This is a genomic window from Dermatophilus congolensis (assembly GCF_900187045.1).
In the GTDB taxonomy this organism is placed as follows: domain Bacteria; phylum Actinomycetota; class Actinomycetes; order Actinomycetales; family Dermatophilaceae; genus Dermatophilus; species Dermatophilus congolensis.
Genome location: NZ_LT906453.1, coordinates 2247810 through 2360788, shown reverse-complemented (window position 1 = coordinate 2360788; position 112979 = coordinate 2247810). Strand labels below are relative to the sequence as shown.

Below are 112979 nucleotides of genomic sequence, written 5' to 3'. Positions count from 1 at the left end.
GAGTGACCGCTGATGCCGTTCTTGAGCATGCCCACAGCCGTCTCGACGGTCTCCGCCGCAGATTTCAATCCGGCCGCGATCATGCCGGTAGCGGTGATCGTTCTCGCCGGTTTTATTGGCCTCTTGTTTGAGGCGTTCATGAACCGGTCTAGCCGTCACACTGCTCAAACAAGTTTGATGGTTGCCTCGTTGCTGTTCGCGATCGTGCTTCTCGTGATCGGGCGACCGATTATGACGGGGCCCACGGTTGCTGGCAGTTTGGTGATTGATGGACCCGGTTGGCTGCTTCAGCTGGTTATTGCGGTGACGTCTTTGCTTGCGCTTGTTCTTGCTGCGGAGCGTTTTTCTGGGCGTACCGCAGATGCGTTTACTGAGGCAGGTTCTTCAGTTCCTGGGTCGCCGCAGGAGGCACTTGCTGCCCGGGAGGGCTCTTCCACGGAGCTGTACCCACTTGCTTGCTTCTGCGTCGCTGGGATGATGCTTTTTGTCGCAGCGGGTGATCTGCTCACGTTGTTTGTGGGGCTGGAGATGTTCTCTTTGCCGCTGTATGTCTTGGTCTCGATGGGGCGGCGTCGTCGTTTGCTTTCGCAGGAAGCAAGCTTGAAGTATTTCCTGTTGGGGTCTTTTGCTTCGGCGTTCTTCTTGTTTGGTAGTGCGCTGTTGTTCGGTTACGCCGGGAGCCTGAACTTGGGCACGATCGCACTGGCGATGGGATCTGTGGCAGGTAAGGGGCCACTGCTTGTTATCGGTGTTCTGCTCGTGTTGAGTGGCATGTTGTTCAAGGTGGGCGCGGCGCCGTTCCAGTGGTGGACCGCAGATGTTTACCAGGGAGCTCCTACTGCGGTGACGGCTTTCATGTCCGCAGTAGTGAAGGTGGCAGCTTTCGGTGCGCTTATGCGCGTTGTGTATGTCGCTTTCGAGGGCGCTCGGTGGAACTTCCAAGCCGTGATGTGGGTGGTTGCGGGATTGACGATGGTGATCGGCACGATCTTGACGATCACTCAGTCGGACATCAAACGCATGCTGGCTTATTCGTCGGTGGCGCATGCTGGGTTCATCTTGGTTGGTCTGCTGGCCTTTGATGTGCGTGGCGTGGTTGGTGTGATGTTCTACCTCGCTGCGTATGCCTTCACCACGATTTCCGCGTTCGGGTTGGTCATGCTGGTTCGTGTTCGTGGCGTGGAAGCTACCGATTTGTCTCAGTGGGCTGGCTTGGGACGCAAACATCCTGTGATTGCTGGGAGCATGGGGTTTGTGTTGTTGTCTTTTGCGGGTATTCCGCTCACTTCTGGGTTTACTGCCAAGGTCGCTGCCTTTGGTGCGGCTATTGGTGCTGCAGGTGCACCAGGGGTGACCTTGGCGGTCATCGGTGTGTTGTGCAGTGCTGTCACTGCGTTCGTTTATTTCCGATTTGTCATCTTGATGTTTTTCGCCGATGACGCTAGCGATGAGGTCGGTGTTGTTGCGCCTTCGGCGTTGACGCAGGCTTCGATCGCTCTTGGATTGCTCGCCACTATTGTTCTCGGTGTGATGCCCAGCCCGGCTTTGAGCCTGCTGGAAAGCGCATCGATTTTCATCCGATGAGCGCGGCGCAGGCCGGTTTCGGTCGTCTTGATGTGGATGCGGAACTGTCTGAACACGTATTGCAAGACGTTGACAGGGTCGAAAAGTTCATCGCAGCGCAGGTGCGTTCGGAAGAGCAGTTCATCTCCCGGGCGGCGTCGCACCTTTTTGAGGCTGGTGGCAAACGGTTCCGGCCTATGTTGACGGTTCTTGCTTCGTATCTCGGCGGCGAGGAAGTTGCTGGAGATGACGTGGTGGCTGCTGCTGCGGCGGTGGAGCTGACGCATCTGGCGTCGTTGTATCACGACGATGTGATGGACGAGGCGGAGGTTCGTCGTGGTGTGACGAGCTCGAATGTTGCGTTTGGTAACACAGTTTCGATTCTTGTTGGTGATTTGTTGTTTGGTAAGGCTTCGGCGATTGTCGCTGAGCTGGGACCTGAAGCAGTGAAGATCCAGGCGGAGACGTTTATCCGTTTGTGTTCGGGCCAGATCCGGGATACACAGCAGGAGCTTGGTGGTGCTGACCCGTTGGAGCATTACATGGGAGTGCTTGCGGATAAGACGGGTTCTCTGATTGCTACGGCAGCGCTTTATGGGGCGATGTTTGGTGGCGCTGATCCGGAAACCGTGGAAATCATGCGGCAATACGGTGAGAAAGTCGGGATGGCTTTCCAGCTTGCTGATGACTTACTCGATATTGCTTCGGATGCTGAAGAGTCGGGTAAAACTCCTGGTACTGATCTGCGTGAGGGGGTGGATACGCTGGTGACGATCCTTGTCCGTCGTCGTGGTGCTGCTGAAGATGCGCGGCTTATTGAGCTGTTGGATTCAGATTTGAGTGATGATGTGCTGTTGGCTGAGGCATTGGGATTGCTGCGTGTTCATCCTTTGTTGGATGAGGCACGGGAGATCACACGGCGTGTCGCGCAGGAAGCTTCTGAGTTACTGTCGCCATTAGGTAATAGTCGTGTGGTGCAAGCACTTTGTGCGTTGGCTTCAAGTTCTGTAGCGCGTGTGGGGTGACTTGGCTAGTTATTGCTGATGCTTTCTGGGCTGTCTCTTGAACGGGTGTTTCTCTGTTTGAGAGACAGCGTCAGGGTAGTGGCGGCAGTGATTACTGGTTTCGCTTATTTGGCGGAAACCCGACACGTGTTTATCCGGTCTTGATAAGAGCTGAGTATGAGGGGAGTAAGAGATCGTCCGGCCTCGGGATTTGTTCCGGGTGCTGGCCGTATTGTGAAAGCTATGTCCCGTGTTCCAGCTGAGCAGCGACGTGAGCAGTTGATCGAGGCGACGATCGACCTTGCTATTGAAGAGGGTCTCGCCGCCGCATCCGTGCGCCGTATCGCCGATCGGGCCAATGTGTCTCTGGGTGTTGTGCACTATTGCTTCAACTCGAAGGAAGCGTTGCTCTCCGGGGTCGCGGAGTCGTTTGCGACGCCTATTCTTGGCCCGGTAGCTGCGGCTATTGAAGAGGGCGACGCCCAGGGCTTGAGCATGCGTGATCTGGTTTTTAAAGCGTTTGATGCGTATAAGGTGCAGATGCGTCGTGCACCGGGTCGGCAGCTGTTGAGTTACGAGTTGGCTGCGTGGTCGATTCGTTCCGATGGCGAGGTTGCACGTGTTCTCTACACCACGTATTTGGACGTGCTGGAGGGGTTCATTAGCGAGGGTTTGAAGCTGGAGGGGACGGAACAGCTTTCAACGCGTACGTTGGCGCGGGTTATCTTGTCGTTGGTGGATGGGGTGACGTTCTCGTGGTTGGTGGATCGGGATGATGAGGCTATCGATGAGGTGGTGAGGATCGTGTTGGACAGTGTGGTTGGTCATTTGGAGGGCACGGCCTTGGGTTCATTGAATGTGGGTGGCTAGGTAGCCTAACGCTTGCTGAGGCGGCCTGTTCTGTGATCTACGGGACAGGCTGTTTCGTGTGTGGGGACTTCTTAGGTGTTGTGTAGGTGAGGCTATGATGCCTACATCTGCTGCATACGGAAATCGCTTGTTTTTCAACTATTTTCAGCGATTACTGAGGGCGGAGTTTAGTTAGGTAATTCTTCTCTTTTGTGCCTGTCGCCTCTCGTTTGTTTCTTCAATTTAATGAAAAGAACTTAATGATGATCACACTTAAGGGTGACCTTGGGGTCGCTAAGTTTGCAATGGTTGGGGTTCTTCTGGGGGGAGCTGTTGCTGGGGCGCCATCAGCTTTCGCTGACGGGGGCTCCGGGCTCGAGACCTTCGATGGTGCAGCCCGGATTATGAAGTGTTCTGGTTCGATTGTGAAGTTTCCTTCATCGCAAAAGAGCGATAAGGGACTTTTCTTGACGAATGCGCACTGTGCTGCAAATCGCCCTTCGGGAGATCAGGTTGTTGTCAATGTTCCTGAATCTCATCTTGTGACAATTATGAAGGGAGCTAAGATTGCGAATGCAATGGATGTGCATAGCACTAAACTTCTTTATGCGACGTTGAAGAAGTCAGATATTGCTTTGTATGAGCTCGATAAGACGTTTGAAGAGCTTGAAAAGGGAGGGGTAAAGCCGCGTTCTTTCGCGAAAGCTGCCCCCGAAGTAGGTGCCGAGCTTTCGATTCCCTCCGCGCTATGGGCGAAAAACTACACCTGCACATTTAATGGTTTTGTTCCAGTTCTTAAAGAAGGAAAGTATCACTGGGAAAAGTCTTTGCGCTACTCGGGTGAGAAGTGTGGACTTGTTCCAGGAACAAGTGGTTCTCCCATCTATAATAAAGATGGTGAGATTGTCGGAATTCACAACACGAAAAACGAAGCTGGTAAAAAGTGTGAGACCGATAATCCGTGCGAGGTTGATGAGGCCGGGAAAGTTTCGGTGGCTCAAGGTGTAACGTATGGGCAGCGTGTCGATGAGCTTGTTGGATGCTTCGAGTCCGGGAAAATCGACTTGAACAAGAAAGGCTGCTCCCTGCATAAAGGAGCAGAACGTAAGCCGAAATCTCCCGCCCAGTGAGAGATACTTAGCATAATCGGTTAAACAGGGATAATCATTGGGGGGCATTTACCGCATCTGCGGCAAATGCCCCCCAATGGGTTTTCTATGGCTTTTATTCCACAGTCCAAGAATCGCGTCCGCGCAAGAGAGCAGCGAAGTCGCTATCCCGTGCTTCGCCACCTACAGCGGTGGTCGCTGCGGAGATTTGTGCACGCACCTGGTCGTCGTATGCGGGAGCGTCAACGTTGCGTAGAACACCAAAGGGGACGTGACGGAATTCGGTGTCGTCTAGGCCTGCCAGAGCGAATGCATGAGTAGGGCTAGCAGCGGTGGGGTCATGGATGACTGCTTCTTCGTCAGTGGAGTGTGTGCCGACTACTTCGTAGTCCATGCCGGAGCGGATCACTTTGAAGCGCTCGTCGGCGGTGACGATGGGTTTTCCAGCTTCGAGAGGTAATAGACGTTCGGCTTTGGCGTCATTGTCTTTTAACGATTCGAATGCGCCGTCGTTGAAGATGGGGCAGTTTTGGTAGATCTCAACGAATGACGTGCCTCGATGGGCTGCGGCTTGGCGGAGAGTTTCGGTGAGATGTTTGCGGTCTGAGTCCATGCTGCGTGCGGCGAAGGTGGCGCCAGCGCCGATCGCTAGTTGGAGAGGGTTGAAGGGGGTGTCGAGGCATCCGGCAGGACTTGATTTAGTGACGAGGCCTTGCTTGGAGGTGGGGGAGTACTGGCCTTTGGTAAGTCCGTAAATCTGGTTGTTGAAGAGCAGGATGTTGAGGTTGACGTTGCGGCGGATGGCGTGGATGAGGTGGTTACCGCCGATGGAGAGGGCGTCACCGTCGCCGGTGATGACCCAGACGGAGAGGTCTTCGCGTGCTGTGGCTAGTCCGGTGGCGATAGCGGGGGCACGGCCGTGGATGGAGTGGAATCCGTAGGTATCGAGGTAGTAGGGGAATCGAGATGAGCAGCCGATCCCGGAAATGACGGCGATGTTTTCTCGGGGGATACCGAGTTCGGGGAGGAATCCTTGGAGGGCAGCGAGGATGGCGTAGTCACCGCATCCGGGGCACCAGCGGACTTCTTGGTCGCTGGCGTATTCCTTGCGGGTTGGTTTGGGGGCATCGCTGGGGAGAGTGGGGATGCCTGCGAGGCCGTGAACCGGGGTGGGCAGATCGATACTCATGTGTGTACCTGCTTTCTGGTTAGGCCTGGGTGTCGTTGAGGTGGGTGCGGTATTCGGCTGCGGGTTGGCCGAGTTCGGCGAGGGCTTGGGTGAAGTGTTCGATGAGGTCTGCGGAGGTGAAGGGCAGACCGTTGACTTGGGTGTGGGAGTGGATATCGATGAGGTAGCGGGCGCGCAGGATGGTAGCCATTTGGCCGAGGTTCATTTCGGGCATGATGACGCGTTTGTAGCTGCGGAGTATGTCGCCGGTGTTGGTGGGGAGGGGGTTGATGTGGCGTAGGTGGGCGTGGGCGATGGCCATGCCTTCGGATTGCATGCGGTTGACGGCTGCGCGGATGGGGCCGTAGGTGGATCCCCAGCCGATGATGAGCAGTTCTGCTTTGCCGCTGGGGTCGTAGACGGTGAGGTCTTCGATGGTGTCGGCGATGCGTTCGATTTTGGCTGCGCGTAGGCGGACCATCGTGTCGTGGTTGTCGGGGGTGTAGTTGATTTCGCCGCTGCCGTTGGCTTTTTCGATGCCGCCGATGCGGTGTGCTAGACCGGGGGTTCCGGGGATTGCCCAGGGGCGGGCGAGGGTTTGGGGGTCGCGTTGGAATGGGTGGAAGGTGGGGTTGCCTTTGGCATCTGTGGCGTTAGGTTCGGTGGCGAATTCGACGGTCATGTCGGGGAGGTCATCGATGTCGGGGATGCGCCAGGGTTCGGATCCGTTGGCGAGGTAGCCGTCGGTGAGCAGGATTGCGGGGGTGCGGTATTGGGTGGCGATGCGTACGGTTTCGACGGCGGCTGCGAAGCAGTCGGAGGGGCTTTGTGCGGCGACGATTGCCACTGGGGATTCGCCGTTGCGGCCGTACATGGCTTGGAGGAGGTCTGCTTGTTCGGTTTTGGTGGGTAGGCCGGTGGAGGGGCCGCCGCGTTGGACGTCGACGATGACGAGGGGGAGTTCGGTGGAGACGGCTAGGCCGATGGTTTCGGATTTGAGGGATAGGCCTGGGCCGGAGGTGGTGGTGACGCCGAGGTGTCCGCCGAAGGATGCGCCGAGGGCTACGCCAGCTCCTGCGATTTCGTCTTCTGCTTGGACGGTGGCTACGCCGTAGCGTTTGAGTCCGGATAGGACGTGGAGGATGTCGGAGGCGGGGGTGATGGGATAGGAGCCCAGGACGAGGGGTAGTCCGGTGCGGTGGGCGCCGAGGGCTAGGCCGTATGCGGTGGCGGTGTTGCCGGTGATGTTGCGGTAGGTGCCGGGGATGGCCGAGGCGGGGGCTACTTCGTAGCGGATGGAGAAGGTTTCGGTGGTTTCGCCGAAGTTCCAGCCGGCTTTGAGGGCGGCGAGGTTGGCTTCGAGGATGGTGGGTTTAGTAGCGAATTTTGCTTTGAGGAAGGCCGTGGTGCTTTCGAGGGTGCGCTGGTATAGCCAGGAGAGCAGGCCGAGCGCGAACATGTTTTTGCTGCGTTCTTTTTCTTTGCGGGTGAGGTCGTAGTCACGGAGTGCTTCGACGGTGATGGAGGTCAGGGGGATGGCGTGGACTTGCCATTGGTTGAGTGAGTCGTCTTCGAGGGGGTTTGTTGTGTAGCCGACTTTGGCCAGGGAGCGTTTGGTGAATTCGTCGGAGTCGATGATGAGGGTGCCGCCGGGTGGGATGTCTTTGAGGTTGGCTTTGAGGGCGGCGGGGTTCATTGCGACGAGGACGTCTGGGGCGTCGCCGGGGGTGAGGACGTCTTGGCTGGAGAAGTGGAGTTGGTAGCTGGAGACTCCGGGCAGTGTGCCTTGGGGGGCGCGGATTTCTGCGGGGAAGTTGGGCAGGGTGGACAGGTCGTTGCCTAGGCGCGCTGTTTCGTTGGTGAAGCGGTCACCGGTTAGTTGCATGCCGTCGCCGGAGTCGCCGGCGAAGCGGATAACGACGTGCTCGCGCTGCTCGACCTGCTTTTCGGCCATTGGGGATGTCACCAGGCTCTCGATGTTGTGTGGGGCCCGTGGGGGCATGGCAGTGCCGTGTCGTTCCCGGTGGTGTGTGCAGCGCTGCGCGTGGGGTGTGGTGGCGGCGTTGCGTGGTCCGGGTGGTGACACGGCGTTTGGGGTTAACGCTAGTCCACTTGGCCTCAGTTGGGTGTTGTCGGTGGAACGTGGGGGTGTATGCGTTGGGTGGAACAGGATTGTGTGGTGGGGCGTTGCACCGGCATGCATTCGCATTACAACGGTTTGAAGACGGCGGTTTTGTTCGGCGCGATTTTCGCGGTGTTGCTTGGGTTGGGTTCGGTTGTTGGTGGCGGCCGTTTTATTTGGTTGTTTGCGTTGGTGGGGGTGGCGACGACGTTTTATTCGTATTGGAACAGTGCGAAGTTGGCGCTGCGTTCGATGCATGCGTATCCGGTGAGTGAGAGTGACCAGCCGGCGATGTATCGGATTGTGCGGGAGTTGTCGCAGCGGGCTGGGCAGCCGATGCCGGAGTTGTACGTGTCTCCGACGGAGGCTCCGAATGCGTTTGCCACGGGTCGCAATCCTCGTAATGCGGCGGTGTGTTGCACGGAGGGGATTTTGGCGTTGTTGGATGAGCGTGAGTTGCGGGGGGTGCTGGGGCATGAGCTGATGCATGTGTACAACCGGGACATTTTGACGTCGTCGGTGGCTGGCGCGTTGGCGGGTGTGATTACGAGTGTGGCGCAGGGATTGATGATTTTTGGTGGGGGTGATCGGGAGAATCGGCCGAACCCGCTGGCTTTGTTGGCGTTGTCGTTGTTGGCGCCGGTGGCTGCGGCGGTGATTCAGATGGCGATTAGTCGTACGCGCGAGTATGACGCTGATGAGGATGGGGCGAAGTTGACTCAGGATCCGATGGCACTGGCGAGTGCGTTGAATAAGTTGAGCACGGGTGTGTCGTTGGCGCCGTTGGAGCCGACGCAGGAGCTGAAGAATTCGTCGCACATGATGATTGCTAGTCCGTTTAGGGCTGAGGACATCGGTCAGTTGTTTTCAACGCACCCGCCGATGGCTGATCGGATCGGTCGTTTGCAGCAGATGGCGCGGCGTATGGGGCAGTAGTGGTGGGTTAGGAGTGGTTGAAGAGGTGTTGCAGTTCGGTGGTGGTTGCTGTGGGGTTGTTGGCTAGGGCGAGGGTGAGCAGGATGCGGGCTTTGTGCCAGGGGTGGCCTGCGCCGGCTATCCAGTTGTGTTCGGTGTCGTTGATGGCGCCGTTGTGATCTGTGATGCCTCCTCCGGTGCGTGAGGTGCGGACGATTTTGATGCCGTTGTTGCTGGCTTGGTCGAGTATGTCTGCGTTGGCGGTGTCGACGTTGCCGCTGCCGGGTCCGATGTAGATGAGCCCATCGGGTGCGGTGTTGATGATGGCGCGGTTGGTCGGTGCGTTTTCAGGTAGGCCGATGGCGATGTCGACGCGGGGCAGGGTGTAGGGGAGTTGGGTGATGGGGAATTGTCCTGCTGGGGTGGGGGGTGGGGTGAGGCGGTAGGGGTGTCCGCCGACTGTTTCTCCGATGGGGCCGTGGTTGGAGGTGAATGCGTCGATGCGGGAGGCGGAGCGTTTGGTGACGTCGCGGCCGGTGTGGATGCGTCCGGCGAAGGCGACGAGGGTGCCACATCCCTGTGCGTGGGGTGAGGCAGCAATGGTGATGGCGTCGGTGAGGTTGGCAGGGCCGTCTGCGCCGGGGGCGTCGGCGGGGAGCATGGCTCCGGTGATGACGATGGGAGTTTGGGCGGGCAGGAGGTGGTGCAGGCAGAAGGCGGTGTCTTCGAGGGTGTCGGTTCCGTGTGTAACGACGACGCCGTTGTAGGGGGTGCCTTGGTGGGTGGCGTGGGTGAGTTCGGTGTGGATGGTGTGGGCGATGGTGATGCGGTCGGCGAGTGTCATCTCGGTGGAGTCGATGGAGAAGACTTGTTTGGCGGTGAGGTCGACGTGGTTGCCGATGGGGCCGATCGCGTTGGTGAGTTCGGTGATGTTCAGGACGCCGGCGGTGTAGCGGTGTCCGGTCGCGGCGGCCGACGAGCCGGCGATGGTGCCGCCGGTCGCCACGATCAGGACCCGCGGGCGTGCCTGCGGGGTGGGGATGTTCATGTTGTTTGGTTAGCGGTAGTTAGTGAATTGGAGGGCGACGTCGAGGTCGGATTCTTTGAGCATGCGTTGGACGGCTTGGAGGTCGTCGCGGCTTTTGGAGCTGACGCGTAGTTCGTCGCCTTGGATGACGGGTTTGACTGTTTTGCCGAATTCGTCGCGGATGAGTTTGCTGATTTTCTTGGCGTTTTCTTGGCTGATGCCGTCTTTGAGGGCGCCGTCGAGGCGGTAGATCTTGCCGGAGGCTTTGGGGGTGCCGTCACCGGTGTCGAGTGACTTGAGGGAGACTCCGCGTTTGACGAGCTTGGTTTGGAGGACGTCGAGGACGGCGAGGCAGCGCTCTTCGGAGTTGGCTTTCATGGTGATGGTTTCGCCGGAGAGGTCGACGGAGGCGTCGACGTTTTTGAAGTCGTAGCGTTGAGAGATTTCTTTGGCGGCTTGGTTGACGGCGTTGGCGACTTCTTGGTGGTCGACTTTGCTGACGATGTCGAATGAGCTGTCTGCCATGGGGGGCTCCTCGTGCTGGTAGGTGAAACTTTGTTAGGGCTGAGGTTAGTCAACGTGCGGGGGGTGGTGAACGTGCCCCACGGGAAATGAGAGGGGGTAGGTGTGTGGGCGAGGTGCCGGTTTGTCTGTGAAACGAACGTCCTGCTATCGTCGTACTCGCACCGACACGGCTGGTTGCCCGAGCGGCCAAAGGGAGCGGACTGTAAATCCGTCGCGCAAGCTACCAAGGTTCGAATCCTTGACCAGCCACCAGGAGTGCACGAAGAGAGTCAGGTTTAACGGAAACGTTAAACCTGACTCTCTTCGTGCATGGCCTCATGTTTTCTAGTGCGCAGCTTTTCTAGTGCGCAGCGGAAGCGCGGGTATTGAGGCGGTCAGATGTGCAGCGGTGGAGATGTCTGTGTGACTGCTAATGGTGCCTCAAAGTTATGAGAACCAATAAGCCGGTAACTTTTTGGTTCATGCTGCATGAAAATTCTTGCTTGAGAAGCAGTCTGGGGAATTAAGGAATAAATTTTCTGAGCAAACGAAAGCCCTATTGATTCAAGTTAAGTGGGGAATCTTCCTGTGCTCAAAATAAATTCATGGATTCTGAGTGCTTTCTCATGTGATAACGGCATGAGGAAGCAAAGGCGAGTCGAGCTATTGATTACTGAATCTTTTTGCAGCGTTGGCTAATAGGTAATCCGGCAATTTTTTGGCTTCGTGTATCGCTTCGCTGACCTTGGAGCAGCAGCAAGGAAAACGGAATTGCGTGCTGTGAGCTGTAGGTCTGATTGCCAAGCGTTGCAAAGCCTTACCGAGGCGTTGCAGGTAGTCGAAAGCATCTGAAAGGAGCAAAGGTGGCTCTGGTGGCTCTGGAGAGCTCCTGGGGCGTTTATGGCGGGTCTGTGCGCATTATTTGAGCCCCGGATCGACGTCTTGTCGGTCCGGGGCTCGCGCTATCGTGCCCACGAGGCTGCTACTCAGCCCTGGCGTGCCTTGAAGCGAGGGTTCGCTTTGTTGATGACGTAGAGGTGGCCACGGCGGCGAACCACCTTGGATCCGGGAGCTGCTGCCAGCGAGCGGATGGAGGCGCGGACCTTCATGAGAGTCTCCTAAAAGGGTGTTTCTGTCACCAGCTGGATTTCGTAACGCCAGGCAGGTTGCCTGCGTGGGCTTCTTCGCGCAGGCGGACGCGGGAGAGGCCGAATTTCCGGTAGACGGAGCGCGGGCGTCCGTCAACCACGTCGCGGTTGCGCAAACGGGTGGGGGAGGAGTCACGGGGCAGCTTTGCCAGGGCCTTGACTGCGTCGGAAACCTCCTCGGGCGAGCTCTGCGGCGAGAGGATCGTGCGCTTCAGTTCAGCGCGGCGGTCAGCGTAGCGAGCGACGATTTCGCGGCGCTGCGCATCCTTGGCGATCTTGCTTTTCTTAGCCATCAGCGTTCCTCTTTGAATTCCACGTGGCGGCGCACGATGGGGTCGTACTTGGTGAGATGCATGCGGTCAGGGTCATTGCGCTTGTTCTTGCGCGTGACGTAGGTGTATCCAGTTCCGGCGGTGGAGCGGAGCTTGATGATCGGTCGGATCTCGTTGCTCTTTGCCATTAGATACGTTCTCCTTTCGCGATGAGTTCAGCGGCCACGGCGTCGATTCCACGGCGGTCGACAATGCCGATAGCTTTTGCGGAAAGGTTGATCGTGACGTGGCGTCCGAGACTGGGCACCCAGTAACGCTTGCGCTGAATGTTCGGGTCAAAACGACGTTTTGTGCGTCGGTGACTGTGTGAAACTGAATTTCCGAACTGAGGCGTTGCGCCCGTGACCTGGCAGCGTGCGCTCATGGGACCTCCTATGCTAGGAATGATAATCGTTCGCATTAAGGTACAGGAGATCACATGAAACAGGGAATCCACCCCGACTATCACCCCGTCGTCTTCCGTGACAACAACGCGGGGTATGCATTCCTTACCCGCTCGACCGCTACACCTAAGAATACAATCGAATGGGAGGACGGTAACACGTACCCCGTCGTTGATGTCGACGTCTCCTCCGCAAGCCACCCATTCTGGACCGGCCGCAACCGTGTTCTTGACACTCAGGGACGTGTTGAAAAGTTCAACCGCCGTTACGGCAAGCGACGTGCAGGTGGCCAGGAGGGTCGATGACGACAGTCATCACCTGCGCCGCGGTTAACGAGTCTATGCGCTCCACTGTTACCGGTGGGTTGCTGCTTGATATCCCAGGCGCGGTGCTTGTCCGACACGACATCGATCCCGATGCGGGGATCTTGCGGCGGGTCATCGCTGACGGCAACGGTGTCATCGATGACCGCAGCATCCCCCTGGCGCATGCATGCCTTGGATGCGCTTTGCGCGAAGACATCATCCCGGCTATTCGGGAGGTCCTCATGCGCCGTCCCGAGGTGATCGTGCTCGCACTTCCTTTGAGTGCTGAACCAGTGCCTGCTCTGCGTGCATTGGCTGAGCTTGCTGAAGAGGGGATGTGCAAGGTCGGACGTGTCGTAGCCGCAGTGGACGGTGAAGAAGTGATGTGGGACCTCTGCGGCGACGACTTGCTCAGTGAGCGTGACCTCGGCTTCGGGGCCGACGATGATCGAGCCTTGGGGGAGGTGTTGGCGCGCCAAATTGAGTGCGCCGACGTTGTCGTCACTGCAGGGCCTGTAGCGCAAGCCGAGGAAACCGTTCTTCGTCATATGCACCCAGGGGGTGCAGCCCCTGTTCCGGTATGTGAGCTGCAGGCATCCAGCCTTTTGGATCCCCTGCCTCAGGAGGAAGTGGAGCATCGAGGAGACCCTCTGGTAGCTGCTCCATCCGGCGTTGCAGATGCCCACGGCGTGTGGACTGTGGAGCTTTCTTCATGGCGTCCATGCCATCCGGACCGGTTGCGTGAAAACTTTGAAGGTCTTGGTGGTACCCCGGGCCGCGGGCGAGGTGTTTTTTGGCTCCCCACTCGCCCGGAGGCAGTCTGCCAATTTGATTCCGCCGGAGGGCAGATCAGTATCGGCACGCACATGACATGGCAGGAAGCTGGAGTCGATCCAGTTACCCGCTTAGTCATCACTGGCGTCGACGGTGACCCCACCGAAGCGCAAGCCGCGTTCGAAGCTGCTCTACTTACCGATGCTGAACTTGCAGCCGGGCTCAACAGTTGGGCAGGGCGCCCGGACGACTATGATCCATGGCTTGGAGAACGGCGCGACGTAGCCTAGAACCCGAACAAGCGGGCAAGATGGTTCCGCACAGTACGCAACTGATTGATTCTCGAAGGAAGAAACCATGGCAGTCCCCAAGCGAAAAATGTCTCGTTCCAATACCCGTCACCGCAGGTCGCAGTGGAAGGCAAGCGTTCCTGACCTGGTGGCAGTGCAGGTTGACGGCGAGCAGCTTCAGGTGCCCCGTCACCTCGTCAAGGCAGCACAGCGCGGTCTTCTCCGCTGAGTGCGGTGACGAAAAAGCGTTTTGTCTTAGATCATGCATCTAAGACAAAACGCTTTTTTGTGTGTGAGTAGAGGTCAGATTGCTCAGCCTGCTGCGAATGAGGGCCCCAGAGCCGCCAAGATGGCCTTAGCGAGCGCAGTGTGCCCCGAAGCATCCAAGTGGTCCCCATCGGGCGCCAGCTTGGACGTGGGGTCTTTTTTGCCGTTCTTGCCCTTGATGGGCGTGTAGGCGTCGATAAACTGCCCGTTTTTCCCAGCGGCTTCGCGCAGGGCAGTATTGACCTTGCGCGTTAGTCGATCACTTGCCCTGAGGTAGCCCTCGCCGTAGTGAGATCCGACTTTGCCATCCGGGAACACATTCCAATAGCCGATAACAGCAATTTTCGCTCGGTAATTACTTATTCGTGATATTTCATCAGTTAAAGATGAGATATTTCGGCGAAGACGAGTCAGATCTGCGCCATAACAGCGATCGAGATTGTTAGCGCATTCTTCGATTTGCTCCGGATTGAAATCATTAGCGCCAACTTGAAGTAAAACCAGATCCGCAGTGGTGATATCCGCACGAGGCTGAGGAGTGGCAAGTTGGGCAACGATATCGGAGCTACGGGCGCCGCCTAGAGCAAGATTCACTAGCCCTGCAGTACGGTTGTGGCGCCGCGAGAGAGCTTGGGCCACCTGCTGCGAATATGTATCGCAATCGCATGCCATCCCTGCAGGCACCGAATCTCCCAAAGTGACGATCGACAAATGCTTGCTGCCAGTCGCGCTGGGGGTGCTGTTGTCGCCTGAGAAGCTCGGAGAAGGGCTGAACCACGCAGTGGTTGCCTGCACGCTCGTAGGGCGTGAGCGTGGCTTAAACATATTCCACTGTTGTGTCGCAAAAACGGCAGCGACCACAGTGCAGGCAAGGCAAAGCATCACGATGAAGAAAAAACGCCGATAGATAGATGAACCCGATGACTCTTCCTGCGCAGATGGTTCGGGTGTGTTCATGGGCTGTTCCCTTCGACATCCTGCTCCGGGAGCGGTCCGACGATACGTGATCGTTCAGGTACAGGATATGCCTCGCCGACAGTGCGATGTCGACGACATGACCGAGGGGAACAGCCCAAGCTGGATCAGCCTGCAGGCTTGTCCAGCTTGCTACTTAGCCAAGAAAACACGTCAGGCAAGATCGAGGTGTACGTAGTCCAGGAGTGGGCTCCATTGGGCACCTCTTGCATCTCGAAAGTTGTAGGAGGCTTAACTACGGCGGCGAAGTCTGTGCTGTTTTTCTTCGACAAAGCCCCGTTGTTGGCCCCCGTGCCATACCAGCTCTTAATCGCTACCTTCGGGGGAGCGGTCTGCACCACGTGCATAGGGTCAGTTGCTTTCGCGGCCGGAGTCTTGCCTGCTGCGAGATTGGAATCGATATTGAAATACCCGTCCAGGGGCGCAGCTGCGGAGAAAGTGTTCGGGTTATGCATCGCAATGACAGCTGCGCAGTACCCCCCAGAAGAAACTCCTGTTGTTCCCCAGCCAGTGGGGGAGGTGGAGGTACGGAAATCATGCTTAATCAGCTCAGGTAGATCCTTGCCAAGAAAGGTGCCTACCTTCGGTTGCCCTTCAAGGTCTGTGCACTCCGTGTCATGAGCGTCGTCAATCTGCATCTGCGGCTGCACGAGAATGAACTGACTCGACTTACCTGACTGAGCCCCAGCAGCAATCGCCGACGGGCCCCCATGAGTGAACCACGGCGTGCCCGTCGTGCCAGAACCGCCAGGAAATGCAACAACTACCGGGTAACGCTTTGAAGCCGCAGAAGGCTCGTCGTAATCCGTTGGAAGCCACACATGAACTTTGAATGACACACCGGATTTGGGACCTTGGTACTTGGTTTCAACCGCACGTCCAACCTTCACCGGCTGCTTACTCCATGAAGCCAGCGGCTTGACCTCTGTGGGAGTGGGCTTCGAAGCAGTTTTATTTCCCTGATTCGCAGGGGAAGAATCATCGCCACCGCACCCAGCAAGCGCTGCAACCAAAGCGAAAGCGACACCGGCGCGTAGAACAAGAGCAGACCGTGACGCACGCGAGGCACCTGGACGCTGGCACCTGGATCCGGAAAGACGAAGCATGGGTAGAGCCTAGATACCCCACAAACCCACGGCAATATTTCGCCCTTCGGTTCCTTTCAGGTGCAGTCGCAGCATCAAACGAGAGAAGTACGAGGCCCCAAACGGCGGATCACAGCATCGACAATCGCCTGATGCCCATCTCCATTTGGGTGATCTCCATCGGCCGCAAGGAGAGAAGTCGGGTCATTTATCCCTTTAGGGCCCTTAAATGGGGTGTAAACGTCGACGTACCATACGCCAGCGTCACGTGCGGCAAAGCGAATAGTTTTATTCACCTCGCGCGTGAGTCGATCGCTCCCAACCACGAAAGCTTTTCCTTTTGCGCGCCCCACTGCGCCGTCTTGGAAAACGTTCCAATACCCCAGAGCCATGACTTCGGCGCGCGGATATTTTTGCAAAGACTTAATCGTGCGAAGGGCGGAGGAAAGAATTGAGCGGAGTGCACGCAGCTGCGGGCCGTAGCAGTTTTTTGACGCGATGTCATTCCGGCACTGTGCCGCTTTCGATGGAGAAAAATCATTAGCTCCCGTCTCGACAAGAACAAGGTCGCTTCCGGCCGTGTTGGTGCGAACCTCGGGAGTCTTCAATGTTGACAGCAGTCCAGCAGAAGTGGAGCCGCCGCGCGCATAGTTCCTAAAGGCGTAATCCTTATCCTGAGTTGATGCAATGGAATTTGCGACCTTCTCGCCAAAAGGAATGCAGTGGCACGCCGCCCCACTTGGAACCGAATCACCAAAAGTGATAACTGAAACTGGCCCTGAAGCGCTAGCAACACTGGCTGAAGCCGAACTTCCCAAAATTACTAAAGCGACCGATATGGCACATAGTCGGCCAGGGTGATGTAGCCGGAAAGGGCGAAGGGAACCTGAGCGGCGCGAAAGCACAGAAAATCCTTACGCGAGGAGTCTTCCTGTCGCGCTAAGAGACTCCTCCCGGGATAGGCGGCATTGAAGCGCGACTACCGTGCCCATCGGCATGCGCGCCCCTTGCTAAAGAAAGGTCGTCCTCACATGTGAGGACGACCTTCAGGGAAGACTCAATGTCTTTGTGGCGTAAGTATTCCTACGGCGCATCAGGGGGCTGCTGCAGTGACTTCTTTTTCGCTTGATCCCTCAAGACAAGTTTGTCCACGATCGTAGCCAGTGCGCCATCTCCAGTGACATTTGTCGCCGTGCCGAAAGAATCGATAGCGATATACGTGGCAATCATCAGCCCCACCTGCGGATCCGTGAATCCAAGCATGCTCGCCAGTAGTCCCGCCGCCGTCATAATCGCACCCCCAGGTACACCAGGAGCTGCAACCATCGTGATGCCCAACATGAGGATGAATCCAAGGAACAGCCACGGGTCGACCGTCTTACCAGAAAGCATCATTACGGCGAGCGAGAAAGAAACAATTTTCACTGTCGAGCCTGCCAAATGGATGGTCGCGCACAGCGGGACAGCAAACGATGCAACCGGCTCCGAAACCCCTGTTTTGACAGTCTGACGCAATGTCACAGGAATAGTTGCAGCTGACGAAGAGGTCCCCAAAGCCGTCACATATGCAGGTAAAAGAGTTTTAAGAAGCATCAAAGGATTACGTCGCGCAACCAAACCGGCAATCGCATACTGCACAAAAAGAACTACCCAGGTGAGCGCAAAAACCATCACGATCACGCCGAGGAATGTTGTGATGACGTTAAAAACTTCACCCACGGCTGTCATGTTGAGAAAAATATCAAAAATGTAAATCGGCAGCAGAGGGATAACCACTGTGGAAATGACCTTGTTTACCATCTCGCGCAGCTCGCAGAAACCGCGCAACAATAGATCTCCCCGGATTGCGGTAAGAGCAACACCCACCATGAAAGCTAAGACCAAAGCAGTCATGACGTTAAAAACGGGCGGCATTTCGATCGTGAAATACGGCTTGAGTAGCGAATCGGCAGGATTCGTGACTGATGAAACGCTTCGCCCCGCCAAAAGATGTGGCAAAACCACAGTGCTCGTGGCCCATCCCAAAAGTCCTGAAGAAATCGTTGACACATATGCGATAGCTGCAGTCACTGCCAGCCACTTGCCTGCGCCCTTACCTAACTCGGAGATGGCAGGAGTAATAAGCCCCACGATAATTAACGGAATAATGAAAGATAGGAAGTTTCCGAAAACTCCGTTAAAAGTAACGAAAACACGTGTCAACTCATGAGGGAAGAACTGGCCGCACGCTATGCCCAAGACAATAGCGAAAAGAATTCTGGGAAGAAGACCAAATTTTTTGGAGACCTGTGAAGGCATATCAGGAGGATAAGACCAACTCACCCAACCTGCCCCAAGGGTCTCGCGTGCCGGGCGAACACAAACAACACCTCAACCAAATAATCCACCGGCACAACACCGAGCTTCCTAGGAAAACGATTGCGATCGTGGAAGATTGAGCACCGCGTGAAAGGAAGCACGCCCCACTCCTTCTCACCCACCCCAGAAAGCCACACATGATCACCACCATGCTGACCACACCACCCAGCCACCTGGCCACCACAGGCTGGACCAGCGACACCCTCAACCACGCCGCAAACCTCAACCACACCGGCAGCATGAACTGGGTCTTCCTCGGATCCGTCATCATCGGCATCGTCACCGCCCTCTTCGCCTACATCGGCATCACCCAAATCGCCTCATCCCGCCGCGGCGACGTCCGTCAAGCAGGCCGCCAATCCGCCGTAGCCGCCATCGGCACCTTCTGGGTAGCCCTCGCCATCGGCGGATTCACCACCCTCCTCGTATCCGGCGTAGGCAGCTTCCTCACCAGCGTCTTCGGCCAATAACCCAACACCCATGCGCATCCGCACCGACGACGCCGCCACCCGCGTCGAATTCACCTTCTACGACCTACCCGGCGAAGCCCGCTGGTTCCAATGGGTCAGGTTCTACATCGCCTGCCTCATCGGCATCCCCCTCACCTCCTTCACCCTCTGGCTACTCGGATCACTCTTCACACACGGCCCCTGGCTCACCATCACAGCCACTCTTACCGGCGCCACCATCACCATCATCACCACCACAGCCATCCTCACGATCACCGGCCGATACGAAACCCCCACCACCCCCCTCACCTACCGAATCCACCAACTCTGCGCCGAACTCCACGCACCCCGAACACCCCCACCCATCGACGGCCCCACCCTCACCATGCCCGACTGGAGCAGCCGCCCCACCGCCGCACCCGTCCACGAACCGTCCATGTTTGGAGCCCCCAGTGACAGCCATCACCCGCCTGCGGCGCAGCCTCAGCGCACTACGTGAACACCACGCCGAAACCAAACGCATCCGCACCACCGAACCCTACGGACACGCCAACCTCCTGGCCTCACCCATCACCAACGAAACCTGGCTCTTCTTCCGCCTCAACGACCAAACCTGGCGAGGCCGCTCCGCTCCACAACGCGACGCCACCATCCGCACCAACGCCACCATCTGGTCCCAACTCCTCGGCGAACGCATCTGGCTGCGAAGCTACCCCACCACATACCCCACCAGCGCCATCACCCAGGCATATAGCAACACCGCACCACAACCAGTCCCCACTAACCCCACCACCGACACCGAAGGCTGGGAAGGCCACCTCAAACGCCAAGCCCAAGCCATCAACCAACTCAACGCCACACGATGGCGAACCATCCTCGCCATCCGCCTCTCCAACCGCGCCATCGACCGCACCGAACTACCCCTGTGCATACCCGGCACCCCCGTACCCCACAACATGCACAACTACCTACCCATCCAAGAACGCGTCGACCACCTCACCCGCACCCTCACCGGCCACAACCCCCACACCCCATGGGCAGAACCCATGACCACCAAAAGCGTCGAAGCAGTATTCATCGAATCCATGCGCATGGGACTACCCGGACACGGCCCCATCCACCCCAGCGCCGACGCACTCCAACCCTCCGTTCAACTCACCACCCTCCACAATGGCGAAACCACCTCCCGCTACACCGCCATCCTCCGCGTCGAAAACGCCCCAGACAACATCGACACCAACGACCTCCTCACCCCACCACTGGCCTGGTTCGGCACCCGCACCACCCGCACCGACCTCGTCGCCTGCGGAGACATCATCGACGGACGCGAACTCAAAAACACCGCCGAACTCCTCGTACGCCAAAACACCTCCATCGCCCGCGCAGACCGAGCACAGGGATACGACACCCGCCCAGAAGTTGAAGATGGCCTCAACCGCGCCCGCAGCTACCGACGCGAAGTCAACTCAACCTCATCAACCCTGCGCCACCGCTTCACCGGACTCATCAAAATCGCCGTCACCGAAAACACCCCCGAAGACACCGCCGCCGCCGTCCGCGCCATCCGCGCCGCCGCCGACGCCGACAACAACACCACCCTCACCCACGAACTCGGCCAATACACAGACTGGCTCACCTTCCAACCCGGCCGCGAATGGGACTTCACCGGTCACCTCACCCAAATGCCCATCATCAGCTGGGCCGCAGGAATGCCCCAAGTCACCGGCAAAGCAGGCGCCGAAACAGGCGCACTCCTAGGCAGCATCGCCGGAACCAACGAGGTCTATCACATGGACTGGTGGGAAGGCCCCCGTCGCAACCGCGCCGGAACCACCCTCGTCACCGGCAACCTCGGCGAAGGAAAATCCACCCTCGCCGTCCGCGCCGCCTACGAAGCCACCCTCTCAGGAATCCCCACCCTCGTCATCGACCCCTCCCCACACGGCTCCCTCGCCCGCGTCGCACACCTGAAATCCATTAACCACCGCTCCCGCATCGTCCCCATCACCAAAGAAGCACCACCGGGCGCACTCATGCCCCACACCGCCATCCCCGAACCACGCCCCACCGACTTCGAGAACACCGAAGAATACGAAGGCGACCGCCGCGCCCGCGCCTCCGAACGCATCGCCCACGCCATCGACATGACTCGCGCCTGCCTACCCATCGGCATGGCAGAAAACCCTGACACCCTTGCCGCCATCGAAGCAGCCTGCAACGCGGTCGGCGGCGCCTACGGCACCCACAGCCAAGAAATCATCGACGCACTCACCAAAGAAGGCACCGCCGGAGCCCGCGCGGCCGCCCAACTCGCCGGAAAACGCGAATCCCTCGAAGGACAACTCGTCTTCCCTGCCACCGAAGTCAACCCAGACAAAGTCATCGACCTCGTCAGCTCCGAAACCCTCACCATCGTCACCATCCCCGGCATCGAAGTCCCCGAAGCAAACATGCCCCGCTCCGAATGGACCAGCCAGATGCGCCAAGCCGTACCTATCCTCCTGGGTGCAGCCCGCCTAGCCTCCCTCCACCTGTGGGCCGACCGAGAACGCAAATTACAAATCATCGACGAACTCGGCGTCCTGGCAGCAGGCCAATCAGCCATCACCTCACTCATGCGCCGATCCGCCCTCGACACCCGCAAAGTCGCCGCAGCCGTCATGTGGATCATGCACACCATCACCCCACTAACCCATCTCGGCGACGACCTCATCCGAACACTCATCGGACAATTCATCACCTTCCGAGCCAACGAATGCAACGCCAACGAAGTCGCACAACTCATGCGCACCCCCATCGGCGAAGGATGGTCAGAACGCATCGAACGCCTCCGCAACGCCGAAATGCTCATACGCGGATTCGACGACCGCCTCGCCATCACCGCACACGACTGGGCATGGTGGACGCCCGAACTCCGCTCTGCAGCAAACACCACCAGCATCCATACCCCACCCCCCGTCGCCGACGTCTACGGCGACTGGTCCGCGTGACCCCCCATCCATGGCGCCACCGAGACCACACCCCGGCCAGACGCCTCATCCGATACCTCAGCATCGCCGCACTCACCGCACTGCTCTGCACCACAACCCCAACCCCCACAAACGCAACACCCAACCCACCCACCCCGTCAGCAACACCAACCCTCACACCCACCCAACCACCAACACCCCCCAACCCGCTTGAAGACCTCGGCAACACCATCCGCGGAACCCAGTCCGACCTCCAATGTAAAAATCCACCCACCCCAGGAGATCCAAAAGACGGACTCGCAGGATGGATTGACGCAGGCCCCTCAACCCCCGGAAACGGCCTCTACTCCCGCTACGGATACGGCGGATACGAACCGGTCATCTACGACCCAGGGTGCCCCCTGTCCATACACAACGGTGCCCAGGGAGCAATCTCACGCATCTTCGACCCACGCAACGAAGCCGCCACCCTCTACATACAACTCCAACTCGTAGCAGTAGCAGTAGCAGTAGAAGCCACACACATCGTCTTCACCCCCGAAGGAATCTGGTCCTTCATCACACCCATCACCACATTCACCCGCCACACCCTCGGAGCCAGATGGTGGCTACTCTTCGGAACACTCTCCCTAGCAGCCACCGGTATCTACTGGCTACTGCGATCTCGTCGCGGTGACCTCGCCGAAGCTAGCTCCGCCTCAGCCAAATCCGCACTCATCCTCACAACCGGAGCCCTCACCTTGGCTACCACCGTCACAGCCGGGTCGCTCATCTCAACCGGAGTCGCAGCCTTCTATACAGCAATGGGAGAAGCAACCACCCAAGCCACCCACACCAGCGGACCAGTCAATCCTGCCCAACCCCCACCCACAGACCTGCCTGCCTTAGGAAAAACAGACGCAGTCATCGGCGACATGCTCATGCAAAACGTCATCTACCCCTCCTGGGCCACCATCCACTTCGGCCCAGATCAAAAAGCCGCCGCACAATTCGGCCCCCGCCTGTTCGCTGCCGGAACATACACCCGTCACGAAGCTCAACGCGCCACCACCGACCGCGCCTACGCCGCCCACATTCAAGCAGCCAAAAAAGCCGACTACGCACGCGTAGCCGCCGAATACCACACCACCTACCCAGGCACCTATGACCGATACTTCGCAGGAAACGACACCAGCGAACGGCCCTCCGCCGCCCTGGCAGGACTCCTTGCCTGCCTACCCATCGTCGTCTTCCTCACCTGGTCCCTGTGGTGGATGGGCACTTTGCGCCTCGTGCTCGACATCGCGCTAGCCATCGCGCCGATCGGGGCGCTCATAGCCCAATTCCCTCGCCTCCAATGGACAGCCAGCGCCATGGTGCGCTGGATCAGCTCCTATTTCCTCACCGCGGCGATTGCCACAACTCTCTTCGTTGTCTTTGTGGCTGGGGGAGTGGGAAACATACTCGGTGCCGAAGCCAGCACCTCTGCAAAAGTACTCGCGATGCTCATCATGCTCGTCGTAGCCCGCTCTGCCTGGAAACGCCGACACCTACTTGCCCAACACACCGGCGTCAACAAAGACACCCGAACACTTGCGACTGCTTTAGAAGCATTACGCGAGGAATTCCGGCAGCTAAGAGACAACTCAGTCAAAAACACCCCTACCGAGGCAGTGATTCCTTCAGCAGTTTTTGTAAGAGCTGAGACAAGCCATATCGATGATCGAGAACTCCCCGACGAAACCCCTCGCCGCATCACCGTGCATGGAGAAACCGCCCAGCCCACTGAACAGCGAACAGCACTAACTCCACAACATCCCACTGCTTATTACGAGAACGAGCAGACCCAGACACTCATATCTGCACAGACGCCGAATAATTTCGATGAGCTAGCCCAACACCAGTTAGGTCAGGCCAATAACGTGCATGTGCACGGGGACCAGATAGATCGACCGCGCCGTCTGGACGCGTCGTCATGCTCTTCCAATATCGCTGCTTCAAAGGTCCACAAAGACAACAACCTCACGTGTCAAGAAAACCAGAAAGAAAGGAGTCAACGTGCCTGCACATCCGATGCATAGGTCTGCGCGTGTGGTGTCGGTGTTGGCGTGGATGCTGAACAGTCCTCGCAGAGCAGCCGTTGTCGTTATAACAGCCGGTGTCGTGTCACTAATCCTGCTGGTTGGGCTCATTGCAGCAGTTACCGGCAAAGCAAACGATCCAGCAGCGACAAAAGAAAGTGGTTTTGACCTCTCGTCCTGTCAAGTTGTGGCGAATGGCTTTGCTCAGGATTTCTTCGCAGCACCGAAAGATAAACAGTGGGCAAGCAGAGTGGGCAAATGGGTTGATCCACAGCTGAGTGACGCCGTGTCAGATATCGACCCTTCCCGAGTGCCCTCAGGCACACCGAATCAGGTTAATCATCACGATGAAGCAGCATCGTGTGATGTAGTTTTCGACGTTAAACCGGCGAATGTTCGTGTGAGGGTTGAGGCTTCTACTCCCGCAGGGGATGGCCTCTGGTATGTGACTGCGTGGCGTGAAATGAAGAGAGGCATCGCCGCCGCATCTGAAGCGCTATCCGGGCCCACAGAATTTTCACCATTTTCTATTGCGACTTTCGCGGCGTTGAGAACGCTTTGGTGAAGTTGCGCTATGTGGCAGGACTGTTGATCGCCTGCCCGTTGATGGCGAGTTTTCTTGTGCCAGGCGAATCATCAATGTCGATGTTTTCGACGCCTGGCCGCTCAATCTTGAATGCGGGGACTAGCTGTGTGAAAGCAGAAAGCGTGTCCCAGCTGGGGTTGAGTGATGAGCAGAAGGATGTGGCGCGAAGAGGTATCGCGGCAGCGCAACGCGCGGGAGTGGGTCGTGTAGGTTCCGAGATCATTGTGGCGACGGGCTTGGTCGAGTCTGAGCTGACGAATCTCTCACATGGGGATAGGGATTCACGCGGTTGGTTGCAACAGCGCCCTTCTCAAGGGTGGGCCAATAGCCAAAACGTTGATGCTGCAGCGGATGATTTTTTCGCAGCGTTGAAGCAGGTTCCAGATTGGCAGAATCTGGAACCTGGTGCTGCTGCACAAAAGGTTCAGCGTTCTGCCTTTCCAGATAGATACGCGCAGCGGATGGGGGAGGCCCGCAACATTGTGGCCACGTTGACAGGGGTGGACTGTCCAGTTCAAGCGGTGGCTGCGGCCCGCTCTGGAGTGGCTGGGGTGGTTTTGGCGTGGGCGGACTCTCATGTAGGCGATGAGTACGTCATGGGGGCTAATGGTCCTGGAGCCTGGGATTGTTCGAGCTTTGCGCGTACTGCGTTCGCGCAGGTCGGTTTAGATATGCCTAGAACTGCTGATGCTCAACGTGATTGGTGCGCTCAGGGGAATTGTGAGCGTGTAGAGGAGGGGGGAGAACAACCAGGTGATCTTATTTTTTGGGACTCTTACCTTGGCCCGTCGACGGTTGGGCATGTGGCTGTAGTGAAAGAGCCCAGTACGCGCACAACCGTGGATGCCAGGTCACGTTCTCAAGGCGTCATCCATGGGACGTATCCGCAAGCGAAGAACAAAAACATTCTGGAGTTTTGGCGACCAAAAATGCCCTCGAGATGAGCGGGGTCATTTATGTGTGAGGTTCGTGGCGGCTAGGACTGTGTAATGGAGGGTTAAGTGAATATGAGCGCTGGTGTTGTGAACGAAGGTGTGGGGCGCACTCGTGCTGAGCGTTTGGATGTCCTGCCGTTCACGTGGATGCACGGGCGACTGCTGGTTGGTTCTGGTGTGGGGTGGGCTCTTGATGCCATGGACGTGGGGCTTATTTCGTTTGTCATGGCTGCCCTGGGTAAGCAGTGGCACTTGTCGGATGGTGCTTTGTCGCTGATTGGGTCGATTGGGTTTGTGGGTATGGCTGTGGGGGCCACGTTGGGGGGACTTCTTGCTGATCGTTTTGGTCGGCGTCAGGTGTTTGCCGGGACTCTTTTGGTCTATGGGGTGGCAACGGGTGCCTCAGCGCTCGCGACGGGTGTCGGTCTTCTTATGGCTTTGCGTTTTTTGGTGGGGTTGGGGTTGGGGGCGGAGTTGCCTGTGGCTTCGACTTTGGTCAGTGAGTATTCCCCTCGGCATATTCGGGGGCGCATGGTGGTTGCGTTGGAATCTTTTTGGGCTGTGGGATGGATTTTCGCTGCTTTGATTGCGTATTTCGTTATTCCCTCGAGTCCTGATGGGTGGCGGTGGGCGCTGGGGATTGGTGTGGTGCCGACGGTGTATGCGGTAGGGGTGCGGTTCGGGTTGCCAGAGTCTGTGCGTTTTCTTGAGAGGGCTGGGCGTGTTGATGAGGCTGAGGCTGCGGTGCGTCGGTTTGAGAAGGCTGCGGGGGTTTCTGGGGTTGGTGGTGGGTCGGTTGGTGGGGTGGAGGTTGTTGTTGGTGAGGTGGCGGGAGGGATTTGGTCGTCGATGTTGCGGTGGAGGACGGTGTCATTGTGGGTGGTGTGGTTCATGGTGAATTTTTCGTATTACGGGGCGTTTATTTGGTTGCCGAGTTTGTTGGCTAAGCAGGGTTTTGATTTGGTGAAGTCGTTTGAGTACACGTTGGTGATTACGTTGGCGCAGTTGCCGGGGTATGCGGTTTCGGCGTGGTTGATTGAGCGGTGGGGGCGTCGGGCGACGTTGGTGGTGTTTTTGGTGGGGTCGGCTTGTGCCGCGGGGGGGGGGTTTGGTTTTGCGTCGTCGCCGTTGTTGATTGTTGTTTTTGGGATGGTGTTGTCGTTTTTTAATTTGGGGGCGTGGGGTGCGTTGTACGCCGTGTCGCCTGAGGTGTATCCGACGGCGGTTCGTGGTGTGGGGGTGGGGGCTGCTGCGGGGTGTGGGCGTATTGCGTCGGTGGTGGCGCCTTTGTCGGTGCCGTTTTTGCTTGGTGTTGGTGGGAATGTGTTGGTGTTTGTTGTGTTTGGGGTTGCGTTTGGGGTGGCGGCGGTGGCTGCTTTGGGGTTGCCTGAGATGAGGTCTCAGGCGTTGGGGTGATTTGGAGTTAGGCGAGGGCGCGCAGGATGTCTTCGACGCGTTCTTTGGCGTCGCCGAAGAGTATGGCGGTGTTGTTGTTGAAGAAGAGGGGGTTTTGGACTCCTGCGTATCCGGCGTTCATGGAGCGTTTGAAAACGATGACGTTTTTTGCTTCCCAGACGCGTAGTACGGGCATGCCGGCGATGGGGGATTCGGGGTCGTCGAGGGCTGCGGGGTTGACGGTGTCGTTGGCACCGATGACGAGGACGACGTCGGTGTTGGTGAAGTCGTCGTTGATTTCGTCCATTTCGAGGACGATGTCGTAGGGGACTTTTGCTTCGGCGAGTAGGACGTTCATGTGGCCGGGTAGGCGTCCGGCGACGGGGTGAACGCCGAAGCGGACGTTGATTCCGGCGTTGCGTAGTGCGGTGGTGATGGCGGCTACGGGGTATTGGGCTTGGGCTACGGCCATGCCGTAGCCGGGGGTGATGATGACGGAGTTGGCGTTTTTGAGGAGGGTCGCGACGTCTTCGGCGGTGGTTTCGCTGTGTTCTCCGTAGTCTTTGGTGTCGTTGGTGATGGTGCCTTCTGAGCCGAAGCCGCCGAGGATGACGGAGGTGAATGATCGGTTCATGGCTTTGCACATGATGTAGGAGAGGTAGGCGCCGGAGGAGCCGACGAGGGCGCCGGTGATGATGAGTAGGTCGTTGTTGAGCATGAATCCGGAGGCTGCTGCTGCCCATCCGGAGTAGCTGTTGAGCATGGAGACGACTACGGGCATGTCTCCGCCGCCGATGCTAGCCACGAGGTGCCAGCCCAGGGCGAGGGCGGTGAGGGTCATGAGGATGAGTGGTATTGCGTGGGCTGTGGGGGTGAACCACAGCATGAGGGTGAGGCAGATGAGTAGTGCTGTGAGGTTGATGAGGTTGTGGTGGGGGAGGGAGAGGGGGGCGGATTTGATGCGTGCGGAGAGTTTGAGGAAGGCGACGATGGAGCCGGTGAAGGTGAGGGCGCCGATGAAGATGCCAATGAAGACTTCGCCGTTGTGGATGAGTGTGAGCGCTCGTGTGTCGCTGGTGGTGGTGGCGATGTGGTTGCCTGCTTCGATCCAGGAGTTGTAGCCCACGAGGGTGGCGGCGAGTCCGACGAAGCTGTGAAGGAGGGCGATGAGTTCGGGCATGTGGGTCATTTCGACTTTGAGTGCCCGGGTGGTGCCGATAGCTGCGCCGGCGAGGATGCTGATGATGAGCAGCGCGATGGTCCATGTGGGGGCGTCTTGGGTGATGGTGACGCCGAGGGTGAAGATGAGGGCGATGGCCATGCCGGCGATGCCGTAGCCGTTTCCTGCGCGGGCTGTTTCGTGTTTTGACAGTCCGGCGAGGGCGAGGATGAACAGTAGCCCGGAGACGATGAAGGCGCCTTGGGTCATGGTGGCGGTCATGATGGGTCCTTGTGGAACATGGCGAGCATGCGGTGGGTGAGGGCGAATCCGCCGAATACGTTGATGCTGGCGACGAGGACGGCGATGAAGGCCAGGGTGGAGATGAGTGTGTGGTTTGTGGCGATTTGGGTGATGGCTCCGATGATGATGATTCCGGAGATGGCGTTGGTGACGCTCATGAGGGGGGTGTGGAGGGCGTGGTGGACGCTGCCGATGACGTAGAAGCCGATGACTACGGCGAGGGCGAATACGACCATGTGGGATAGCAGGGGCGCTGGGGTGAAGGCGGCGAGGGCGAGGAAGAGAGCGGAGGCTACGCCGACGCCGATGTAGCGGCGTATGGGGTTAGGGGTTGGTGGGGGTTGTGTTGGTGGGGTGGGGGTTGTGTTGGTGGGGGGCGTGGTGGCGGAGATGTTGACGGGGGGTGGGGGCCACATGAGGTTGCCGTTGTGGATGACTGTCATGCCGCGGATGACGCTGTCGTCCATGTCGAGGGCGAGGTGGCCGTCTTTGTGTGGGGTGAGGAGTTTGAGGAGGTTGACGATGTTGGTGCCGTAGAGCTGTGAGGCTTGGGTGGGGAGGCGTCCGGCCAGGTCGGTGTATCCGATGATGGTGACGCCGTTGGGGGTGGTGGTTTTTTCGCCGGGGATGACGCCTTCGACGTTGCCACCGTTGGCTGCGGCCATGTCGACGATGACGGATCCGGGTTTCATGCTGTTGACCATGTCAGCGGTGATGAGTCGTGGTGCTGGGCGGCCGGGGATGAGGGCGGTGGTGATGATGATGTCGACGTCTTTGGCTTGTTCGGCGTACATGGCTGCTGCAGCGGTTTCGTAGGCGCTGCTGGTTTCGCGTGCGTAGCCATCGGTTGAGGTTGTTTCTTCGTTGGTGTTGACTGCGACGAATTCAGCGCCCATGGATTGGACTTGTTCGGCGACTTCGGGGCGGGTGTCTGTGGCTCGGACGATGGCGCCGAGGCTTCCGGCTGTTCCGATGGCGGCGAGTCCGGCTACGCCTGCGCCGGCGATGAGGATTTTTGCGGGGGGTACTTTTCCGGCTGCGGTTACTTGGCCGGTGAAGAAGCGGCCGAATTCGTGTGCGGCTTCGATGACGGCGCGGTAGCCAGCGATATTGGCCATGGAGGACAGGACGTCCATGGATTGTGCGCGGGAGATGCGGGGGACGGCGTCCATGGCTAGTGCGGTGATGTTGCGTGTGGCGAGTTTGTCGACCATGGCGGGGTCGGTGCGGGGGTTAAGGAGGCTGATGAGGGTGGCGCCGTCGCGGATGCTGTCGAGTTCTTCGTCGTTGGGGGGATTGATTTTGGCGATGATGTCGGCTGCCCAGGTGGTGGCGGTGTCGCCGATGTGTGCGCCTGCTTCGAGGTAGGCGTCGTCGCAGATGTCGGCGCGTTCGCCTGCGCCGGATTCGATGATGACGTTGTGTCCAAGTTTGATGAGGGTGGTGACGGTGCTGGGGGTGGCGGCGACGCGGGTTTCGCCGGGGGTGGTTTCCTGCGGTATGCCGATCAGCACGGGTGGCTCCTTCGCCTTTTTGCCGCGACGTGGCTGTCCGGGAGTCTCCGGAGTGTGTGTCGCGCTGACCTGCCAGACTCTATCCGTCTATCTTCGTCGAAAGGGTGATCATGCCTGGCAGTAGCGAAAATGTGCAGAAGTTCACGAAGGTGGAGGGGCGGTCGCGGGGGTTTTCGGCGCGTGATTTGTCTTTGGTGGCTTCGTTTGCTGCGTTGATTTGGGTGTTGGGTGTGCCGGGGGCTATTGACCCGGTGGGTTCGGGTGTTCCTATTACTTTGCAGACGTTGGGTGTGATGTTGGCTGGTGCTGTGCTGGGTGCGCGGCGTGGTGCCGCGGCGTCGTTGGTGGTTATTGCTTTGTGTGCGATTGGGTTGCCTGTGTTGGCGGGGGGTCGCGGTGGTTTGGGTGTGTTTGTGTCGCCGACGGTGGGGTTTTTGGTGGGGTGGGTTCCGGGGGCTGCGGTGGTGGGGTGGTTTGCGTCGCGGGGTCCGCGGTCGCTGGTGTGGCAGTTGGTGGGGTGTTTGGTGGGGGGTGTTGGTGTGATTCATGCGGTGGGTGTTCCAGTGATGGCGTGGCGTGCGCATTTGTCTGTGGGGCAGGCGTTGTTGGCTGATGCGGTGTTTGTGCCTGGTGATGTGGTGAAGGTTGTTGCGGCGGTGGGTGTTGCGGTGGCTGTGCATCGTGCTGTGCCGGAGTTGTTGTCGGTGGGTGGGGGTAAGTGATGGTGTTTTTAGGAAGGGGTGGTTGGGTGTGATCGAGTTTCGTGGCGTGTCCCATAGTTTTGGGGGGCGTGAAGTGTTGCGTGGTGTTGATGTTTCGTTGGGGGAGAAGCGGGTTGGGGTGATTGGTGCGAATGGGTCGGGTAAGTCGACTTTTGCGCGGATGATTAATGGTTTGGTGTTGCCTTCTGTTGGGCAGGTGGTGGTGGATGGTGTTGATGTTGGGGCGGATGCGGCTGCGGTGCGGCGGCGGGTGGGGTTTGTGTTTCCTGATCCGGATTCGCAGATTGTGATGCCGACGGTGGGCGAGGACGTGGCGTTTTCGTTGCGGCGGCGGCGTTTGTCTCGGGTGGAGCGGGATGTGGTGGTTGGGGAGGCGTTGTCGCAGATTGGTTTGGGTGGGCGTGAGGGGCATCCGGCGGCGCGTTTGTCGAGTGGGCAGAAGCAGTTGTTGGCGTTGGCTGCGGTGTTGGTGACGGAGCCGAGTGTGTTGGTGTGTGATGAGCCGACGACGTTGTTGGATCGGCGGAATGCTCGGGCTGTGGCGAGTCGGATTGAGTCGTTGTCGCAGCAGGTGGTGTTGGTGACTCATCATTTGGAGTTATTGCGGGGGTGGGATCGGGTGTTGGTGTTCGATGAGGGTGAGGTGGTTTTTGATGGGGGAGCTGATGAGGCGATTGCTTTTTATGTGGAGTTGATGGATGGGGTGGGGTCGTGCTGAGTGGTTTGTATGTGGAGGGAGATTCGTGGCTGCATCGGGTGCGGCCTGGGGTGAAGTTGGTGGGGTTGTTGGTGTTTACGACGTGTTTGTTGGTGTGGTCGGGGGTGGTGGCTGTTGTGGTTGGTGGGGTGGTTGTGGTTGTGGCGGGGTTGTGTGGGGGGTTGGGGTGGTTGTGGTTGTGGCGGGGTGTGTGGGGTTTGCGTTGGTTGGTGGTGGTTTTGGGGGCGGTGCAAGTTGTGGTTAATGGGGTTTTTGATGCGTTTGTTGTGGTTGGTGGGTTGGTGGTGGCTGTTGTGGCTGCGTCGGTGGTGACGGCTACGACCAGGACGGTGGAGATGATGGATGCGGTGGTGGTGGGGGTGCGTCCGTTGAGGTGCGTGGGGGTGGATGCGGATCGGGTGGGTTTGGTTTTTTCGTTGGTGTTGCGGTCGGTGTTTGTGGTGGCGGGGATTGTGGAGGAGGTGGGGCAGGCGCGGAAGGCGAGGGGGTTGGAGCGGAGTTTTCGAGCGTTGTTGGTGCCGGTGGTGGTTCGGACTGTGCGTCATGGGGAACGTATGGGGGAGGCGTTGGTGGCTCGTGGGGTGGATGACTGATTGATGTGCTGGTTAGTTTTTTGTGGTTTTTAATGTGGATACAGATCTATTGAGCTGGGTTTTTATCTGGCTGTTGGTGGTGGGTGGGGGTGTTGGTTTGGGGTTGGGGCTGGTCTCGATTTTTCTTTTGCGGGGCGGACCGTGTATGTTTTTTCTTGTTGAGCCGGAGAGTTCCGGTTCCGCCCCGATAGCTCAGTCGGCAGAGCGTCTCCATGGTAAGGAGAAGGTCTAGGGTTCGATTCCCTATCGGGGCTCAGGCTTCCAACGCCCGCTGCTTAATCGTTTCGGCGGTATCTGGTGGCGGGCGTTGTTACTGCCCTGGCGGGGTAGCTCAGGTGGTTAGAGCACACGACTCATAATCGTGGTGTCGCGGGTTCGACTCCCGCCCTCGCTACGATCATTCTTTAGCTCGGGTTTTATTCGAGCCCACTGATCGTTCACAAGGACAGGTAGCCGTGGCAAGCAAGAGCAGTGACGTTCGGCCCAAAGTCACTTTGGCATGTGCTGAATGTAAAAACCGCAATTACATCACTAAAAAGAATAAGCGAAACGATCCTGATCGTATTGCTTTGTCGAAGTACTGCGGTAACTGCAGGCGACACACGGATCACAAGGAAACTCGTTGATTTCCTGTCTGTGAGAGTTTTTGAAGAGGCTGTCAACCATATGGTTGACAGCCTCTTTGTGTTGGGGTTCCGGGGGACGTGGTTTTCGATGCGAGTGGTTCACATAGGGTGGCGGGTATGAGTTCTCTTGCTGCGTTGGAGGGACAGTCTTGGCCATCGGCTGCTCCGTTTGAGGTGGGGCGTGAGCATGTGCGGGCTTTTGCTCGGGTGGTGGGGGCGTCTGCTTCTGTGCATTTTGATGTGCAGGCTGCGAGGTCGGCAGGTTTTGAGGACCTGGTGGCGCCTGTGACTTTTGTAGCAACGGTTGCGCAGCAGAGCGAATGGCTGCTGTGGGGGGACCCGCAGGTGGGGATTGACTTTCATCGTGTCGTTCACGGAGAGGAACGCATTGAGATAGTGCGCCCAATTGTGGCAGGTGACGTGTTGTCAGCTGGGTTGTTGATTGAGCGTGTACGTGAAGTACGCGGTAACACCATGTTGACGACGCGTACAGATCTATCCGGAGCTGACGGTGTTCGGTTGGCATCGGTGTGGTCGATGATCGTGGTGCGTGCCGATGAGGTTGAAGGGAACTCCTGATGAGTGGCGTGTTGTTTGAGTCGGTGCGTGTAGGGGACGAATTGCCTGGACGGGTGGTGTCTTTTTCGCGTGAGGACGTAGTGGCGTATGCCGCGGTCAGTGGCGACAGGAACAGAATTCATTGGGATGATTCGTATGCTCGTGAGGTAGGGCTTCCAGGCGTAATCGCGCATGGAATGTTCACGATGGGTTCGGCATCTTCGCTGGTAGAGGATTGGGTTGGCGCGAGGGGTTTTGTCTCTGCGTATAGAGCGAAGTTCACTGATGTAGTGCCGGTTCCCTATGCGGGTTCGGTGCAGGTAGATGTTGCTGGTGTTGTCAAGTCTGTTGATGAGCAGGCGCGATCGGTTGTTGTAGAGCTTTCGGCGTCGATCGATAACCGCAAAGTGTTGGGGAATGTTCGAGTAACGGTCGTGTTCGTGTGAGATGGCTCCTCTTGTCGTTGTGATTGTGAAGGGTGTTGTGTGGTGAAGGTTGAGGAAGGCGTTGCGCTGGCTTCGTTGACGACGATGCGAGTGGGTGGACCAGCTGCGCGTGTTGTTACGGCAGAGTCCTCGGATGAGTTGATTGCGGCTGTGCGTGAGGTTGATGAGGCAAGTGAGCCGCTGCTGGTTGTTTCGGGCGGTTCCAATCTTCTGGTTTCAGATGAAGGCTTTCCGGGCACAGTGGTGCAGGTGGCGAACCATGGTGTTCGCGTGAAGGAGTCCAGCGAGTGTGGGGGTGTGCTCGTTGAGGTGTCTGCAGGGGAGTCCTGGGATGGTTTTGTGGCCCAGGCTGTGGATTCTGGGTGGGCTGGTGTAGAGGCTTTGTCGGGTATTCCTGGCTTGGCAGGCGCGACTCCGGTACAGAACGTGGGGGCGTATGGCCAGGATGTGTCGCAGACGTTGGCGAGGGTGCGAACGTGGGATCGCCTACGGGGTGAGGTTCGTAGCTTTGCGAACGTCGATTGCGGTTTTGGTTATCGGCATTCGATGTTCAAGGCGCAGTCGCATGATGGTGCACCTCGGTTTGTGGTGTTGGACGTGACATTCCAGTTGGCGCTGGCTGATTTGTCTTCGCCGGTGGCATATCAGGCGTTGGCGGATGCTTTGAATGTTTCGATGGGGGAGCGGGTGCCCTTGGCAGATGCTCGGGCTGCAGTGTTGAGTCAGCGGGGTCTGCGCGGAATGGTCGTAGATGAAGCAGATCACGACACTTGGAGTTGTGGGAGCTTCTTCACTAATCCGATCATGACTGCAGAAGAGTTTGAGCAGTTGGAGCGCCGGGTTGGGGATCATCTGGGGGCGGATGTGCGTCCGCCGCGTTTTCCTGCTGGTGATGGGTGCGTGAAGTCCAGTGCTGCGTGGCTGATTGATCGTGCTGGTTTTGGTAAGGGATTCGGTATGCCAGGGCCGGCTTCTTTGTCGACAAAGCACACGTTGGCATTAACGAATCGTGGTTCGGCTTGTGCTGCTGATGTGATCGAGTTGGCACGTACCATTCGAGATGGAGTTTTGGATGTTTTTGGTGTTCGTTTGGTGAATGAGCCAGTTATGGTGGGGCTGTCGCTCTGATTTTTGGTGTTAAAAGTGCCGTCACACGAGGTGTGGCGGCACTTTTGTGTGGTTCATGGTGTTTCGGCAGGTGTGTTGTTCCAGTTGTCGATGTCAGTGAGCATGCTGGTTTTGCTGCTGGTGGAGGCGGTTGAGGTGTAGACAGATCGGCGTGCGAGTTCTGCGAGTTCTTTGTCTGTGAAGCCGTGGTGGTTGCGTGCTATTTCGTATTGGGCTGTGAGACGGCTTCCGAAAAGGAGTGGATCGTCGGCGCCTAGGGCGATGTGTGCACCTGCTTCATAGAGCGTTCTTAGGGGGAGGGCGGCGGTGTTGTTGTATACGCCGAGGGCTACGTTGCTCCCGGGGCAGATTTCGAATCCGACTCCTTTATCGATGGCGCGTTGGAGTAGGTGGGGGTCTTCAGCTGCTCGAACGCCGTGGCCGAAGCGATGTGGGTGGAGTGAATCGAGGATGTGGGCGAGGTGGTCTGGGCCTAGGAGTTCTCCTCCGTGTGGTACCAGGGTGAGTCCTGCGCGGGCGGCGATACGGAATGCGGGAGCAAATTCGCTTGTTTCGCCGCGACGTTCGTCGTTCGATAGGCCGAATCCGATGACTTGTCCGGGGCCGTCGCCGGCGTATCGGGCGGCGAGGCGTGCCAGAGCTCTTGCGTCCAGGGGGTGTCGGGTGCGGCTGGCTGCAACGATGATGCCGATTTCGATACCGAGTTCTGTGTGGGCTTTGCGTGCTTCGTCGAGGACGATTTCGAGGGCGGGGGTGATCCCTCCGAGGTGTGTGGCGTAGCCAGTGGGGTCAACTTGAAGCTCAAGTCTGCGTGATCCTTCGGCGGCGTCGTCTTCGGCTGCTTCATGGAGGACGCGGCGGATATCGCTTTCGGTTGTGACGCAGGCGCGGGCTGCTTCGTAGAGGCGTTGGAATCTGAACCAGCCGCGGCCTCCTGTGTCGGCCAATTGTGGTGGCCAGTTGTTTGTTAGAGCGCGGGGGAGTCGGATGCCGTGTTTGGCTGCGAGGTCTAGGAGGGTGTCGAATCTCATTGAGCCGGTGAAGTGCAGGTGTAGGTGGGTTTTGGGTAGGGCTGTTAGAGATCGAGGAGAGGTCACGTTTTTATCGTGCCATTGGGTGCGTGGCGGATTGTGTCTATTGCGATGGGGTACTTGCGGTGGGGAGAGTTCATGGGTGACTTGGACTCCAAGGTTCCGTTGGCGTAAGCTCGGTTCCCGGATGCAGTCGTTGCGGTTTCCGCTCGGATTTCATCCGTAGGGCAGTGGCTCAATTGGTAGAGCACCGGTCTCCAAAACCGGCGGTTGGGGGTTCGAGTCCCTCCTGCCCTGCGTTGCAACGTCAGGAAACAGGCCGACGTCAGGACGACATCGCGGACCGCTAGGTGCGGCGTCGGCGATCGAGAGATGAGGACCTGTGGCGAACCAAAAGACAGCCCCAGTAGGGAGCTCTCAGGGGCAGCCTGCTAGAAGCAATCTGTTCACTAGGTTTTTCGCCTCGATTGCGTTGTTTTTCCGTCAGGTCTTTGATGAGCTGGGTAAAGTAGTTCGTCCGTCGCGAGAAGAGCTCGCGCGATATACGGCTACGGTGATCGTCTTTGTGACGATTGTGATGCTTTTTGTTTTTGGTCTGGACTGGGTGTTTACTCGCCTGGTTTTCTGGATCTTCGCGGAGTGACGTGCCTGGGAGGCTTTATCCTTTTCAAGCACGGTCTCTGAACGTTTGAAACGGCCCCGCAGTGATGCGAGGGCCATTCTTGTAAGCCCGGTGCCCTTTGTGTGGCGGGTGCGCTTCCGGTCTGCCGGTCGTTGCGCCGTCCGGGATTTCGCACACAATGTCAACAGCAATGTCTGCACGGACGAAGCGCAGGAAAAGGTAGGCAGCGACGTGTCACAGGACTGGACCCCCAGCGAGAGCGATGAGGCCGAAGTTCGCGATCAGGTGAGCGAGGCGATGGCTGCAGGTGCCCCGGAGGGCATGACCCAGGATCCGGAAACGGATGTTATTTCGGATGGGGACGCTCTCGTGGAGGCGGTTTCCGACAGTGTCGAAGACGCTGAGTACGGGGACGCTCCGGCCGAAACTATCTCTGAAGAGGTTGGCGATGCTGAAGATGGCGCAGCAGAAGGCGAAGCTGAGCTAGAGGTTGAGCAGGAGCTGACGGAGCTCGCCGAGGACGTTGAAGCAGAGCTTTCTGAGGAGGCTGAAGCCGAGGAAGCGGCACTGGAGGCTGCTTCTGACGACATGGTCACTGAAGCCGGTGATGCTGCTGATATCGCGGCTGCTACAGCTGTTCGTGAAGACGTGAAAGTTAGCACTGAGGATGACCCAGTTGAAGCCCTGCGTCAGGAGCTTCGTTTCGCTGAAGGTGACTGGTATGTCATCCATTCGTACGCCGGTTATGAGAACCGGGTGAAGCAGAACTTGGAGCAGCGGGCGCAGTCGCTGAACCTGGAGGATTACATCTTCCAGGCTGAGGTGCCGATGGAAGAGGTCACCGAGATCAAGAACGGTCAGCGCAAGAAGGTGCGGCGCGTGCGCGTTCCTGGTTATGTCTTGGTTCGTATGGATCTGACTGATGAGAGCTGGGGCGCAGTGCGTCACACTCCTGGTGTGACCGGTTTTGTTGGTAACGCTTACTCGCCGGTGCCTTTGAGCATGGATGAAGTTGTCTCGATGCTGGCTCCTGCTGTGGAAGCGAAGCCCGAGCCTGTGGCTGAAGTTGAAGATGAATCCTTGGAGTCGGCTGCGGCTAACGCTGCAAATGTGGTCCAGTACGATGTCGATTTTGAGATCGGCGAGTCGGTTACTGTGATGGAGGGACCGTTCGAAACGATGCCCGCCACAATCTCTGACATCCTGCCTGAGCAGCAGAAATTGAAGGTGCTTGTGTCGATCTTTGGCCGGGAAACGCCGGTCGAGCTGTCGTTCAACCAGGTCGCCAAGATCTGAGCGTGAACGTTTTCCGTGAAGCAATCGTTTCGCGGACTGCAACCGGGTCATCGCCCATGGCGTGGGCCCATGAGATAAGGAAGTGCTATGGCTCCCAAGAAGAAGGTTTCTGGGTTCATTAAGTTGCAGATCCAGGCGGGTGCTGCCTCGCCTGCGCCGCCGGTTGGTCCGGCCCTGGGTCAGCATGGTGTGAACATCATGGAGTTCGTCAAGGCGTACAACGCTGCGACGGAATCTCAGCGCGGCAGCGTGATCCCTGTTGAGATCACTGTCTACGAAGACCGTACCTTCACGTTCGTTACGAAGACCCCGCCGGCTGCGGAGCTCATCAAGAAGGCTGCTGGTGTTCCTAAGGGATCCGGTACGCCGCACACCACTAAGGTGGGCAAGCTTACACAGGACCAGGTGCGTGCCATTGCTGAGCAGAAGATGCAGGATCTGAATGCTCATGAGATCGACCAGGCAATGAAGATCATCGCTGGCACGGCCCGTTCCATGGGTATTGAAGTTCAGGGCTGAGTTCTGGATGTACCTCTGATGGGTGTTGATGCGCGCTAATGCCAGCGCGCATCAACACATCTGTCAGATTTGCTGCGACGCTTGTCGTAGCGGCATGATGTTTCGATGGCTCGTCCTGCTCGGCGTTCTTGTCACGCTAAGCGTGGGATGTGGTCTAAGTCGTTATGAAGCGACAGTGGAAGGGTCCAGCGCGGCCCGCACCACGACTCCAAGGACTTTTTGTCCGCTTATATGTTCTCTGAGTTTCAGAGAGAAGGAGCAGTTATGAAGCGCAGCAAGGCATACCGCGAGGCAGCTGAAAAGATCGGTTCGCGTCAGTACTCGCCGATCGAGGCTATCCGTCTAGCGAAAGAGACGGCTTCCACAAAGTTCGACGCCACGGTTGAGGTTGCGTTGCGTCTTGGGGTTGACCCGCGTAAAGCAGACCAGATGGTTCGCGGCACGGTTAACTTGCCTAACGGCACCGGTAAAACTGCCCGCGTGTTGGTTTTCGCCACGGGTGCGAACGCAGACGCAGCTCGCGAAGCTGGTGCTGATTTTGTTGGTTCTGACGACATGCTGGAGAAGGTCCAGGGTGGCTGGTTGGACTTCGACGCTGTTGTCGCGACTCCTGACTTGATGGGTAAGGTTGGGCGCCTGGGTAAGGTTCTTGGTCCTCGTGGCCTTATGCCTAACCCGAAGACAGGCACGGTGACGATGAACGTCGCCAAAGCTGTCTCTGACATTAAGGGCGGAAAGATTGAGTTCCGCGTCGATAAGCACAGCAACCTTCACTTCATCATCGGTAAGGCTTCTTTCACAGAGGAGCAGCTGCTTGAGAACTACAGCGCTGCTATTGAGGAAGTTGCTCGTTTGAAGCCGTCTGCTTCTAAGGGGCGTTACGTTTCTAAGGCAACGATGGCTACCACGAACAGCCCTGGCATTTCGCTTGACTTGGGCAAAATGCGTGACGCGGAGTGATGAGTCACTTGCATAATCGTCTGTGAATCTTCGAAGAGCCTTAGCGTGTTGACGCCAAGGCTCTTCGTTATAGGTGTGCGTTGTTGATTTGAATAACTAGGTCTGATTCACCTACTGTTGATGAGACCCATGACCGCCGGTTGTGGGATTCGTTCCGTTTCTTCGTGGTGAACTTTGTAGTCACGAAGTCCCGGAAGGAATTCCGCGTAAACGCCCATCCGGGCAACCAGCGTAGGCCGCTAGAGTTGTCTGCTACCTATGAAAGGTGGCTGTGCTCCCGTGTCCTGCGCCGGGAGCTTTTTTCATGCGTCAACGAGGCTCCGCCTCGGTTGGGATGCCGGCTCGAACCCATGAAGGAGGCCATATGGCAACGCCCGCAAAGCAGGCAGCCATCGCCGAGCTCGAGGAGAAATTCCGCGAGTCCGGTGCGGCCGTGCTGACCGAGTACCGGGGTCTGACTGTCGCGCAGCTTGCTGAGCTGCGTACTCAGTTGCGCCCCAATGGTTCGTACTCGGTGGTGAAGAACACGCTGACGCAGATCGCGGCTACGAATGCTGGTGTTACGGCATTTGATGGCAAGCTCTCGGGTCCGACGGCTGTCGCATTCGTTTCCGGTGACCCGGTGGCGGCTGCAAAGACGTTGCGTGACTTCGCCAAGGCCAACGACAAGCTCGTTATTAAGGGTGCTGTCCTTGACGGTAAGACCCTTAGTGCTGAGGAAGTCGCTCAGCTCGCGGACCTCGAGTCCCGCGAGGTGCTACTTGCCAAGTTGGCGGGTGGCATGAAGGCCAAGATCAGCCAGGCTGCTTACATGTTCGTCGCTCCGCTCTCCAAGGCGGCGCGCACGGTCGACGCTCTTCGCGCCAAGACTGCCGAAGGTGCACCTTCGGCAGACGAGGCTGCTGCCGAGTGATCATCCCGGTGTCCTCACCGGTTTTTCCCGCGTTCGTAAGAGCGCAGCGATGTGCGGTCTAGTTGGCCCTACATCGAGCAAACGTAGTGACATCAGGAAGGACCATCACCATGGCCAAGCTTTCCACCGAGGAGCTCCTCGCCCAGTTCGAAGAAATGACCCTTATCGAGCTCTCTGAGTTCGTCAAGGCGTTCGAGGAGAAGTTCGACGTTACCGCTGCTGCTCCGGCTGCTGTGGCTGTTGCTGCTCCGGCTGCAGGTGGCGACGCCGCTGCTGCCGAGGAGAAGGACGAGTTCGACGTCATCCTCGAGTCCGCTGGCGACAAGAAGATCCAGGTCATCAAAGAGGTTCGTGCACTTACCTCTCTCGGCCTGAAGGAAGCCAAGGACCTCGTTGACGGCGCCCCGAAGGCTGTCCTCGAAGGCGCAAAGAAGGATGACGCTGAGAAGGCTAAGGCTGCCCTGGAGGGCGCTGGCGCCACCGTCACGCTTAAGTGATTGCTGCGGGGTAACCCGCTCTTTCTCTGAGTGAAGGCAGGATAAATCGTCAGATTTATCCTGCCTTCACTGTGTTTGCGGTGGGGGAGTTAGAGGTTTTAGGGTTCTTTTCCTGGGTGAACCGGTGATGTGTCTTGACGTTAATTTGGATTTTACAGATAAAGTAGGTATGCTAACGCTTTGCGCTGCCCATGTGCTTCTTGGCTTCACCTCTAGTTTTTGTGTGTCCTGACTTACGTTGAAACACATAGAGACTGACGGGTAAAAGGCCAGTTCACGGGTCGTGTATCGAAGCGTAGATCGGTCAGCCTGCTGTGGTCGACATGATTACACCGTCGGGATATGTCATGGATGACACCGACAACGGTGGACGGTCGCCGTTCTAAGCCCTTCGGGGCTAAGGGTGGGCTACGCCTTGTGCATGTTCCTCGTGATCGTTAGTCGAAGCTAAGACTGCATGGTCTGCAGGCGCGCGACCGCCGTCAACCACAGGCCTTGCGGAAGGACCATCCTTGGCTTCCTCGCGTATTGCGACCCAGAAGATGTCGAGCGCCATCACCCCCTCCGGGCGGGTGTCGTTCGCGAAGATTCGCGAACCCCTCGAAGTACCTGACCTTCTTGCTCTCCAAACGGAGAGCTTTGACTGGTTGCTTGGTAACGAGAGATGGCAGGATCGAGTTGCGGAGGCCCTCGAGGCTGGCCGGAACGATGTGGCCGAGCACTCCGGCCTCGAAGAGATCTTTGAAGAGATCTCGCCTATCGAAGACTTCTCGGGTTCGATGTCCCTCTCGTTCCGTGATCACCGGTTCGAAGAGATGAAGTACTCCCTTGAGGAGTGCAAAGAAAAGGACATGACGTACAGCGCTCCGCTGTTCGTCACTGCCGAGTTCATGAATAACACGACTGGTGAAATTAAAAGCCAGACCGTGTTCATGGGTGACTTCCCACTCATGACAGATCAAGGCACCTTCATCATTAACGGCACCGAGCGTGTCGTTGTTTCGCAGCTGGTGCGCAGCCCTGGTGCATATTTCGAGTCTGCGCCAGATAAAACCAGCGACAAAGACATTTTCACTGCCAAGATCATCCCGAGCCGTGGGGCCTGGCTCGAATTCGAGATTGACAAGCGTGACCAGGTTGGTGTTCGTGTTGATCGCAAGCGCAAGCAATCTGTCACGGTGCTCCTTAAAGCACTGGGCTGGACCGACGCTCAGATCCTTGAAGAGTTTGGTGAGTACGACTCCATGCGTGCCACCCTCGAAAAGGACAACACTGCTTCGCAGGACGAAGCCCTTCTTGACATCTACCGCAAGCTGCGTCCGGGCGAACCTCCGACCAAGGAAGCAGCTCAGAACCTCCTTAACAATCTGTACTTCAACCCCAAGCGTTACGACCTTGCCAAGGTCGGCCGTTACAAGGTCAACAAGAAGCTTGGTATTGAAACGGATCGGGCGGTCAACACTCTGACTGTCGAAGACATCGTCGCAACGATTAAATACCTGGTAGCGCTGCACGCAGGAGAAACATCTCTGCCAGGGCACCGTGACGGCAAAGACGTGGCTGTTCGCGTCGAAACGGATGACATCGATCACTTCGGAAACCGTCGTCTTCGCAGCGTTGGTGAACTTATTCAGAACCAGGTCCGTACAGGCCTGTCACGCATGGAGCGTGTTGTCCGTGAGCGCATGACGACGCAGGACGTTGAGGCAATCACGCCGCAAACGTTGATCAACATCCGTCCTGTTGTTGCCTCTATCCGTGAGTTCTTTGGCACGAGCCAGTTGTCTCAGTTCATGGATCAGAACAATCCACTTGCAGGACTGACGCACAAACGTCGTCTTTCTGCACTTGGTCCTGGTGGTCTTTCTCGCGACCGCGCTGGCATGGAAGTTCGTGACGTTCACCCGTCGCACTACGGACGTATGTGTCCCATTGAGACCCCTGAAGGTCCGAACATCGGTCTTATTGGTGCTTTGGCTTCCTATGCTCGCATTAACCCCTTCGGTTTTATTGAGACGCCTTACCGTAAGTGCGAGTTCGGGGCAGTCACGGATGAGGTTCACTACCTGTCCGCAGACGAAGAGGACGAGTTCATCATCGCTCAGGCAAATGCCCCGATCGGTGAAGACGGAAAATTCGTTGAAGAGCGTGTGCTAGCTCGTCGTAAAGGCGGCGAATCTGACGATGTTCCAGCCGAAGACATTGACTACATGGATGTCTCGCCGCGTCAGATGGTTTCTGCCGCAACAGCGCTTATCCCATTCCTGGAGCACGATGACGCCAACCGTGCCCTGATGGGAGCTAACATGCAGCGCCAGGCAGTGCCGCTGGTGCGCAGTGAAGCTCCTTTTGTGGGTACGGGTATGGAGTACCGCGCAGCTCTCGACTCCGGTGATGTTGTTCGTGCCAAGGCTGCTGGTGTGGTCACTCGAGTGACCGCAGATCTCGTCGATGTCACCGGTGATGACGGCTCCTACCTCACATATCGCATCGATAAGTTCCGCCGCTCTAACCAGGGCACTTGTTACAACCAGCGCGTCGTGGTGAATGAAGGTGACCGCGTCGAACTTGGCGAAGTTATTGCTGACGGTCCTGCGACTGCCGGTGGTGAGATGAGCCTTGGACGTAACCTCCTTGTGGCATTCATGCCGTGGGAAGGCTACAACTACGAAGACGCCATCATCCTGTCTCAGCGACTAGTCCAGGATGACGTCCTTTCTTCGATCCACATCGAAGAACACGAAGTCGATGCCCGTGATACCAAGCTCGGCCCAGAAGAAATCACTCGAGACATCCCCAACGTTTCTGAGGATGTACTTGCTGATCTGGACGAACGCGGCATCATCCGTATCGGCGCTGAAGTTCGTGACGGTGATCTGCTCGTCGGAAAGGTCACTCCCAAGGGTGAAACCGAGCTGACTCCGGAAGAGCGTTTGCTTCGCGCCATCTTCGGTGAGAAAGCCCGCGAGGTGCGGGACACCTCTCTCAAAGTTCCACACGGTGAAACGGGAACGGTCATTGGTGTCAAGGTCTTTGACCGTGAAGAGGGAGATGAACTTCCACCAGGCGTGAACCAGCTTGTGCGCGTCTACGTCGCAAACAAGCGCAAGATCACAGTGGGTGACAAGCTTTCTGGGCGTCACGGAAACAAGGGTGTTATCAGCCGCATCATGCCGGTTGAAGACATGCCCTTCTTGGAAGACGGCACGCCCGTTGACATCATTCTTAACCCGCTGGGCGTTCCTGGTCGTATGAACATCGGTCAGGTGCTTGAAATTCACCTTGGGTGGATCGCAAGCCGCGGATGGGACATCGAGGGTGATCCCGATTGGGCACGCATGATCCCTGAGGACGGTCGCACTGCTCCTGCTTTGACCCGCGTTGCTACGCCTGTTTTTGATGGCGCAACAGAGGAAGAAATCCGAGGTCTGCTTGGATCGACACTTCCTACCCGGGATGGGCAGCGTCTTGTTGCTACTGATGGAAAAGCGCGTCTCTTCGATGGTCGCTCCGGTGAGCCTTACCCTGATCCCATCGCAGTGGGATACATGTACATCCTGAAGCTGCACCACCTGGTCGACGACAAGATCCACGCCCGTAGCACAGGCCCGTACTCCATGATCACGCAGCAGCCACTGGGTGGTAAGGCTCAGTTCGGTGGTCAGCGCTTTGGTGAAATGGAAGTGTGGGCACTGGAGGCTTACGGTGCCGCGTATGCGCTGCAGGAACTTCTCACGATCAAATCTGACGACGTCAATGGTCGCGTGAAGGTGTACGAGGCCATTGTGAAGGGTGAGAACATTCCCGAGCCGGGCATCCCGGAATCGTTCAAGGTTCTCATCAAAGAAATGCAGTCTTTGTGCCTGAATGTGGAAGTTCTTTCTACGGACGGCACTGAGATCGACCTCCGTGAGCCGGAGCAGGAAGTGTTCCGCGCAGCTGATGAGCTCGGAATCGACCTGTCCCGCCGCGAGCCCAGCACGGTCGAAGAGGTCTAACGACCTCGATCGCTGGGGCGACGTAGTTGCCCCAGCGATCCGGACGCAGCGCCTCGTACGTCTGTACGAGGCACCTTCGCCGGTCAGAGATTCCAATCTCGATCGGCCAACGTGAACTTGCGACCTACACCTCTACTGACGAGAGAAGGACACACGTGCTCGACGTCAACTACTTTGACGAGCTGCGTATCGGCCTGGCCAGCGCGGATGACATCCGTACTTGGAGCCATGGCGAGGTGAAAAAGCCCGAGACGATTAACTACCGCACGCTTAAGCCAGAAAAGGACGGTCTTTTCTGCGAGCGTATTTTTGGTCCGACTCGTGACTGGGAATGCTACTGCGGTAAGTACAAGCGGGTGCGCTTTAAAGGCATCATCTGCGAACGCTGTGGCGTCGAGGTGACCCGCTCTAGTGTGCGCCGTGAGCGGATGGGGCACATTGAGCTAGCTGCTCCTGTGACACATATTTGGTACTTCAAGGGTGTTCCAAGCCGCTTGGGCTACCTGCTTGATTTGGCCCCGAAAGACCTTGAAAAGGTCATCTACTTCGCGGCTTACATGATCACCAGCGTTGACGAGGAAGCGCGTCACCGTGATCTTCCTTCTCTTGAAGCTCAAATCGAGGTTGAGAAAAAGAGCCTTGAGAACGCGCGTGACGCCAAGATTGAAGAGCGAGCAAAAAAGCTCGAGGCAGATATTGCAGAGCTTGAAGCAGAAGGCGCTAAAGGCGACGTTCGCCGCAAAGTGCGTGATTCCGCAGAACGTGAGATGAACTCCATCCGCAAGAAAGCGGATAAAGAGGCAGAACGCCTTGACCAGGTATGGACCCGGTTCAAGAACCTCAAGGTGCAAGACCTTGAAGGTGACGAAATGCTCTACCGCGAAATGCGTGACCGCTTCGGCATGTATTTCGAGGGATCCATGGGTGCAGCTGCCCTGCAGAAGCGCCTGGAGACTTTTGATCTTGAGGCTGAGGCTGAGCAGCTACGTGAGATCATCCAGACCGGAAAAGGTCAGAAAAAGACGCGTGCCATTAAGCGTCTTCGTGTTGTCACGGCTTTCCAAACCACGGACAACAATCCCAATGGCATGGTTTTGGACTGCATTCCGGTTATTCCGCCGGATTTGCGTCCGATGGTGCAGTTGGATGGTGGCCGCTTTGCGACCTCTGACCTGAATGACCTGTACCGACGGGTTATTAACCGCAACAACCGTCTCAAGCGTCTCCTTGATCTCGGTGCTCCCGAGATTATCGTGAATAACGAGAAGCGGATGCTGCAGGAGGCTGTTGACGCACTCTTCGATAACGGTCGTCGTGGCCGCCCTGTTACCGGGCCAGGTAACCGTCCTCTTAAGTCCCTTTCGGACATGTTGAAGGGGAAGCAGGGACGTTTCCGTCAGAACTTGCTGGGTAAGCGTGTTGACTACTCTGGTCGTTCTGTCATCGTGGTCGGTCCGACTTTGAAACTGCACCAGTGTGGTCTGCCCAAGCAGATGGCATTGGAGCTCTTCAAGCCCTTCGTGATGAAGCGCTTGGTCGATCTGGACCACGCACAGAACATTAAGAGCGCCAAGCGCATGGTGGAGCGGTCACGTCCGCAGGTGTGGGATGTTCTCGAAGAGGTCATTACTGAGCACCCTGTCTTGTTGAACCGTGCACCTACGCTGCACCGACTTGGTATTCAGGCTTTTGAGCCCCAGCTGGTCGAAGGTAAAGCTATTAAGCTTCACCCGCTTGTGTGTGGCGCCTTCAACGCGGACTTCGACGGCGACCAGATGGCAGTCCACGTGCCGCTTTCGCCAGAGGCTCAGGCTGAGGCTCGAATTCTCATGCTCAGCAGCAATAACATCCTTAAACCATCGGATGGTCGACCGGTGACCATGCCTTCTCAGGACATGATTATCGGCCTATTCCACCTCACCAGTATTCGTGAGGATGGGCCTGGTGCTGGCAGGGCATTCCGCTCCGCAGAGGAAGCGCAGATGGCTTTCGATGCTGGCGAAATCCATCTCGGATCGTCCGTAAAGATCAGGATCGATGATTTCGTCCCGGGGCTAGGAGAAGCGGCACCGGAAGGGTTGGTCCCCAATGCCAATGGCCGTTTCGATGGTGTTGTCATTGAAACGACTCTGGGGCGCTACATTTTCAACACAGCATTGCCTGTGGATTACCCATGGGTTGAAGAACCAGTTGACAAGAAAAAGCTTGGCGCCATTGTCAACGACCTCGCAGAGCGGTACAGCAAGGTTCAGGTTGCGGCCAGCCTCGATGCGCTGAAGGAGCTCGGCTACTACTGGGGTACTCGCTCAGGTGCGACTGTCGCCGTGGCTGACGTGGTTATGCCTCCGAACAAGGATGAGATCCTTAGCCAGTACGAGTCCAAAGCAGAGAAAGTTCAGACGCAGTTCGAGCGCGGTCTTTTGACTGACGAGGAACGCCGTCAAGAGCTGATTGAAATTTGGACTGAGGGAACTAACAAGGTTGCTTCTGCTATGCAGGAGAACTTCCCCAAGCTAAACCCGATCTATCGGATGGTTTCTTCGGGGGCACGTGGTAACTGGTTCCAGCTCCGTCAGATCGCTGGAATGCGTGGATTGATGGCAAACCCGAAGGGTGAAATCATTCCGCGTCCGATTATGTCGAACTTCCGTGAGGGCCTTTCGGTTCTCGAGTTCTTCATTTCTACTCACGGTGCTCGTAAGGGTCTTGCAGACACCGCTCTTCGTACAGCGGACTCTGGATACCTCACGCGTCGTCTCGTTGATGTGTCTCAGGATGTCATCATCCGTGAGCACGATTGCGGAACGATGCGTGGCCTCACCTTGCCTATCGCCGTGAGGAACAGTGAAGGCGAGCTTGTACTCGATGAGAATGTTGAGTCTGCTGTTTATGCAAGGACTCTCGCCGAAGACGTAGTGAAAGATGGCGAGGTCCTCGCCTCTGCTGGAGCCGACGTTGGCGATGTGCTAATCGCGAGGTTGGTTGCGGCAGGAGTTGAGCAGGTCAAGGTTCGATCGGTTCTTACGTGTGATAGCCATGTCGGCACCTGTGCCTTGTGCTACGGCCGTTCTTTGGCCACCGGAAAGCTCGTTGAGATTGGTGAAGCAGTAGGTATCATCGCTGCGCAATCGATTGGCGAGCCTGGTACTCAGCTCACCATGCGTACCTTCCACACTGGTGGTGCTGCAGGTGATGACATCACCCAGGGTCTTCCGCGTGTTGTCGAGCTATTCGAAGCACGTACACCCAAGGGCGTCGCTCCGATCATTGAGACTGCCGGCCGTGTGGAAATTGAAGAAACGGATAAGTCTCGCCGCATCCTGATTACACCAGATGATGGTTCTGAGGAACAGGCTTACCCCGTCTCGAAGCGAGCCCGTTTGTTGGTTAACAACGGTGATCACGCCGAGATTGGTGCACGAGTCGTCGCAGGACCAGTGGATCCCAAGCAGGTATTGCGTATTTTGGGTCCGCGTGCGGTTCAGATCCACCTTGTGGAAGAAGTGCAGGGCGTCTATCGCCAGCAGGGTGTATCCATCCACGACAAGCACATCGAGGTCATTGTTCGCCAGATGCTTCGCCGAGTGACAATTATCGAGGCTGGAGATGCAGATCTCTTGCCAGGTTCGATGGCTGAGCGTGGTCACTTCGAGTTGGAAAACCGACGGGTTGTTGCCGAGGGTGGCAAGCCTGCTTCGGGTCGACCTGAGCTGATGGGTATTACGAAAGCTTCGCTTGCTACTGACTCGTGGCTTTCGGCAGCCTCTTTCCAGGAGACCACTCGAGTGCTTACCGATGCGGCGATTAACGCTAAGTCTGACCCGCTCCTTGGTCTTAAGGAGAATGTCATTCTCGGTAAGCTCATTCCTGCAGGTACCGGGCTTACTCAGTACCGGAACACGCGAGTTGAGCCTACCGAGGAAGCGAAAGCAACGATGTATTCGTTGCCGGATTATCAGCAGTTCGACTATCCAGTCTTCGGTCCAGGATCGGGTGAAGCTGTTCGGTTGGACGATGCATCGCTTGGATTTAGTGACTGATGACTTTCGGCTAATCCGCCGTTAAGTCCCTTATAGGGCTGGGCCCCGCACTCAGTGCGGGGCCCAGCCCTATATAAGTTCGAGGGTTTGATTGAAAGGTTCAACCCGCCCGACCGCGTGGGTCGGTTCGTCTTTTTACGACTGTATCCTCACAGGTAATCGCACTGTATATATGCATATCGCGTGTGTGACGTGTTCAAATTTGGTTCGGGTTCTCTCTCGGCCTTACTCTTGAGGTGCATGGGTCTGGGCAGTTGTGTCCACGTGGAGTAAAAGAGTTTCTTGAGTAACTCGGAGTGCCGTCAGGTGCGCCGCATATCTTCAGTGCGCAGGCTCTTAGATCCATGTCCTTTCGCCGGGCAGCTCAGAAGGTTCACTGGATGAATCTTTCGAGAAGTGCAGGGGAGAGCCGCGAGTCCTAGGTGATTCGTGGAAACACCAAGGATGGCAAACCATCAAGGATTGCCGGATCACTACAGCAATGGAGTTTTTGTGCCCACCATTAACCAGCTCGTCCGCAAGGGCCGGCAGGATAAGGCCTCGAAGGTCAAGTCCCCGGCACTGAAGGGCAACCCGCAGCGGCGCGGCGTTTGCAGTCGCGTCTACACCACGACACCCAAGAAGCCGAACTCGGCTCTCCGTAAGGTTGCTCGTGTGAAGCTCACTTCGGGTGTTGAGGTAACCGCTTACATCCCTGGCGTTGGCCACAACTTGCAGGAGCACTCGATCGTGCTCGTGCGTGGTGGACGTGTCAAGGACCTTCCTGGCGTTCGTTACAAGATCATTCGTGGCTCGCTTGACACCCAGGGTGTAAAGAACCGGAGCCAGGCTCGCAGCCGTTACGGTGCAAAGAGGGAGAAGAAGTAATGCCTCGTAAAGGTCCTGCTCCCAAGCGCCCTATTATGTCCGACCCTGTTTACGGGTCTCCGCTGGTCACCCAGCTCGTCAACAAGATCCTGTTGGACGGTAAAAAGTCCACCGCAGAACGCATTGTTTACGGTGCGCTCGAAGGATGCCGTGAAAAAACGGGAACTGACCCAGTTGCCATCCTCAAGCGTGCTCTCGACAACATCAAGCCGACTCTTGAAGTGCGTAGCCGCCGTGTCGGTGGTGCGACCTATCAGGTTCCTGTTGAGGTCCGTGCTGGACGTTCAACCACGCTCGGTTTGCGCTGGTTGGTGGGTTACTCACGTCAGCGTCGCGAGAAGACGATGACCGAGCGACTTATGAATGAAATCCTTGACGCAAGTAACGGCCTTGGTGCTGCTGTGAAGCGTCGTGAGGACACCCACAAGATGGCGGAGTCCAACCGGGCCTTCGCTCACTACCGCTGGTAAGACGAATTTATTCTTCGGTGTCACTGGCTTTGAATTGGTTTGGTGGCACCGAAGGTAAGTTCCGCGGAAGGCCTGCGATTTCGGGCAGACCTGAGGCGACTGGGAAACACGAAACGAGACGAGAGATCACGTGGCACAGGATGTCCTCACAGACCTGAAGAAGGTCCGCAACATCGGCATCATGGCGCACATCGACGCCGGTAAGACGACGACGACGGAGCGCATCCTCTTCTATACAGGCGTCAACCACAAGTTGGGTGAAACCCACGATGGTGCTTCGACGACTGACTGGATGGAGCAGGAAAAAGAGCGGGGTATCACGATTACCTCGGCTGCTGTTACCTGTTTCTGGGAGGGTAACCAGATCAACATCATCGACACCCCCGGGCACGTCGACTTCACCGTTGAGGTGGAGCGTTCGCTCCGTGTCCTCGATGGTGCCGTCGCAGTGTTCGATGGCAAAGAAGGTGTCGAGCCTCAGTCTGAGACAGTGTGGCGTCAGGCTGATAAATATGACGTCCCCCGCATCTGCTTCGTCAACAAGATGGACAAGATGGGTGCGGACTTCTACTTCACGGTCCAGACGATTAAAGATCGTCTTGGTGCGGAGCCGCTCGTGCTGCAGCTCCCCATCGGTGCGGAATCTGACTTCCTTGGTGTGATTGACCTACTTCACAGCCGTGCACTTGTCTGGCCTGGTGACGCCAAGGGTGACGTGACTCTTGGGGCTAAGTACGAAATCCAGGAGATCCCTGAGGACCTTAAAGAAAAGGCTGAGGAATACCGCAGCCTTCTTGTTGAGCGCGTTGCTGAGAGCGATGACGAGCTCATGGAGAAGTACCTAGGTGGCGAAGAGCTTACGATCGACGAGCTCAAGGCTGGCATTCGCAAGCTTACGGTGACCTCTGAGCTGTACCCGGTTCTCTGTGGTTCTGCCTTCAAGAACCGTGGTGTGCAGCCGATGTTGGATGCTGTCATCGACTACCTGCCAACACCAATGGATGTTGAGGCAGTCAAGGGACATAAAGTCGGGCACGAAGACGTTGAAATGGAGCGTCACCCCGACAAAGCCGAGCCATTCTCCGCTCTCGCCTTCAAGGTTGCGGCACACCCATTCTTTGGTACCCTCACGTTCGTTCGTGTGTACTCTGGGCGCATTAACGCAGGTAGCCAGGTCGTTAACTCGACTAAAGGCAAGAAAGAGCGTGTCGGCAAGCTTTTCCAGATGCATGCCAACAAGGAAAACCCTGTTGATGAGGCAGTGGCTGGAAACATCTACGCCATGGTCGGCCTGAAGGAAACGACAACAGGTGACACGTTGTGTGACCCAGACAATCAGATTGTTCTGGAGTCGATGACTTTCCCGGAGCCTGTTATCTCGGTTGCTATTGAGCCTAAGACCAAAGGTGACCAGGAGAAGCTCTCGACCGCTATTCAAAAGTTGGCGCAAGAGGACCCCACCTTCCAGGTCGAGCTTGATCAGGAATCTGGTCAGACTGTTATCAAGGGTATGGGTGAGCTTCACCTTGACATCCTTGTTGACCGCATGAAGCGTGAGTTCAAGGTTGAGGCCAACATCGGTAAGCCGCAGGTCGCTTACCGTGAGACCATCCGTCGCACGGTTGAGAAGTTCGACTACACCCACAAGAAGCAGACTGGTGGCTCCGGTCAGTTCGGTAAGGTGCAAATCACCTTTGAACCTTTGGACACTGCCGAGGGTGAAATGTACGAATTCGAGAATGCGGTTACAGGTGGCCGTATTCCGCGTGAGTACATTCCAAGCGTTGACCATGGTATTCAGGACGCGCTTCAGCACGGTGTGTTGGCTGGGTATCCCATCGTGGGTGTGAAAGCAACCTTGATCGATGGTGCATACCACGATGTTGACTCGTCCGAAATGGCCTTCAAGATCGCTGGCTCGATGGCAACGAAGGAAGCTCTTCGTAAGGCAGACCCTGCCCTGCTTGAGCCAATGATGGCTGTTGAGGTTCGTACGCCCGAAGAGTATATGGGTGATGTTATCGGTGACATCAACTCTCGCCGTGGCCACATCCAGTCCATGGAAGACATCAGTGGCGCTAAGGTCGTTCGTGGCCTTGTGCCGCTGTCCGAGATGTTCGGGTACGTTGGTGACCTGCGTTCTAAGACGCAGGGCCGCGCTAACTACTCGATGCAGTTCGACTCGTACGCTGAAGTTCCCAAGAACGTCGCGGACGAGATCATCAAGAAGATGCGAGGCGAGTGAGGCGGGTACACTCACCCGTCGGCTCTTCACGCTGCTAACGCAGTAAATAGTCCAACAACGTCGCCACCCAAGTGGATGTACGGCGTTAACCAATCAAGTCCACAGGAGGACCCAAGTGGCGAAGGCGAAGTTCGAGCGGACCAAGCCGCACGTCAACATCGGCACCATTGGTCACATTGACCACGGTAAGACGACGCTGACGGCTGCGATCTCGAAGGTTCTGCACGACGCGTACCCGGATCTGAACGAGGCTTCCCCGTTCGACTCCATCGACAAGGCGCCTGAAGAGAAGCAGCGCGGCATCACCATCTCGATCGCTCACATTGAGTACCAGACCGAGAGCCGTCACTACGCGCACGTCGACTGCCCCGGGCACGCTGACTACGTGAAGAACATGATCACCGGTGCGGCTCAGATGGACGGCGCCATTCTGGTTGTTGCTGCAACCGACGGCCCCATGCCGCAGACGAAGGAACACGTTCTCCTGGCCCGCCAGGTCGGCGTTCCCTACATCGTCGTGGCGCTCAACAAGACTGACATGGTCGAGGACGAGGAAATCCTCGAGCTCGTCGAAATGGAAGTTCGTGAGCTGCTTTCCAGCTACGAGTTCCCCGGCGACGACGTTCCGGTTGTCCAGGTCTCCGCACTGAAGGCACTCGAGGGCGACGCCAAGTGGAGCGAGTCCATTCTCGAGCTCATGAAGGCAGTCGACGACTACATTCCTTCCCCGGAGCGTGCAGTCGACAAGCCCTTCCTCATGCCTATCGAGGATGTTTTCACCATTACCGGGCGTGGCACGGTTGTTACCGGCCGTATCGAGCGCGGTGTGCTGAAGGTCAACGAAGAGGTTGAGATCGTGGGTATCCACGAGGCAACCACGAAGACCACGGTCACCGGTATCGAAATGTTCCGTAAGCTCCTCGACGAGGGCCAGGCCGGTGAGAACGTTGGTCTGCTTCTCCGCGGAACCAAGCGTGAAGACGTTGAGCGTGGCCAGGTTGTCTGCAAGCCGGGCTCCATCACTCCTCACACGGAGTTCGACGCTCAGGTCTACATCCTTTCCAAGGATGAAGGTGGCCGTCACACGCCCTTCTACGACAACTACCGTCCTCAGTTCTACTTCCGTACCACGGATGTGACCGGTGTTGTCCACCTTCCTGAGGGTGTTGAAATGGTTATGCCTGGTGACAACACCGGCATGAAGGTGGAGCTGATTCAGCCCATCGCCATGGAAGAAGGCCTCAAGTTCGCTATCCGTGAGGGTGGCCGTACGGTCGGCGCTGGTAACGTAACAACGATCATCAAGTGATCAACTAGGTGATTAATCACCAACCGGGGGCTCAGGTCAACAACCTGAGCCCCCGGTTTGTGTGTCGACACCACTGATCAGCCGATTTGTGCTTTCGGTGAATTATCTGGCAGAGTGAACGGGTTGCTTGACGCGAAGTTCGGTATCGCATCGGACTTCAAGTCCCTCGAAAGAGGTTACTAGCACCGCGAAATAAGATTCGTGGATCTGGAGCTCTTGCAGGGATGCGTTGGGCTCGGATCCGGGAAGGTAAACAGTCGGCCAGACCAAAAGGTTGATGAGTCTGTTTATCGTGTTCCTGAATATGCGACACGCCCGAGCGCGTGGGTCGGTGATCCGAATTCTTACAAGCGGAATTAAACGAGAGAGAGTCTGACGAAGCGATGGCGGGACAAAAAATCCGCATCCGGCTGAAGTCGTATGACCATGAAGTCATCGATTCTTCGGCACGGAAGATTGTCGACACGGTGACGCGTGCCGGTGCGACTGTTGTCGGCCCGGTGCCGCTCCCGACGGAGAAGAACGTGTTCTGCGTCATCCGGTCGCCCCACAAGTACAAAGACAGCCGCGAGCACTTTGAGATGCGCACCCACAAGCGCCTCATTGACATCGTGGACCCGACGCCTAAGGCCGTTGACTCGCTTATGCGACTTGACCTGCCTGCGGACGTCAACATCGAGATTAAGCTGTAAGGGCGGTGACAACTGCGATGAGTAATGCAGCAAAGAGCGCTTCGCGCGCTGTCACCGGTGTGCTCGGCGAGAAACTGGGGATGACGCAGGTCTGGGATGAGCAGAACCGCCTCGTGCCAGTGACGGTCATCAAGGCCGGGCCTTGTGTGGTGACTCAGATTCGGGATGCAGCCACCGACGGCTATGAGGCTGTGCAGATTGGGTTCGGTGAAATTGATCCTCGCAAGGTCAAGAAGCCTTTGCGTGGTCACTTTGAGAAGGCAGGCGTAGCGCCTCGCCGCCACCTAGTTGAAATTCGCACTAACAATTCTTCTGAATACACGCTTGGCCAGGAGATTACGGTCTCAGCTTTTGAAAGTGGCCAGAAAATCGACGTCACCGGAAAAACCAAAGGTAAAGGTTTTGCTGGTGTGATGAAGCGTCACGGCTTCGCTGGTGTCTCTGCTAGCCACGGTGCGCACCGAAACCACCGCAAGCCTGGTTCTGTTGGCGCCTGTGCCACTCCAGGACGCATTTTCAAAGGTCAGCGTATGGCCGGCCGTATGGGCGGCGTGCGCCAGACCACTCAGAACTTGACGATCCACGCTATCGATGCTGATAAGGGCTTCATCCTCGTCAAGGGTGCGGTTCCCGGTCCGCGCGGCGGTATCGTCCTCGTCCGCACTGCTGCTAAGGGAGCGTGACATCGTGACGAAGATTGACATTATCGGCTTCGACGGTGGTAACACCGGTCGCTCAGTCGACCTGCCCGCCGAAATCTTTGAAGCGGAAACTAATGTTCCCCTGATCCATCAGGTAGTTGTTGCACAGCTTGCTGCTGCGCGACAGGGAACGCACGCCACGAAGACCCGCGGCATGGTCCGTGGTGGCGGTAAGAAGCCATACCGCCAGAAAGGAACGGGGCGGGCTCGGCAGGGTTCGACCCGTGCCCCTCAGTTCGCTGGCGGTGGAACTGTTCACGGGCCTCAGCCTCGTGATTACAGTCAGCGCACCCCGAAGAAAATGAAAGCTGCTGCATTGCGCAGCGCTTTGTCTGACCGAGCTCGTCATGGACGCATTCACGCAGTTGAAGGTGTTGTCTCTGACTCTGCTTCTACGAAGGCAGCCCGTACGTTGCTCGATAGCCTTACTGACCGCAAGAACCTTCTTGTGGTTCTAGCGCGAGGGGACGAGCAGGGTGCGCTTTCTGTCCGTAACTTGCCGACAGTTCACGCGCTGCACGTTGACCAGCTGAACACCTACGACGTGATGTGCGCAGACGACGTCGTGTTCACCGAGAACGCGCTTGCGTCGCTCATCGACTCGCGTAGCGCGGCGAACTCCCAGGAGGAAGCCAAGTGAGCGCAAACATCAAGGACCCGCGCGACATCCTGATCGCTCCGGTCGTCTCCGAGAAGTCGTACGGACTTATGGATGAGGGTAAATACACCTTCATTGTTGACCCCTCTGCCAACAAAACCGAGATTCGCCTTGCAGTGGAGCAGGTTTTTGGTGTGAAGGTCTCTTCCGTTAACACGCTGAACCGCCAGGGGAAGACGCGCCGCACCCGTTTCGGGATGGGCAAGCGCAAAGACACCAAGCGCGCAATCGTCACCCTCAAAGAAGGTTCCATCGACATCTTCGGCGCTCGGGCCTGAGCGTAGGAACTGAGGACTGAACAATGGGTATCCGTAAATACAAGCCGACAACGCCGGGCCGTCGTGGTTCCAGTGTGTCGGACTTCGCAGAAATCACGCGCTCCACTCCGGAGAAGTCGCTGGTTCGCCCACTACCTAAAACTGGTGGTCGCAACAACCAGGGGCGCATCACCACCCGTCACATCGGTGGTGGCCACAAGCGTGCGTACCGTGTTATTGACTTCCGTCGCCATGATAAAGACGGCATTCCTGCGGTCGTCGCGCACATCGAGTACGACCCCAACCGCACAGCTCGAATCGCTCTTCTTCACTATGCAGATGGAAGTAAGCGCTACATCCTCGCGCCGAACCGTCTCCGTCAGGGCGATGCAGTTGAAGCTGGCACAGGGGCCGACATCAAGCCAGGCAACAACCTTCCGCTGCGCAACATCCCCCTCGGTACGATCATCCACGCAATCGAATTGCGTCCGGGTGGAGGGGCAAAGATCGCTCGTGCGGCAGGTGCACGTGTGCAGCTGGTAGCCAAGGATGGTCCTTACGCACAGCTGCGTATGCCTTCAGGTGAAATCCGCAACGTCGATGCGCGCTGCCGCGCGACTATCGGTGAAGTTGGAAACGCCGAGCAGAGCAACATCAACTGGGGTAAAGCCGGCCGTATGCGCTGGAAGGGCAAGCGCCCAACCGTCCGTGGTGTTGTGATGAACCCTGTTGATCACCCGCATGGTGGTGGTGAAGGTCGTACGTCTGGTGGCCGTCATCCTGTTTCCCCGTGGGGGCAGCCGGAAGGCCGTACACGTCGTCCGAATAAGGAAAGCGACAAATACATCGTGCGTCGTCGTCGCACGGGCAAGAAGCGCTGATAGGAGTCATGGCATATGCCTCGTAGCCTCAAAAAGGGCCCGTTCATCGACGACCATCTGCAGAAGAAGGTCGACGTTCAGAACGAGTCTGGGTCCAAAGCAGTTATTAAGACTTGGTCGCGTCGTTCTGTGATCGCTCCCGATTTCCTTGGGCACACATTCGCCGTGCATGACGGTCGTAAGCACGTGCCGGTGTTTGTGACGGAGTCGATGGTCGGGCACAAGCTCGGTGAGTTCGCTCCTACACGCACCTTCAAGGGTCACATCAAGGACGACAAGAAGGGCCGTCGCCGCTGACCGCGGTGAGGATCAATTTCGATATGTCGAACGAAAGCAAAGGGACAACGATGGAAGCCAAGGCGCAGGCGCGCGGCGTTCGCGTCACGCCCATGAAGGCCCGCCGCGTCGTGGACCTCATCCGTGGAAAGAACGCGACTGAAGCACTAGCAGTGCTGCAGTTCGCACCTCAGGCCGCAGGCGAGACCGTATACAAGGTTCTGGCCAGTGCGATTGCTAACGCTCGCGTTAAGGCAGAGCAGGCATCGGAGCCGTTTGATGAGCGTCAGCTCATCGTCTCGGCTGCCTATGTCGACGAAGGACCGACGATGAAGCGTATCCGGCCGCGCGCACAGGGCCGCGCGGCTCGCATTAACAAGCGCACGAGCCACATCACGGTTCATGTTAGCCAGCCCGAGAACGGAGGAACCCGATAATGGGTCAAAAAGTAAACCCGAACGGATTCCGTCTCGGTATCACTACCGAACACTCGAGCCGCTGGTTCGCTGACTCCACCAAGAGTGGTCAGCGTTACCGTGACTTTGTGAAAGAGGACGTCGAAATTCGTCGTCTTCTTTCTGAAGGCCTGGAACGTGCAGGTGTAAGCAAGGTGCAGATCGAACGTACGCGTGACCGTGTACGTGTTGACATCCACACTGCTCGCCCCGGAATCGTTATTGGGCGCCGCGGCGCAGAGGCTGAGCGTATTCGTGGCAAGCTCGAAAAGCTCACAGGCAAGCAGGTTCAGCTCAATATTCTTGAGGTCAAGAACCCCGACATGGACGCCCAGTTGGTCGCCCAGGGAATTGCTGAGCAGTTGAGTGCACGAGTGTCTTTCCGGCGCGCTATGCGTAAGGGAATGCAGGGATCGCTTCGCTCTGGTGCAAAGGGAATCCGGGTTCAGGTCTCTGGCCGTTTGGGTGGCGCGGAGATGAGCCGTACGGAGTTCTACCGCGAAGGACGTGTACCGCTTCACACGCTTCGCGCCAACATTGACTACGGCTTCTATGAGGCCCGTACCACCTTTGGTCGCATCGGTGTAAAGGTGTGGATCTACAAGGGTGACCTCACTGCGCGTGAACTGGCTGCTCAGCAGGCCAACTCCAGCGGCCGCTCGAGCCGTGGTGGCCGTGGCGAGCGTCCCGGCCGTGGCCGTCGTGGCGACCGCGCAGGTCGTGGGAACCGCAACGAGAACGCTGCTGCCAGCAACGCTCCAGAACAGAGCGCGGCTCCGGCCAGCGAGGGAGCTGATGCCTGATGTTGATTCCTCGTCGAGTCAAGCACCGCAAGCAGCACCACCCGAAGCGCTCTGGCGGCGCTAAAGGCGGGACGCAGGTTGCATTTGGTGACTTCGGTATTCAGGCCTTGGCGCCTGCTTACGTAACCAACCGCCAGATCGAGTCTGCGCGTATCGCTATGACCCGCTACATCAAGCGTGGCGGAAAGGTCTGGATCAACATTTACCCAGATCGTCCCCTCACCAAGAAACCTGCTGAAACCCGAATGGGTTCTGGTAAGGGGTCACCAGAGTGGTGGGTCGCCAACGTTAAGCCGGGGCACGTTTTGTTCGAGCTTTCCGGTGTTTCTGAGCCCGTGGCGCGTGAAGCCATGCGTCTAGCAATGCACAAGCTGCCGATGAAGTGCCGCTTCGTTATGCGTGAAGGAGGGGACGTCTGATGGCAGTTGGAAGCAAAGACCTCGCTGTTGACAAGCTCCGTGACATGGCGGATGACGCCCTGGTCGAGGAGCTCCGCAAAGCTAAGGCAGAGCTGTTCAACCTCCGGTTCCAGTCAGCCACGGGCCAGCTTGAGAACAACGGTCGCCTACGGGCGGTCCGAAAGGACATTGCGCGGATCTACACGATCATGCGTGAGCGTGAGCTGAACATCGGTGTCGAGAAGGCGAGTGAGTGACCGTGACCGAAGCGAACACCACTACTGAGCGCAACTACCGTAAAACCGCCCGCGGTTACGTGGTCAGCGACAAAATGGACAAGACTGTCGTGGTCGAGGTTGAGGACCGCGTCAAGCACGCCCTCTACAGCAAGGTCATGCGTCGCACGAAGCGACTCAAGGCCCACGACGAGACCAACAACTGTGGCGTTGGCGACCGTGTCCTCCTGATGGAAACACGTCCGCTGTCTGCCACAAAGCGTTGGCGCGTTGTCGAAATTCTCGAGCGCGCCAAGTAAGAGGCTCGTTCGGCGGTTCGGAAGAGCAAGAGCACAACCGAATCCGTCACCTAGACCACAATCCGTTCCGCAAGGCTCACCCAGCGCCCGTTCATTAAGGAGCGGGCGCGGTGAGAACCGGCGCGACGACAGGAGTGAGAAGTGATCCAGCAGGAGTCGCGACTTCGTGTCGCTGACAACACCGGTGCCAAGGAAATTCTGTGCATCCGTGTTCTCGGCGGTTCGGGTCGACGTTACGCCGGCATTGGCGACATCATCGTTGCCTCGGTCAAGGACGCAATCCCCGGCGGAAACGTCAAAAAGGGTGATGTAGTCAAGGCCGTTATCGTGCGTACCAAGAAAGAACGCCGTCGTATTGACGGGAGCTACATCAAGTTCGACGAGAACGCGGCAGTCATCCTAAAGAACGACGGTGAGCCCCGCGGTACGCGTATTTTCGGTCCGGTTGGCCGTGAACTACGTGAAAAGAAATTTATGAAGATCATCTCGCTGGCCCCGGAGGTGCTGTAACCCATGGCCAACATGAAGATCAAAAAGGGTGATCTGGTTCAGGTCATCACTGGTCGTAAACAGGACAAAGGTGGCGACCGAGGCAAGCAAGGCAAGGTTATCGCGGTCTTCCCCGACACTAACCGTGTGCTAGTCGAAGGCATCAACCGAGTAACTAAGCACCAGCGCGCAGCTGCAGGAACGAACCGCGCAGCTGGAATCGTGACGGTTGAAGCCCCGATTCACGTGAGCAACGTGGCTTTGGTTGACCCCGAAACTAACAAGCCGACCCGTGTGCGCATGCGCACAGAAAAGGTCGAGCGCAACGGTCGCGAGAAGACCGTTCGTGTGCGCGTTGCAGTGCGTTCCGGGAAGGACATCTGATGAGCGAAACGATGATCACGCCCCGTCTTAAGACGCGTTACCGCGAAGAAATTCGTGACGCTCTGAACAAAGAATTCGGTTACTCCAACGTTATGTTGATTCCTGGCCTTACCAAGGTCGTCGTCAACATGGGTGTTGGTGAAGCTGCAAAAGATAGCAAGCGCATTGAAGGTGCCGTTCGTGACCTTGCAGCCATTACAGGTCAAAAGCCTGTTGTGACTCGTGCTCGCAAGTCCATTGCGCAGTTCAAACTGCGTGAAGGTATGCCGATTGGCGCCCACGTCACTCTTCGCGGTGACCGCATGTGGGAGTTCGTCGACCGCCTGGTGACCGTTGCCCTTCCCCGAATCCGTGACTTCCGCGGGCTTTCTGGAAAGCAGTTCGATGGCAACGGTAACTACACGTTTGGTCTTACCGAGCAGTCAATGTTTTATGAAATTGACCCTGACTCGATTGACCACGTTCGTGGTATGGACATCACGCTTGTCACTACCGCGAAGACCGATGACGAAGGCCGCGCGCTTCTTCGCCAGCTTGGGTTCCCTTTTAAGGAGAACTAATAGTGGCGAAAACGGCACTGATCAACAAAGCGGATAGCAAACCGAAGTTCAAAGTTCGCGCTTACACCCGTTGCCAGAGGTGTGGCCGTCCCCACTCGGTTTACCGCAAGTTCGGGCTTTGCCGTGTGTGCTTCCGTGAGATGGCTCACCGTGGTGAGCTTCCCGGAGTCACCAAGAGCAGCTGGTAAGTAGACCGGACCTCAACGAGACGAAGACTTCTACACCGTAGGTCGGCCCCGCAAAAGGCGGGAGGCGAAACCCCGGTGAGGAAGGGCGGAGAGCCCAAATGACGATGACAGATCCGATTGCGGACATGCTGACCCGCGTCAGGAACGCCAACTCGGCGCACCACGACGTAGTGTCCATGCCGTCTTCGAAGCTCAAGTCCAACATCGCGGAAATCCTCAAAACCGAGGGTTACATCGCAGACTGGAAACTTGAGGATGCAGAGGTCGGAAAGACGCTCACTATCGAGCTCAAGTACGGCCCCAACCGCGAACGCTCCATCTCGGGTGTTCGACGAGTGAGCAAGCCTGGATTGCGCGTATACGCAAAATCCACCAACCTGCCCAAGGTGCTCGGTGGCCTCGGCGTGGCGATTATTTCGACCTCGTCCGGGTTGCTGACTGACCGTCAGGCCGAAGCGAAGGGTGTGGGTGGGGAAGTCCTCGCCTACGTCTGGTAACGGAAGGAGGTACGAAGAATGTCTCGAATCGGACGACTTCCGATCTCCGTTCCTAACGGCGTTGACGTGACGATCAACGGACAGGACATTGCAGTTAAAGGTTCTAAGGGTGAGCTTTCCCTCACTGTTTCTGAGCCCATCACTGTTGTGCGTGACGAGGATGGCAGCATCAGCGTTTCGCGTCCCAATGACGAGCGTGACAACCGTGCTCTCCACGGTCTGACCCGCTCGCTCATCCAGAACATGGTTATCGGTGTGACCGAGGGTTACCAGAAAAAACTGGAAATCTATGGCACCGGTTACCGTGTATTGGCTAAGGGCAGCAACCTTGAGTTTGCTCTCGGTTTCAGCCACCCGGTCGTTGTTGAACCGCCGGAGGGCATCACTTTTGCCGTCGAGACTCCGACCCGGTTCTCGGTTTCGGGTATCGATAAGCAGCTCGTAGGCGAGACTGCAGCAAACATCCGCAAAATCCGTCCGCCGGAGCCGTATAAAGGCAAGGGTGTTCGCTACGCAGGCGAGCAGATCCGCCGCAAGGTCGGAAAGGCTGGTAAGTAAGCGATGGCAGGCACTGGCAAGATCATTAAGCGCGGCAAGAGTAAAGCCGACGCTCGGGCACGTCGCCACGCGCGTCTTCGCAAGCACCTCGCCGGCACCGCTGAGCGTCCTCGCTTGGTGGTCACACGCTCCACGCGTCACATGTTCGTTCAGGTTATCGATGATGGCGTTGGGCACACCCTTGCGTCCGCTTCGACCATGGAAGCAGACCTGCGTGCATTTGACGGAGACAAAACCGCTAAGGCTAAGCGAGTCGGTGAACTCGTCGCTGCTCGCGCCAAGGCTGCAGGCATTGACACAGTAGTGTTTGACCGTGGCGGTAACCGTTACACGGGTCGCGTTGCCGCGATCGCCGAAGGTGCACGCGAGGGCGGTCTGGAGCTGTGATGACTGCACGAACGAGCATGTTCACGAAGACTGGTGAAAAGGAGAGCGTCTGATGGCTGGACCCCAGCGCCGCGGAGCCGAGCAAGGCGGCTCTGAACGTGCAGGCAGCGGTCGCGACCGTCGTGACCGCGATAACCGCCGGCAAAACAACAACCAGAATGACGAGCGCAGCCAATTCCTGGAGCGTGTCGTAACGATTAACCGTGTTGCCAAGGTTGTGAAGGGTGGTCGTCGCTTCAGCTTCACCGCTCTCGTGGTCGTCGGTGACGGTGACGGCACCGTGGGTGTCGGTTATGGCAAAGCCAAAGAGGTTCCCACGGCAATCGCTAAGGGCGTAGAGGCAGCCAAAAAGTCGTTCTTCCGCGTTCCGCGTATCCAGGGCACCATTCCTCACCCCGTTCAGGGTGAGGACGCTGCTGGCGTAGTGCTTCTGCGTCCCGCTGCGCCCGGTACTGGTGTTATCGCTGGTGGGCCGGTGCGCGCTGTTCTTGAGTGCGCAGGAATTCAGGACGTGCTGAGCAAATCGCTTGGCTCGGACAACTCGATCAACATCGTTCATGCCACCGTGGCTGCGCTGAAGGGCCTCGAGCGTCCGGAGTCGGTTGCGGCACGTCGTGGGCTTCCTCTTGAAGATGTCGCACCCGCCGCTTTGTTGCGTGCTCGTGCGGCAGGGACGGGGGCGTGATGGCTCAGCTCAAAGTGACCCAGACACGTGGTGTTGTGGGAGCTAAGCAGAACCAGAAGGACACCCTCCGCACCCTTGGATTGCACCGTATCGGTCAGTCTGTGCTGCGCGAGGACCGTCCCGAAGTGCGCGGGATGGTGCGTACCGTCGCCCATCTCGTGACCGTCGAGGAGGTTAACTGATCGTGGCAGACGAGACGAACGAAAGCATGCCGCTTCGCGTTCACGAGTTGCGTCCGGCCCCTGGCGCCAAGACCGCTCGCACGCGAGTTGGTCGTGGTGAAGCCAGCAAGGGTAAAACCGCTGGTCGTGGTACTAAAGGTACGAAAGCTCGTTACCAGGTTCCGGAGCGCTTCGAGGGTGGCCAGATGCCACTTCACATGCGCCTTCCGAAACTGCGCGGCTTTACGAACCGTAACCGCGTGGAGTACCAGGTTGTAAACCTGGACCGCATTGAAGCTTTGTTCCCCGAGGGCGGCGACGTCACAGTTGAGGACCTCGTGGCTAAGGGTGCAGTTCGCTCCAAGAGCCTTGTGAAGGTTTTGGGCGATGGCGAAATTTCCGTCAAGGTAAACGTCACTGCTCACAAGGTTTCTGGCGCGGCGAAGAGCAAGATTGAGGCTGCAGGCGGTTCCGTGAACATCCTGGGTGCTTGATTCTTAGCTTTGTAGCTAATCGATTAACGAAGGATGGGGATCCCTAGTCTCAGGGGTCTCCATCCTTCGTTTTCATTGGAGCGGAGCATCCTGTAAACGGTCGATGACATGTCGCTACTAGTGCACTTAGGTAGAAGTGCTATTGTCGCGACGGGGTCTACCGCCCCAAAACCTTTGATGACAATACGTTGTACGGTGTTCGTACAACACCGCACGTGCGCATGGTCGGGACAGGTTCGCGGCATGCACCGCCACACGCGCCAGTGGGAGGCTTTGTGATAACCACCCTCGTTCGGGCTTTTCGTACGCCTGAGCTCCGGAACAGGTTGCTCTTGACCGTGTTCATCATGGCTATCTTTAGGCTCGGGTCACACATCCCGACGCCTGGTGTCAGCTATACCGCTATTAAGCAGTGTCAACCTAATTCAGCGCATGGAGGAAATGCGCTTTTAGGAATGGCGAACCTATTTAGCGGTGGAGCTCTTCTACAGCTTTCTATTTTCGCACTGGGAATCATGCCGTATATTACGGCAAGCATTATTGTTCAATTGTTAACTGTTGTAATTCCCAAGTTTGAAACTTTAAAGCAGGAGGGGCAGACTGGTCAGTCAAAACTGACGCAATATACAAGATATTTGACTATTGGTCTGGCTATTCTGCAGTCTTCGACCTTTATAACCTTCGCCAGGAACCCCTCCACTTTGTTCCCTGGGTCTAACTGTCAAAATATCCTTGTCGACGATACATTCCTGAATGCCGCCCTGTCTGTGTTGACAATGACTGCTGGTACCGGTCTTGTTATGTGGCTTGGTGAATTAATTACCGAAAAAGGCGTCGGCAACGGAATGTCGTTGCTTATCTTCACCTCTATTGCAGCAGGGTTCCCCAGCTCGCTGTGGAGTGTGCAGCAGCAGCAAGGACGTTGGGATGTCTTTTTCTTGATCATCCTTATGGGCCTCGCGATTATCGCTGTTGTTGTTTTTGTCGAGCAGTGTCAGCGTCGAATTCCTGTTCAGTATGCAAAACGTATGATCGGGCGCCGCGTCTACGGAGGAACTTCGACTTACATTCCTCTCAAAATTAACCAGGCCAATGTTATCCCGGTTATTTTCGCCTCGTCATTGCTCGCACTCCCCGGGCTTGCTGTTCAATTCCAGCAAGGTAACCCGAACCCGCCTGAATGGGTGCTCTGGGTTTCTACGCATCTTGTGCGTGGGGATAGCCCATGGTATATGGCTATTTACACAAGCCTCATTTTGTTCTTCACGTTCTTCTATGTTGCGATCAGCTTTAATACCGAAGAAGTTGCAGACAACATGAAGAAGTTTGGTGGATTTATTCCAGGTATTCGAGCCGGACGTCCAACGGCGCAGTACTTGTCGTATGTGGTGAACCGGATCACGGTCGTCGGTGCGCTGTACTTGTCTATCTTGGCTCTAATCCCATTGATTGCACTAGCCACAATTCAGGCAAATCAGAACTTCCCTTTCGGTGGGACGTCAATTCTGATTATGGTCGGCGTGGGACTTGAAACGGTGAAACAGATTGAGTCCCGTCTCAAGCAACACCATTACGAAGGGCTTTTGCGTTCATGAGGATCATCATTTTGGGGGCACCGGGCGCCGGTAAAGGCACCCAGGCTGCAGGCATTGCGGAAAGTTTCGGCATTCCGGTTATATCCACGGGAAACATGTTCCGCGAAAATATTGCGGAACAAACTGAGCTCGGCAAGCAGGTTCAACAGGTTCTAGCTTCCGGGCAGTATGTCTCTGACGAGATTACTAATGCCATGCTTTTTGAGCGGCTTGCTCGCGAAGATGCTCAAAAAGGTTTCTTGCTCGATGGGTACCCACGGACGACTGCTCAGGTGGAGGTTCTGGATGAGTACCTTAAGGAGCGAGGCGAGAAACTCGATTGCGTTCTCGAGCTCGTTGTCGATGAAGATGCCGTAGTCGAGCGTCTGTTGAAACGTGCAGAAATCGAAGGGCGGTCAGATGACACTGAGCCCGTTATTCGTGAACGCCTGAAGGTTTACGCACAGCAAACTGCGCCTTTGACGGAAATTTACGATGACCGTGAATTGCTGGTGCAGGTTTACGGTATGGGTGGAGTTGAAGAAGTAGCTACACGCATTCAAGAGGCGCTTGAACCGCTTTATTCCGAGTGATTTCGGTGAGATGCCCCACTTCGTGACACGAAGTGGGGCATCTTTATGTGGATTAAGAGATATATCATTATCGGGATGGAGAAAAATGTTTGGCCGTGAGCGAATTGAGAAAAAGAATCCGCAGCAAATTATTGCTATGCGGAAAGCTGGATTAGTTGTTGGTCGAACTCTGGAAAAGCTAGCTGAGGCAGTTAAGCCTGGAGTTACCACTAGAGAACTCGATGATTTTGCGAGAGAGTACATTCTCTCGCAAAATGCTGTTCCTTCTTTTCCGCTTGTTCCTGGGTATCGGCACACTCTTTGTGTGAGTGTGGGGTGCGAAATAGTTCATGGAATACCCGGTGATCGCGTTCTCCAGGAGGGGGAACTTGTATCGATTGACTGCGGAGCTGCAGTGGATGGCTGGCACGGTGACTCGGCGATATCGATTATCGTCGGCGGGGATGATGCTGCCGAACCTGAAGTAAAAAATTTGCTTGATGATACTTCTAGATCCTTGTGGTCTGGTATCGCAGCGATGGTCCCGGGGAACAGAGTCGGAGATATCGGGGGAGCGGTCGAAGAGTCTCTGGAAAAAAGTGCTCTTCATCGAAAGATTGGCGAGTATGGAATTGTCGAAGACTATGAGGGGCATGGCATCGGGCGTGAAATGCACATGTCGCCAGGGGTTCCTAATTTTCGGCCAGCCAAGCTGGGGCCCAAATTGACCGTGGGTACTACGCTGGCTATTGAGCCGATGGTTACGCTAGGTGCTCCTGACAACAAGGTTCTTGACGACGACTGGACGGTAGTCACCATCGATGGGTCCATCGCAGCCCATGTTGAGCACACGGTGGCTATCACTTCTGAAGGTATCTGGGTACTTACCGCGCTCGATGGGGGATTGGAGATCTGCGCAGCTACAGGTGCCCAATTTGGTCCGTTGGCATAAATGTTCAGAATTACTTGCTTGGTGGGAGAGGCTGTCGAATTTCCCATGACTAGGGGTAGTGGATTAAGGTTGCTTGTTGGCTCATACTCTCGCTTGCTTAAGTGATCAAAGTGGTCGTAAAGCGTCTGTCTCTACCTAGGTATAGACGCTGCGGTCCGGTTTGGATGTAAGTGAAAGTATCTGAAGCTACAGCGCGCCGAGGGATCGGCGTGGCCAATCGTCGTGCAGTGCATGACATGACCAGGATCGTGGAGGACATGGCTAAAAAGGACGGAGTCATCGAGATCGAGGGCACCGTGGTGGAGGCGCTCCCTAACGCGAACTTCCGTGTGGAGCTCACCAACGGACACAAAGTTCTCGCTCATATTTCAGGGAAAATGCGCCAGCACTACATCAGGATCCTCCCTGAGGACCGCGTGGTCGTGGAGCTCAGCCCCTATGACCTATCCCGCGGCCGTATCGTTTTCCGCTACCGCTGATACATACTCTTCAAAGACTGTCTCGAAGAGAGATTCTTCTTGCGGGGCTGTCCACAGTCTCAGTCTTTACTTGAAGATCACTTAGATCGGCAGGCAGAAGAAGCAGTCGAGCAGTGAAAGAGCCAAAAACTTTTGCAGTTGTCTTTCGTTGCACGACGATACGAGCAGTACACAGCATCCGGCCCTGAGATTCCTCAGATGTCACCCTCGGTTCGAAGGCCGGGGACCGGAAGCGGCGCTCTTCGCCATGAGAACGTGCGCACGGACCGATGCTGTGCCAAACCTTCGAAACTACTCAGGAGAAACACAAATGGCACGTCTTGTTGGAGTTGACCTCCCGCGCGAAAAGCGCGTTGAGATCGCTCTTACCTACATCTTCGGTGTGGGGCGTACCCGCGCGAAGGAAGCTATCGCAGCGACGGAGATTGACCCGTCCACGCGTGTCAAGGACCTAGACGAGCAGCAGCTTGTTGCTCTGCGTGACTTCCTCGAGGGCAACTACAAGCTCGAAGGTGACCTTCGCCGTGAGGTGGCCGCTGACATTCGCCGCAAGGTTGAAATTGGCAGCTACCAGGGTCTGCGTCACCGTCGTGGCCTGCCCGTGCACGGCCAGCGCACCAAGACCAACGCGCGTACCCGTAAGGGTCCCAAGCGCACCGTTGCTGGCAAGAAGAAGGCCGGCCGCTGATCGAGGCTTTGCCTCGTCGCTGACTTACTAGTCGGCTACTCCCGAAGACTCGTAGGAAAGAGAACACATGCCTCCCAAGAGCCGTCAGGCTGGTGGCGCCAAAAAGGTGCGCCGCAAAGAGAAGAAGAATGTTGCCCACGGGCAAGCTCACATCAAGAGCACATTCAACAACACGATCGTTTCGATCACCGACCCAACAGGCGCGGTTGTCTCCTGGGCATCTGCTGGCCAAGTTGGATTCAAGGGCTCCCGTAAGTCCACCCCCTTCGCCGCGCAGATGGCTGCCGAAGCTGCTGCCCGCCGCGCGATGGACCACGGTATGCGTAAGGTTGACGTTTTCGTCAAAGGTCCTGGCTCCGGCCGCGAGACAGCTATTCGCTCGCTGACCGCAACTGGCTTGGAAGTTGGCGCCATCAGTGACGTCACCCCCACGCCGCACAACGGTGTCCGTCCGCCCAAGCGCCGCCGCGTCTGATCGACCGCGCGCAGCAGGCACTGAAAAGGTAGGAGAAGAGACACCATGGCCCGTTACACCGGTCCGATTACGAAAAAGTCCCGTCGCCTGAAGACCGACCTCGTCGGTGGCGATAAGAACTTCGAGAACCGCCCATTCCCTCCCGGACAGCACGGCCGTGGCCGTATCCAGGAGAAGGAATACCTCTCGCAGTTGCAGGAAAAGCAGAAAGCACGCTTTACCTACGGAGTTATGGAACGTCAGTTCCGTAACTACTACGAGGAAGCGGCACGTCGCCCCGGAAAAACCGGTGCAAACCTGCTTCAGATCCTTGAATCTCGTCTAGACAACGTCGTTTACCGTGCCGGTTTGGCACGTACACGTCGTGCTGCACGTCAGCTCGTCACCCACGGCCACTTCCTGGTCAACGGTCAGCGCGTAGACGTGCCGAGCTACCGAGTGAGCCAGTACGACATCATCGAATGGCGTGAGCAGAGCCGCAGCAAGTTCCCGTTCGAGGTCGCCGAAGACCTGTACGGCGAGCGTGTGGTTCCCGCGTGGATGAAGGTCGTTCCAGGTTCCCTGCAGGTGCTTATCCACCAGCTGCCAGTTCGTGAGCAGATCGACACGGTCCTCACCGAGCAGCTGATCGTTGAGCTCTACTCGAAGAACTAACACGTAGATCCGCGCACACTTTGACGAGATGTGCGCGGATCTGGTGTGTATTCACTTGCGAATACACACTCGCTACACCCCTGCGACCTACGTGATGACCTCGTGCCACACGGGGGAGTGGGACCACTCGCCGTAGACAGAGACGACGGGTGTCACGGCTATAGCCGCATTCACGATCTTCATATAGCGGTAGATCGTGGGAAGGAAAGAAATCGTGCTGATCGCACAGCGCCCTGTCCTCACTGAGGACGTGGTTTCGCCCACGCGTTCCCGGTTCGTCATTGAACCGCTTGAGCCAGGCTTTGGGTACACACTCGGTAACTCGCTTCGCCGGACGCTTTTGTCGAGCATCCCTGGAGCATCCGTTACCAGCATCCGGATCGACGGTGTTCTCCATGAGTTCTCTACAATCCCAGGGGTTAAAGAGGACGTCACGGAACTGATCCTCAACATCAAGGGGATCATTGTCAGCAGCGATCACGACGAGCCTGTCGTGATGTACCTGCGCAAGCAGGGCCCCGGTGTAGTGACTGCAGCGGACATTGCTCCGCCAGCAGGAGTCGAGGTGCACAACCCCGAACTCGAGATCGCCACCCTCAATGAGGACGGCAAGCTCGAGATGGAGCTGACAGTCGAACGTGGCCGTGGATATGTGTCCGCCCACCAAAACAAGGCAGTCGAGACCGAGATTGGCCGTATTCCGGTTGACTCGATCTACTCCCCAGTGCTGGCCGTGACCTACAAGGTTGAGGCCACGCGTGTGGAGCAGCGTACCGACTTCGACAAATTGATCGTTGATGTCGAAACGAAGCGCAGCATGGCACCTCGCGATGCACTTGCTTCTGCAGGCATGACGCTTGTCGAGCTCTTCGGACTTGCTCGGGAGCTCAACGTCGAGGCCGAAGGTATCGACATGGGTCCCTCGCCGACTGACGCCGCCTTGGCAGCTGATCTCGCCCTTCCCATCGAGGAACTCGACTTGACTGTCCGCTCCTACAACTGCCTCAAGCGTGAGGGCATCCACACCGTGGGTGAGTTGGTTGGGCGCAGCGAAGCAGATCTCCTTGACATCCGTAACTTCGGTGCCAAGTCCATTGACGAGGTCACCCAGAAGCTGACAGGCATGGGACTGGCTCTCAAAGACAGCCCGCCCGGATTCGACCCAGCCGCCTTGGGCGACCGCTTCGATGAAGATGCCGCATTCAGCGACGGTGAGCAGTACTGACCGATCCGCTTCCGCGGAGCGGCCTGAACAACTCTAGGGAGAACACGTAATGCCTACGCCTACTAAAGGCCGTCGCGTCGGCGGTAGCCCCGCCCACGAGCGCCTCATCCTCTCGAACTTGGCCACCGCCTTGTTCCAGCACGACCGCATCACCACCACCGCTGCCAAGGCCAAGCGCCTGCGCCCCTTGGCTGAGCGCATGGTCACATTTGCCAAGCGTGGTGACCTGCACGCTCGCCGTCAGGTCATGACTGTTGTCCGTGACAAGGGCGCTGTGCACCGCCTCTTCACGGAGATCGCGCCTGACATGGCAAACCGCGAGGGTGGCTACACCCGCACGACCAAGATCGGTAACCGTAAGGGCGACAACGCTCCTATGGTGGTTATCGAGCTGGTTCGCGAGCCGATGTCCGCTAAGCAAGCCACGGTCGCTGAAGCCGAGGCTGCAACCAAGCGCTCTGTCAAAGAGCAGGCTGCTGCCGAAGAGACCTCTGCTTCCGAAGCCGCGGAGTCTAGCGAGGCCTGATCCGCGCATGTGACACATATATGAAGTGGCTGTGACCATCTTGGATGGTCACAGCCACTTCATATATGTGGGTATTCAACTAAGGAGATGGCAATGAGGTTGCGAATCGACTTCGCCTATGACGGTACTGCTTTCTCGGGGTGGGCTAAGCAGCCAGGATTACGCACTGTCGAAGGAGAACTGACTACAGCGCTCGAAAAAATACTGCGTCATGACGTACGTCTTGTCGTAGCTGGACGCACAGACGCAGGAGTTCATGCTCGTGGGTCGGTACTACACGTAGATGTTGAAGAGTCAGCTTTCCATCGATTGCCAGGACGGTCGCAACGCACACCGGAAGCTGCTGCTGTTACTCGCTTAGCTGCTGTACTGCCAGCCGATATCGTCGTTCGCAAGGTTCAGCAGGCGCCGGCAGGGTTTGATGCTCGTTTCTCGGCGTTGTCGAGAAGGTACTCCTACACCCTTACTGATGAGCCATCAGAATTAGATCCGTTACAGCGGCACGGAATTGTCGTGCATAAGCGACAGTTGGATGTTTCTGCCATGCATTTGGCGGCCCAGCAGATGCTGGGTTTGCATGACTTTGCTGCGTACTGCAAGCCGCGAGAAGGGGCCACCACGATACGCAACCTGTTGGCGTATGAGTGGGAACGTCGTGGCCCGCTAGTGATAGGCACGATCATTGCCGATGCGTTTTGCCACTCGATGGTGCGTGCCTTGGTTGGGGGAGTCGTACCTGTGGGGGAGGGTAAGCAAACGACGGATTGGCCAGCACTCGTGCTTGGAGAACATCGAAGGAACCCAGCGGTGACGGTGATGCCGCCGCACGGCCTGTGTTTAGAAGAAGTTCGTTATCCGGATGACCATCAGCTTTCGGCTCGTGCTGCAGCTGCTCGATGTGTTCGACAGCTGCCTGAGTGACTTTTCGAGGGACGCGGACCGTTGAATGGCTGACTGAGTACTGCCAGGAGTTAGAAGTCGCAGTGTGAGATAAGTGGCGTGCTTCTTAGGGTCGTGGGGGAGCGTCAACAGGCAGCGCGCAGGTGTAGAAAGTGACGCGTTTAGCAGTAGGGTTTCCTGCTCCGACACGGCGGTATCGGTCAAGGACGGCAGCGATTTCTTCTTGGAGTGCGGCAAGTTGAGTATCGGTGACAAGAACAAGTCGGTCTTCAAGCCCACATAGTTCCTGCCAGGTAGGTGGCCACTGTGAGGTGTGGCTAATCCAGTTTTGGACTTTGGTGCCGAAGTAGGCGGCGTAGTCACGGGCGAGCCATTCGGCGGAGGCTTCATCGGCGGGATCTTCTTCGGAAGTGTCGATGATGCGATTTTCTGTAGTCAGGATCCAGTATCGGCGGCGGCCGTTGCGTTCGCTGGTAGTGATGAGTCCTGCGTTAGCTAGGGCGCGTAGGTGGTAGCTGGTCACGCCGGTGCTTGTGTCCAGGGCTTTGGCGAGGTCTGCGGAGGTGGCTCGTCCAATGCTGCGTAGTTCGGCGAGGATGCGAGATCGCATGGGGTGGGCAAGAGTGCGTAGTGATATTTGGTCAATTTCTGCGGGGTGGGGGAGGGGATGGCCGTTGTCGGTGGGGTCGGTAGGGGTAGTCATATGCACATACTGCTCCTTTTTGCAGAAAATCTATGCATAAAACATGTGTATGAAGAGAATTAGAAGGCGATAAAGGGGATAAATCTGCACTTCATGGCGTGTTTTGGGTGGATTTCTGGAGGCATGTGATCGGACGGTACAGTAGATGACTGTTACGTGTTGCTGCCCTCCGCCGGTCAGTGCTCGCTGGATGCGAAAGTGCGAACGCTCTGCAAGAGCTGTCGCAGCATGTCGTGTCTGTCCCGGGATCTTCGATTTCGGATGGGGCGAGTCATCGGCACTTCGGCCAGGTCGCTCCTGTGGCTTTCGCCGCTCCGGCCGGTGGCACGCGATTCGCAGTCCGCAACAGAAAGCAAGGCACTCGTGCGTACTTACACCCCGAAGCCGGGCGACATTGAGCGCTCCTGGCACATCATCGACGCTACCGATGTTGTGCTCGGTCGTCTCGCCTCGCAGGCGGCGCAGCTCCTGCGCGGCAAGCACAAGCCGACGTTCGCGCCGCACATTGACACCGGTGACTTCGTCATCATCATCAACGCCGACAAGGTTGCTCTTACGGGCAACAAGGCTGAGCAGAAGAAGGCTTACAGCCACTCCGGGTTCCCCGGTGGTCTGCGCGCTACCAGCTACACCGAGCTGCTCGCCAAGAACCCCGAGCGTGCAGTGGAGAAAGCCATCCGTGGCATGCTCCCCAAGAACTCGCTCGCACGTCAGCAGATGAGCAAGCTCAAGGTGTACGCAGGCTCTGAGCACCCCCACCAGGCCCAGCGTCCGGTGCCCTACGAGATCTCGCAGGTCGCGCAGTAATCACGCGTCTTCGACGTACGTGACCTAAGCGCAGAAAAAACGAGGAGAACCGTGACCGATATTGACATGGACGCCCAGCTCGACGAGAACGAGCCGGCTCTTTCCAGCTACACCACCGAGTCCAGCGAAGCTCCGGCACAGGCCGCCACGGGCGAGCGCCCCTCGGCTTCGGCCCCCGGCGCTGCCACCGGCCGCCGCAAGCAGGCCATCGCCCGCGTGCGCATCGTCCCCGGCTCTGGCCAGTGGAAGATCAACGGCCGTGGCCTTGATGACTACTTCCCGAACAAGGTTCACCAGCAGATCGTCAACGAGCCCTTCAAGGTGCTCGAGCTCGAAGGCGCATACGACGTTCTCGTGCGCGTTGCTGGTGGTGGCCCCTCCGGTCAGGCCGGTGCGATCCGTCTTGGCATCGCCCGTAGCCTCAACGGCATTGACGTTGACCTGAACCGTCCTGGCCTCAAGAAAGCCGGACTGCTCAGCCGCGACGCTCGCGTTCCCGAGCGCAAGAAGGCTGGTCTCAAGAAGGCCCGCAAGGCGCCTCAGTACAGCAAGCGCTGATTCGGTCGGCTCAGCCGATACATGCGCCAGATGGCCGTCATCCTCAGTACGAGGTGGCGGCCATCTGCCGTCTACCTATGTGGGAATCCCTACCAGCCCGAATAACAGGGTTAGGCTGGTTCGCCGGGTATCTACCTCGACCTGGTTGACCGCAAGCATTCACACAACTGCGACTCACTTCACCGCCCCCCACCACGCTTCATGCGCAGCACTCAGACGAAGGAGATGCGGAACTCTCATGGCGAGACTGTTTGGAACTGACGGAGTCCGAGGACTCGCAAACCGCGACATCACCGCTGAACTTGCGTTATCGCTAGCTACAGCTGCTGCGCACGAGCTATTCGAGCACCGCTGCAGCAACAACACTGGCCGGATGACAGCTGTGGTCGGCCGCGACCCCCGCGCATCTGGTGAATTCCTCTCCGCAGCAGTAATCGCCGGGCTGGCCTCTGCAGGAGTAGACGTCTATGACGCAGGCGTGGTTCCCACACCTGCTACGGCATTCCTCACTAAAGACATGAATGCTGACCTTGGCGTCATGTTGTCTGCGAGCCACAACGCGATGCCAGACAATGGCATCAAATTCTTCACATCCCAAGGCTTCAAACTCGACGACGCCATCGAAGACGCCATCGAAGCCAGACTGGGCCAAGAATGGGAACGCCCCACCGGATTCCGAGTCGGTCGGGTACGCCCCCTCACAGACGCAAACTCGCGATACGTCGCTCACCTGCTCACTGCGCTGCCACACCGCCTCGACGGCCTCAAAATCGTCGTCGACGCTGCCCACGGCGCCGCCAGCGTTGTCTCCCCACAGGCATTCCGCGCAGCCGGAGCCAAAGTCAAAGTTATCGGTGGAGAACCCGACGGCCTCAACATCAACGACGGCTACGGATCCACGCACCTAGAAATGCTGCAAACCGCGGTCGTGGAACACAAAGCAGACCTCGGCATTGCCCACGACGGTGACGCTGACCGCTGCCTTGCCGTAGACCACACTGGCGCACCCGTCGACGGTGACCAGATCATGGCCATCCTGGCCATCGGAGCCAAAGAATTCGGCTCACTTGCCAACGACACCCTCGTCGCAACAGTTATGAGCAACCTGGGCCTGTTCAAAGCAATGGAAGCCAACGGCATCACAGTTCGCAAAACAGCAGTAGGTGACCGTTACGTCCTCGAAGACATGCTCGCCAACGGCCATACCCTCGGCGGTGAGCAGTCCGGCCACGTCATCCTCCTGGACCACGCCAGCACCGGCGACGGTACCCTCACCGGCCTCACTTTGGCCGCACGCGTCGCCCAAACTGGCCGCACCTTGCGAGACCTCGCATCTGTGGTGCAGCGCCTACCGCAATCACTCATCAACGTTAAAGACGTCGACAAAAACGCCGTCGAAACCAACGAAGCAGTCGCCGAAGCTATTCGCCAGGCCGAAGCCGACCTCGGCGACTCAGGGCGCGTACTACTACGCAAATCAGGTACTGAACCAGTTGTCCGCGTCATGGTAGAAGCAGCAACCAGCGAAGAAGCTGCATCGGTAGCCACCTCACTAGCCGAAGTGGTCCGACGCGAACTCGCCCTCTAAACACCACACCAGAATGGCCGGGCAACGCTCCACCACGGACAATAGCCCGGCCATTTCTCTCACTCCGACGACTCCAAACCGTCGATACGGCCAGCAACCTCCAACACCTGCGCTGCACCATCAGAGAGCTTGTACACCAACCCCACAATCGCCAAAGAGCCATTCTCGATTCGCTTCGCAATCGGACGAGAACGCTGCCTCAACAAATGCACCGTGGCACGAACATGCTCAGCCTCAATCTCATCAGCACTCGTGGCACCCTTGCGATACGCCGCATTCACGCTCGGAGTCACCCGCTCCACCAAATCCCGCACAAACCCATGAGGCATCTGTCCAGTCTCAAAAGCCGTGATCGCCGACGACACCGCCCCACACGAATCATGCCCAAGCACAATGATTAACGGGATCCCCAAAATCTCTGACCCGTACTCCAAAGAGCCAATCTCCGTAGGGCCCGCCACATGCCCCGCTGTGCGAATAACGAAAAGATCACCCAAACCACGATCAAAAATCACTTCAGCAGCCACGCGAGAATCAGAACAACCAAAAATCGTCGCAAACGGCTGCTGACCACCAGTTAACTCAAAACGCCTCTCTGCCCCCTGATTAGGGTGAAGAGGCTTCCCCTGCACAAACCGCTCATTTCCAGCAGAAATTGCACGCCACGCAGCAGTCGGAGTATGCGGACGCGTCGAACCCGCCATGGGATTAATCTCGGGCACAGCGCAGCTCCTCATCGCAACACAACATCGGCGATCACACTACGCGGACACCCTCAGCAAACAAGACACCCATCCGCCACGCCCACCCATCAGGCAGCAAGGGCGAATCAACACATATCAACGCGCACCAAGAGGACCAATAGTGTCCAACACCCGGGCAGTCCCATCACTCAACTGATACTTCAACGCCACAATCGCCAAACGCCCCTGCGCAATACGATCAGCAATCAACGGAGAACGCTCCGGAATCAACGACATAACAGCCCGCGCATGCGAGCGCTCAATGTCGGCCGTAGCGCTCTCCCCACGACTCCTAGCCGCGTTGACATTCGGAACAATCCGCTCCAAAACATCACGCACATGATCATCAGGCATCTGCCCACTCGAGGCACAGTCAATGGCCGCCTGCACCGCCCCACACGAATCATGCGCCAACACCGCAATCAACGGAGTATTCAAATGCCCCACCGCATACTCCAACGACCCCAACTCCGAAGGCCCCACCACGTGACCTGCCGTACGGATAACAAACAAGTCACCCAAACCCTGATCAAACAAAATCTCAGCAGGAACACGTGAATCCGCGCACCCAAAAACAACCGCGAAAGGATTCTGGCTAGAAACCGTTGCCGACCGGCGCTGCTGACCTCGCCTGGGACTATCCGCATGATCAGAGACATACCGAATATTTCCCGACATCAGCTCCGCAAACGAGGCCACCGGAGAAGCCGCCACCGGAACCGACCGAATAGTCAGATTCGACCTATGAGTGACACCTTCCAGAGCGGAACCAGAAACAAACTCAGCAGACTGGGAGGGCGAAGAGACAGCCATCGGATTCCTTCCGAACACGAGCCAACCGAAGCAGCAGGCCTTTCACAACCTCATCGGCACCAGCAGCGCGTAGTTCAACTGAAAAAACCGCAAGCGTGCCTAAGATGCAGGAACCCGAGACGGGGTGTCTTCTCAACGGATTCTGGGGAACAACACCAACAGTCACGAGCAGCAATGACGCAGCCCGCGACGTGTCGCCCCCCCCAACCTTTACGAGAAGGGCACAGAATCCAAAGGAGTATTCATGCCCTCACCGCGCTCAATTACCGCATTCACAATCGCCCTGGCCATCACAGCCACAAGCGCCGCAGCACTAACCAGCTGTGGCGGAAACACCTCCGCCACCAATCCCCGACAGATCACCTGGTATATCAACCCCGACTCAGGCGGAAACGACCCCACCAAACACGGCCAAGCCAGACTCGCCGCCGAATGCACCAAAGCAGCCAAAGGCGCATACACAATCACCACTCAAGTACTGCCCAATAGCGCTAGCGACCAACGACAACAACTCCTACGCCGCCTCGCTGCCAGCGACCCAGGCATAGATCTGATGAGCCTGGACCCCGTTTTCGTCGCGGAATTCGCTGAAGCCGGATTCCTTGAGCCAGTCCCTACCGACAAACGCCACACCCTCACCGACGACGCCGTAACCCCCATCGTCACCGCAGCACAATGGAAAAACACCCTATTCGCCGCACCGATGTGGGCAAACACCCAAATCCTCTGGTACCGCAAATCCGTCGCCAAAGCTGCCGGACTCGACATGACCAAACCCGTCAGCTGGGACCAAGTCATTCACGCCGCCGCATCACAAAAAAAGACCCTCGGCGTCCAAGCCTCCCGATACGAGGGATACTCCGTATGGATTAACGCCCTCATCGAAAGCGCCAACGGAAAAATAGTTAAAAACTCAGGCGCCACCGGCAAAAAAGTCGACCTCGGCATCAACAGCCCAGCAGGAAAACGCGCCGCCGAAATCATCCACTCCCTCACCACAGCCGGAGTCGGCGGGCCGGCCCTAAGCTCCAGCGACGAAACCGCCGCCTTAGACCTATTCATCGCAAACACTAGCTCCGGATTCCTCCTCAACTGGCCCTACGTATGGGCAGCACTAGCCGAACGCAAAGTTGGCTTCATCGACGACGTCGCCTGGGCCCGCTACCCCCAATCAGTCGCAGGTCAAAAATCCCGCCCTCCACTAGGAGGCATCGAACTAGGCGTCAACGCCGCAAGCACCAACAAACCCGCAGCTTGGGAAGCAATCCAATGCATCACCAACGTCGAACATCAAACGATGTACATGCTCGGCACCGGTAACCCCGCAGCACGCAAAAAGGTCTACGACAACCCCACCATCCGCAAAAAATTTCCCATGGCCGACCTGATCCGTGACTCGCTCGACAGCGGAGCACCCCGCCCAGTCACCCAGTACTACGGCGACATCTCAACAGCCCTGCAACGCACCTGGAGCCCACCCGAATCCGTTGACCCCGCAACAACCCCAGCCCAATCAGAACAACTCATTCACGATGTTCTCCACGGAGAGGCACTCCTGTGAACTCTCCCAACCTCACTAAAAACACCCCGAGCACACCACACCTATCCACACGTGCCAGGGCAGAACGCAACCTCGGATGGATGCTGGCTGGCCCAGCCTTCGCCGTCATGCTTCTGGTCACCGCCTACCCCATCGTCCAGGCGCTCTACTACTCCCTCTTCAGCTACCGACTCACCGATCCACACACACGCACATTCGTAGGCCTACACAACTACTTCGTAGCCCTCAGCGATGAACTGTTCTGGCGCGCAACCGGACAAACACTCCTCATCACCGTCATCACAGTTGCCATAGAGCTCGTCCTCGGAATGATCATCGCGCTCGTCATGCACCGCGTCGTCATTCCCCGAAAAACACTCCGAACAATCGTTCTGATCCCCTACTCCATCATCACCGTCGTATCCGCATTCGCATGGTTCTTCGGATTCAACGTCACCACCGGATTCGTGAACTGGTGGCTCCACACACTTACCGCTGGAACCTTCCCCAACGACTACAACTGGTTCAGTTCCTGGGGAACCGCGACCGCCATCATCTGCTTTTCCGAAATCTGGAAAACAACACCCTTCATGTCACTACTACTTCTATCCGGGCTTGCCCAAGTAGATGAAGCACTAGAAGAAGCAGCACGCGTTGACGGAGCCACCTTCACCCAAACACTTTTCAAAGTGACCCTGCCCAACATGAAACCAGCAATCATGGTCGCTGTTCTTTTCCGCACCCTCGACGCATTCCGCATCTTCGACAACGTATTCATCATGACCGGCGGATCACACGACACCACCGTCCTGTCACTACTTGCCTACAACCAAACAATTAACCGTGTAGAAATCGGCCTCGGATCAGCAATCTCCACGCTGTTATTCATGTTCGTCATCATGATCGCCACCGGATTCATTAAAGGCTTCAAAGTCAACCTCACCGAGGGGAGAAGCTGACCGTGACAACCACAGCAGACAAAAAAACATGGGCCTACACGTTGCTATCCGCCCCCATCATCCTGTGGACAATCATCCCCCTGGCCTGGGTTATTTCCCTATCACTGAAATCAACCGCAGCGCTCTCAAACCCACAACTCAACACTCTCGGAAACTTCTTTCCACGCAACCCCACCCTTGAAAACTATCGACTCATCTTTTTCGGAGGCGCCCACGACCTGTTTGTCCCCGCACTATGGAACTCAATCATCATCTGCCTCATATCCACCCTCATCGCCGTCACCCTCGCCACCACCTGCGCCTACGCAATCGCGCGACTTGAATTCCCCGGAAAAGGAATCATCCTCGGCACCGCACTAGCCGTCTCCTTCTTCCCCGTGATCTCACTAGCAACACCGCTGTACAACCTCTGGCGACACATCGGCCTCTTTGACACCATCCCCGGCCTGATCCTTCCCTACCTCGCCCTTACCCTCCCGCTAGCCATCTGGACCATGACCGCGTTCTTCCGCCAAATCCCCTGGGAAATGGAACAAGCAGCCCAAATAGACGGAGCCACAAGCTGGCAAGCATTCCGAAAAGTCATCGTCCCCCTCGCCGCCCCCGGCGTATTCACCACCACGATCATCACCTTCTTCACCGCCTGGAACGACTTCGTATTCGCCTCCACCCTCACCGCAAACCACGCCCGCACCGTCCCAGCAGCACTCGCCTTCTTCACCGGCGCATCCCAATTCGAACAACCAACCGGAGCGATCGCTGCCGCAGCAGTCGTCGTCACCATCCCCGTCGTACTACTCGTACTCATCTTCCAACGCCGGATCGTCTCCGGACTCACCTCGGGTGCTGTCAAAGGCTGACAGCCACCGCACCCCGCAGAAAGAACACACGACATGACACGCATCTGTCTGACCAACATCGTCAAGCGATACGGCGACGGATTCCCCGCCGTCAACAACGTCAACCTCGACATCGCCGACGGAGAATTCATCATCCTCGTCGGCCCATCCGGATCAGGTAAATCCACCCTCCTACGCATGATCGTGGGTCTAGAAGACATCACCTCCGGCGAACTACGCATCGGTGAAAACATCGTCAACGACCTAGCACCCCGCGACCGCAACCTCGCCATGGTCTTCCAGAACTACGCCCTCTACCCACACCTATCCGTCTACGAAAACATCGCGTTCCCCCTACGACTCGACAAACAAAAAACCCACACCCACATCGACGCTGCCGTCCGCCAAGCCGCCGAGATGCTCGACCTGAACGAACACCTCAACCGCAAACCAAGCAACCTATCCGGCGGGCAACGCCAACGCGTAGCCATGGGCCGAGCCATCGTCCGCGACGCCGACGCCTTCCTCTTCGACGAACCCCTCTCCAATCTCGACGCCAAACTCCGCGGCCAAATGCGCACCGAAATCGCCCGCATGCAGCGCCGCATGGGCATCACCACCATCTACGTCACCCACGACCAAACCGAAGCCATGACCCTGGGCGACCGAGTCGCAGTCCTCAAACACGGAACACTTCAACAAGTCGCCAGCCCTCGCGAACTCTACGAACAACCCGTCAACCTCTTCGTTGCCGGATTCATCGGATCACCACCCATGAACTTCATCCCCGCCCACGTCGAAGGCACTGTTCTGCACACACCACTAACCGACATCCCCATCACCCCCGCCATGGCAGAAAAAATCACAGGCCTCGACACCGTCATCATCGGACTACGACCTGAAGCATTCGCCAACACTCCTCACCCCACCGAAGAGGCCATCACATTCGAAGCAGTCATCGACCAAACCGAATGGCTCGGCAACGAACAGTACGGATACATCCCCTTCCACGCCGAAGGCACAGTCCTACACACCCTCGAAGAACTCAACCGCGAACTCGACGGCGAACAACTCCGCACCCAAGTCACCGTCAGCCTCAACGCACACACCCACATCCGCGAAGGCGAACCAGCGCAACTGTCCTTCAAACCAAGCGACATGCACCTGTTCAACCCCCACACCCGCGAAAACCTCACCCGAGACCACAAGCGAGCACAACAGATCGCCGAACAAAGCGAAATCGATCGCCAACGCGCACTGGCCCGCGCCCAAAAACAGGACCGCCAGACAATCGCGTAGATTCATCACGCACACGTCACCGGCACGCCCGTGACGAGAAAACACCCTCCGGGAGGAAAACCCACGATGAGCGCTCGCCGAGCCCCCTTCCGCCCCCTAGCTACCGGCACAGAAAAACCACCAAAACACGGCGCCGGGGGCATGCGCAGCATGTTCATTTCCATGATCGTGCTGCTGGGCATCATCCTGCTGTGGCAAGCCCTCACCCCCCAGGCAAGCAAAGTCGAACAACCCGCAGTCGATGTAAAAGCCTCGGCGCGAGGAGTGATAAACGAGACCTCCTGGCCAATTCGCGTACCCAACCTGGGTCCAGAATGGCGCGCCACCACAGCACGATTCGACAAACGTGGGGGAGTGAAAACATGGGAAGTCGGATACGTGCGCACTGACGATGACTCCGTATTTGTTTCACTCGCTCAAACCGGCGCCTTCGGCAAAGAAAAAGTCTCAGACGACTGGGAACGCGAAGTCACCAAGAACGGCGGCAGCAACGGCGACATCACGATTAATGGCACCACCTGGCACACATTCATCGCACCAGAAAAAAACCCACGCACAGCACTACTACCAGCCACCCAAGGACCAGTAGCCGTATCAGTGACCGGGCTAGGCGATAAGAAAAACCTTCTCCACGTTGCTAAAGCATGGCAAGACGCCCAACCCGCTCAGTAAAACCAGCTGCGCTACTCACGCACCTCGGGCTGGGATTACCTAACTGTTGATCCCAACCGATCCTCGATGCGCTTCTCAGCCTTGTCCAACCAGCTCGAACAATGCTCAGCCAACGCCTCGCCACGTTCCCACAACGCCATCGTCTCTCCCAAAGGCGCTTGGCCGCTCTCCAGACGCTGCACAACACCAATCAACTGATCCCGGGCCTGCTCATAAGTCAGCTCCGCTACATCACCGAACTGCGTGCCATTTTCCGAAGCACTCGAACGTTCTGCACAGTTCTGGTCTTTCGAGGACGCCATGCAAATCTCCTAAACATCGAACATACAAAGGGCAGATGCCCCTAGAGGAGGGGACTTTCACGAAGCGGAATCACAATCCTGCTCAGACCGTGACATCACCGTGAAATCACCTCCCGCAACACGCACACGCAAAACCTCATCAGCCCGCACCTGATCAGGATCACGAATCACGCTGCCATCATGCTGCTGTACCACCGCATAGCCACGCTCCAACGTGCTCTGCGGGGAAAGTGCTCCTAGATGCGAAACGTGACCACGCAAATCTGCCCGAGCAGCTGCCAACGCGATACCCGTGGCGCGAGTAACCCGTTCATGCAACGCATCCCTCTGCTCACGGTACGGGCGAAGCATGGCCTTCGGTGTGGCAAGAACGGGCCGAGTCCGCATAGTCGCCAATCCACGCCGCTCATTATCAAGCCGGCGCCGCACAGCCTGCTGCATACGCACCCGAGCATTCACGAGCGCTTCAGATTCCTCAGCATGATCCGGCACAAGACGCTTAGCCGAATCAGTGGGAGTAGAAGCCCGCACATCAGCAACGAAATCAAGCAGAGGAACATCCACCTCGTGCCCGATGGCAGAAACCACAGGCGTACGGGCAGCCGCTACAGCACGCAGCAGCGTCTCATTAGAAAAAGCAAGCAAATCCTCAAACGAACCACCACCACGAGCAATCACGATGACATCTACATGCGCCAGGTCATCAAGCTCACAAAGAGCACGACTCACCTGCGGGACAGCATCCCGCCCCTGAACCGCCACCTCACGGATCTCGAAATCAACTCCCGGCCAACGGCGACGAGCGTTCTCCACCACGTCACGTTCGGCAGCGCTTTCCCGGCCACAGATAAGACCAATGCAGCGGGGCAAAAAAGGCAGCGACTTTTTCCGGGAAGGGTCAAACAACCCCTCAGACTCGAGAAGTTTTTTCAACCTTTCGATTTGTGCCAGAAGTTCACCCTGCCCTACCGGGCGGATATCACGGGCTTCCATCTGAAACGAACCACGCTTGGCCCAGAACGTTGGTTTGCAGTGCACCACCACGCGTTGACCATTGCCGATCTCATCCGGCAACGCATCAAGCGTGCGCGTGGGGATCGAAACATTCAGCGACATGTCGATGTCGACATCACGCAAAGTCAAAAATGCTGACCAGGCCCCCGGGCGTCGTTTGAGCTCGATTACCTGCGCCTCAATCCACAGCGCAGACATGCGGTTGATATAGGCGGTGATGTTTTCAGTGAGCAACCGCAGGGGCCAAGGATTCTCGGCTGTGGTTTCTGCTGCCTTTGCAGGTAGCTCTCGCGGTGCGCCGTCGGAGTCAGGCCTGGCGACGGTGGGGCTGGACGGATCCGAATTGCTCACGAATGCAAGTATCACGCCCAGGACCGACAAAGTTGCGCACACTGCCGTAATCACCGCTGCTGGCTCGCCAACCCCAAGCGCATGTGTCCACGCCCATTCCGTCCTCACTACGATGGTCGAGTGAGTGAAACCACCCAGACCTACGCCCAGCACGGCACAGACACCACCCCTGCTGGCGGTAAACGTGTATTGCTGGCTGCTCCGCGCGGCTACTGCGCCGGTGTGGACCGGGCCGTCGAAACCGTGGAAAAAGCGCTAGAGGCCTACGGCGCACCGGTTTACGTGCGTAAAGAAATCGTGCACAACAAGCATGTTGTTTCTGTGTTGGAGCGTCGCGGCGCGATCTTCGTCGACGAGACTGACGAGGTTCCCCAAGGCGCCACGGTGGTGTTCTCCGCTCATGGTGTAGCACCAAGCGTTCATGACGAGGCTGCCGCGCGCAGCCTGCGCACCATTGACGCCACCTGCCCACTGGTGACCAAAGTGCACCGCGAAGCCGTGCGTTTCGCCAACGCTGATTACGACATTCTTCTCATCGGTCACGAAGGCCACGAAGAAGTTATTGGCACTTCCGGGGAAGCCCCCGAACACATCACACTGGTGGACGGCCCCGCAGATGTAGCGAACGTGCAGGTACGCGACCCAGAAAAGGTAGTGTGGCTCTCCCAAACCACCCTGTCCGTGGACGAGACCATGGCGACCGTGGCAGCGTTGAAAGAACGCTTCCCGCACCTTATTGACCCGCCCAGCGATGACATCTGCTACGCCACACAAAACCGCCAAGGCGCCGTGAAACAGATGGCAGCCGACTGCGACGTGTTCATCGTGGTGGGCTCGCGTAACTCCTCGAATTCCCGTCGCCTCGTAGAGGTAGCCGTGGAGCACGGCGCTCGGTCGGGACACCTGGTTGATTACGCCGCCGAAGTTGACGACGCCTGGCTTGAAGGCGCCACCACAGTCGGTGTCAGCAGTGGCGCTTCAGTACCGGAAGTACTAGTGCGCGACCTGCTGGAACACCTTGCCGAGCGCGGCTTCGCAGAAGTGACTCCGGTGGTTTCCGCCGAAGAAAGTCTCCTTTTTGCGCTGCCACCAGAACTACGCCGTGACTTGAAGGCGCGCGGCATCCAATTCGACGCGAAGGTTCGTGGTGACGGAGGCCAACATCTACGTTGAGCGAAACATGGCTTTAGTCAGTGCCGAAACGTAGTCAGCTGCCCGCGGTGGGCTGGACTGGCCACGGCGGCGCACCAAACCAGTAGCGGCGGAACCCATTGCGGGAACCGTCGTAGCGGCCACCGACCCTCTCGATCGTTCTTCTAGACGCGTTGTTCTCTTCCCGACAACACACAAGGGTCGGTGCCGCGCCCACCTCCCCGGCGATCAAAAGCCCCTGCCCAAGGGCTGCGGTGGCTATCCCGCGGCGCCGCGCCGAGGGACGGACGCTGTACCCGATGTGTCCGGACTGGTCGAGAAGAAGCTGCGTCAAGGCATGTCGACACGCCAGAAACCCCAGGAGAGGTCCACCGTCCTGCCACGTGTCATCCACGATCCAGCGGTAGGTGCAATGCACATGCCCGGCAGGAGGCGCCACGTCGAGGTCTTCATATCGGCGCCGGTTGCCCAGATATTCTTCAAAACCAGCTCGGGTTGACTCGGGAACCTCGCTCCGCTGGTAGCCCGACCCATCGAGAGCCCCTCCACCGAAATCGAGCAAACAGTCACGCCATGCTTCGAATCGCGAGGCATCGGGCTCCACGAGCCGCACATTTTCGTGAATCATTGGGATTTCCTTTCGCGATTTGGGTAGCAATTCACCCAACGTTCTCGCAGATGGGGTAGGGATCTGCGAGAACGCAGTAAAAGAACTCGGTGGCTGTCATGTTTTGAGCAGAGCACTTGTCTAGTAGCGCAGGGCAGCTCGACGCCACGCTTTGGAATGCATCGTGGAAATAGTACCCGCGCACCTAGGAAGTGAAGTAAATTTTTTTCACGTAAGTGAGTGGTTCCAAGCTGCTTCTTTGGGATGCCATCTAAAATCTAAGCGCTAAATGTTTCATGGATGCAACTTTTTGCTGCGGGATGCCCCTCGGGAACTTTTAGGCGCGCAAGTCTAATGAGGTGAATGCAAAAATGATGCAATCACAGAAGATTGCCAAAAAGTCTGCGGGGATAGCTTTCCTGGCCGCTATTGTAGTTGCTGGAGTGACGGTAGGAATAAATGGTGTCTCTCCAGATAGCCCTGGGGGAGCTGTTCAACTAGTCTCTTTTGTGCTTTTTGGTGCTGCAGTTGCGGCAGGAATGGTCTACGCGCTAATTTCGGCGGTCACTAAAAATAAGTCTTTCTAAGAAAAGTGAGTCATATTGACGCCCTAAAGGATTGCTTGCCATTCCATCTTGATGCCTCACCTTGTTTTCTGGCTCCGCAGGCGTTGGGTGGCTGTTCTGGTCAATGGCTGGATCAGCCATCCGATAGTGATGGCCGCCGATCGTTATGTGAAAAATCCGGAACCGCTTGATAAGCGGCAAAGATAATTAACCTGCGCTGCGTTTTTCTGCGTCATCGATGCTTTCGAGCAGTTCAGGGGCGGTCAACGGTCGCGGGGTAGCATCCAACGGTTTCACAGCAGCGATTTCATCGCTAGTGATTCCCAGATCAGAGAATTTACGCGCCGTCACAAAGACTCGTGTCTCCAAAGTGCCAACAAGCTTGTTGTAGTTGGCGACCGAGTTAGACAGCGAAGACCCCACTGCCGTGAGGTGGGTGCCAAGAGTTCGCAGCCGTGAATGCAAATGAGTACCCAAATCAAGGAGCTCTTTAGCGTTCTCAGCCAGAGAATCCTGCTTCCACACATATGCGACAGTACGCGCCAAAGCAAAAAGAGAAGCGGGGGAGACAAGCACTACCTTGGCAGCGAGAGCCTCTTCATACAAGGCGGGATTAGCATCAAGAGCCGCAGAAAGAATCGCATCACCCGGCACAAAACACACCACCATCTCCGGAGTAGTTGCGAAAGCAGTCCAATACTCCTTACTGGCCAAAGTGCGCACGTGCGAACGCAAGTGGGCTGCATGCTGGTCGAGATAGGCAGCCCGCTCATCATCATCAAGATGGGTCCCTTGAGCTTGAAGAAAAGCATCAAGAGGAGCCTTGGAGTCGATGACGAGCGACTTTCCACCCGGCAACGTGACAACAACATCAGGGCGCACGGTCTTACCTGCAGAATTAGTGGAGGTGACCTGGTCGGTGAAATCGCACCACCGCTCCAGCCCCGATAGTTCAAGCACACGGCGCAGCTGCGTTTCGCCCCATACGCCGCGGATATTCGAGGATTTCAACGCCCCGGCCAGAGTGGCAGTCTCTGACTGCAGCCCACTAGTGGCGCGAGAAACCTCGATGAGTTGAGCGCCCAAACGGCCAAACTGTTGCTGACGGTCACGCTCTAAAACGGTGACCTGTTCAGCCACACGGGCGATGGTGTTTTCCAGGGGAGCTAGCGCGGCCCGCGTAGAGCTGTCTTCATCAGTAATGGCACGCATATCAGTGATTTGCTCACGCAAGCCTTCGATATGGGCTCGTGCTGCAGCGAGCTCTGATCCCGTTTCCATTCGACCTTGAGTGCGACCAAGACGGAAAGCAGCCACGACCGCTGCGACAGCAAGAAGCAAAACGAGCACGAAAAAGAACGTCACCTGGCTCATGAGCCAACTCTTTCACTTAGCACCGTCATTATTGGAGTGGGCGGCTGACGTGCGTGCCGAACGGCTTCGTCGCTGCACGCGCGGCGTGCCAGGTAGAGTTTTCCCTCGTGGCACTCACCATTGGAATCGTCGGTCTCCCTAACGTCGGTAAGAGCACTATGTTCAACGCTCTGACCAAGAACAACGTCCTCGCGGCGAACTACCCGTTCGCCACGATCGAGCCCAACGTGGGTGTTGTTCCGCTGCCTGACCCCCGCCTCACCCGGTTGGCGGAAATTTTCGGCAGCGAGAAAATTTTGCCAGCGACGGTGTCGTTCGTTGATATCGCCGGGATCGTCCGCGGCGCCAGTGAAGGCGAAGGGCTAGGAAACAAATTCCTCGCAAACATCCGTGAAGCCGACGCGATTTGCCAGGTGGTCCGGGTATTCGTTGATGACGACGTCACTCACGTCGACGGCAAAGTTGATCCCGCCTCTGACATGGAGACGATCAACACCGAGCTGATCCTCGCGGACTTGCAAACCTTGGAGAAAGTCCTTCCCCGCCTCGATAAAGAGGTCAAGGGCAAGAAAACTGATAAGGCTGTTCTTGACGCAGCACTTGGCGCGCAGAAAATCCTCGAAGCCGGTGACACGCTCTTCGCCAAGGCCGAAGCTGAGGGTGTGGACGTAGCGATCCTGAAAGAACTTGGTCTCATGACGACCAAGCCGTTCCTCTATGTGTTCAACATGGACGAAACACAGCTAACCGACACTGAACTGCAAGAGCGCCTATCGCAGCTCGTAGCACCAGCCGAAGCGATCTTCCTCAACGCCCAGCTCGAAATGGATATGGCTGAGCTTGATGATGAGGAAGCCGCTGAGCTTCTTGCCGAAGTAGGGGTATCTGAGCGAGGTCTGGATCAGCTCGCCACCAAAGGATTCCGCACGCTGGGGTTGCAGACATACCTCACCGCTGGACCTAAAGAATCTCGCGCCTGGACCATTCGTCAAGGATGGACCGCTCCGCAAGCAGCTGGCGTGATTCACACAGATTTCCAGAAAGGCTTCATCAAAGCCGAAATTGTTTCCTTTGATGACCTGGATGCTGCCGGTTCCATGAATGAGGCAAAAGCAGCCGGGAAAGTCCGCATGGAAGGCAAGGACTACGTCATGAACGACGGCGACGTAGTCGAATTCCGCTTCAACGTGTAGAACCGCTCTGTCATGAGATAGCACGCTGCAGGGGCTGAGGCATTCCTCGCATAATCGACCTTCATATCCGACCTCTTGCCCCTGCAGGTCGGGCTTACGAGGAAGAGCTGTCGCCGCCGATGGCGGCTGCGCCGAGCGTATGCACGGCCGGGGCCGTACCCCGAAGGACGTGGATGGCCTTTTAATACTCGCTGCTGTGAACTCATGGAGCTGTTCCCGGGGCGGGGTTTGGTGGTTGAGATCGCCGGTCGTTCCGGCGGGTGGGGGAGTGGCTGCTATCTGGTGAAGCAGTGCGCTGTGCTCGTCAGGGCGAATGCGCAATCTATGGCGTGGATCTGGGCTGCTTGGCTGGCTACTAAGAAGAAGTTAATACGTGTTGGATTGTGTTGAAGTTCCGGCTAATACGCATTTTGTGACTATGTGTGAGGGCGAGATAACGAAAAGGAAACTTTCGTTCGCCAGTCGCGGACATAAGTACCACAGGCAGTTATTCCTCGTGGCAGAATCTTTATGTCCAGCTAAGTCGGGCTGGACACTGCTTACACAGGGGGCTCAACCCAGATGTGGGCGTGCTCTAAGGACAGTAAACATTTTTCCAATGCGTACGCCCCATCTCGTGATGAAAGTTCTTTGACTGATCAGGGGAACTCCTTTTCCGCGGGAGTGAGATGAGTCAAAGAAAACTATTCACACAAAAATTTATTGCACCAATCAATCATTAAGACAAGCGCCGCATTTGTGTGGCGCTTGTCACATTTATGTCCGCAGGATTGCTGCCAGAGAATCTTCCACCTAAGGTGAACCTAACCGAGCTGCAGGTGATGGGGGAGCATCTAATTCAACCCGCACCTCGAGTTTCACTGAAACCCTGCTTTTCGAAAATCCAGAGGGACGCTAGTGATTTTTGAAAAGCATCCAAAGTGCGCAGAAAACGACGTTGATTTCGCGCGCCTCAATCTACGATGCAACAAAAAGGTGATGAAGAAGAAAATGCGTGCTTCTCGTAAAAAAATCTCTGCAGCAGCAGCCCTGATCCTCGGCGCAACCCTCCTTGCGCCCCTCGCGAACCCCAGCGCCGCGCACGCGATCATCGGGGGAGAAAAAGCAAAATCTGACTCAACAGTCCTGTTGAACATCTACCTCAAAAAAGGTGGAGACTGGGGATGCACAGGTAGCCTCATTGGTGACCGCTGGGTCCTCACTGCTAAACACTGCGTCAGTGAAGCAAAAAGCCTCGATGGTATCCACACCTATCACACCAACACTAGGGCAAACCCCGGACCAGCAATCAAGGCAGAAAAAATCTTTCAACACAAAGATGCCGACATCGCTCTGATCCGCCTTGCCTCGCCAATAAAAATTAACTCCTACGAAAAACTCGCTGAAAACCTGAAAGTTAAAAAAGGACAGGAAGCGACACTCCTCGGATTCGGTGTCCGCGACATCGTTAAAGAAACACCATCTGACGGTCTCTACTCCGCCAAAATCAAAGTACGAAGCGAATCCGTCACCGAAGACGGAAAAGTCATCAACTTCGTTAAAGGAACCGGAGTTGCTGGCGCTGGCGACTCTGGCGGCCCAGTAAAAATTGATGGTGTCGTCGCCGGTGTCCTATCCACAGGACCGCTTCGTGAAGGCGACGAAGACATGGATGTAGTGAACGTTTCCGCCTACCGCTCCTGGATTAAAGAAAAGTCCGGCATCTAACCGAGAAAATCACACAACAAAGGTGTCCCCCATGCTCACGTAAGCATGGGGGACACCTCCACGCAAAACTGCTCACCAAACCCCTACCCCCGCGCTTCGCACCGCAACACCCGATGCAGCCACTCCACCAGCCGATAAACCCGCGGGTAGTACCTCTCCCGATGCGCAATCCACGGCCCAATCACTTCACGATACGGAGCCACGCCAGCACCCGGACCAAACAAACGCTGCTCCACCTGACTACCGCGAAAACCACACACACTCTGCACCTGACCCAACACCCGCATCACCACACCACTAACCCGAGCCACCGGATCCGACGAACGCACATTCTCCGCCAACACCGACGCATACACCCCTAACGCCTCCAAATCCGGCACCCGAGCCGCGTTGTACTGCGCAAATGCTTCCACTGAGCCGCGCCCCAACACCTCCGTCACCTTCAATGCGTCCTCCAAACCAGCGTTGATCCCCTCACCCGTCGGAGGAATCACTCCATGGGCAGCATCACCCAACAACACCAGCCACTCGCCCTCGTGCACCCGAGAACACCTCACCACCGCGCCCGAAAACGAACGCCGCGAAAAGAAATCCACGTAATCCTGCTCTACCAGCAACGGAGCAACCTGCGGAGCATGCTCAGCCACAAACCTCCGCAACGCCGCCACATTCTCTGCACTCGCCTCCTCAGCCATAAGCAACCCCTCATCCGGACTGCCCTCCACGCACGTCAAAGACACACACCACACACCCGTCGACAACGCAGCCGCATACACCCCCTTAGCGCCAAACACGTAATGAAACGACGGGTCCACCCCTGCAGCCTGCGCCCCCACCTGCGAAAACAACACCCGAAACCGAACGCCCCACGGCTCAACCCGAGGCGAAAACCCCTCAACCTGTTCACTCAATGCCTCCCGCGCCACCGAACGAACACCATCAGCAGCAAACACCCTCGCCTGCGCAGCATCCACCTCCACCACCCCAGAAATCGTCGAAAAACTCAACTTTCTCGACACAACATCAACCCCAACCAAACGATGCCCCGTCACCACCTCAATACCCGCACACGCACGTGCCTGCTCCAACAAAACCCGATTCACAAACGCTCTGGTCGTAGACAGAACCCGGCCACTACGCAACTGCGCCACCTGACGGCGCCCCGCAAACACATGCCACCCTGCAACAACCTTGCTACCCCGCTGCACCCGCTCCAAAAGTGCCGGAGAAATCCGCCGCAATGTTTCCTGACCTCGCGGATTCACCCCAATCGGATAGCTATTAGCATCCGAAAGTGGAAACTCCTCCTCACCCTCATACACCGTCACCGCATGCCCGGCCTGAGCCAACAACAACGCCGTAGCAAGACCCACCGGCCCACCACCAACAACAACGCACTGACTCGACATCACACTTGCTCCTTTTCAGCCGCAGACCCAATAACCGACGTCTCACTCTCAGTAATGCGGCACCTCTAGCCACCGTAGACTTAAACCTCCAGGCACGGTCCCGCGAACCGCTGGACCGAGAGGGTTTCCAGACACAAGGAACACGACATGATCGTCCGCGGGATCGCAGCAATAACGGCAGCAGCCGTCATCACCATGTCAGCCCTCCACGGCGCAGCCGCCGCAACCCCGCCCCCCAGCCCCGAAACCACAACCACCCGATGCTCGGCCGCCAACGCCCCCGGCAGAGTTCAAACCCGCCCAGACATCGACCACGACTCCCTCAACACAGCCCGGGCCATGCTCACCGACCTCGTCAACTGCGACACCAAAAACCTCATCACCCGCACCATCAAAGACCACACCCGCCTAACCTTCTCCCTAAACAAACCCGCACCCTTCTGGACCACCCCCATCCGTGACGGACGCTACAAAGCCCTCGCCCGCGCCTTCACCATGACCACCCCCACCCGCGACGGCAACGACTACGTATGGCCCCGCGTAGCCTCCACAAACGGACACAAAGACACAGACGCCTGGAACGAAGCCATCCGCGCCGGCCTCATCACCGCCACCGAAGCCGAAAAATCCCGCTCAACCGGCAAGGAATACCCCGGCTGGCGTATCTTCATCGGCCTCGATGGACACGTCACCGCCATCATCCACGGAAACTAACCATCCGACCCCTCACCGCCTACACCCCGCCACAACCTCAAGCACGGCATCCCCATAATCAGCTAACTTCTTAGCCCCCACCCCGCTCACTGACGCCAACTGCGCTCTCGAGGTCGGCCCCGCCTGAACAATCCCCACCAGAGTGGCATCCGAAAACACCATAAACGGAGCCACACCACGCTCACGCGCCACCGACAAACGCCACCGCCGCAACTGCTCAAACAACTCCCGATCCGCGCCCTGCAATGCACCCGCCGCCCGAGTAGAACGCTCAGCACCAGAATTCGCCCGCACAGCCTTAACCGGCACACGCCCCACCGCCAACTCCACTGACACCTCACCCCGCAACACCCCAGAAGTACCCTCACCTGGCACCAAAACCCCATAATCACCCACCGCCTCCACCACCCGCCGCGCCACCAACTGACGCACCACTGAACGCCACTGACGCTGCGACATATCAGCCCCCACACCCCACACACTCAACTGATCATGACGCGAAACACGCGAACGATCCGACTGCCTCCCCATCAGCACATCAATCACCTGACCAGCACCAAAACGCTGATCACGCTCCCGATCCAACCGAATAATCGCCGACAACAACTTCTGAGCAGCAACCGTGGCATCCCACGTTTTAGGCGGCGAAAAACACACATCACAGTTGCCACACGGACCCGACTCCTGCCCGAAATAACGCAACAACTCCACCCGCCGACACGTCACCGACTCACACAACGCCAGCATCGCATCCATACGAACCCGCGCCGCCTGCTTAAACCGCTCATCACCATCACCGGCATCAATTAACCGACGCTGATTCACCACATCAGCCAACCCATAAGCCATCCACGCCGTCGCAGGAAGCCCATCACGCCCAGCCCGCCCCGTCTCCTGGTAATACCCCTCCACAGACTTCGGTAAATCAAGATGCGCAACAAAGCGCACATCCGGCTTATCGATCCCCATCCCAAACGCAATCGTCGCTACAACAACAAGACCTTCCTCACGCAGAAAACGCTCCTGATGATGCTGCCGAACCCCCGCATCAAGCCCCGCATGATAAGGAACCGCAGCCACCCCCTGCCCAACCAGCCAAGCCGCCGTCTTCTCCACACTCTTACGCGACAAGCAATAAACAATCCCCGCCTCACCCGCATGCTCCTGCGTAATCAAACGCAACAACTGCTCCCGAGGGCGATCCTTCTCCTCAATGCGGTACTGAATATTGGGCCGATCAAAACTCGAAACAAAATGCGCAGCCCCACGCAACCCAAGATTCTCCGTAATCTCACGATGCGTGGCCTGCGTCGCAGTAGCAGTCAACGCCACCCTCGGCACACCCGCAAACTCTTCCGCAAGCACCGAAAGCCCCAAATAGTCTGGGCGGAAATCATGACCCCACTGCGAAACACAATGCGCCTCATCAATCGCAAACAACGCCACATTCACACGCCGCAACAACTGCCGCGTACGCCCGAGCACAAGACGCTCCGGAGCCATATACACCACATCAAGCTGCCCCGTAAGCAACAACCGCTCCACCCGCTGCTCCGCAGCCGCATCAAGACTCGAATTCAAAAAAGCAGCTCGAACCCCCACAGCCTCAAGCGCCGCAACCTGATCAGCCATCAACGCAATCAACGGAGAAACCACCACTGCCGTACCCCGCCGCATCAAAGCCGGAATCTGATAACACAGCGACTTACCCCCACCAGTAGGCATCAACACCACCGCATCACCACCACGCGTCACATGCTCAACAATCCGCGCCTGCTCACCCCGAAACGACGAATACCCAAAAACCTGCGACAACACGGCCAACGCTCGCGTACCCACATCACCCAAACCACCCCACACCCCACCTACCGACCACTCAGTCATACCCCCACGCTAAATACCCACCCATACCCACCACACGGGAATGAACACCACCCGCGCGTCGTTGCGGTGCCCGAACGCATCACCACGTACAAACAAACAACACACCAATCCACCCCCACCGAACGCGAGGTGTCATGACACAGAGGACGCACGACACATTCAGCAACGAACAAAAACACGTCCTCGCCATACTGCTCATACCGGCATTCATGTCTCTGCTTAGCGTGTCGATCATCAACGTCACCCTCCCAGCCATCTCCGGCTCACTACACACCGGCACCTCCGGACTGCAATGGGTCATATCCGGATACGCACTCGTCTTCGGAGTCCTCCTGGTCCCCGCAGGCAGAGCAGGAGACGTATGGGGACGAGGCAAACTCTTCACCACCGGACTAGTCACCTTCGGTCTCGGATCCCTCCTATCAGGACTAGCCCCCAACATCATCATGCTCAACCTGGCCCGAGTAGTGATGGGCATCGGCTCTGGCCTACTCAACCCCCAAGTCACAGGCATGATCCAGCAATACTTCAACGGCCACGCCCGCGGCCGCGCATTCGGCGCATTCGGCGGCATCATCGGCGTATCCGTTGCCATCGGCCCCGTCCTAGGCGGCACCCTCATCGCCCTGCTCGGCTCCGCCGCAGGATGGCGATGCGCATTCCTCGTCAACGTCCCCATCGCCTTCGCCGGAGCCATCGCCGCACGCAAACTCCTACCCCCAACAGCCTGGGCAGCCCACCCCGACAACTACCCCACCGCCACCAAGGAAAAAGCCGACTTCGACCCCATCGGCATGATCCTGCTCGCCCTAGCCACCACCTGCATCATGGTCCCCTTCATGGAAGCAGCCCTGGTAGGCCCCACCATCTGGGTAGTCCTTGCCATCGGATTAGCCCTCGTCGCCGCATGGCTACGGTGGGAAACCAACTACCGCCGCCGTGGACACCAACCCATGGTCGACCTCGACCTGTTCACCACCCGATCATTCGCCAACGGAGCCATGCTCATCGCCGTCTACTTCTTCGGCTCCACCAGCGTGTGGCTCATCATCGCCCAATACATGCAAGCAGGCCTTGGCCACAGCGCATTCGCCAGCGGCATGATCGGCCTGCCCTCAGCCATCGCCGCAGCCATCACCGCACCCATCGCTGGCAAACACGTAGTACGAATCGGACGCCCCCTCGTCCTATGGGGACTAGGCATCGTTCTCATCGCACTGCTATCCACCGGCGCCGTAGCACTACTACACAAACACGGCATCAGCGAATGGTGGATGCTCCTGACCCTCAGCTTCCTGGGGCTAGGACAAGGAATGGTTATTTCCCCCAACCAAACCCTCACCCTGGCCGACGTCCCAGTGCAATACGCAGGCAGCGCTGGAGGAGTGCTCCAAACCGGACAACGCATCGGCACCGCAATCGGCATCGCCGTCATCACAACCGTCGCATTCCACACCGCCACCACCAACGGCTGGGACCAAGGCCTAGCAATCGGAATGGCCGCCACCGCCTGCACCACCCTGGCCGCCATCGCGCTGGGAACATTCGACCTCATCATGACAAAACGGGAACGCCGCACCACCCCAGATACAAGATGAATACCTTGTGTCTGAGAACAACGCGCGTCGCATAGCCCAAACAGAACACCAGAGCTACGGTGACAAAACCTCACCCACCCCCTACCCGAAGGCACCCCATGGCTCGCCGTTCTCTCACACTCACCATCGCCGCGGACATGATCGCCGCAGGCACCATCACTGCCCCCACCACCGCCCACGCCGCCCCCACACCAGCAGCAAAACCCACCAGCGAAGGGCCCCATTCGCCCCTAAACCGTAAAAAAGCACCACTGAAAATCCGCACCACCAAGACAGCCACCATCCGAGAAGCCGACCTCGGCGACATCAACCTCGGCCCCAAAACCGCTCCACAACGCTTCCGCGCACCAGTACGCGGAACCCTCATCACACCCCGCAAACCCAAAGCCCACGCACCACTCATCGTCTTCGGACACCTACGCATGCCAGACTGCGCCAACAAAGCACTGACCTACCCCTGCCCCAAAGGCGTCCAAGAAATTCGGTACGACCGCGGAATGGTCTGGCTCGCAGAAGCGCTCGCCGCCCGGGGGTACTCCATGCTCATTCCAGACCTGGCGCCAATCTACTCACCCCAAGACACTGAAAAACCCTACGACCAAAGAGCAGCATGGCTACGCACAACAGAAATGCTGCGAGCGCAGATGCTCTCCGCCAACGCAGGAAAACGCTCCGCCTGGGGAACCGGACTAACCGGCATGATCGACGGCCGTGACACCACACTGATGGTCCACTCACGCTCGGCATACATGGTGAACACCACCGTGAACGCATGGCGCAAATCACCCACCCCCATCAAACAGATCCTCGCCTACGGCGCGTGGCAAAACACACCATCCACAGACGAACCTCCCGTGCCCTTCCCCGCCGACATCCCCTTCCTCGACATCGCTGGCACCGCCGACGGTGACGTCGACCACGCCGGATCGCAATGGATGACCGAACTCATCGGCCAGCGCCGCACCGCCCCGGCATTCCACGTCGAAGTCACCGACTACGGACACAGCTACATCAACCGTGAACTATCCCGCCGCCACCTCGACGACCGTGACGGCGTCGACAACGGCCCCACCGCAGCCGACCACGAAAAACTCCTCCTAGCAGCCACCCGTGGCTGGCTCGACCAGACAGTTCGAGGCAAACACGTATTCCCCATGAAAGCCACCGAGCCGCTACCCAACGGGCTCATCGGCACCCCGCCCGCTACCTCGTAGCAACCCCAGGAACTGTCGTACGCCGCATCTCTAACCAAGGAAAATGGGCCACCCCTCTGGGCAAAGGCGCATCCGTGCGAACCTGCCGCAACTTCTCACGCATGGATCCCAGCCCATATCCCTACCGATGCCCCGACGTCAACGACGGCACCATCGTCTCGGACTCTTTCATGACCCGCGTCAAACTTGGCCCCACCACCGGCGCACGAGTAGCACTCACCGCGAAAAACCCGCAGATGATCGCTCTGCACTTGAACCCAACCCGTGACCGCAAAGACAAACTTGGCTACACCCCCATGCGCCTGACAGTCAGGATGAGCGACGGCCGCCGGTACACCATCAACCTCGGGAAGCAATACAACGCACTACGCGAATGGCCCCACCCCAACGGATCCGGCGAGTACTACGTCCAGACCGCCCGCGTCATGCTTCCCGCCGGAGCCCGCCGCGGCACAATGGTCAGCCTCGACCTCACTGCACCTCGCGCCGGCGAAGTGGACATACGCGCTATCGAGGCACTCATCCGCTAACACAAAGCACCCCAGCAACCTCCAGTGGGCCTCACCCTGTCGTTAGGGGTGGGGCCCACTGACATCACCGCCCTACACCAGCTGCACTAGCCACGTTCCAACGAACGCACATGGTCAACAACCTCCGGCATCCCAACCTCAGCCTTACCTACCGCCTCCTCTAAATCTTCAATGGCGTAGCCAAGAGAATCCAAGGCGTCCTCACCGCCACTAATGATGAGAACCTCAGCTGCATTGCCACCCTCACTCACACCAAGGTGCTGTATCGCCGCACCACCAATGAGCACAGACCCCGTCTCACCCACCATGTGCTCCTTCTCAAGCACCTTCCACACTTGTGCGCACTCAGCCTTAGAGACAAACCTCAGCCGCAACTCATACAACAGATCCGAGCTGTTGTGCCGCCGCCACCAATCACTCGGAAACGTAATCTTTGCCATCCCCCGAGGCTAGGCCGTACCTCTTCACTTCCGGAACCCCCGGGCCCCAAACCCAGCCACGGCACGAACCCGAAAAGACAAGCAACCCACCAACCCGCTCCTAATGTGGGCTGTATGAGCGACACCGACAAAAGCCCAAAAGTCATCGCAGAACACACCGCACCAGGTGAACCCCCAGACGAAACCACTCCCGCCGTAGCCGGAGGTAAAGACACCCACCAACCCGCTCAAGGAGAAGGCGACGAAAACTCGCACTAACTTCCCGACACCAACCACAGTCACCCCACCGCTTCACTCATGCAGCAATAATCTCCAGGTCCTCGCACCTTGGGGGAGGACCTGGAAGCTTTCATGAAGGAACACAGCGATGGACTACCTCCTCGAACCCGAACGGTTCTTCCGCGCCGCCGACGTTATCGGCATCTTCGCGAACGCACTCATCGGCGGAGCCGTAGCCCGCTCTAAAGGGTTCGACATCATCGGATTCGTGGTGTTAGCCATCACCACCGCCATGGCTGGCGGTATCCTGCGCGATGTCATCCTCGGAACCACTTTTCCCGTAGCTGTCACCGACCCCTGGTACATGAGCAGCGCAGTCGTGGCAGCACTGCTAGCGTTCGTGCTCGAACTCGACGGCCGATGGAAAATACTGCTCGCCGCAGGAGACATGGTCGCATTGGGATGCTGGTCAGCCACAGGAGCAGCCAAAGCCGCCGCAGCTGGTCTTGACCTACTTCCCTGCATCATGCTCGGCGTGATCACCGCAGTATTTGGTGGCATGTTCCGTGACGTCCTGGTCAACCAAGTCCCCAGCGTTTTCGGTGAAAACCCCCTCTACGCCAGCCTTGCCGTGGTTTCCGCCTTCCAAATGACGCTCATGCTCCAGGCAGGGCACTACCGCATCGGCATGGTCATCTCAATCGTGGGTTGCACCGTTCTAGGGCTACTAGCCCAACGCCGCAACTGGATTCTTCCCAGCGCAGCCTCCCTCACCCTAGGTGGACTCGTGCGCGTCGGCCCGAACCTCGTCCGACGCATCGACCACGCCGAAGAACCAGCCATGGACATCGATGACCTCGACACCGGCGTCCTGCCCCGCATCGACCCCGCCGCTACCAGCAGCGACACTGAACAACAGCCACCCCAGGCAAAAAACAACGACAAACCCGGCACCTAAACCCCATCAGCCTCACACCGGGCTGCCCGCACACGCGCCAACGTGACAATAATCTCCACACACCCATCCACCCCCAACGACGAACTATTCAAAACCACATCAAAATGTTCATCCTGGCGCGGATCCCACCCCCACATCCCCTGCGCCATCTCCACACCCAACCGATCCCGCCGGGCAGCGCGCTCCTGCGCCAGATCCCGCGGAATCGTATGCGTAGCAACCAAACGCTCGATCCTGTCCTCCCACGGAGCAACCACTTTCACATGCAACGCACCAGGCACATCCCGACAAATGAACGTTGCGTTATGCCCCAACACCACTGCACCCGCACGCACCTGATCTGACAGCCAATCCTGCTGCTGAGCCGCCTGCTCATGCATCGATTCCACCGACAGCGGCCCCGCCGCCCGCGTAAACACCTCACGAAGATGGCGCAGCCCCGAACTCGGTTGAGCAAGCGCCGGCTCACCATCCTCTTCTGGCATCTGGCAAACCCAGGGCACCGCCAACTCCCCAGCCACCGCAGGACCAATCCGCTTTGCACCCGCACCCGAAAACGCAAACAACGTCACCAGTGGCAACCCTATCCGCTCCTGTGCAGAATTGCCGCCCATACAAGCCCTCCGAACCTCGACTCCACGCCCGTGTCCAGCAATACTGGCACGGGTGACAATCCCAGGCACGAGAACATGTACGGCTGTCGAGTATTCCTAAATTTGTCACTGGAATTCATCAACCAGCTGTAGATGTGAATGAGTAACGTCGCCTCGGCGTGCACCGGTGGGACACCAGATCAGGAGGTCGCGTTGAGAACGCGCAGAAGAAGAAGGAAAACATTCCTCGACCGACACCGAGGCACCGTAGGAATCGTCGCCGGAGCCCTCACCGTCGTCGGGGTTGCTGGCGCCGCACAAATCGCCTCCCACAGCGCCCACCAACTAGACAGCGCCCAACCCAACCCCGACCTCGGATCTCACCCCTACGGCATCGGCCTAGGCCAAGACTCAGACCTACTCGACATGCCCCCCAGCGGCACCAACCCTCACCGGCGAGGCGCCCCCGGAACCTACGGAGCCTCCTCACAACTCGATCGAGGAACCCGCCTGGAAAACGCACCCGGAGTCACCCTCATCGACACCCGACAAAGCCAAGGCGAAGGCATGGGAACCGGCATGGTTCTCACTTCCGAAGGCCAAGTCGTCACCAACTATCATGTCGTCGAAGGCTCCGAAACCGTCCAAGTCACCATCCCCGACACCGACAAGACCTACACCGCCAGCATCATCGGACGAGACAAAGTCCGCGACGTCGCCCTCCTCCAACTCAAAAACGCCCACGGCCTCAAGACTGTCTCCGTCTCTGAAGCCGCCGTACGCCTCGGTGACAGCGTCCACGCCGTTGGAAACGGCAACGGCCAGGGATACCTCACCCGACTCGACGGCAAAGTCACAGGAATTAACCAAGCCATCGACGTCTCCGACGAAGTATTTGGATCCACCTCACGACTCAATAACCTCATCCGCACCGACGCAGACGTTGTCCCCGGATACTCCGGCGGCCCCCTCCTAGACTCCACCGGACGCGTCATCGGCCTGACCACCGCAGCCTCCGCAGGCATCCGCAGCTCCCAGGTTGACGGTTACGCCACCCCAATGAGCGAAGTCATGAACATCATCCGCCAAATCCGCGCCGGCAACGAATCCGGTGATATCCGCCTAGGCCGCAAAGCCGCCCTAGGCGTCAGCGTCGGCCGCGACCCCCATGGGCGAGAAGGCGCCTCCGTCGTCGAAATCACCCCCAACTCACCGGCAGCGAAAATCGGCATCAAAATCGGCGACCTCATCACCGAAATTGACGACGAAGAAATCGAATCTGCAGAAGAACTCGCCACCGCAGTCGGATCCCTCGATCCCGGAGAAACCGTGCAAATCGCCTGGGTCACAGACCACGGAATCGAACACGACACCGAAGTCACCCTGACCGGAAGCACCCTGAACTAACAACACCCACCCTCACCGAACACGCTGCCGCAATAACCGCCACAACAGCCACACCCCCACCACAGCAACCCCCACCAACCCCCACACAGACCGCGCCGCAGCCTGCAACCACACCTGCCACACCGTAAAACCGATAGTTGTGTAAATCGTCGCCCATGCCATCGACCCCACCACCGCAGCAGGCGTGAAACGCCACACCGACATCCCAGCCATGCCCGTCGACACCTGCACGAAAGACTGAAAACCAACAGTCAAATACGACAAAGCCACCGCCAACGCACCCCACCGATTCACAAACAACCGAGCCCGCTCCATCCGCGGACCCGCAAACACATCATGGAAACGACTCCGCCGACCCCCTGAAGCAATACCCCGCCCCACCACATACAAAACATGCCCCCGCACCAAACCACCCAGAAAAAACACCACCCACAGCGCCACGAAAGGCAGCGACTCACCCCACCCAACAAGAACGTCGATCACGAACCCACAACCCGATCACGACGCCCACGAAGCCACGCAGCACGAGCCAAGGACATGCCTCTATTGTCGCATCACCCACCTGCACAGACAGATTTGTGAAAACCCTTCGGAACGCCACCAACGCGACGATAGGTAGGCGGATCGCGGAGGCGGCGGAGGAGGGGCCGCCGCCCCCGCGATCGTCTGGCTTAAGGGCACCAGTGCGCCCACACACCCGTGGCACCATATGCCGACATGGAATCCATCCCTGTCGTCGGCGCTGCCATCTGCGACGATCTCCAGCGCCCCACCAAATTCCTCGCCGCCCGCCGCAGCTACCCAGCCAGCCTCGCCGGAAAATGGGAATTCCCCGGAGGCAAAGTAGAAACCGCTGAAGACCCCCTCAGTGCTCTTCACCGCGAAATCAACGAAGAACTCGGCGGACTCATCATCGCCGCAGACCCCATCACTGGCCCCGAAAACGGCGGCTGGCGCACCAGCGACCGCCACGTCATGACCGTCTACCGCGCAATCATCGCTCCCGGAAGCAGCGTCGAACCCGGCGACTCCCACGATCAACTCACCTGGGTCGACGCCGCCAACGCCCTCGAACTCGACTGGCTACCAGGCGACATCCCCATCGTCCACACCCTGCTAGCACTGCTACACCAGCCCTAAAACAACCCCCCAAAACCAGCACAATCACCCCCAGCGCATGCGTGATGTCCTGCGAGGCAACTCACAGATGGAATGATGGGGGTATGCAATCCCGCGGAGATATCCGAAACGTCGCCATTGTTGCCCACGTCGACCACGGCAAAACCACCCTCGTCGACAAAATGCTCTGGCAGGGCGGCGCGTTCGGCGAACATGATCACGTCGACGAACGAGCGATGGACTCCGGTGACCTCGAACGCGAGAAGGGCATCACCATTCTCGCCAAAAACACGGCGATCCACTACAACGGCCAGTCAGCCTCGGAATTCCCTAACGGCGTCACCATCAACATCATCGACACCCCCGGACACGCCGACTTCGGTGGCGAAGTCGAGCGCGGCCTATCCATGGTCGACGGTGTCGTCCTCCTCGTAGACGCATCCGAAGGCCCCTTGCCCCAAACCCGCTTCGTGCTCCGCAAAGCGCTCGCAGCCAAGATGCCAGTCGTGCTGTGCATCAACAAGGTTGACCGCCCGGACTCACGTATCGAAGAAGTCGAAGACGAAGTTTCCTCCTTGTTCCTGGACCTCATCGAGGACATCGGTGGGGACGAAAGCCAACTGGAATTCCCCGTCGTCTACGCCTCAGCAAAAGCAGGCGTCGCCTCGACCGAACGCCCAGCTGACGGCGCCCTACCCGACTCGGAAAACCTCGAGCCGCTGTTCAAAACCATCATGGAAAGCATTCCGGCTCCCTCCTACGACGAGGAAGCCCCGCTGCAGGCGCACGTCACCAACCTGGACTCCAGCAACTTCCTCGGCCGTATCGCTTTGCTGCGAGTCTTCAGCGGCACCATCAAGAAAGGCCAGACCGTAGCCTGGTGCCGACGAGACGGCTCCACAAGCAACGTCCGTATCACCGAGTTGCTCGTCACCGAAGGTCTCGAACGTAAACCGGCCGAATCTGCAGGCCCTGGCGACATCATCGCTATCGCCGGTATCCCCGACATCATGATCGGTGAAACTCTCGCCGACCCCGAGGACATCCGCCCACTGCCGCTCATCACCGTTGACGAGCCCGCCATCTCGATGACCATCGGAACCAACACGTCGCCGCTGGCAGGAAAAGTACGCGGCTCCAAAGTCACCGCCCGTCTGGTCAAAGACCGCCTCGACCGTGAACTGATCGGCAACGTCTCCCTCAACGTGCTTCCCACCGAGCGCCCCGACGCCTGGGAAGTGCAAGGACGAGGTGAACTGGCTCTAGCCATCCTGGTAGAGCAGATGCGTCGCGAAGGATTCGAGCTCACTGTCGGCAAGCCCCAGGTGGTTACGAAAGAAATCGACGGCAAGCTCCACGAACCCACCGAACACCTCACCATCGACACCCCCGAAGAACACCTCGGCGCGATCACTCAGCTTCTGGCTGCGCGCAAGGGACGCATGGAGCAAATGACCAACCACGGAACCGGATGGGTCCGCATGGAGTTCGTTGTTCCAGCCCGAGGACTTATCGGATTCCGTACCGAATTCCTCACCGAAACCCGCGGTACCGGCATCGCTAACCACATGTTCCACCGCTACGAACCATGGTTCGGCCCCATCTCTACCCGGCAGGCAGGGTCCCTGGTTGCTGACCGTTCCGGCGCCGTCACCGCCTACGCCATGGTCAACCTGCAAGAACGCGGCGTGCTCTTCGTTGAGCCCGGCACCGAGGTGTACGAAGGCATGATCGTTGGCGAGAACTCTCGCGCCGATGACATGGACGTCAACATCACCAAGGAGAAAAAGCTCACCAACGTACGCGCTTCCTCCGCAGACAACTTCGAAAAGGTCATCCCGCCGAAGAAGTTGTCGCTCGAACAGTCCCTGGAGTTCTGCCGCGATGACGAATGTGTCGAGGTGACTCCCGAGGACGTACGTATCCGCAAAGTCGTTCTCAACGCTAGCGACCGGGCTCGCGCCGCAGCTCGCGCTCGCAGCGAATCCAAAAAGAACTGATTCTGCTTTCCCGTAGGTGGGGTCGCCTCACAACACAATTTTGTGGCGATCTCACCTACGGGAGGTCTCGCACGCTGGTGAGACAGGGTTTACCAACGCCGAAACGAGAGAATAATCTCTGAACGAGAATTGATTAGCCGGCCGTGACCGCGCTATGCAGCAAAAATCACGACGGCACGGGGGAGCAGGAATAGGCAATAACCCCACACCCCTGAACCACCATCAGCAGAGGGAGAACCATGACGGTTTCGCAGTGCGTGGACACAGAAGCATTAGGCGCAGCTTTCGCAGATGCTAAGAAACGCTACGCCGAGTTCACCAATCTCGGTCTTAATGTCACGCGCGGCAAACCTAGTTCTGCACAGCTTGATCTCGCTGAAGGCATGCTCACCGCGTTGAGCGCTGGAGACCACATCGGCAGCGAAGACGGCGACCTGCGTAACTACGGAGGCCAGCGCAAAGGTCTGCGCGAACTCCGCGAAATTTTCGCTCCGCTTGTTCAGGTGCCCACCGAGCAGCTTGTCGCCCGCGACAACTCTTCCTTGTCGCTCATGCACTTCGCCATGGCGAGCAGCTTCTTCCACCCCCTTCCTGGATCTGACACCGCATGGGCAGGTCAGCGCGTCCGCTTCCTCGCCCCTTCTCCTGGATACGACCGCCACTTCGCCGTCTCAGCTGAACTTGGTGTTGACCTGATTACCGTCGGCATGAACGATGACGGCCCTGACATGGACGCCGTCGAAAAACTCGTTGCCACCGACGCCACGATTAAAGGAATTTGGTGCGTACCCAAATACTCCAACCCCACCGGAATCACCTACAGCGATGAAGTAGTGCGCCGCCTGGCCAGCATGAAGGTGGCAGCTGACGATTTCCGGATTTACTGGGATAACGCCTACGCCATCCACCACCTCAGCGAAAACCACGATGAGGTCCTTTCAATCCTGGACGCGTGTGAGCAAGCAGGTAATCCCGACCGGGCATTTGTGTTCGCTTCTACTTCCAAAGTCAGCTTTGCTGGCGGTGGTGTTTCGTTCTTTGGTGCAAGCAAAGACAACATCACATGGTTCCTGGCTCGTGATGCGATGCGCTCTATCGGTCCGGACAAAATTAACCAGCTTCGTCACGTCCGCTTCTTCGAAGATAGCCAGGGCGTCATCGCACACATGCGTAAGCACGCTGAAATCCTCGCGCCCAAATTTGAGGCAGTTGGTGCAGCACTTAACCGTGACCTCAAATCCCTCAAAGTGGCCCAGTGGACCGAACCCGTCGGAGGGTATTTCGTCAGCGTTGATGTGGTCCCGGGAACCGCTAAGCGCGTTGTTGAGCTCGCGCAGCAGGTAGGTGTGGCGCTCACTCCGGCGGGTGCTACCTACCCGGGAGGACAAGACCCCACAGACAGCAACCTACGGCTTGCGCCCTCCTACCCTGACCTTGAAGAACTCACCCAGGCGATGGAAGTCTTCACCACCTGCGTCATCATCGCTGCAGGTGAAAAACTCCTCACCGAGTAAGCAACCGGCATGCCCGGCGCAGTGTCAGCAACATAGTGTGCTGCGTCGGGCTGCCTCTACCTCAGGCACGATCTCCCGCTGAACCCAGCTACGGTGAGACTATGTCGCAGCCCCAATCGGACCCCACCGTGCACGAGCGCTCCCGTCTTCTCTTCATCCACGCACACCCCGATGATGAAACTCTCTGGAGTGGCGTCACCTTGGCTCACTACGCAGGCAAAGGAGTAGACGTTCGCGTTCTCACCTGCACCCTGGGGGATGAAGGAGAAGTCATCCCGCCTGAACTTGCCCACCACGCCCCAGGCCAGGAGAACACCCTTGGTCAGTACCGACGCGGTGAGCTGCGCGCAGCGATGAAAACGATCGGGGCTTATGAGCACGTTTTGGGGGAAAACCCGCTAACTATGCGCGGTGCTCGCTACCGTGACTCCGGTATGGCAGGAACTGACGAAAACAACGATCCGCGCGCCCTGTGCCGTGCCGACCTAGGCTCTCTAGCTGCGCGTATCCGTGCTCGCATTGTTCGCCTCGACCCTGATGCCGTCGTCACGTATGAAGCTACTGGTGGTTATGGGCATCCTGACCATATCCGGGTACATGAGGCTACACGCGCTGCTATTGCTGGCCTTCCTGCAGAGCAACAGCCGCCCCTGTACGTGATTCTTGTGCCTGACGATGTCGCTCGTGAAGACCGGCGTTGGCTGCAACGTCACGTTTCGCCAGCTAGCGGGCTGCAAGTTCCTGCCAGCAGCGATCCGTACCCGCCTTCTGTGGTTAATCACGAACTCGTCACCCATGTCGTGCACGGCAGTTCAGCAGACCTCGCATTGCGGGATGCGGCTTTAGCTCACCACCGCACCCAGGCGACTGTCTATCAGGGGTATTACGCCCTTTCGAATGATGTTGCGGCGCGTTTGCCGCGTGCTGAATATTTTGCCCGCATAGATCCGGTCACGGGCAGGTATGCCCGCCGTATCGGTGCACCTGTTGAAGGACTTGTATGAATCACGACGTCACCATGTCATCGGGGCACCTTGTTGCCCCAGACGAATACCGTCACGCCATGAGGCGGGTCGCTGCAGGTGTATCTGTGCTGACGACCACCGATGGGCGTCATGACCTCGCCATGACGCTGAACTCGGTTACCTCGGTTTCCTTGGATCCGCCCCTGCAGCTGGCTGTCATACACAACGAGGCGCGTTGTCTAGAAGCGCTGCAAGAGAGCAAACACTGGATTATTAACGTGCTGCCGGCATCAGCGCGAAGTTTGGCAACGCGTTTTGCTGAGGTTGGTCGGCCTTCTTTCGGGCAGCTTGATCGGGTTGATCACAGCCGTTCCGCAGAAGATCTGGCGTGTTTGGATGTGGCGATAGCTCGGTTTCATTGTCGTTTGTGGGCGCAGTACCCGGGAGGGGACCACACCATCGTTGTTGGCAGTGTTGTGCGTGTTGAGGTGCCGGTGGTTGTTGGCCCAGGTCTTTTTACTTATCGGGGCGAGATGCGTTCGGTCGACTGATGGGCCATTGTCCAGGTGAGGCCAGGTCGACGTAGGCTGGAGGGGAGCGGAGGCCGCGAAGATGTGGCCACGGCATATCCTTTGCCGGTCGCCTGAAGGCGAAATCCGCCGTTTCCCAGGAGGTTCCTTCACAATGACTTATGTCATCGCCCAGCCGTGCGTCGACGTCAAGGACAAGGCGTGCATCGAGGAGTGCCCTGTCGACTGCATTTATGAGGGCGAGCGTTCGCTCTACATTCATCCCGATGAGTGTGTCGACTGCGGTGCCTGCGAGCCGGTGTGCCCTGTCGAGGCTATTTACTACGAAGACGATGTGCCTGAAGAGTGGAGCGATTACTACAAGGCAAACGTCGAGTTTTTTGATGATTTGGGTAGCCCTGGTGGCGCAGCCAAATTGGGGCTTATTAAGAAAGACCACGAGTTCATCGCGGCGCTTCCTCCGCAGGGGGAGTGAGCACTGGAATGACTGACTCTTCGGGTCAGCTTGTGGGAGTTCAGAATCTTCCAGACTTCCCGTGGGATTCGTTGGTTCCGTACCGGAAACGCGCTAGTGAGCACGTAGGTGGGTTGGTGGATTTGTCGGTGGGAACACCGGTGGATGCGACCCCGCGAGTTGTGCAGGAGGCGCTTATCGCTGCTGCGGATGCTCCGGGGTATCCGCTCACCTATGGCTCTGGTGAGGTACGACAGGCTGTTGCGACGTGGTTTGCTCGGCGCCGGAATGTTCCTGATCTTGATCCGGAGGCGGTTTTGCCTCTGGTTGGGAGTAAGGAACTGGTTGCGTGGCTGCCTACTCAACTTGGCCTGGGCCCGGGGGATGTTGTTGCATTTCCGTCGTTGGCGTACCCGAGCTACGACGTCGGTGCTCGGTTAGCTGGTGCTGCTTCGGTCACTGTGGATGATGTGGCTGCTTTTGACCCGGCTGAGTTAGGGCAAATGCCCCGCCTTTTGTGGGTGAATTCACCAGGCAATCCCACGGGCAAGGTTGCTGCTGTTGAGCAGTTGGCCGCGCTGGTTAGGTGGGCGCGGGAGCATGGTGTGATTGTTGCCAGCGATGAGTGCTACGCCGAGTTGGATTGGCGAACTCCAGCTGTCGGTGGTCCTACGGAGCCGGGACAGCCAGCTACGGTCCCGAGCATCCTCGATCCGAGGGTGTGCGGTGGCAGTCATGAGGGGCTTTTGGCTGTGTATTCGCTGTCGAAGCAGTCCAATATGGCTGGTTATCGAGCTGGTTTTCTTGCTGGCGATGTGAAAATCGTCAAGGCGTTGCTGGAGGTGCGTAAGCATTCGGGCATGATCATGCCTGCTCCGGTGCAGGCTGCTATGGCAGCAGCTTTGGCAGATGATGCGCATGTGGATGCGCAGCGTGAGATTTACCGTGCACGTCGTGCCGTGTTGTTACCTGCGGTCGAGGCGTTCGGGTTCACTGTTGATGACTCCGAGGCGGGGTTGTATGTGTGGGCTCGTCGTAGCGGTGACTGTTGGGAAGATGTGTCTGCGTTGGCTGAGCGCGGAGTGGTTGTGGCTCCGGGGGCGTTTTATGGGCCTGCCGGCGCTGGCCATGTGCGGATTGCGTTGACTGCCACAGATGAGCGTATTGCTGCCGCGGCTGCGCGGTTGTGTTGAGCTCAGTGTTGAGAACGTTGGAGGGGCAGCGGGGGAGTAGGTTTCCTTGCTGCCCCTCTTGGTGTTTGTGACTATCCAGTGGTTCGGATGACGGTGCTTTGTTTTTGGCCGCCGCCTTCTGGATCGTCTTCCCAGGTCGCTTCAGTGCGCTTCCAGGTTCGGCCTGCGTGGGATACAGATGTGATGCCGTATGCGTCGGCGTGAGCGACGCCCCACGCGGCGATAGCTGCTGCTCCTTGCGTTGTTTGGGTTTTGGTGGAGACAACCCCGCCGTGTGTTTCTGAGCTGGTACCGAATGCTCGGTCTAGCTCGGCCGCGATTGTGGGTGCGGGTGTGACGGTGCTGCGGTTGCTCAGTTTGCAGGTCACCGCGTGGGGGGTGATCCCTATGAATGCTTCGGCGAGGGTGATCGCTTCGGTTTCATGTTGTGCGTAGGCGTCAGGGAAACCGCTTCGCTGCACGTCCTGGGCGACTTCTGTCAGTGGGCGGGTTTTGTATCCCTTGATCTGTACCAGTTTGTCGTAGAACGCGCGGGTTGCGTAGACGGGGTCCTGTAGCTGTTTGGGGCTTCCCCAGCCTTGGCTTGGGCGTTGTTGGAACACACCGAGTGAGTCGCGGTCGCCGTGAGCGAGGTTGCGGAGTTTAGATTCCTGCATGCCTGTGCCGATGGCGATAGTTGCGGCTCGTTGGGTGAGTTTTCGCTCTACGGTGACTGCTCCGATGGTGGAGGCGATGGATGCCTGTTCGGGGGCTAGTCGCACGTGAGCGTCGCCTTGGCCTTGGCCCTGCACGATGCAGCTGCCGGGGAGAATGACTGGCCCGCCGAGCTGGACGACGGCGGCGATGCCGCCGCCGACCAGCACGGCTACAGCGACGCCTCCTGCTATCCAGGTGCGGCGTCGTGAGCGTGAGGGGGTTTGTGCGGGCGAGCCTTCTTCGGGGTTAGTCGTTGGCATGTAGCGCTTCGTTAAGAGCAATTCCGTCACCTTTGCGGACTTTTGCCTTCACAGCGCCATCGGTGGAGTCACGGAAGAAGAGGAGTCCTTCGACGCCGGAGAGGTCTCGGGCTTTGACGATGCGACCGTCTTCGAGGGTGACCTTGGTTCCTGCGGTGACGTAGAGACCTGCTTCGATGACGCAGTCGTTGCCTAGTGCGATGCCCGCGCCGGCTTCGGCGCCGACGAGGCAGCGTTTTCCGATGCGGACACGTTGGGTTCCGCCGCCGGAGAGGGTACCCATGGTGGATGCGCCGCCGCCGATGTCGGAGCCGTCTTCGACGATGACGCCTTGGCTGATGCGGCCTTCGACCATGGAGTTGCCGAGGGTACCAGCGTTGAAGTTGACGAATCCTTCGTGCATGACGGTGGTTCCGGCGGCGAGGTGGGCGCCGAGTCGGATGCGGTCGGCGTCGCCGATGCGTACTCCGGAGGGCACGACGTAGTCGGTCATGCGGGGGAATTTGTCGATGCTGTGGACGTGTACGGGGCCGCGTGCGCGGAGGCGTAGGCGGGTGGTTTCGAAGTTTTCGGGTTCGCAGGGGCCGTGGTTTGTCCAGACCACGTTGGGCAGGGCTGCGAAGATGCCTTCGAGGTTGATGCTGTTTGGTTCTACTAGGCGGTGTGAAAGGAGGTGTAGGCGTAGGTAGGCGTCGGGGGTGTCGGCGGGTGGGGCGTCGAGATCGATTTCTACCTTGATGGTGCGGGTGGTGACGCTGCGTGCTGGGTCGCTGCTTTCAAGTGCGGTGAGCTCAGCAGGTGCGGGGTCTTCGGTGGGGGTGCCGAGGGCGGGGGTTGGGAACCACGTGTCGAGGACGCGTCCGGGTGTTTTGGTCGTGTCGTCGGTGACTGTGGCTAGGCCCCATCCCCATGCGGATCGCGAAGTCATGCGTTAAGCCTAGGGCAGGAGGGGCGGTGCCGGGCCAGTGAGTCGAAGAGTGGTCGTGGTGCTGGTAGATGTTGGTGTGGGGAGGTGTTGGTGTGTGGTGGGTACGGTGGCGGGTATGACTTCTCCTCGTTTGGATCCTGCTGCTGATGTTGTTGCGTTGACTGCTGCGGTGTGTGATGTGGGCTCTGAGAGTGGGTGCGAGGGGCCGTTGGCGGATGCAGTGGAGGAGTTGTTGCGTTCGGCGGGGCATTTGGAAGTGTCGCGGTTTGGGAACGTGGTGGTGGCTCGTACGGATTTGGGTCGGGATGAGCGGGTGATTTTGGCGGGGCATCTAGATACGGTGCCGGCGGCTGAGGGGCCGTTTGGGTGGAATGTGCCGACGAAGAGGGTGCCTGCTCAACAGTCGGGTAGTGGCGTGGAGGAGTTGTGGGGGCGCGGAACGGTGGACATGCTCGGTGGGGTGGCGGTGCAGTTGCGGGTGGCATTGGATGTGCCTGAGCCCAATAGGGATGTGACGTTTGTTTTTTATGACAATGAAGAGGTGGCTGCTCCGCTGAATGGGTTGGGGCATGTGGTGGCGGATCATCCGGAGTTGTTGGTGGGGGATTTTGCGGTGTTGTTGGAGCCGACGTCGGTCGCGGTGGAGGGTGGTTGTAAGGGGACGTTGCGTTGTGAGGTGGTGGTTCCGGGGGTGGCGGCGCATTCGGGGCGTCCGTGGATGGGTGTGAATGCTATTCATCGGGCGTCGGAGGTTTTGGATGCGTTGGCTTCGTTTGAGGTTAGGACTGTTGATGTTGATGGGTTGACGTATCACGAGGGTTTGTCTGCGGTGGGTGTGCGTGGTGGCACGGCTGGGAACGTGGTGCCAGATGAGTGTGTGGTGACGGTGAATTACCGGTTTGCGCCGGATTTGTCTGGGGCGCAGGCGCAGGAGCGGATGCGTGAGTTGTTTGCGCCGTTTGAGGTGCGGGTGACTGATCTTGCTGAGGGGGCTCGGCCGGGGTTGGATTCGCAGGTTGCTCGGGGGTTTGTTGAGTCGGTGGTGGGTTGTTCGTGGGATGAGGTGGTTTCGCGGGGGTTGGTTGCTGGTGGTGCTGCGGGGGTAGATCCGTTGGGTGCTTCGTCGTTGTTAGTGCGGGCTAAGGAGGGGTGGACGGATGTGGCGCGGTTTTCGGCGTTGGGTGTTCCTGCGGTGAATTTTGGTCCGGGTAATCCATTGTTGGCGCATAAGGCTGATGAGCATGCGCCGGTGGAGGACTATCGCAGGGCGTTGGCTGCTTTGTGTCGGTGGTTGGGGCAGTGAGGGGTGTTTATCTGGGGGGATAGGTGATTCCTATGGCGGGGATGCCGTATTTCAATCAATTTTGCCTTTATTTTGGGGGTTGTTCCATATAGATTCTTTATCGGAAGTTCTCCCCGGGAACGCTGCTTCGGTAGCGGGTCCATCGGTGGGGGAGGCGCCGATCCCAACAGAGAGGTGTAAGCATGTCCGTCCTGAACACCAAGATCCTCCCTTTCGAGACCACTGCGTTCCGTAACGGTGAGTTCGTCGAGGTTTCCGACAAAGACGTTCTCGGCAAGTGGTCCGTGTTCTTCTTCTACCCGGCAGACTTCACCTTTGTCTGCCCCACCGAGCTCGGTGACATGGCTGACCACTACGAAGAGCTGCAGAAGCTCGACGTCGAGGTCTACTCCGTTTCTACGGACAGCCACTTCGTGCACAAGGCTTGGCACGAGGCTTCCGAGACGATCGGCAAGATCAAGTACTTCATGTTGGGTGACCGCAACGGTGTCATCACCAACAACTTCGAGAACATGCGTGAAGGTGACAACGTCGCCGACCGCGGCACGTTCCTCGTTGACCCCGACGGTGTCATCCAGTACTTGGAGATCACCCCGGAGGGCGTGGGGCGCGAGGCCGAGCAGCTGATCCGCAAGATCAAGGCTGCCCAGTACGTGCGTAAGCACCCCAACGAGGTGTGCCCCGCTAAGTGGGAAGAGGGCGAGAGCACCTTGGCTCCCTCGATCGACCTCGTGGGCAAGATCTGATCAGGTAACACCTGATCGACCGGGTCCGCGTTATGAGGGAGTTTCCCTCTGAGGCGACCGGCGCCGACGACGGCGGGTGGCGGGGGGCTGCCCGCCGTCGTTGTACCTGAAATCTTCTGCTGCCTTTGTGAGTGGCTTGTTTGTGACCCGGACGCGACCTGATGGGGGGTTGTGTGCCGTTCTTAGCCGCGATCGTCACCGGTCGCGTAGTGCGATAAGGAGTTTTTCGTGTCCGTCCTGGATTCCACACTGACCGCGTCGTTGAAGCAGTACTTGGAGATGTTGGAGCAGCCCATTGAGTTGGTTGC

124 protein-coding genes and 4 tRNA genes (2 of these 128 cut by a window edge) are annotated in these 112979 nt (G+C 57.8%); 99 read left to right on the top strand and 29 right to left on the bottom strand.

The window, feature by feature from the left end:
* The 5 genes from CKV89_RS10240 to CKV89_RS10220 all read left to right on the top strand — a co-directional run.
* Positions 1–13, top strand: partial view of an NADH-quinone oxidoreductase subunit M gene (locus CKV89_RS10240; protein ID WP_028326589.1) — the final stretch only. The gene continues 1511 nt to the left of window position 1, outside the view; the window shows 13 of its 1524 coding nt (coding positions 1512–1524); its start codon lies beyond the left edge, outside the window; the stop codon is at positions 11–13.
* Positions 13–1584: an NADH-quinone oxidoreductase subunit NuoN gene (gene nuoN, locus CKV89_RS10235; RefSeq protein ID WP_231935383.1), complete on the top strand. Its 1572-nt coding sequence runs from the start codon at positions 13–15 to the stop codon at positions 1582–1584. Before CKV89_RS10240 ends, nuoN begins: the two co-directional genes overlap by 1 nt.
* Entirely contained in the window at positions 1581–2588 is a 1008-nt protein-coding gene (locus CKV89_RS10230; RefSeq protein WP_034400422.1) for a polyprenyl synthetase family protein, read from the top strand. Before nuoN ends, CKV89_RS10230 begins: the two co-directional genes overlap by 4 nt.
* Before the next feature lie 222 nt (positions 2589–2810).
* Entirely contained in the window at positions 2811–3437 is a 627-nt protein-coding gene (locus CKV89_RS10225; RefSeq protein ID WP_051277375.1) for a TetR/AcrR family transcriptional regulator, read from the top strand.
* A 191-nt stretch (positions 3438–3628) separates the two neighbouring features.
* Positions 3629–4546, top strand: a complete 918-nt coding sequence (locus tag CKV89_RS10220; RefSeq protein WP_154657570.1) for a S1 family peptidase — start codon at positions 3629–3631, stop codon at positions 4544–4546.
* A 94-nt stretch (positions 4547–4640) separates the two neighbouring features.
* On the opposite strand, the gene CKV89_RS10215 is transcribed toward CKV89_RS10220, so the two are convergent.
* Together CKV89_RS10215 and CKV89_RS10210 are read right to left on the bottom strand one after the other, a co-directional pair.
* Positions 4641–5714 carry a 2-oxoacid:ferredoxin oxidoreductase subunit beta gene (locus CKV89_RS10215; RefSeq protein WP_028326587.1) on the bottom strand — a complete coding sequence of 358 codons (1074 nt, stop codon included), beginning with the start codon at positions 5712–5714 and terminating at the stop codon, positions 4641–4643.
* Positions 5715–5733: 19 nt separating this feature from the next.
* Positions 5734–7647 carry a 2-oxoacid:acceptor oxidoreductase subunit alpha gene (locus CKV89_RS10210; protein WP_034400670.1) on the bottom strand — a complete coding sequence of 638 codons (1914 nt, stop codon included), beginning with the start codon at positions 7645–7647 and terminating at the stop codon, positions 5734–5736.
* A 243-nt stretch (positions 7648–7890) separates the two neighbouring features.
* Here CKV89_RS10210 and htpX point away from each other — a divergent pair, with 243 nt between their 5' ends.
* Positions 7891–8751 carry a zinc metalloprotease HtpX gene (gene htpX / locus CKV89_RS10205; protein ID WP_028326586.1) on the top strand — a complete coding sequence of 287 codons (861 nt, stop codon included), beginning with the start codon at positions 7891–7893 and terminating at the stop codon, positions 8749–8751.
* Between the two features lie 7 nt (positions 8752–8758).
* Here htpX and CKV89_RS10200 read toward each other — a convergent pair whose 3' ends face one another.
* Positions 8759–9778, bottom strand: coding sequence for an asparaginase (locus CKV89_RS10200; protein ID WP_051277168.1), 1020 nt, complete (start codon positions 9776–9778; stop codon positions 8759–8761).
* A gap of 9 nt (positions 9779–9787) precedes the next feature.
* Entirely contained in the window at positions 9788–10282 is a 495-nt protein-coding gene (locus tag CKV89_RS10195; RefSeq protein WP_028326585.1) for a YajQ family cyclic di-GMP-binding protein, read from the bottom strand.
* A gap of 168 nt (positions 10283–10450) precedes the next feature.
* On the opposite strand from CKV89_RS10195, the gene CKV89_RS10190 reads away from it, so the two are divergent.
* A tRNA-Tyr gene (locus tag CKV89_RS10190) sits at positions 10451–10534 on the top strand.
* Positions 10535–11247: 713 nt separating this feature from the next.
* Here CKV89_RS10190 and ykgO read toward each other — a convergent pair.
* The 4 genes from ykgO to rpmB are packed head-to-tail and all read right to left on the bottom strand — an operon-like array spanning position 11248 to position 12105.
* Positions 11248–11370: a type B 50S ribosomal protein L36 gene (gene ykgO / locus CKV89_RS10185; protein ID WP_028326584.1), complete on the bottom strand. Its 123-nt coding sequence runs from the start codon at positions 11368–11370 to the stop codon at positions 11248–11250.
* 26 nt (positions 11371–11396) lie between these two features.
* Positions 11397–11702, bottom strand: coding sequence for a 30S ribosomal protein S14 (rpsN, locus tag CKV89_RS10180; RefSeq protein ID WP_028326583.1), 306 nt, complete (start codon positions 11700–11702; stop codon positions 11397–11399).
* Positions 11702–11869: a 50S ribosomal protein L33 gene (gene rpmG / locus CKV89_RS10175; protein ID WP_028326582.1), complete on the bottom strand. Its 168-nt coding sequence runs from the start codon at positions 11867–11869 to the stop codon at positions 11702–11704. Before rpmG (CKV89_RS10175) ends, rpsN begins: the two co-directional genes overlap by 1 nt.
* Positions 11869–12105 carry a 50S ribosomal protein L28 gene (rpmB, locus tag CKV89_RS10170; protein WP_028326581.1) on the bottom strand — a complete coding sequence of 79 codons (237 nt, stop codon included), beginning with the start codon at positions 12103–12105 and terminating at the stop codon, positions 11869–11871. Before rpmB ends, rpmG (CKV89_RS10175) begins: the two co-directional genes overlap by 1 nt.
* 54 nt (positions 12106–12159) lie before the next feature.
* On the opposite strand from rpmB, the gene CKV89_RS10165 reads away from it, so the two are divergent.
* The 3 genes from CKV89_RS10165 to rpmF all read left to right on the top strand — a co-directional run bounded on the left by CKV89_RS10165 (position 12160) and on the right by rpmF (position 13722).
* Entirely contained in the window at positions 12160–12429 is a 270-nt protein-coding gene (locus CKV89_RS10165; protein ID WP_028326580.1) for a type B 50S ribosomal protein L31, read from the top strand.
* Positions 12426–13493 carry a CobW family GTP-binding protein gene (locus tag CKV89_RS10160; protein WP_028326579.1) on the top strand — a complete coding sequence of 356 codons (1068 nt, stop codon included), beginning with the start codon at positions 12426–12428 and terminating at the stop codon, positions 13491–13493. Before CKV89_RS10165 ends, CKV89_RS10160 begins: the two co-directional genes overlap by 4 nt.
* A gap of 67 nt (positions 13494–13560) precedes the next feature.
* On the top strand, positions 13561–13722 hold the full coding sequence (gene rpmF, locus CKV89_RS10155) for a 50S ribosomal protein L32 (protein ID WP_034400420.1): 162 nt from the start codon (positions 13561–13563) through the stop codon (positions 13720–13722).
* 83 nt (positions 13723–13805) lie between these two features.
* Here rpmF and CKV89_RS10150 read toward each other — a convergent pair whose 3' ends face one another.
* The 4 genes from CKV89_RS10150 to CKV89_RS10135 all read right to left on the bottom strand — a co-directional run bounded on the left by CKV89_RS10150 (position 13806) and on the right by CKV89_RS10135 (position 18118).
* The gene (locus CKV89_RS10150) at positions 13806–14717 is read right to left on the bottom strand and encodes an SGNH/GDSL hydrolase family protein (RefSeq protein ID WP_051277166.1); all 912 of its coding nucleotides are present in this window, start codon (positions 14715–14717) and stop codon (positions 13806–13808) included.
* Between the two features lie 125 nt (positions 14718–14842).
* Positions 14843–15574, bottom strand: coding sequence for an alpha/beta hydrolase (locus CKV89_RS10145; protein ID WP_157728110.1), 732 nt, complete (start codon positions 15572–15574; stop codon positions 14843–14845).
* A 341-nt stretch (positions 15575–15915) separates the two neighbouring features.
* On the bottom strand, positions 15916–16725 hold the full coding sequence (locus CKV89_RS10140; RefSeq protein WP_084440856.1) for an SGNH/GDSL hydrolase family protein: 810 nt from the start codon (positions 16723–16725) through the stop codon (positions 15916–15918).
* Positions 16726–16903: 178 nt separating this feature from the next.
* Positions 16904–18118, bottom strand: a complete 1215-nt coding sequence (locus CKV89_RS10135) for a dicarboxylate/amino acid:cation symporter (protein WP_034400418.1) — start codon at positions 18116–18118, stop codon at positions 16904–16906.
* Between the two features lie 197 nt (positions 18119–18315).
* Here CKV89_RS10135 and CKV89_RS10130 point away from each other — a divergent pair, with 197 nt between their 5' ends.
* The 7 genes from CKV89_RS10130 (at position 18316) to CKV89_RS10105 (ending at position 26593) form a co-directional block, all read left to right on the top strand.
* Positions 18316–18648, top strand: coding sequence for a hypothetical protein (locus CKV89_RS10130; RefSeq protein WP_028326576.1), 333 nt, complete (start codon positions 18316–18318; stop codon positions 18646–18648).
* Between the two features lie 10 nt (positions 18649–18658).
* On the top strand, positions 18659–19126 hold the full coding sequence (locus CKV89_RS10125) for a GtrA domain-containing protein (protein ID WP_028326575.1): 468 nt from the start codon (positions 18659–18661) through the stop codon (positions 19124–19126).
* On the top strand, positions 19080–21617 hold the full coding sequence (locus CKV89_RS10120) for an ATP-binding protein (protein ID WP_028326574.1): 2538 nt from the start codon (positions 19080–19082) through the stop codon (positions 21615–21617). Before CKV89_RS10125 ends, CKV89_RS10120 begins: the two co-directional genes overlap by 47 nt.
* Positions 21614–23656, top strand: coding sequence for a hypothetical protein (locus tag CKV89_RS10115; protein WP_028326573.1), 2043 nt, complete (start codon positions 21614–21616; stop codon positions 23654–23656). Before CKV89_RS10120 ends, CKV89_RS10115 begins: the two co-directional genes overlap by 4 nt.
* Positions 23634–24221: a hypothetical protein gene (locus tag CKV89_RS11950; RefSeq protein ID WP_154657569.1), complete on the top strand. Its 588-nt coding sequence runs from the start codon at positions 23634–23636 to the stop codon at positions 24219–24221. The genes CKV89_RS10115 and CKV89_RS11950 overlap by 23 nt, the downstream gene beginning before the upstream one ends.
* 11 nt (positions 24222–24232) lie before the next feature.
* Positions 24233–25186, top strand: a complete 954-nt coding sequence (locus tag CKV89_RS10110; RefSeq protein WP_154657568.1) for a C40 family peptidase — start codon at positions 24233–24235, stop codon at positions 25184–25186.
* Positions 25187–25249: 63 nt separating this feature from the next.
* Positions 25250–26593 (top strand): MFS transporter, encoded by a 1344-nt coding sequence (locus CKV89_RS10105; protein ID WP_095068626.1) that lies wholly within the window; start codon positions 25250–25252, stop codon positions 26591–26593.
* A gap of 7 nt (positions 26594–26600) precedes the next feature.
* On the opposite strand, the gene pntB is transcribed toward CKV89_RS10105, so the two are convergent.
* Together pntB and CKV89_RS10095 are read right to left on the bottom strand one after the other, a co-directional pair.
* Positions 26601–28013, bottom strand: coding sequence for a Re/Si-specific NAD(P)(+) transhydrogenase subunit beta (gene pntB, locus CKV89_RS10100; RefSeq protein ID WP_028326571.1), 1413 nt, complete (start codon positions 28011–28013; stop codon positions 26601–26603).
* Complete coding sequence (locus tag CKV89_RS10095) at positions 28010–29548, bottom strand: Re/Si-specific NAD(P)(+) transhydrogenase subunit alpha (RefSeq protein WP_028326570.1); 1539 nt, start codon at positions 29546–29548, stop codon at positions 28010–28012. Before CKV89_RS10095 ends, pntB begins: the two co-directional genes overlap by 4 nt.
* A gap of 110 nt (positions 29549–29658) precedes the next feature.
* Here CKV89_RS10095 and CKV89_RS10090 point away from each other — a divergent pair, with 110 nt between their 5' ends.
* From CKV89_RS10090 to CKV89_RS10050, 9 genes are all read left to right on the top strand, one after another.
* The gene (locus CKV89_RS10090; protein WP_084440853.1) at positions 29659–30270 is read left to right on the top strand and encodes a biotin transporter BioY; all 612 of its coding nucleotides are present in this window, start codon (positions 29659–29661) and stop codon (positions 30268–30270) included.
* Positions 30271–30298: 28 nt separating this feature from the next.
* The gene (locus tag CKV89_RS10085) at positions 30299–30988 is read left to right on the top strand and encodes an energy-coupling factor ABC transporter ATP-binding protein (protein ID WP_028326568.1); all 690 of its coding nucleotides are present in this window, start codon (positions 30299–30301) and stop codon (positions 30986–30988) included.
* Complete coding sequence (locus CKV89_RS10080; protein WP_084440852.1) at positions 30982–31581, top strand: energy-coupling factor transporter transmembrane component T; 600 nt, start codon at positions 30982–30984, stop codon at positions 31579–31581. The genes CKV89_RS10085 and CKV89_RS10080 overlap by 7 nt, the downstream gene beginning before the upstream one ends.
* A 181-nt stretch (positions 31582–31762) precedes the next feature.
* Positions 31763–31835 (top strand) — tRNA-Thr (locus CKV89_RS10075).
* Between the two features lie 66 nt (positions 31836–31901).
* Positions 31902–31975, top strand: a tRNA-Met gene (locus tag CKV89_RS10070).
* A 61-nt stretch (positions 31976–32036) separates the two neighbouring features.
* The gene (rpmG, locus tag CKV89_RS10065; protein ID WP_084440851.1) at positions 32037–32207 is read left to right on the top strand and encodes a 50S ribosomal protein L33; all 171 of its coding nucleotides are present in this window, start codon (positions 32037–32039) and stop codon (positions 32205–32207) included.
* Between the two features lie 117 nt (positions 32208–32324).
* Positions 32325–32786 (top strand): FAS1-like dehydratase domain-containing protein, encoded by a 462-nt coding sequence (locus CKV89_RS10060; protein WP_028326566.1) that lies wholly within the window; start codon positions 32325–32327, stop codon positions 32784–32786.
* Positions 32786–33211, top strand: coding sequence for a MaoC/PaaZ C-terminal domain-containing protein (locus CKV89_RS10055; RefSeq protein WP_028326565.1), 426 nt, complete (start codon positions 32786–32788; stop codon positions 33209–33211). Before CKV89_RS10060 ends, CKV89_RS10055 begins: the two co-directional genes overlap by 1 nt.
* A 42-nt stretch (positions 33212–33253) precedes the next feature.
* Positions 33254–34339 carry a UDP-N-acetylmuramate dehydrogenase gene (locus CKV89_RS10050; RefSeq protein ID WP_028326564.1) on the top strand — a complete coding sequence of 362 codons (1086 nt, stop codon included), beginning with the start codon at positions 33254–33256 and terminating at the stop codon, positions 34337–34339.
* A gap of 53 nt (positions 34340–34392) precedes the next feature.
* On the opposite strand, the gene CKV89_RS10045 is transcribed toward CKV89_RS10050, so the two are convergent.
* Entirely contained in the window at positions 34393–35436 is a 1044-nt protein-coding gene (locus CKV89_RS10045) for an adenosine deaminase (protein WP_028326563.1), read from the bottom strand.
* Between the two features lie 158 nt (positions 35437–35594).
* On the opposite strand from CKV89_RS10045, the gene CKV89_RS10040 reads away from it, so the two are divergent.
* The 44 genes from CKV89_RS10040 (at position 35595) to truA (ending at position 71231) form a co-directional block, all read left to right on the top strand.
* Positions 35595–35667: transfer RNA gene (locus CKV89_RS10040), tRNA-Trp, on the top strand.
* 85 nt (positions 35668–35752) lie between these two features.
* Positions 35753–36013: a preprotein translocase subunit SecE gene (gene secE / locus CKV89_RS10035; RefSeq protein WP_028326562.1), complete on the top strand. Its 261-nt coding sequence runs from the start codon at positions 35753–35755 to the stop codon at positions 36011–36013.
* Positions 36014–36223: 210 nt separating this feature from the next.
* Positions 36224–37288, top strand: a complete 1065-nt coding sequence (gene nusG, locus CKV89_RS10030) for a transcription termination/antitermination protein NusG (RefSeq protein ID WP_231935382.1) — start codon at positions 36224–36226, stop codon at positions 37286–37288.
* Between the two features lie 87 nt (positions 37289–37375).
* Positions 37376–37807, top strand: coding sequence for a 50S ribosomal protein L11 (gene rplK / locus CKV89_RS10025; RefSeq protein ID WP_028326560.1), 432 nt, complete (start codon positions 37376–37378; stop codon positions 37805–37807).
* A 264-nt stretch (positions 37808–38071) separates the two neighbouring features.
* Positions 38072–38767, top strand: coding sequence for a 50S ribosomal protein L1 (rplA, locus tag CKV89_RS10020; protein WP_028326559.1), 696 nt, complete (start codon positions 38072–38074; stop codon positions 38765–38767).
* A 364-nt stretch (positions 38768–39131) separates the two neighbouring features.
* Entirely contained in the window at positions 39132–39680 is a 549-nt protein-coding gene (gene rplJ, locus CKV89_RS10015; RefSeq protein ID WP_028326558.1) for a 50S ribosomal protein L10, read from the top strand.
* A 110-nt stretch (positions 39681–39790) separates the two neighbouring features.
* Complete coding sequence (rplL, locus tag CKV89_RS10010; RefSeq protein ID WP_028326557.1) at positions 39791–40177, top strand: 50S ribosomal protein L7/L12; 387 nt, start codon at positions 39791–39793, stop codon at positions 40175–40177.
* 512 nt (positions 40178–40689) lie between these two features.
* Positions 40690–44175: a DNA-directed RNA polymerase subunit beta gene (gene rpoB, locus CKV89_RS10005; protein WP_028326556.1), complete on the top strand. Its 3486-nt coding sequence runs from the start codon at positions 40690–40692 to the stop codon at positions 44173–44175.
* A gap of 155 nt (positions 44176–44330) precedes the next feature.
* Entirely contained in the window at positions 44331–48215 is a 3885-nt protein-coding gene (locus tag CKV89_RS10000) for a DNA-directed RNA polymerase subunit beta' (protein WP_028326555.1), read from the top strand.
* A 492-nt stretch (positions 48216–48707) separates the two neighbouring features.
* A complete protein-coding gene (gene rpsL / locus CKV89_RS09995) occupies positions 48708–49082 on the top strand; it encodes a 30S ribosomal protein S12 (RefSeq protein WP_028326554.1) in 375 nt (124 codons plus the stop codon).
* Positions 49082–49552 (top strand): 30S ribosomal protein S7, encoded by a 471-nt coding sequence (gene rpsG, locus CKV89_RS09990; RefSeq protein WP_028326553.1) that lies wholly within the window; start codon positions 49082–49084, stop codon positions 49550–49552. Before rpsL ends, rpsG begins: the two co-directional genes overlap by 1 nt.
* 130 nt (positions 49553–49682) lie before the next feature.
* Positions 49683–51797 (top strand): elongation factor G, encoded by a 2115-nt coding sequence (fusA, locus tag CKV89_RS09985; protein ID WP_028326552.1) that lies wholly within the window; start codon positions 49683–49685, stop codon positions 51795–51797.
* A 115-nt stretch (positions 51798–51912) separates the two neighbouring features.
* A complete protein-coding gene (tuf, locus tag CKV89_RS09980; protein ID WP_028326551.1) occupies positions 51913–53106 on the top strand; it encodes an elongation factor Tu in 1194 nt (397 codons plus the stop codon).
* 383 nt (positions 53107–53489) lie between these two features.
* Complete coding sequence (gene rpsJ / locus CKV89_RS09975; RefSeq protein ID WP_006946210.1) at positions 53490–53798, top strand: 30S ribosomal protein S10; 309 nt, start codon at positions 53490–53492, stop codon at positions 53796–53798.
* 17 nt (positions 53799–53815) lie between these two features.
* On the top strand, positions 53816–54481 hold the full coding sequence (gene rplC, locus CKV89_RS09970; protein ID WP_034400652.1) for a 50S ribosomal protein L3: 666 nt from the start codon (positions 53816–53818) through the stop codon (positions 54479–54481).
* A gap of 4 nt (positions 54482–54485) precedes the next feature.
* On the top strand, positions 54486–55139 hold the full coding sequence (rplD, locus tag CKV89_RS09965) for a 50S ribosomal protein L4 (RefSeq protein WP_028326549.1): 654 nt from the start codon (positions 54486–54488) through the stop codon (positions 55137–55139).
* Positions 55136–55435: a 50S ribosomal protein L23 gene (rplW, locus tag CKV89_RS09960; protein ID WP_028326548.1), complete on the top strand. Its 300-nt coding sequence runs from the start codon at positions 55136–55138 to the stop codon at positions 55433–55435. The genes rplD and rplW overlap by 4 nt, the downstream gene beginning before the upstream one ends.
* Before the next feature lie 23 nt (positions 55436–55458).
* The gene (rplB, locus tag CKV89_RS09955) at positions 55459–56295 is read left to right on the top strand and encodes a 50S ribosomal protein L2 (RefSeq protein WP_084440850.1); all 837 of its coding nucleotides are present in this window, start codon (positions 55459–55461) and stop codon (positions 56293–56295) included.
* Between the two features lie 15 nt (positions 56296–56310).
* Complete coding sequence (gene rpsS, locus CKV89_RS09950; protein ID WP_028326545.1) at positions 56311–56592, top strand: 30S ribosomal protein S19; 282 nt, start codon at positions 56311–56313, stop codon at positions 56590–56592.
* A gap of 50 nt (positions 56593–56642) precedes the next feature.
* Positions 56643–57008 carry a 50S ribosomal protein L22 gene (rplV, locus tag CKV89_RS09945; RefSeq protein WP_028326544.1) on the top strand — a complete coding sequence of 122 codons (366 nt, stop codon included), beginning with the start codon at positions 56643–56645 and terminating at the stop codon, positions 57006–57008.
* Positions 57008–57829, top strand: a complete 822-nt coding sequence (gene rpsC, locus CKV89_RS09940) for a 30S ribosomal protein S3 (RefSeq protein WP_028326543.1) — start codon at positions 57008–57010, stop codon at positions 57827–57829. The genes rplV and rpsC overlap by 1 nt, the downstream gene beginning before the upstream one ends.
* Positions 57829–58248, top strand: a complete 420-nt coding sequence (gene rplP / locus CKV89_RS09935) for a 50S ribosomal protein L16 (protein WP_028326542.1) — start codon at positions 57829–57831, stop codon at positions 58246–58248. Before rpsC ends, rplP begins: the two co-directional genes overlap by 1 nt.
* Positions 58248–58484: a 50S ribosomal protein L29 gene (rpmC, locus tag CKV89_RS09930; protein ID WP_028326541.1), complete on the top strand. Its 237-nt coding sequence runs from the start codon at positions 58248–58250 to the stop codon at positions 58482–58484. The genes rplP and rpmC overlap by 1 nt, the downstream gene beginning before the upstream one ends.
* Before the next feature lie 2 nt (positions 58485–58486).
* Positions 58487–58762 carry a 30S ribosomal protein S17 gene (gene rpsQ / locus CKV89_RS09925; RefSeq protein ID WP_028326540.1) on the top strand — a complete coding sequence of 92 codons (276 nt, stop codon included), beginning with the start codon at positions 58487–58489 and terminating at the stop codon, positions 58760–58762.
* A gap of 141 nt (positions 58763–58903) precedes the next feature.
* The gene (gene rplN, locus CKV89_RS09920; RefSeq protein WP_028326539.1) at positions 58904–59272 is read left to right on the top strand and encodes a 50S ribosomal protein L14; all 369 of its coding nucleotides are present in this window, start codon (positions 58904–58906) and stop codon (positions 59270–59272) included.
* A 3-nt stretch (positions 59273–59275) separates the two neighbouring features.
* On the top strand, positions 59276–59635 hold the full coding sequence (gene rplX / locus CKV89_RS09915) for a 50S ribosomal protein L24 (RefSeq protein WP_028326538.1): 360 nt from the start codon (positions 59276–59278) through the stop codon (positions 59633–59635).
* Positions 59635–60195: a 50S ribosomal protein L5 gene (rplE, locus tag CKV89_RS09910; protein WP_028326537.1), complete on the top strand. Its 561-nt coding sequence runs from the start codon at positions 59635–59637 to the stop codon at positions 60193–60195. Before rplX ends, rplE begins: the two co-directional genes overlap by 1 nt.
* Positions 60196–60197: 2 nt before the next feature.
* Positions 60198–60383, top strand: a complete 186-nt coding sequence (locus CKV89_RS09905) for a type Z 30S ribosomal protein S14 (RefSeq protein WP_084440849.1) — start codon at positions 60198–60200, stop codon at positions 60381–60383.
* 98 nt (positions 60384–60481) lie between these two features.
* Positions 60482–60880, top strand: a complete 399-nt coding sequence (gene rpsH / locus CKV89_RS09900; RefSeq protein ID WP_028326536.1) for a 30S ribosomal protein S8 — start codon at positions 60482–60484, stop codon at positions 60878–60880.
* Between the two features lie 18 nt (positions 60881–60898).
* Positions 60899–61438, top strand: a complete 540-nt coding sequence (rplF, locus tag CKV89_RS09895; RefSeq protein ID WP_028326535.1) for a 50S ribosomal protein L6 — start codon at positions 60899–60901, stop codon at positions 61436–61438.
* A 3-nt stretch (positions 61439–61441) separates the two neighbouring features.
* Positions 61442–61825: a 50S ribosomal protein L18 gene (rplR, locus tag CKV89_RS09890; RefSeq protein WP_028326534.1), complete on the top strand. Its 384-nt coding sequence runs from the start codon at positions 61442–61444 to the stop codon at positions 61823–61825.
* Positions 61826–61877: 52 nt separating this feature from the next.
* Entirely contained in the window at positions 61878–62510 is a 633-nt protein-coding gene (gene rpsE, locus CKV89_RS09885; RefSeq protein ID WP_028326533.1) for a 30S ribosomal protein S5, read from the top strand.
* Complete coding sequence (rpmD, locus tag CKV89_RS09880) at positions 62510–62692, top strand: 50S ribosomal protein L30 (protein ID WP_028326532.1); 183 nt, start codon at positions 62510–62512, stop codon at positions 62690–62692. Before rpsE ends, rpmD begins: the two co-directional genes overlap by 1 nt.
* A gap of 26 nt (positions 62693–62718) precedes the next feature.
* Positions 62719–63165: a 50S ribosomal protein L15 gene (gene rplO / locus CKV89_RS09875; protein WP_028326531.1), complete on the top strand. Its 447-nt coding sequence runs from the start codon at positions 62719–62721 to the stop codon at positions 63163–63165.
* 275 nt (positions 63166–63440) lie between these two features.
* Entirely contained in the window at positions 63441–64760 is a 1320-nt protein-coding gene (secY, locus tag CKV89_RS09870; protein ID WP_028326530.1) for a preprotein translocase subunit SecY, read from the top strand.
* The gene (locus CKV89_RS09865; protein ID WP_028326529.1) at positions 64757–65332 is read left to right on the top strand and encodes an adenylate kinase; all 576 of its coding nucleotides are present in this window, start codon (positions 64757–64759) and stop codon (positions 65330–65332) included. Before secY ends, CKV89_RS09865 begins: the two co-directional genes overlap by 4 nt.
* Positions 65310–66263 carry a type I methionyl aminopeptidase gene (gene map, locus CKV89_RS09860; protein ID WP_324603339.1) on the top strand — a complete coding sequence of 318 codons (954 nt, stop codon included), beginning with the start codon at positions 65310–65312 and terminating at the stop codon, positions 66261–66263. The genes CKV89_RS09865 and map overlap by 23 nt, the downstream gene beginning before the upstream one ends.
* Before the next feature lie 257 nt (positions 66264–66520).
* Positions 66521–66742 (top strand): translation initiation factor IF-1, encoded by a 222-nt coding sequence (gene infA / locus CKV89_RS09855; RefSeq protein ID WP_028326527.1) that lies wholly within the window; start codon positions 66521–66523, stop codon positions 66740–66742.
* 310 nt (positions 66743–67052) lie between these two features.
* Complete coding sequence (gene rpsM / locus CKV89_RS09850) at positions 67053–67430, top strand: 30S ribosomal protein S13 (protein WP_028326526.1); 378 nt, start codon at positions 67053–67055, stop codon at positions 67428–67430.
* A 67-nt stretch (positions 67431–67497) separates the two neighbouring features.
* Positions 67498–67905, top strand: a complete 408-nt coding sequence (gene rpsK / locus CKV89_RS09845; RefSeq protein WP_028326525.1) for a 30S ribosomal protein S11 — start codon at positions 67498–67500, stop codon at positions 67903–67905.
* 45 nt (positions 67906–67950) lie between these two features.
* The gene (gene rpsD / locus CKV89_RS09840; RefSeq protein ID WP_028326524.1) at positions 67951–68559 is read left to right on the top strand and encodes a 30S ribosomal protein S4; all 609 of its coding nucleotides are present in this window, start codon (positions 67951–67953) and stop codon (positions 68557–68559) included.
* Positions 68560–68773: 214 nt separating this feature from the next.
* Complete coding sequence (locus tag CKV89_RS09835) at positions 68774–69784, top strand: DNA-directed RNA polymerase subunit alpha (RefSeq protein ID WP_028326523.1); 1011 nt, start codon at positions 68774–68776, stop codon at positions 69782–69784.
* Between the two features lie 49 nt (positions 69785–69833).
* Positions 69834–70310, top strand: coding sequence for a 50S ribosomal protein L17 (rplQ, locus tag CKV89_RS09830; protein WP_034400650.1), 477 nt, complete (start codon positions 69834–69836; stop codon positions 70308–70310).
* A 93-nt stretch (positions 70311–70403) separates the two neighbouring features.
* Positions 70404–71231: a tRNA pseudouridine(38-40) synthase TruA gene (gene truA / locus CKV89_RS09825; protein WP_034400407.1), complete on the top strand. Its 828-nt coding sequence runs from the start codon at positions 70404–70406 to the stop codon at positions 71229–71231.
* An 85-nt stretch (positions 71232–71316) separates the two neighbouring features.
* Here truA and CKV89_RS09820 read toward each other — a convergent pair whose 3' ends face one another.
* The gene (locus tag CKV89_RS09820; RefSeq protein WP_051277160.1) at positions 71317–71913 is read right to left on the bottom strand and encodes an ArsR/SmtB family transcription factor; all 597 of its coding nucleotides are present in this window, start codon (positions 71911–71913) and stop codon (positions 71317–71319) included.
* Positions 71914–72276: 363 nt separating this feature from the next.
* Here CKV89_RS09820 and rplM point away from each other — a divergent pair, with 363 nt between their 5' ends.
* From rplM to glmM, 3 genes are all read left to right on the top strand, one after another.
* The gene (gene rplM / locus CKV89_RS09815) at positions 72277–72720 is read left to right on the top strand and encodes a 50S ribosomal protein L13 (protein WP_028326520.1); all 444 of its coding nucleotides are present in this window, start codon (positions 72277–72279) and stop codon (positions 72718–72720) included.
* 66 nt (positions 72721–72786) lie between these two features.
* Positions 72787–73278 (top strand): 30S ribosomal protein S9, encoded by a 492-nt coding sequence (gene rpsI / locus CKV89_RS09810; RefSeq protein ID WP_034400648.1) that lies wholly within the window; start codon positions 72787–72789, stop codon positions 73276–73278.
* 238 nt (positions 73279–73516) lie between these two features.
* Complete coding sequence (glmM, locus tag CKV89_RS09805) at positions 73517–74866, top strand: phosphoglucosamine mutase (protein WP_028326518.1); 1350 nt, start codon at positions 73517–73519, stop codon at positions 74864–74866.
* 59 nt (positions 74867–74925) lie between these two features.
* Here the strand turns inward: glmM and CKV89_RS09800 are convergent, their stop codons facing one another.
* Both CKV89_RS09800 and CKV89_RS09795 read right to left on the bottom strand, forming a co-directional pair.
* Positions 74926–75570: a carbonic anhydrase gene (locus CKV89_RS09800; protein WP_084440931.1), complete on the bottom strand. Its 645-nt coding sequence runs from the start codon at positions 75568–75570 to the stop codon at positions 74926–74928.
* A 135-nt stretch (positions 75571–75705) separates the two neighbouring features.
* Positions 75706–76422 carry a carbonic anhydrase gene (locus tag CKV89_RS09795; protein WP_084440848.1) on the bottom strand — a complete coding sequence of 239 codons (717 nt, stop codon included), beginning with the start codon at positions 76420–76422 and terminating at the stop codon, positions 75706–75708.
* Positions 76423–76666: 244 nt separating this feature from the next.
* Here CKV89_RS09795 and CKV89_RS09790 point away from each other — a divergent pair, with 244 nt between their 5' ends.
* From CKV89_RS09790 to CKV89_RS09770, 5 genes are all read left to right on the top strand, one after another.
* The gene (locus tag CKV89_RS09790) at positions 76667–77983 is read left to right on the top strand and encodes an extracellular solute-binding protein (RefSeq protein WP_028326514.1); all 1317 of its coding nucleotides are present in this window, start codon (positions 76667–76669) and stop codon (positions 77981–77983) included.
* Positions 77984–78063: 80 nt separating this feature from the next.
* Positions 78064–78921: a carbohydrate ABC transporter permease gene (locus CKV89_RS09785; protein WP_084440930.1), complete on the top strand. Its 858-nt coding sequence runs from the start codon at positions 78064–78066 to the stop codon at positions 78919–78921.
* A gap of 2 nt (positions 78922–78923) precedes the next feature.
* Positions 78924–79781, top strand: a complete 858-nt coding sequence (locus tag CKV89_RS09780; RefSeq protein ID WP_028326512.1) for a carbohydrate ABC transporter permease — start codon at positions 78924–78926, stop codon at positions 79779–79781.
* A gap of 33 nt (positions 79782–79814) precedes the next feature.
* On the top strand, positions 79815–81059 hold the full coding sequence (locus CKV89_RS09775; RefSeq protein WP_028326511.1) for an ABC transporter ATP-binding protein: 1245 nt from the start codon (positions 79815–79817) through the stop codon (positions 81057–81059).
* 66 nt (positions 81060–81125) lie between these two features.
* A complete protein-coding gene (locus CKV89_RS09770) occupies positions 81126–81731 on the top strand; it encodes a DUF4245 domain-containing protein (protein WP_028326510.1) in 606 nt (201 codons plus the stop codon).
* A 35-nt stretch (positions 81732–81766) separates the two neighbouring features.
* On the opposite strand, the gene CKV89_RS09765 is transcribed toward CKV89_RS09770, so the two are convergent.
* Positions 81767–82033, bottom strand: coding sequence for an exodeoxyribonuclease VII small subunit (locus CKV89_RS09765; protein WP_034400406.1), 267 nt, complete (start codon positions 82031–82033; stop codon positions 81767–81769).
* Between the two features lie 57 nt (positions 82034–82090).
* Positions 82091–83398 carry an exodeoxyribonuclease VII large subunit gene (xseA, locus tag CKV89_RS09760; protein ID WP_028326508.1) on the bottom strand — a complete coding sequence of 436 codons (1308 nt, stop codon included), beginning with the start codon at positions 83396–83398 and terminating at the stop codon, positions 82091–82093.
* A 120-nt stretch (positions 83399–83518) separates the two neighbouring features.
* On the opposite strand from xseA, the gene CKV89_RS09755 reads away from it, so the two are divergent.
* On the top strand, positions 83519–84571 hold the full coding sequence (locus tag CKV89_RS09755; RefSeq protein WP_051277158.1) for a 4-hydroxy-3-methylbut-2-enyl diphosphate reductase: 1053 nt from the start codon (positions 83519–83521) through the stop codon (positions 84569–84571).
* Positions 84572–84605: 34 nt separating this feature from the next.
* On the opposite strand, the gene CKV89_RS09750 is transcribed toward CKV89_RS09755, so the two are convergent.
* The gene (locus tag CKV89_RS09750) at positions 84606–85178 is read right to left on the bottom strand and encodes a GNAT family N-acetyltransferase (RefSeq protein ID WP_051277156.1); all 573 of its coding nucleotides are present in this window, start codon (positions 85176–85178) and stop codon (positions 84606–84608) included.
* Between the two features lie 338 nt (positions 85179–85516).
* Between CKV89_RS09750 and CKV89_RS09745 the strand changes: the two genes are divergently transcribed.
* Positions 85517–85744, top strand: coding sequence for a hypothetical protein (locus CKV89_RS09745; protein WP_154657567.1), 228 nt, complete (start codon positions 85517–85519; stop codon positions 85742–85744).
* Positions 85745–85930: 186 nt separating this feature from the next.
* Here CKV89_RS09745 and CKV89_RS09740 read toward each other — a convergent pair whose 3' ends face one another.
* Positions 85931–87097 carry a DNA recombination protein RmuC gene (locus CKV89_RS09740; protein ID WP_051277154.1) on the bottom strand — a complete coding sequence of 389 codons (1167 nt, stop codon included), beginning with the start codon at positions 87095–87097 and terminating at the stop codon, positions 85931–85933.
* A 107-nt stretch (positions 87098–87204) separates the two neighbouring features.
* On the opposite strand from CKV89_RS09740, the gene ychF reads away from it, so the two are divergent.
* Both ychF and CKV89_RS09730 read left to right on the top strand, forming a co-directional pair.
* A complete protein-coding gene (gene ychF, locus CKV89_RS09735; RefSeq protein WP_028326505.1) occupies positions 87205–88290 on the top strand; it encodes a redox-regulated ATPase YchF in 1086 nt (361 codons plus the stop codon).
* Between the two features lie 978 nt (positions 88291–89268).
* Positions 89269–89997: a S1 family peptidase gene (locus CKV89_RS09730; protein WP_084440846.1), complete on the top strand. Its 729-nt coding sequence runs from the start codon at positions 89269–89271 to the stop codon at positions 89995–89997.
* An 83-nt stretch (positions 89998–90080) separates the two neighbouring features.
* On the opposite strand, the gene CKV89_RS09725 is transcribed toward CKV89_RS09730, so the two are convergent.
* Positions 90081–91406 carry an FAD-dependent oxidoreductase gene (locus CKV89_RS09725; protein WP_051277152.1) on the bottom strand — a complete coding sequence of 442 codons (1326 nt, stop codon included), beginning with the start codon at positions 91404–91406 and terminating at the stop codon, positions 90081–90083.
* Positions 91407–91553: 147 nt separating this feature from the next.
* Between CKV89_RS09725 and CKV89_RS09720 the strand changes: the two genes are divergently transcribed.
* Positions 91554–92120, top strand: a complete 567-nt coding sequence (locus CKV89_RS09720; protein WP_028326503.1) for a hypothetical protein — start codon at positions 91554–91556, stop codon at positions 92118–92120.
* A gap of 12 nt (positions 92121–92132) precedes the next feature.
* On the opposite strand, the gene recQ is transcribed toward CKV89_RS09720, so the two are convergent.
* Positions 92133–94004, bottom strand: a complete 1872-nt coding sequence (gene recQ / locus CKV89_RS09715) for a DNA helicase RecQ (RefSeq protein ID WP_051277150.1) — start codon at positions 94002–94004, stop codon at positions 92133–92135.
* Positions 94005–94138: 134 nt separating this feature from the next.
* On the opposite strand from recQ, the gene CKV89_RS09710 reads away from it, so the two are divergent.
* The 3 genes from CKV89_RS09710 to CKV89_RS09700 all read left to right on the top strand — a co-directional run bounded on the left by CKV89_RS09710 (position 94139) and on the right by CKV89_RS09700 (position 97346).
* Positions 94139–95602 carry an MFS transporter gene (locus CKV89_RS09710; protein WP_028326501.1) on the top strand — a complete coding sequence of 488 codons (1464 nt, stop codon included), beginning with the start codon at positions 94139–94141 and terminating at the stop codon, positions 95600–95602.
* Between the two features lie 98 nt (positions 95603–95700).
* Positions 95701–96816, top strand: a complete 1116-nt coding sequence (locus tag CKV89_RS09705; RefSeq protein ID WP_028326500.1) for an alpha/beta hydrolase — start codon at positions 95701–95703, stop codon at positions 96814–96816.
* A gap of 101 nt (positions 96817–96917) precedes the next feature.
* The gene (locus CKV89_RS09700; RefSeq protein ID WP_154657566.1) at positions 96918–97346 is read left to right on the top strand and encodes a hypothetical protein; all 429 of its coding nucleotides are present in this window, start codon (positions 96918–96920) and stop codon (positions 97344–97346) included.
* 86 nt (positions 97347–97432) lie between these two features.
* On the opposite strand, the gene CKV89_RS09695 is transcribed toward CKV89_RS09700, so the two are convergent.
* Complete coding sequence (locus CKV89_RS09695; RefSeq protein WP_051277148.1) at positions 97433–97786, bottom strand: hypothetical protein; 354 nt, start codon at positions 97784–97786, stop codon at positions 97433–97435.
* A 114-nt stretch (positions 97787–97900) separates the two neighbouring features.
* On the opposite strand from CKV89_RS09695, the gene CKV89_RS11945 reads away from it, so the two are divergent.
* Both CKV89_RS11945 and CKV89_RS09690 read left to right on the top strand, forming a co-directional pair.
* Positions 97901–98044 carry a hypothetical protein gene (locus CKV89_RS11945; RefSeq protein ID WP_154657565.1) on the top strand — a complete coding sequence of 48 codons (144 nt, stop codon included), beginning with the start codon at positions 97901–97903 and terminating at the stop codon, positions 98042–98044.
* A gap of 109 nt (positions 98045–98153) precedes the next feature.
* Positions 98154–98963: a trimeric intracellular cation channel family protein gene (locus CKV89_RS09690; protein WP_051277146.1), complete on the top strand. Its 810-nt coding sequence runs from the start codon at positions 98154–98156 to the stop codon at positions 98961–98963.
* Here the strand turns inward: CKV89_RS09690 and CKV89_RS09685 are convergent.
* Entirely contained in the window at positions 98960–99577 is a 618-nt protein-coding gene (locus tag CKV89_RS09685) for a cytidylate kinase-like family protein (protein ID WP_084440845.1), read from the bottom strand. The two genes, CKV89_RS09690 and CKV89_RS09685, sit on opposite strands and share 4 nt — an antisense overlap.
* Positions 99578–99715: 138 nt before the next feature.
* Here CKV89_RS09685 and CKV89_RS09680 point away from each other — a divergent pair, with 138 nt between their 5' ends.
* A complete protein-coding gene (locus CKV89_RS09680) occupies positions 99716–100963 on the top strand; it encodes a S1C family serine protease (RefSeq protein ID WP_084440844.1) in 1248 nt (415 codons plus the stop codon).
* 12 nt (positions 100964–100975) lie between these two features.
* On the opposite strand, the gene CKV89_RS09675 is transcribed toward CKV89_RS09680, so the two are convergent.
* Positions 100976–101446 (bottom strand): DedA family protein, encoded by a 471-nt coding sequence (locus CKV89_RS09675; protein WP_084440843.1) that lies wholly within the window; start codon positions 101444–101446, stop codon positions 100976–100978.
* Between the two features lie 234 nt (positions 101447–101680).
* Between CKV89_RS09675 and CKV89_RS09670 the strand changes: the two genes are divergently transcribed.
* The 7 genes from CKV89_RS09670 to dapC all read left to right on the top strand — a co-directional run bounded on the left by CKV89_RS09670 (position 101681) and on the right by dapC (position 108738).
* Positions 101681–102103, top strand: a complete 423-nt coding sequence (locus CKV89_RS09670) for a (deoxy)nucleoside triphosphate pyrophosphohydrolase (protein ID WP_028326496.1) — start codon at positions 101681–101683, stop codon at positions 102101–102103.
* Between the two features lie 83 nt (positions 102104–102186).
* The gene (gene typA / locus CKV89_RS09665; RefSeq protein ID WP_028326495.1) at positions 102187–104082 is read left to right on the top strand and encodes a translational GTPase TypA; all 1896 of its coding nucleotides are present in this window, start codon (positions 102187–102189) and stop codon (positions 104080–104082) included.
* 239 nt (positions 104083–104321) lie between these two features.
* On the top strand, positions 104322–105596 hold the full coding sequence (locus CKV89_RS09660; RefSeq protein WP_028326494.1) for a PLP-dependent aminotransferase family protein: 1275 nt from the start codon (positions 104322–104324) through the stop codon (positions 105594–105596).
* A gap of 101 nt (positions 105597–105697) precedes the next feature.
* Positions 105698–106600 carry a PIG-L family deacetylase gene (locus CKV89_RS09655; protein WP_084440842.1) on the top strand — a complete coding sequence of 301 codons (903 nt, stop codon included), beginning with the start codon at positions 105698–105700 and terminating at the stop codon, positions 106598–106600.
* Complete coding sequence (locus tag CKV89_RS09650; protein ID WP_231935381.1) at positions 106597–107112, top strand: flavin reductase family protein; 516 nt, start codon at positions 106597–106599, stop codon at positions 107110–107112. Before CKV89_RS09655 ends, CKV89_RS09650 begins: the two co-directional genes overlap by 4 nt.
* Before the next feature lie 133 nt (positions 107113–107245).
* Positions 107246–107566 (top strand): ferredoxin, encoded by a 321-nt coding sequence (fdxA, locus tag CKV89_RS09645; RefSeq protein ID WP_028326490.1) that lies wholly within the window; start codon positions 107246–107248, stop codon positions 107564–107566.
* Positions 107567–107574: 8 nt separating this feature from the next.
* The gene (gene dapC, locus CKV89_RS09640) at positions 107575–108738 is read left to right on the top strand and encodes a succinyldiaminopimelate transaminase (protein ID WP_034400634.1); all 1164 of its coding nucleotides are present in this window, start codon (positions 107575–107577) and stop codon (positions 108736–108738) included.
* 71 nt (positions 108739–108809) lie between these two features.
* Here the strand turns inward: dapC and CKV89_RS09635 are convergent, their stop codons facing one another.
* A complete protein-coding gene (locus CKV89_RS09635) occupies positions 108810–109694 on the bottom strand; it encodes a hypothetical protein (RefSeq protein ID WP_051277142.1) in 885 nt (294 codons plus the stop codon).
* The gene (dapD, locus tag CKV89_RS09630) at positions 109681–110622 is read right to left on the bottom strand and encodes a 2,3,4,5-tetrahydropyridine-2,6-dicarboxylate N-succinyltransferase (protein WP_028326488.1); all 942 of its coding nucleotides are present in this window, start codon (positions 110620–110622) and stop codon (positions 109681–109683) included. Before dapD ends, CKV89_RS09635 begins: the two co-directional genes overlap by 14 nt.
* Before the next feature lie 115 nt (positions 110623–110737).
* Here dapD and dapE point away from each other — a divergent pair, with 115 nt between their 5' ends.
* From dapE to ahpF, 3 genes are all read left to right on the top strand, one after another.
* Entirely contained in the window at positions 110738–111925 is a 1188-nt protein-coding gene (gene dapE, locus CKV89_RS09625) for a succinyl-diaminopimelate desuccinylase (protein WP_028326487.1), read from the top strand.
* Positions 111926–112107: 182 nt separating this feature from the next.
* Complete coding sequence (ahpC, locus tag CKV89_RS09620) at positions 112108–112671, top strand: alkyl hydroperoxide reductase subunit C (protein ID WP_028326486.1); 564 nt, start codon at positions 112108–112110, stop codon at positions 112669–112671.
* A gap of 228 nt (positions 112672–112899) precedes the next feature.
* A protein-coding gene (gene ahpF / locus CKV89_RS09615; protein ID WP_028326485.1) for an alkyl hydroperoxide reductase subunit F crosses the window boundary here: on the top strand, positions 112900–112979 show its 5' portion. Its footprint extends 1495 nt past the window's final position; 80 of the gene's 1575 nt are visible here — the first part of the coding sequence; the start codon lies at positions 112900–112902; its stop codon lies beyond the right edge, outside the window.

Bases quoted from the DNA above. Each gene is read 5' to 3' on its own strand.
- CKV89_RS10090 (WP_084440853.1), top strand. From the start codon at position 29,659: ATGCCTGGCAGTAGCGAAAATGTGCAGAAGTTCACGAAGGTGGAGGGG.
- ahpC (WP_028326486.1), top strand. From the start codon at position 112,108: ATGTCCGTCCTGAACACCAAGATCCTCCCTTTCGAGACCACTGCGTTC.
- CKV89_RS10135 (WP_034400418.1), bottom strand. From the start codon at position 18,118: ATGCCTTCACAGGTCTCCAAAAAATTTGGTCTTCTTCCCAGAATTCTT.
- CKV89_RS09685 (WP_084440845.1), bottom strand. From the start codon at position 99,577: ATGGGCGGCAATTCTGCACAGGAGCGGATAGGGTTGCCACTGGTGACG.
- ykgO (WP_028326584.1), bottom strand. From the start codon at position 11,370: ATGAAGGTCCGCGCCTCCATCCGCTCGCTGGCAGCAGCTCCCGGATCC.
- CKV89_RS10060 (WP_028326566.1), top strand. From the start codon at position 32,325: ATGAGTTCTCTTGCTGCGTTGGAGGGACAGTCTTGGCCATCGGCTGCT.
- rpsD (WP_028326524.1), top strand. From the start codon at position 67,951: ATGGCCCGTTACACCGGTCCGATTACGAAAAAGTCCCGTCGCCTGAAG.
- CKV89_RS09820 (WP_051277160.1), bottom strand. From the start codon at position 71,913: ATGACTACCCCTACCGACCCCACCGACAACGGCCATCCCCTCCCCCAC.
- rpsC (WP_028326543.1), top strand. From the start codon at position 57,008: ATGGGTCAAAAAGTAAACCCGAACGGATTCCGTCTCGGTATCACTACC.
- rpsE (WP_028326533.1), top strand. From the start codon at position 61,878: ATGGCTGGACCCCAGCGCCGCGGAGCCGAGCAAGGCGGCTCTGAACGT.
- nuoN (WP_231935383.1), top strand. From the start codon at position 13: ATGCCGTTCTTGAGCATGCCCACAGCCGTCTCGACGGTCTCCGCCGCA.
- CKV89_RS09635 (WP_051277142.1), bottom strand. From the start codon at position 109,694: ATGCCAACGACTAACCCCGAAGAAGGCTCGCCCGCACAAACCCCCTCA.
- htpX (WP_028326586.1), top strand. From the start codon at position 7,891: ATGCATTCGCATTACAACGGTTTGAAGACGGCGGTTTTGTTCGGCGCG.
- rplL (WP_028326557.1), top strand. From the start codon at position 39,791: ATGGCCAAGCTTTCCACCGAGGAGCTCCTCGCCCAGTTCGAAGAAATG.
- rplB (WP_084440850.1), top strand. From the start codon at position 55,459: ATGGGTATCCGTAAATACAAGCCGACAACGCCGGGCCGTCGTGGTTCC.
- CKV89_RS09725 (WP_051277152.1), bottom strand. From the start codon at position 91,406: ATGTCGAGTCAGTGCGTTGTTGTTGGTGGTGGGCCGGTGGGTCTTGCT.
- rpmB (WP_028326581.1), bottom strand. From the start codon at position 12,105: ATGAGCGCACGCTGCCAGGTCACGGGCGCAACGCCTCAGTTCGGAAAT.
- rplC (WP_034400652.1), top strand. From the start codon at position 53,816: ATGAGTAATGCAGCAAAGAGCGCTTCGCGCGCTGTCACCGGTGTGCTC.
- infA (WP_028326527.1), top strand. From the start codon at position 66,521: ATGGCTAAAAAGGACGGAGTCATCGAGATCGAGGGCACCGTGGTGGAG.
- dapE (WP_028326487.1), top strand. From the start codon at position 110,738: ATGACTTCTCCTCGTTTGGATCCTGCTGCTGATGTTGTTGCGTTGACT.
- CKV89_RS09790 (WP_028326514.1), top strand. From the start codon at position 76,667: ATGCCCTCACCGCGCTCAATTACCGCATTCACAATCGCCCTGGCCATC.
- rpmG (WP_028326582.1), bottom strand. From the start codon at position 11,869: ATGGCAAAGAGCAACGAGATCCGACCGATCATCAAGCTCCGCTCCACC.
- CKV89_RS09710 (WP_028326501.1), top strand. From the start codon at position 94,139: ATGACACAGAGGACGCACGACACATTCAGCAACGAACAAAAACACGTC.
- rplO (WP_028326531.1), top strand. From the start codon at position 62,719: ATGCCGCTTCGCGTTCACGAGTTGCGTCCGGCCCCTGGCGCCAAGACC.
- CKV89_RS11945 (WP_154657565.1), top strand. From the start codon at position 97,901: ATGAGCGACACCGACAAAAGCCCAAAAGTCATCGCAGAACACACCGCA.
- CKV89_RS10225 (WP_051277375.1), top strand. From the start codon at position 2,811: ATGTCCCGTGTTCCAGCTGAGCAGCGACGTGAGCAGTTGATCGAGGCG.
- pntB (WP_028326571.1), bottom strand. From the start codon at position 28,013: ATGACCGCCACCATGACCCAAGGCGCCTTCATCGTCTCCGGGCTACTG.
- CKV89_RS09770 (WP_028326510.1), top strand. From the start codon at position 81,126: ATGAGCGCTCGCCGAGCCCCCTTCCGCCCCCTAGCTACCGGCACAGAA.
- CKV89_RS09680 (WP_084440844.1), top strand. From the start codon at position 99,716: ATGAGTAACGTCGCCTCGGCGTGCACCGGTGGGACACCAGATCAGGAG.
- rplF (WP_028326535.1), top strand. From the start codon at position 60,899: ATGTCTCGAATCGGACGACTTCCGATCTCCGTTCCTAACGGCGTTGAC.
- CKV89_RS09785 (WP_084440930.1), top strand. From the start codon at position 78,064: ATGCTGGCTGGCCCAGCCTTCGCCGTCATGCTTCTGGTCACCGCCTAC.
- CKV89_RS09660 (WP_028326494.1), top strand. From the start codon at position 104,322: ATGACGGTTTCGCAGTGCGTGGACACAGAAGCATTAGGCGCAGCTTTC.
- rplK (WP_028326560.1), top strand. From the start codon at position 37,376: ATGGCTCCCAAGAAGAAGGTTTCTGGGTTCATTAAGTTGCAGATCCAG.
- rpsH (WP_028326536.1), top strand. From the start codon at position 60,482: ATGACGATGACAGATCCGATTGCGGACATGCTGACCCGCGTCAGGAAC.
- CKV89_RS10130 (WP_028326576.1), top strand. From the start codon at position 18,316: ATGATCACCACCATGCTGACCACACCACCCAGCCACCTGGCCACCACA.
- CKV89_RS09865 (WP_028326529.1), top strand. From the start codon at position 64,757: ATGAGGATCATCATTTTGGGGGCACCGGGCGCCGGTAAAGGCACCCAG.
- rpsJ (WP_006946210.1), top strand. From the start codon at position 53,490: ATGGCGGGACAAAAAATCCGCATCCGGCTGAAGTCGTATGACCATGAA.
- CKV89_RS09650 (WP_231935381.1), top strand. From the start codon at position 106,597: ATGAATCACGACGTCACCATGTCATCGGGGCACCTTGTTGCCCCAGAC.
- rpsG (WP_028326553.1), top strand. From the start codon at position 49,082: ATGCCTCGTAAAGGTCCTGCTCCCAAGCGCCCTATTATGTCCGACCCT.
- CKV89_RS10160 (WP_028326579.1), top strand. From the start codon at position 12,426: ATGACGACAGTCATCACCTGCGCCGCGGTTAACGAGTCTATGCGCTCC.
- typA (WP_028326495.1), top strand. From the start codon at position 102,187: ATGCAATCCCGCGGAGATATCCGAAACGTCGCCATTGTTGCCCACGTC.
- rpsN (WP_028326583.1), bottom strand. From the start codon at position 11,702: ATGGCTAAGAAAAGCAAGATCGCCAAGGATGCGCAGCGCCGCGAAATC.
- CKV89_RS09700 (WP_154657566.1), top strand. From the start codon at position 96,918: ATGGATCCCAGCCCATATCCCTACCGATGCCCCGACGTCAACGACGGC.
- rpsM (WP_028326526.1), top strand. From the start codon at position 67,053: ATGGCACGTCTTGTTGGAGTTGACCTCCCGCGCGAAAAGCGCGTTGAG.
- rplP (WP_028326542.1), top strand. From the start codon at position 57,829: ATGTTGATTCCTCGTCGAGTCAAGCACCGCAAGCAGCACCACCCGAAG.
- CKV89_RS09750 (WP_051277156.1), bottom strand. From the start codon at position 85,178: ATGATTCACGAAAATGTGCGGCTCGTGGAGCCCGATGCCTCGCGATTC.
- rplA (WP_028326559.1), top strand. From the start codon at position 38,072: ATGAAGCGCAGCAAGGCATACCGCGAGGCAGCTGAAAAGATCGGTTCG.
- rpmF (WP_034400420.1), top strand. From the start codon at position 13,561: ATGGCAGTCCCCAAGCGAAAAATGTCTCGTTCCAATACCCGTCACCGC.
- CKV89_RS09795 (WP_084440848.1), bottom strand. From the start codon at position 76,422: ATGGCTGTCTCTTCGCCCTCCCAGTCTGCTGAGTTTGTTTCTGGTTCC.
- CKV89_RS09695 (WP_051277148.1), bottom strand. From the start codon at position 97,786: ATGGCAAAGATTACGTTTCCGAGTGATTGGTGGCGGCGGCACAACAGC.
- CKV89_RS10105 (WP_095068626.1), top strand. From the start codon at position 25,250: ATGAGCGCTGGTGTTGTGAACGAAGGTGTGGGGCGCACTCGTGCTGAG.
- rplE (WP_028326537.1), top strand. From the start codon at position 59,635: ATGAGCGAAACGATGATCACGCCCCGTCTTAAGACGCGTTACCGCGAA.
- CKV89_RS10165 (WP_028326580.1), top strand. From the start codon at position 12,160: ATGAAACAGGGAATCCACCCCGACTATCACCCCGTCGTCTTCCGTGAC.
- rplR (WP_028326534.1), top strand. From the start codon at position 61,442: ATGGCAGGCACTGGCAAGATCATTAAGCGCGGCAAGAGTAAAGCCGAC.
- dapC (WP_034400634.1), top strand. From the start codon at position 107,575: ATGACTGACTCTTCGGGTCAGCTTGTGGGAGTTCAGAATCTTCCAGAC.
- CKV89_RS10055 (WP_028326565.1), top strand. From the start codon at position 32,786: ATGAGTGGCGTGTTGTTTGAGTCGGTGCGTGTAGGGGACGAATTGCCT.
- CKV89_RS09655 (WP_084440842.1), top strand. From the start codon at position 105,698: ATGTCGCAGCCCCAATCGGACCCCACCGTGCACGAGCGCTCCCGTCTT.
- CKV89_RS09765 (WP_034400406.1), bottom strand. From the start codon at position 82,033: ATGGCGTCCTCGAAAGACCAGAACTGTGCAGAACGTTCGAGTGCTTCG.
- glmM (WP_028326518.1), top strand. From the start codon at position 73,517: ATGGCGAGACTGTTTGGAACTGACGGAGTCCGAGGACTCGCAAACCGC.
- rpmD (WP_028326532.1), top strand. From the start codon at position 62,510: ATGGCTCAGCTCAAAGTGACCCAGACACGTGGTGTTGTGGGAGCTAAG.
- rplQ (WP_034400650.1), top strand. From the start codon at position 69,834: ATGCCTACGCCTACTAAAGGCCGTCGCGTCGGCGGTAGCCCCGCCCAC.
- CKV89_RS09800 (WP_084440931.1), bottom strand. From the start codon at position 75,570: ATGGCGGGTTCGACGCGTCCGCATACTCCGACTGCTGCGTGGCGTGCA.
- CKV89_RS09705 (WP_028326500.1), top strand. From the start codon at position 95,701: ATGGCTCGCCGTTCTCTCACACTCACCATCGCCGCGGACATGATCGCC.
- CKV89_RS09775 (WP_028326511.1), top strand. From the start codon at position 79,815: ATGACACGCATCTGTCTGACCAACATCGTCAAGCGATACGGCGACGGA.
- truA (WP_034400407.1), top strand. From the start codon at position 70,404: ATGAGGTTGCGAATCGACTTCGCCTATGACGGTACTGCTTTCTCGGGG.
- CKV89_RS10215 (WP_028326587.1), bottom strand. From the start codon at position 5,714: ATGAGTATCGATCTGCCCACCCCGGTTCACGGCCTCGCAGGCATCCCC.
- CKV89_RS10150 (WP_051277166.1), bottom strand. From the start codon at position 14,717: ATGAACACACCCGAACCATCTGCGCAGGAAGAGTCATCGGGTTCATCT.
- rpsK (WP_028326525.1), top strand. From the start codon at position 67,498: ATGCCTCCCAAGAGCCGTCAGGCTGGTGGCGCCAAAAAGGTGCGCCGC.
- CKV89_RS09670 (WP_028326496.1), top strand. From the start codon at position 101,681: ATGGAATCCATCCCTGTCGTCGGCGCTGCCATCTGCGACGATCTCCAG.
- CKV89_RS10125 (WP_028326575.1), top strand. From the start codon at position 18,659: ATGCGCATCCGCACCGACGACGCCGCCACCCGCGTCGAATTCACCTTC.
- CKV89_RS10230 (WP_034400422.1), top strand. From the start codon at position 1,581: ATGAGCGCGGCGCAGGCCGGTTTCGGTCGTCTTGATGTGGATGCGGAA.
- CKV89_RS10200 (WP_051277168.1), bottom strand. From the start codon at position 9,778: ATGAACATCCCCACCCCGCAGGCACGCCCGCGGGTCCTGATCGTGGCG.
- rplJ (WP_028326558.1), top strand. From the start codon at position 39,132: ATGGCAACGCCCGCAAAGCAGGCAGCCATCGCCGAGCTCGAGGAGAAA.
- rpsI (WP_034400648.1), top strand. From the start codon at position 72,787: ATGGACGCCCAGCTCGACGAGAACGAGCCGGCTCTTTCCAGCTACACC.
- rplV (WP_028326544.1), top strand. From the start codon at position 56,643: ATGGAAGCCAAGGCGCAGGCGCGCGGCGTTCGCGTCACGCCCATGAAG.
- rpsS (WP_028326545.1), top strand. From the start codon at position 56,311: ATGCCTCGTAGCCTCAAAAAGGGCCCGTTCATCGACGACCATCTGCAG.
- CKV89_RS09740 (WP_051277154.1), bottom strand. From the start codon at position 87,097: ATGAGCCAGGTGACGTTCTTTTTCGTGCTCGTTTTGCTTCTTGCTGTC.
- fdxA (WP_028326490.1), top strand. From the start codon at position 107,246: ATGACTTATGTCATCGCCCAGCCGTGCGTCGACGTCAAGGACAAGGCG.
- rplX (WP_028326538.1), top strand. From the start codon at position 59,276: ATGGCCAACATGAAGATCAAAAAGGGTGATCTGGTTCAGGTCATCACT.
- rpmC (WP_028326541.1), top strand. From the start codon at position 58,248: ATGGCAGTTGGAAGCAAAGACCTCGCTGTTGACAAGCTCCGTGACATG.
- dapD (WP_028326488.1), bottom strand. From the start codon at position 110,622: ATGACTTCGCGATCCGCATGGGGATGGGGCCTAGCCACAGTCACCGAC.
- CKV89_RS10210 (WP_034400670.1), bottom strand. From the start codon at position 7,647: ATGGCCGAAAAGCAGGTCGAGCAGCGCGAGCACGTCGTTATCCGCTTC.
- CKV89_RS09730 (WP_084440846.1), top strand. From the start codon at position 89,269: ATGAAGAAGAAAATGCGTGCTTCTCGTAAAAAAATCTCTGCAGCAGCA.
- CKV89_RS10195 (WP_028326585.1), bottom strand. From the start codon at position 10,282: ATGGCAGACAGCTCATTCGACATCGTCAGCAAAGTCGACCACCAAGAA.
- CKV89_RS09690 (WP_051277146.1), top strand. From the start codon at position 98,154: ATGGACTACCTCCTCGAACCCGAACGGTTCTTCCGCGCCGCCGACGTT.
- recQ (WP_051277150.1), bottom strand. From the start codon at position 94,004: ATGACTGAGTGGTCGGTAGGTGGGGTGTGGGGTGGTTTGGGTGATGTG.
- CKV89_RS09720 (WP_028326503.1), top strand. From the start codon at position 91,554: ATGATCGTCCGCGGGATCGCAGCAATAACGGCAGCAGCCGTCATCACC.